The sequence below is a fragment of the Micromonospora sp. BS32 genome (assembly GCF_059089345.1).
In genome coordinates, this window is record NZ_JBSSHR010000001.1 from 338,448 (window position 1) to 449,166 (window position 110,719).

Annotated in this window: 108 protein-coding genes, 1 tRNA gene and 8 pseudogenes (2 of these 117 only partly in view); 57 read left to right on the forward strand and 60 right to left on the reverse strand. The window is 69.7% G+C overall.

Translation table 11 applies throughout. The features are described 5' to 3' along the window. Positions 1 to 651, forward strand: the 3' portion of a protein-coding gene (locus tag AC5RWQ_RS01585) for a TIGR02611 family protein (protein ID WP_494280934.1). 48 nt of this gene lie to the left of the window's left edge; 651 of the gene's 699 nt are visible here — the last part of the coding sequence; its start codon lies off the left edge, out of view; it ends in the stop codon at positions 649 to 651. Between the two features lie 71 nt (positions 652 to 722). Next, positions 723 to 794, forward strand: a tRNA-Val gene (locus tag AC5RWQ_RS01590). Between the two features lie 77 nt (positions 795 to 871). Here the strand turns inward: AC5RWQ_RS01590 and AC5RWQ_RS01595 are convergent. Next, a pseudogene (locus AC5RWQ_RS01595) lies at positions 872 to 1,261 on the reverse strand (tyrosine-type recombinase/integrase); the annotation flags it as partial. Positions 1,262 to 1,354: 93 nt separating this feature from the next. On the opposite strand from AC5RWQ_RS01595, the gene AC5RWQ_RS01600 reads away from it, so the two are divergent. From AC5RWQ_RS01600 to AC5RWQ_RS01610, 3 genes are all read left to right on the forward strand, one after another. Beyond that, positions 1,355 to 1,975: a DinB family protein gene (locus tag AC5RWQ_RS01600; RefSeq protein WP_494280935.1), complete on the forward strand. Its 621-nt coding sequence runs from the start codon at positions 1,355 to 1,357 to the stop codon at positions 1,973 to 1,975. Positions 1,976 to 2,003: 28 nt separating this feature from the next. After that, complete coding sequence (mraY, locus tag AC5RWQ_RS01605; protein WP_494280936.1) at positions 2,004 to 3,107, forward strand: phospho-N-acetylmuramoyl-pentapeptide-transferase; 1,104 nt, start codon at positions 2,004 to 2,006, stop codon at positions 3,105 to 3,107. A 430-nt stretch (positions 3,108 to 3,537) separates the two neighbouring features. Beyond that, positions 3,538 to 4,149, forward strand: coding sequence for a hypothetical protein (locus tag AC5RWQ_RS01610; RefSeq protein ID WP_494280937.1), 612 nt, complete (start codon positions 3,538 to 3,540; stop codon positions 4,147 to 4,149). Positions 4,150 to 4,176: 27 nt separating this feature from the next. Here AC5RWQ_RS01610 and AC5RWQ_RS01615 read toward each other — a convergent pair. The 3 pseudogenes from AC5RWQ_RS01615 to AC5RWQ_RS01625 all read right to left on the reverse strand — a co-directional run. Beyond that, positions 4,177 to 5,162 (reverse strand): annotated as a pseudogene (locus tag AC5RWQ_RS01615) (tyrosine-type recombinase/integrase). Next, positions 5,162 to 5,387 (reverse strand): annotated as a pseudogene (locus AC5RWQ_RS01620) (excisionase family DNA-binding protein). The pseudogenes AC5RWQ_RS01615 and AC5RWQ_RS01620 overlap by 1 nt, the downstream one beginning before the upstream one ends. Further along, a pseudogene (locus tag AC5RWQ_RS01625) lies at positions 5,342 to 5,695 on the reverse strand (replication initiator); the annotation flags it as partial. The pseudogenes AC5RWQ_RS01625 and AC5RWQ_RS01620, both read right to left, overlap by 46 nt. A gap of 637 nt (positions 5,696 to 6,332) precedes the next feature. Here AC5RWQ_RS01625 and AC5RWQ_RS01630 point away from each other — a divergent pair. After that, positions 6,333 to 6,920, forward strand: coding sequence for a nucleoside monophosphate kinase (locus tag AC5RWQ_RS01630; protein ID WP_494280938.1), 588 nt, complete (start codon positions 6,333 to 6,335; stop codon positions 6,918 to 6,920). A gap of 880 nt (positions 6,921 to 7,800) precedes the next feature. Continuing rightward, positions 7,801 to 8,322: a hypothetical protein gene (locus AC5RWQ_RS01635; protein ID WP_494280939.1), complete on the forward strand. Its 522-nt coding sequence runs from the start codon at positions 7,801 to 7,803 to the stop codon at positions 8,320 to 8,322. 110 nt (positions 8,323 to 8,432) lie between these two features. On the opposite strand, the gene AC5RWQ_RS01640 is transcribed toward AC5RWQ_RS01635, so the two are convergent. Further along, positions 8,433 to 8,846, reverse strand: a complete 414-nt coding sequence (locus AC5RWQ_RS01640; RefSeq protein WP_494280940.1) for a PH domain-containing protein — start codon at positions 8,844 to 8,846, stop codon at positions 8,433 to 8,435. A gap of 51 nt (positions 8,847 to 8,897) precedes the next feature. Between AC5RWQ_RS01640 and AC5RWQ_RS01645 the strand changes: the two genes are divergently transcribed. The 4 genes from AC5RWQ_RS01645 to AC5RWQ_RS01660 all read left to right on the forward strand — a co-directional run bounded on the left by AC5RWQ_RS01645 (position 8,898) and on the right by AC5RWQ_RS01660 (position 11,239). Continuing rightward, complete coding sequence (locus AC5RWQ_RS01645) at positions 8,898 to 9,068, forward strand: hypothetical protein (protein ID WP_494280941.1); 171 nt, start codon at positions 8,898 to 8,900, stop codon at positions 9,066 to 9,068. Between the two features lie 52 nt (positions 9,069 to 9,120). Continuing rightward, positions 9,121 to 9,555 (forward strand): DUF3592 domain-containing protein, encoded by a 435-nt coding sequence (locus AC5RWQ_RS01650; protein ID WP_494280942.1) that lies wholly within the window; start codon positions 9,121 to 9,123, stop codon positions 9,553 to 9,555. Positions 9,556 to 10,209: 654 nt separating this feature from the next. After that, positions 10,210 to 10,701 carry a hypothetical protein gene (locus tag AC5RWQ_RS01655; RefSeq protein ID WP_494280943.1) on the forward strand — a complete coding sequence of 164 codons (492 nt, stop codon included), beginning with the start codon at positions 10,210 to 10,212 and terminating at the stop codon, positions 10,699 to 10,701. Positions 10,702 to 10,888: 187 nt separating this feature from the next. Next, positions 10,889 to 11,239, forward strand: coding sequence for a hypothetical protein (locus tag AC5RWQ_RS01660; RefSeq protein WP_494280944.1), 351 nt, complete (start codon positions 10,889 to 10,891; stop codon positions 11,237 to 11,239). A gap of 182 nt (positions 11,240 to 11,421) precedes the next feature. Here AC5RWQ_RS01660 and AC5RWQ_RS01665 read toward each other — a convergent pair. Then, positions 11,422 to 11,511 (reverse strand): annotated as a pseudogene (locus tag AC5RWQ_RS01665) (excisionase family DNA-binding protein); the annotation flags it as partial. A 215-nt stretch (positions 11,512 to 11,726) separates the two neighbouring features. Beyond that, the gene (locus AC5RWQ_RS01670; protein WP_494280945.1) at positions 11,727 to 11,849 is read right to left on the reverse strand and encodes a hypothetical protein; all 123 of its coding nucleotides are present in this window, start codon (positions 11,847 to 11,849) and stop codon (positions 11,727 to 11,729) included. 652 nt (positions 11,850 to 12,501) lie between these two features. On the opposite strand from AC5RWQ_RS01670, the gene AC5RWQ_RS01675 reads away from it, so the two are divergent. The 3 genes from AC5RWQ_RS01675 (at position 12,502) to AC5RWQ_RS01685 (ending at position 14,313) form a co-directional block, all read left to right on the forward strand. Continuing rightward, the gene (locus AC5RWQ_RS01675) at positions 12,502 to 13,056 is read left to right on the forward strand and encodes a hypothetical protein (RefSeq protein ID WP_494280946.1); all 555 of its coding nucleotides are present in this window, start codon (positions 12,502 to 12,504) and stop codon (positions 13,054 to 13,056) included. A gap of 57 nt (positions 13,057 to 13,113) precedes the next feature. Further along, positions 13,114 to 13,581 carry a DUF3592 domain-containing protein gene (locus tag AC5RWQ_RS01680; RefSeq protein ID WP_494280947.1) on the forward strand — a complete coding sequence of 156 codons (468 nt, stop codon included), beginning with the start codon at positions 13,114 to 13,116 and terminating at the stop codon, positions 13,579 to 13,581. Positions 13,582 to 13,932: 351 nt separating this feature from the next. After that, positions 13,933 to 14,313 carry a hypothetical protein gene (locus tag AC5RWQ_RS01685; RefSeq protein ID WP_130332038.1) on the forward strand — a complete coding sequence of 127 codons (381 nt, stop codon included), beginning with the start codon at positions 13,933 to 13,935 and terminating at the stop codon, positions 14,311 to 14,313. Positions 14,314 to 15,285: 972 nt separating this feature from the next. Here the strand turns inward: AC5RWQ_RS01685 and AC5RWQ_RS01690 are convergent. From AC5RWQ_RS01690 to AC5RWQ_RS01705, 4 genes are all read right to left on the reverse strand, one after another. Then, entirely contained in the window at positions 15,286 to 15,612 is a 327-nt protein-coding gene (locus tag AC5RWQ_RS01690) for a hypothetical protein (RefSeq protein WP_494280948.1), read from the reverse strand. 334 nt (positions 15,613 to 15,946) lie between these two features. Next, positions 15,947 to 16,570: a hypothetical protein gene (locus tag AC5RWQ_RS01695; protein WP_494280949.1), complete on the reverse strand. Its 624-nt coding sequence runs from the start codon at positions 16,568 to 16,570 to the stop codon at positions 15,947 to 15,949. Positions 16,571 to 17,109: 539 nt separating this feature from the next. Beyond that, on the reverse strand, positions 17,110 to 17,442 hold the full coding sequence (locus tag AC5RWQ_RS01700) for a hypothetical protein (RefSeq protein WP_494280950.1): 333 nt from the start codon (positions 17,440 to 17,442) through the stop codon (positions 17,110 to 17,112). 128 nt (positions 17,443 to 17,570) lie between these two features. Beyond that, positions 17,571 to 17,972: a GntR family transcriptional regulator gene (locus AC5RWQ_RS01705; RefSeq protein WP_494280951.1), complete on the reverse strand. Its 402-nt coding sequence runs from the start codon at positions 17,970 to 17,972 to the stop codon at positions 17,571 to 17,573. Positions 17,973 to 18,099: 127 nt separating this feature from the next. On the opposite strand from AC5RWQ_RS01705, the gene AC5RWQ_RS01710 reads away from it, so the two are divergent. The 3 genes and pseudogenes from AC5RWQ_RS01710 to AC5RWQ_RS01720 form a co-directional block, all read left to right on the forward strand. Next, positions 18,100 to 18,480 carry a hypothetical protein gene (locus AC5RWQ_RS01710; protein ID WP_494281149.1) on the forward strand — a complete coding sequence of 127 codons (381 nt, stop codon included), beginning with the start codon at positions 18,100 to 18,102 and terminating at the stop codon, positions 18,478 to 18,480. Further along, positions 18,477 to 18,782 (forward strand): hypothetical protein, encoded by a 306-nt coding sequence (locus tag AC5RWQ_RS01715; RefSeq protein WP_494280952.1) that lies wholly within the window; start codon positions 18,477 to 18,479, stop codon positions 18,780 to 18,782. The genes AC5RWQ_RS01710 and AC5RWQ_RS01715 overlap by 4 nt, the downstream gene beginning before the upstream one ends. A 275-nt stretch (positions 18,783 to 19,057) precedes the next feature. Beyond that, positions 19,058 to 19,480: pseudogene (locus tag AC5RWQ_RS01720) on the forward strand (amino acid permease); the annotation flags it as partial. 643 nt (positions 19,481 to 20,123) lie between these two features. Here the strand turns inward: AC5RWQ_RS01720 and AC5RWQ_RS01725 are convergent. Both AC5RWQ_RS01725 and AC5RWQ_RS01730 read right to left on the reverse strand, forming a co-directional pair. After that, a complete protein-coding gene (locus AC5RWQ_RS01725) occupies positions 20,124 to 20,771 on the reverse strand; it encodes a hypothetical protein (protein WP_494280953.1) in 648 nt (215 codons plus the stop codon). Positions 20,772 to 20,785: 14 nt separating this feature from the next. Then, positions 20,786 to 21,349 carry a TetR/AcrR family transcriptional regulator gene (locus AC5RWQ_RS01730; RefSeq protein WP_494280954.1) on the reverse strand — a complete coding sequence of 188 codons (564 nt, stop codon included), beginning with the start codon at positions 21,347 to 21,349 and terminating at the stop codon, positions 20,786 to 20,788. A 574-nt stretch (positions 21,350 to 21,923) separates the two neighbouring features. Here AC5RWQ_RS01730 and AC5RWQ_RS01735 point away from each other — a divergent pair. The 3 genes from AC5RWQ_RS01735 to AC5RWQ_RS01745 all read left to right on the forward strand — a co-directional run bounded on the left by AC5RWQ_RS01735 (position 21,924) and on the right by AC5RWQ_RS01745 (position 24,407). Next, positions 21,924 to 22,805 (forward strand): CPBP family intramembrane glutamic endopeptidase, encoded by an 882-nt coding sequence (locus AC5RWQ_RS01735; RefSeq protein ID WP_494280955.1) that lies wholly within the window; start codon positions 21,924 to 21,926, stop codon positions 22,803 to 22,805. Between the two features lie 44 nt (positions 22,806 to 22,849). Next, a complete protein-coding gene (locus AC5RWQ_RS01740; protein ID WP_494280956.1) occupies positions 22,850 to 23,026 on the forward strand; it encodes a hypothetical protein in 177 nt (58 codons plus the stop codon). Positions 23,027 to 23,450: 424 nt separating this feature from the next. Beyond that, positions 23,451 to 24,407: a cyclase family protein gene (locus tag AC5RWQ_RS01745; protein WP_494280957.1), complete on the forward strand. Its 957-nt coding sequence runs from the start codon at positions 23,451 to 23,453 to the stop codon at positions 24,405 to 24,407. A 160-nt stretch (positions 24,408 to 24,567) separates the two neighbouring features. On the opposite strand, the gene AC5RWQ_RS01750 is transcribed toward AC5RWQ_RS01745, so the two are convergent. Continuing rightward, entirely contained in the window at positions 24,568 to 24,921 is a 354-nt protein-coding gene (locus AC5RWQ_RS01750) for a hypothetical protein (RefSeq protein ID WP_494280958.1), read from the reverse strand. A gap of 349 nt (positions 24,922 to 25,270) precedes the next feature. Between AC5RWQ_RS01750 and AC5RWQ_RS01755 the strand changes: the two genes are divergently transcribed. The 4 genes from AC5RWQ_RS01755 to AC5RWQ_RS01770 all read left to right on the forward strand — a co-directional run bounded on the left by AC5RWQ_RS01755 (position 25,271) and on the right by AC5RWQ_RS01770 (position 29,412). Then, positions 25,271 to 25,507, forward strand: a complete 237-nt coding sequence (locus AC5RWQ_RS01755; RefSeq protein WP_494280959.1) for a hypothetical protein — start codon at positions 25,271 to 25,273, stop codon at positions 25,505 to 25,507. Positions 25,508 to 25,868: 361 nt separating this feature from the next. Next, a complete protein-coding gene (locus AC5RWQ_RS01760; RefSeq protein ID WP_494280960.1) occupies positions 25,869 to 26,711 on the forward strand; it encodes a HalD/BesD family halogenase in 843 nt (280 codons plus the stop codon). A gap of 21 nt (positions 26,712 to 26,732) precedes the next feature. Further along, the gene (locus AC5RWQ_RS01765; RefSeq protein ID WP_494280961.1) at positions 26,733 to 27,584 is read left to right on the forward strand and encodes a hypothetical protein; all 852 of its coding nucleotides are present in this window, start codon (positions 26,733 to 26,735) and stop codon (positions 27,582 to 27,584) included. Positions 27,585 to 27,606: 22 nt separating this feature from the next. Continuing rightward, complete coding sequence (locus AC5RWQ_RS01770) at positions 27,607 to 29,412, forward strand: choline/carnitine O-acyltransferase (protein WP_494280962.1); 1,806 nt, start codon at positions 27,607 to 27,609, stop codon at positions 29,410 to 29,412. A 480-nt stretch (positions 29,413 to 29,892) separates the two neighbouring features. On the opposite strand, the gene AC5RWQ_RS01775 is transcribed toward AC5RWQ_RS01770, so the two are convergent. Then, positions 29,893 to 31,200: an MFS transporter gene (locus AC5RWQ_RS01775; protein ID WP_494280963.1), complete on the reverse strand. Its 1,308-nt coding sequence runs from the start codon at positions 31,198 to 31,200 to the stop codon at positions 29,893 to 29,895. Positions 31,201 to 31,788: 588 nt separating this feature from the next. Here AC5RWQ_RS01775 and AC5RWQ_RS01780 point away from each other — a divergent pair. The 3 genes from AC5RWQ_RS01780 to AC5RWQ_RS01790 all read left to right on the forward strand — a co-directional run bounded on the left by AC5RWQ_RS01780 (position 31,789) and on the right by AC5RWQ_RS01790 (position 34,672). Continuing rightward, a complete protein-coding gene (locus AC5RWQ_RS01780; RefSeq protein ID WP_494281150.1) occupies positions 31,789 to 32,283 on the forward strand; it encodes a YfbM family protein in 495 nt (164 codons plus the stop codon). Positions 32,284 to 32,428: 145 nt separating this feature from the next. Next, complete coding sequence (locus AC5RWQ_RS01785; RefSeq protein WP_494280964.1) at positions 32,429 to 32,917, forward strand: YcxB family protein; 489 nt, start codon at positions 32,429 to 32,431, stop codon at positions 32,915 to 32,917. Positions 32,918 to 33,223: 306 nt separating this feature from the next. Next, complete coding sequence (locus tag AC5RWQ_RS01790; protein WP_494280965.1) at positions 33,224 to 34,672, forward strand: hypothetical protein; 1,449 nt, start codon at positions 33,224 to 33,226, stop codon at positions 34,670 to 34,672. Between the two features lie 457 nt (positions 34,673 to 35,129). Here the strand turns inward: AC5RWQ_RS01790 and AC5RWQ_RS01795 are convergent, their stop codons facing one another. Then, positions 35,130 to 35,708 carry a hypothetical protein gene (locus AC5RWQ_RS01795; protein ID WP_494280966.1) on the reverse strand — a complete coding sequence of 193 codons (579 nt, stop codon included), beginning with the start codon at positions 35,706 to 35,708 and terminating at the stop codon, positions 35,130 to 35,132. A 400-nt stretch (positions 35,709 to 36,108) separates the two neighbouring features. Between AC5RWQ_RS01795 and AC5RWQ_RS01800 the strand changes: the two genes are divergently transcribed. The 3 genes from AC5RWQ_RS01800 (at position 36,109) to AC5RWQ_RS01810 (ending at position 39,310) form a co-directional block, all read left to right on the forward strand. Beyond that, entirely contained in the window at positions 36,109 to 37,161 is a 1,053-nt protein-coding gene (locus tag AC5RWQ_RS01800) for an FAD-dependent oxidoreductase (RefSeq protein WP_494280967.1), read from the forward strand. 686 nt (positions 37,162 to 37,847) lie between these two features. Then, entirely contained in the window at positions 37,848 to 38,387 is a 540-nt protein-coding gene (locus AC5RWQ_RS01805) for a GNAT family N-acetyltransferase (RefSeq protein WP_494280968.1), read from the forward strand. Positions 38,388 to 38,734: 347 nt separating this feature from the next. Beyond that, positions 38,735 to 39,310, forward strand: a complete 576-nt coding sequence (locus AC5RWQ_RS01810) for an SMI1/KNR4 family protein (RefSeq protein WP_494280969.1) — start codon at positions 38,735 to 38,737, stop codon at positions 39,308 to 39,310. Between the two features lie 111 nt (positions 39,311 to 39,421). Here AC5RWQ_RS01810 and AC5RWQ_RS01815 read toward each other — a convergent pair whose 3' ends face one another. The 7 genes from AC5RWQ_RS01815 to AC5RWQ_RS01845 form a co-directional block, all read right to left on the reverse strand. After that, positions 39,422 to 40,708, reverse strand: a complete 1,287-nt coding sequence (locus AC5RWQ_RS01815) for a MalY/PatB family protein (RefSeq protein WP_494280970.1) — start codon at positions 40,706 to 40,708, stop codon at positions 39,422 to 39,424. A gap of 56 nt (positions 40,709 to 40,764) precedes the next feature. Further along, positions 40,765 to 41,397, reverse strand: coding sequence for a hypothetical protein (locus tag AC5RWQ_RS01820; RefSeq protein WP_494280971.1), 633 nt, complete (start codon positions 41,395 to 41,397; stop codon positions 40,765 to 40,767). A gap of 717 nt (positions 41,398 to 42,114) precedes the next feature. Continuing rightward, on the reverse strand, positions 42,115 to 42,516 hold the full coding sequence (locus AC5RWQ_RS01825; protein ID WP_494280972.1) for a DUF805 domain-containing protein: 402 nt from the start codon (positions 42,514 to 42,516) through the stop codon (positions 42,115 to 42,117). 253 nt (positions 42,517 to 42,769) lie between these two features. Further along, complete coding sequence (locus AC5RWQ_RS01830; RefSeq protein ID WP_494280973.1) at positions 42,770 to 42,985, reverse strand: YciI family protein; 216 nt, start codon at positions 42,983 to 42,985, stop codon at positions 42,770 to 42,772. 244 nt (positions 42,986 to 43,229) lie between these two features. After that, positions 43,230 to 43,769, reverse strand: coding sequence for an MOSC domain-containing protein (locus AC5RWQ_RS01835; protein ID WP_494280974.1), 540 nt, complete (start codon positions 43,767 to 43,769; stop codon positions 43,230 to 43,232). A gap of 466 nt (positions 43,770 to 44,235) precedes the next feature. Then, complete coding sequence (locus AC5RWQ_RS01840) at positions 44,236 to 44,796, reverse strand: hypothetical protein (protein WP_494280975.1); 561 nt, start codon at positions 44,794 to 44,796, stop codon at positions 44,236 to 44,238. A gap of 546 nt (positions 44,797 to 45,342) precedes the next feature. Then, entirely contained in the window at positions 45,343 to 45,600 is a 258-nt protein-coding gene (locus AC5RWQ_RS01845; protein ID WP_494280976.1) for an SHOCT domain-containing protein, read from the reverse strand. Positions 45,601 to 46,665: 1,065 nt separating this feature from the next. On the opposite strand from AC5RWQ_RS01845, the gene AC5RWQ_RS01850 reads away from it, so the two are divergent. From AC5RWQ_RS01850 to AC5RWQ_RS01885, 8 genes and pseudogenes are all read left to right on the forward strand, one after another. After that, positions 46,666 to 48,633 carry a heavy metal translocating P-type ATPase gene (locus tag AC5RWQ_RS01850; RefSeq protein WP_494280977.1) on the forward strand — a complete coding sequence of 656 codons (1,968 nt, stop codon included), beginning with the start codon at positions 46,666 to 46,668 and terminating at the stop codon, positions 48,631 to 48,633. 393 nt (positions 48,634 to 49,026) lie between these two features. Then, complete coding sequence (locus AC5RWQ_RS01855; RefSeq protein WP_494280978.1) at positions 49,027 to 50,454, forward strand: MFS transporter; 1,428 nt, start codon at positions 49,027 to 49,029, stop codon at positions 50,452 to 50,454. Positions 50,455 to 50,717: 263 nt separating this feature from the next. Beyond that, a complete protein-coding gene (locus AC5RWQ_RS01860) occupies positions 50,718 to 50,930 on the forward strand; it encodes a hypothetical protein (protein WP_494280979.1) in 213 nt (70 codons plus the stop codon). Positions 50,931 to 51,210: 280 nt separating this feature from the next. Next, a pseudogene (locus tag AC5RWQ_RS01865) lies at positions 51,211 to 51,646 on the forward strand (VOC family protein). Positions 51,647 to 51,816: 170 nt separating this feature from the next. Continuing rightward, positions 51,817 to 52,440 (forward strand): HIT family protein, encoded by a 624-nt coding sequence (locus tag AC5RWQ_RS01870; RefSeq protein WP_494280980.1) that lies wholly within the window; start codon positions 51,817 to 51,819, stop codon positions 52,438 to 52,440. 333 nt (positions 52,441 to 52,773) lie between these two features. Further along, entirely contained in the window at positions 52,774 to 53,940 is a 1,167-nt protein-coding gene (locus AC5RWQ_RS01875) for an amidohydrolase family protein (RefSeq protein ID WP_494280981.1), read from the forward strand. A 155-nt stretch (positions 53,941 to 54,095) separates the two neighbouring features. After that, positions 54,096 to 54,482 (forward strand): hypothetical protein, encoded by a 387-nt coding sequence (locus AC5RWQ_RS01880; RefSeq protein WP_494281151.1) that lies wholly within the window; start codon positions 54,096 to 54,098, stop codon positions 54,480 to 54,482. Further along, complete coding sequence (locus AC5RWQ_RS01885) at positions 54,482 to 56,878, forward strand: DUF4132 domain-containing protein (RefSeq protein WP_494280982.1); 2,397 nt, start codon at positions 54,482 to 54,484, stop codon at positions 56,876 to 56,878. The genes AC5RWQ_RS01880 and AC5RWQ_RS01885 overlap by 1 nt, the downstream gene beginning before the upstream one ends. 59 nt (positions 56,879 to 56,937) lie before the next feature. On the opposite strand, the gene AC5RWQ_RS01890 is transcribed toward AC5RWQ_RS01885, so the two are convergent. The 13 genes from AC5RWQ_RS01890 to AC5RWQ_RS01950 form a co-directional block, all read right to left on the reverse strand. Continuing rightward, positions 56,938 to 57,669 carry a VOC family protein gene (locus tag AC5RWQ_RS01890; RefSeq protein ID WP_494280983.1) on the reverse strand — a complete coding sequence of 244 codons (732 nt, stop codon included), beginning with the start codon at positions 57,667 to 57,669 and terminating at the stop codon, positions 56,938 to 56,940. A 496-nt stretch (positions 57,670 to 58,165) separates the two neighbouring features. Then, positions 58,166 to 58,378: a hypothetical protein gene (locus AC5RWQ_RS01895; protein WP_494280984.1), complete on the reverse strand. Its 213-nt coding sequence runs from the start codon at positions 58,376 to 58,378 to the stop codon at positions 58,166 to 58,168. Then, positions 58,379 to 58,801: a hypothetical protein gene (locus tag AC5RWQ_RS01900; RefSeq protein ID WP_494280985.1), complete on the reverse strand. Its 423-nt coding sequence runs from the start codon at positions 58,799 to 58,801 to the stop codon at positions 58,379 to 58,381. Continuing rightward, positions 58,798 to 60,639, reverse strand: coding sequence for a hypothetical protein (locus AC5RWQ_RS01905; protein WP_494280986.1), 1,842 nt, complete (start codon positions 60,637 to 60,639; stop codon positions 58,798 to 58,800). The genes AC5RWQ_RS01900 and AC5RWQ_RS01905 overlap by 4 nt, the downstream gene beginning before the upstream one ends. Next, complete coding sequence (locus tag AC5RWQ_RS01910) at positions 60,636 to 61,979, reverse strand: lipopolysaccharide biosynthesis protein (protein ID WP_494280987.1); 1,344 nt, start codon at positions 61,977 to 61,979, stop codon at positions 60,636 to 60,638. Before AC5RWQ_RS01910 ends, AC5RWQ_RS01905 begins: the two co-directional genes overlap by 4 nt. A gap of 43 nt (positions 61,980 to 62,022) precedes the next feature. Further along, positions 62,023 to 62,838 (reverse strand): polysaccharide deacetylase family protein, encoded by an 816-nt coding sequence (locus tag AC5RWQ_RS01915; RefSeq protein WP_494280988.1) that lies wholly within the window; start codon positions 62,836 to 62,838, stop codon positions 62,023 to 62,025. Further along, positions 62,835 to 65,243, reverse strand: coding sequence for a glycosyltransferase family 2 protein (locus AC5RWQ_RS01920; RefSeq protein ID WP_494280989.1), 2,409 nt, complete (start codon positions 65,241 to 65,243; stop codon positions 62,835 to 62,837). The genes AC5RWQ_RS01915 and AC5RWQ_RS01920 overlap by 4 nt, the downstream gene beginning before the upstream one ends. After that, on the reverse strand, positions 65,188 to 66,231 hold the full coding sequence (locus AC5RWQ_RS01925; RefSeq protein WP_494280990.1) for a phosphotransferase family protein: 1,044 nt from the start codon (positions 66,229 to 66,231) through the stop codon (positions 65,188 to 65,190). Before AC5RWQ_RS01925 ends, AC5RWQ_RS01920 begins: the two co-directional genes overlap by 56 nt. Next, positions 66,228 to 67,547, reverse strand: a complete 1,320-nt coding sequence (locus AC5RWQ_RS01930; RefSeq protein ID WP_494280991.1) for a hypothetical protein — start codon at positions 67,545 to 67,547, stop codon at positions 66,228 to 66,230. Before AC5RWQ_RS01930 ends, AC5RWQ_RS01925 begins: the two co-directional genes overlap by 4 nt. Next, complete coding sequence (locus tag AC5RWQ_RS01935) at positions 67,544 to 69,058, reverse strand: GH39 family glycosyl hydrolase (RefSeq protein ID WP_494280992.1); 1,515 nt, start codon at positions 69,056 to 69,058, stop codon at positions 67,544 to 67,546. The genes AC5RWQ_RS01930 and AC5RWQ_RS01935 overlap by 4 nt, the downstream gene beginning before the upstream one ends. Positions 69,059 to 69,061: 3 nt before the next feature. Beyond that, positions 69,062 to 70,171 (reverse strand): GNAT family N-acetyltransferase, encoded by a 1,110-nt coding sequence (locus tag AC5RWQ_RS01940; RefSeq protein ID WP_494280993.1) that lies wholly within the window; start codon positions 70,169 to 70,171, stop codon positions 69,062 to 69,064. Then, a complete protein-coding gene (locus tag AC5RWQ_RS01945) occupies positions 70,168 to 71,478 on the reverse strand; it encodes a hypothetical protein (RefSeq protein WP_494280994.1) in 1,311 nt (436 codons plus the stop codon). Before AC5RWQ_RS01945 ends, AC5RWQ_RS01940 begins: the two co-directional genes overlap by 4 nt. After that, the gene (locus AC5RWQ_RS01950; RefSeq protein WP_494280995.1) at positions 71,475 to 72,410 is read right to left on the reverse strand and encodes a glycosyltransferase family 2 protein; all 936 of its coding nucleotides are present in this window, start codon (positions 72,408 to 72,410) and stop codon (positions 71,475 to 71,477) included. The genes AC5RWQ_RS01945 and AC5RWQ_RS01950 overlap by 4 nt, the downstream gene beginning before the upstream one ends. Positions 72,411 to 73,378: 968 nt before the next feature. Between AC5RWQ_RS01950 and AC5RWQ_RS01955 the strand changes: the two genes are divergently transcribed. After that, entirely contained in the window at positions 73,379 to 74,602 is a 1,224-nt protein-coding gene (locus AC5RWQ_RS01955; RefSeq protein WP_494280996.1) for a multidrug effflux MFS transporter, read from the forward strand. A gap of 65 nt (positions 74,603 to 74,667) precedes the next feature. Here AC5RWQ_RS01955 and helR read toward each other — a convergent pair whose 3' ends face one another. The 3 genes from helR to AC5RWQ_RS01970 all read right to left on the reverse strand — a co-directional run bounded on the left by helR (position 74,668) and on the right by AC5RWQ_RS01970 (position 80,528). Then, positions 74,668 to 76,875 (reverse strand): RNA polymerase recycling motor ATPase HelR, encoded by a 2,208-nt coding sequence (helR, locus tag AC5RWQ_RS01960; RefSeq protein ID WP_494281152.1) that lies wholly within the window; start codon positions 76,873 to 76,875, stop codon positions 74,668 to 74,670. A gap of 61 nt (positions 76,876 to 76,936) precedes the next feature. Next, on the reverse strand, positions 76,937 to 78,592 hold the full coding sequence (locus AC5RWQ_RS01965) for an MDR family MFS transporter (RefSeq protein WP_494280997.1): 1,656 nt from the start codon (positions 78,590 to 78,592) through the stop codon (positions 76,937 to 76,939). A gap of 988 nt (positions 78,593 to 79,580) precedes the next feature. After that, positions 79,581 to 80,528 carry a LysR family transcriptional regulator gene (locus tag AC5RWQ_RS01970; RefSeq protein WP_494280998.1) on the reverse strand — a complete coding sequence of 316 codons (948 nt, stop codon included), beginning with the start codon at positions 80,526 to 80,528 and terminating at the stop codon, positions 79,581 to 79,583. A 70-nt stretch (positions 80,529 to 80,598) separates the two neighbouring features. Here AC5RWQ_RS01970 and AC5RWQ_RS01975 point away from each other — a divergent pair, with 70 nt between their 5' ends. Next, entirely contained in the window at positions 80,599 to 81,477 is an 879-nt protein-coding gene (locus AC5RWQ_RS01975) for a dihydrodipicolinate synthase family protein (protein ID WP_494280999.1), read from the forward strand. Positions 81,478 to 81,524: 47 nt separating this feature from the next. On the opposite strand, the gene AC5RWQ_RS01980 is transcribed toward AC5RWQ_RS01975, so the two are convergent. The 3 genes from AC5RWQ_RS01980 to AC5RWQ_RS01990 form a co-directional block, all read right to left on the reverse strand. Then, complete coding sequence (locus AC5RWQ_RS01980) at positions 81,525 to 82,511, reverse strand: serine hydrolase domain-containing protein (protein WP_494281000.1); 987 nt, start codon at positions 82,509 to 82,511, stop codon at positions 81,525 to 81,527. A 55-nt stretch (positions 82,512 to 82,566) separates the two neighbouring features. Then, positions 82,567 to 83,382: an NAD-dependent epimerase/dehydratase family protein gene (locus tag AC5RWQ_RS01985; RefSeq protein WP_494281001.1), complete on the reverse strand. Its 816-nt coding sequence runs from the start codon at positions 83,380 to 83,382 to the stop codon at positions 82,567 to 82,569. Positions 83,383 to 83,607: 225 nt separating this feature from the next. Further along, positions 83,608 to 83,943: a pentapeptide repeat-containing protein gene (locus AC5RWQ_RS01990; RefSeq protein WP_494281002.1), complete on the reverse strand. Its 336-nt coding sequence runs from the start codon at positions 83,941 to 83,943 to the stop codon at positions 83,608 to 83,610. A gap of 54 nt (positions 83,944 to 83,997) precedes the next feature. Here AC5RWQ_RS01990 and AC5RWQ_RS01995 point away from each other — a divergent pair, with 54 nt between their 5' ends. Further along, positions 83,998 to 84,138 carry a hypothetical protein gene (locus tag AC5RWQ_RS01995; RefSeq protein WP_494281003.1) on the forward strand — a complete coding sequence of 47 codons (141 nt, stop codon included), beginning with the start codon at positions 83,998 to 84,000 and terminating at the stop codon, positions 84,136 to 84,138. Between the two features lie 186 nt (positions 84,139 to 84,324). Continuing rightward, positions 84,325 to 85,311, forward strand: a complete 987-nt coding sequence (locus tag AC5RWQ_RS02000) for a zinc-dependent alcohol dehydrogenase family protein (protein WP_494281004.1) — start codon at positions 84,325 to 84,327, stop codon at positions 85,309 to 85,311. 34 nt (positions 85,312 to 85,345) lie between these two features. On the opposite strand, the gene AC5RWQ_RS02005 is transcribed toward AC5RWQ_RS02000, so the two are convergent. After that, a complete protein-coding gene (locus tag AC5RWQ_RS02005) occupies positions 85,346 to 85,654 on the reverse strand; it encodes a hypothetical protein (RefSeq protein ID WP_494281005.1) in 309 nt (102 codons plus the stop codon). After that, the gene (locus tag AC5RWQ_RS02010; RefSeq protein ID WP_494281006.1) at positions 85,651 to 86,226 is read right to left on the reverse strand and encodes an SDR family NAD(P)-dependent oxidoreductase; all 576 of its coding nucleotides are present in this window, start codon (positions 86,224 to 86,226) and stop codon (positions 85,651 to 85,653) included. The genes AC5RWQ_RS02005 and AC5RWQ_RS02010 overlap by 4 nt, the downstream gene beginning before the upstream one ends. Before the next feature lie 25 nt (positions 86,227 to 86,251). On the opposite strand from AC5RWQ_RS02010, the pseudogene AC5RWQ_RS02015 reads away from it, so the two are divergent. Further along, a pseudogene (locus AC5RWQ_RS02015) lies at positions 86,252 to 86,434 on the forward strand (helix-turn-helix domain-containing protein); the annotation flags it as partial. A 97-nt stretch (positions 86,435 to 86,531) separates the two neighbouring features. Here the strand turns inward: AC5RWQ_RS02015 and AC5RWQ_RS02020 are convergent. Continuing rightward, the gene (locus tag AC5RWQ_RS02020) at positions 86,532 to 88,040 is read right to left on the reverse strand and encodes a COG1361 family protein (RefSeq protein WP_494281007.1); all 1,509 of its coding nucleotides are present in this window, start codon (positions 88,038 to 88,040) and stop codon (positions 86,532 to 86,534) included. A gap of 280 nt (positions 88,041 to 88,320) precedes the next feature. Between AC5RWQ_RS02020 and AC5RWQ_RS02025 the strand changes: the two genes are divergently transcribed. Together AC5RWQ_RS02025 and AC5RWQ_RS02030 are read left to right on the forward strand one after the other, a co-directional pair. Then, complete coding sequence (locus tag AC5RWQ_RS02025; protein WP_494281008.1) at positions 88,321 to 88,719, forward strand: DUF2267 domain-containing protein; 399 nt, start codon at positions 88,321 to 88,323, stop codon at positions 88,717 to 88,719. Between the two features lie 21 nt (positions 88,720 to 88,740). Further along, positions 88,741 to 89,016, forward strand: a complete 276-nt coding sequence (locus tag AC5RWQ_RS02030) for a hypothetical protein (protein WP_494281009.1) — start codon at positions 88,741 to 88,743, stop codon at positions 89,014 to 89,016. Between the two features lie 70 nt (positions 89,017 to 89,086). Here the strand turns inward: AC5RWQ_RS02030 and AC5RWQ_RS02035 are convergent, their stop codons facing one another. From AC5RWQ_RS02035 to AC5RWQ_RS02080, 10 genes are all read right to left on the reverse strand, one after another. Further along, positions 89,087 to 89,539, reverse strand: coding sequence for a hypothetical protein (locus AC5RWQ_RS02035; RefSeq protein WP_494281010.1), 453 nt, complete (start codon positions 89,537 to 89,539; stop codon positions 89,087 to 89,089). A 56-nt stretch (positions 89,540 to 89,595) separates the two neighbouring features. After that, positions 89,596 to 90,168: a gluconokinase gene (locus AC5RWQ_RS02040; protein WP_494281011.1), complete on the reverse strand. Its 573-nt coding sequence runs from the start codon at positions 90,166 to 90,168 to the stop codon at positions 89,596 to 89,598. Beyond that, complete coding sequence (manD, locus tag AC5RWQ_RS02045) at positions 90,158 to 91,387, reverse strand: D-mannonate dehydratase ManD (RefSeq protein WP_494281012.1); 1,230 nt, start codon at positions 91,385 to 91,387, stop codon at positions 90,158 to 90,160. The genes AC5RWQ_RS02040 and manD overlap by 11 nt, the downstream gene beginning before the upstream one ends. Positions 91,388 to 91,412: 25 nt before the next feature. Beyond that, positions 91,413 to 92,366: a sugar kinase gene (locus AC5RWQ_RS02050; protein ID WP_494281013.1), complete on the reverse strand. Its 954-nt coding sequence runs from the start codon at positions 92,364 to 92,366 to the stop codon at positions 91,413 to 91,415. Continuing rightward, the gene (locus AC5RWQ_RS02055) at positions 92,363 to 92,986 is read right to left on the reverse strand and encodes a bifunctional 4-hydroxy-2-oxoglutarate aldolase/2-dehydro-3-deoxy-phosphogluconate aldolase (protein WP_494281014.1); all 624 of its coding nucleotides are present in this window, start codon (positions 92,984 to 92,986) and stop codon (positions 92,363 to 92,365) included. The genes AC5RWQ_RS02050 and AC5RWQ_RS02055 overlap by 4 nt, the downstream gene beginning before the upstream one ends. A gap of 2 nt (positions 92,987 to 92,988) precedes the next feature. After that, positions 92,989 to 94,137 carry a galactonate dehydratase gene (dgoD, locus tag AC5RWQ_RS02060; protein WP_494281015.1) on the reverse strand — a complete coding sequence of 383 codons (1,149 nt, stop codon included), beginning with the start codon at positions 94,135 to 94,137 and terminating at the stop codon, positions 92,989 to 92,991. A gap of 6 nt (positions 94,138 to 94,143) precedes the next feature. Further along, positions 94,144 to 94,785 carry a carbohydrate ABC transporter permease gene (locus AC5RWQ_RS02065; protein ID WP_494281016.1) on the reverse strand — a complete coding sequence of 214 codons (642 nt, stop codon included), beginning with the start codon at positions 94,783 to 94,785 and terminating at the stop codon, positions 94,144 to 94,146. Further along, positions 94,707 to 94,958, reverse strand: coding sequence for a hypothetical protein (locus AC5RWQ_RS02070; protein WP_494281017.1), 252 nt, complete (start codon positions 94,956 to 94,958; stop codon positions 94,707 to 94,709). Before AC5RWQ_RS02070 ends, AC5RWQ_RS02065 begins: the two co-directional genes overlap by 79 nt. Next, entirely contained in the window at positions 94,955 to 95,902 is a 948-nt protein-coding gene (locus AC5RWQ_RS02075) for a carbohydrate ABC transporter permease (RefSeq protein ID WP_494281018.1), read from the reverse strand. The genes AC5RWQ_RS02070 and AC5RWQ_RS02075 overlap by 4 nt, the downstream gene beginning before the upstream one ends. Positions 95,903 to 95,975: 73 nt before the next feature. Continuing rightward, positions 95,976 to 97,217 carry an ABC transporter substrate-binding protein gene (locus AC5RWQ_RS02080; RefSeq protein ID WP_494281019.1) on the reverse strand — a complete coding sequence of 414 codons (1,242 nt, stop codon included), beginning with the start codon at positions 97,215 to 97,217 and terminating at the stop codon, positions 95,976 to 95,978. A gap of 186 nt (positions 97,218 to 97,403) precedes the next feature. On the opposite strand from AC5RWQ_RS02080, the gene AC5RWQ_RS02085 reads away from it, so the two are divergent. The 5 genes from AC5RWQ_RS02085 (at position 97,404) to AC5RWQ_RS02105 (ending at position 101,749) form a co-directional block, all read left to right on the forward strand. After that, on the forward strand, positions 97,404 to 98,165 hold the full coding sequence (locus AC5RWQ_RS02085; protein WP_494281020.1) for a FadR/GntR family transcriptional regulator: 762 nt from the start codon (positions 97,404 to 97,406) through the stop codon (positions 98,163 to 98,165). A 23-nt stretch (positions 98,166 to 98,188) separates the two neighbouring features. Next, positions 98,189 to 98,563, forward strand: coding sequence for a TraR/DksA family transcriptional regulator (locus AC5RWQ_RS02090; RefSeq protein ID WP_494281021.1), 375 nt, complete (start codon positions 98,189 to 98,191; stop codon positions 98,561 to 98,563). Positions 98,564 to 98,678: 115 nt separating this feature from the next. Continuing rightward, positions 98,679 to 99,914 carry a low temperature requirement protein A gene (locus AC5RWQ_RS02095; protein ID WP_494281022.1) on the forward strand — a complete coding sequence of 412 codons (1,236 nt, stop codon included), beginning with the start codon at positions 98,679 to 98,681 and terminating at the stop codon, positions 99,912 to 99,914. 126 nt (positions 99,915 to 100,040) lie between these two features. Next, the gene (locus AC5RWQ_RS02100; RefSeq protein ID WP_494281023.1) at positions 100,041 to 101,138 is read left to right on the forward strand and encodes a CE1758 family FMN-dependent luciferase-like monooxygenase; all 1,098 of its coding nucleotides are present in this window, start codon (positions 100,041 to 100,043) and stop codon (positions 101,136 to 101,138) included. Beyond that, positions 101,135 to 101,749 carry an FMN reductase gene (locus tag AC5RWQ_RS02105; protein WP_494281024.1) on the forward strand — a complete coding sequence of 205 codons (615 nt, stop codon included), beginning with the start codon at positions 101,135 to 101,137 and terminating at the stop codon, positions 101,747 to 101,749. The genes AC5RWQ_RS02100 and AC5RWQ_RS02105 overlap by 4 nt, the downstream gene beginning before the upstream one ends. Positions 101,750 to 101,761: 12 nt before the next feature. Here the strand turns inward: AC5RWQ_RS02105 and AC5RWQ_RS02110 are convergent, their stop codons facing one another. From AC5RWQ_RS02110 to AC5RWQ_RS02120, 3 genes are all read right to left on the reverse strand, one after another. Then, on the reverse strand, positions 101,762 to 102,223 hold the full coding sequence (locus AC5RWQ_RS02110; protein ID WP_494281025.1) for a MarR family winged helix-turn-helix transcriptional regulator: 462 nt from the start codon (positions 102,221 to 102,223) through the stop codon (positions 101,762 to 101,764). Between the two features lie 86 nt (positions 102,224 to 102,309). Continuing rightward, positions 102,310 to 102,717 carry a nuclear transport factor 2 family protein gene (locus AC5RWQ_RS02115; protein WP_494281026.1) on the reverse strand — a complete coding sequence of 136 codons (408 nt, stop codon included), beginning with the start codon at positions 102,715 to 102,717 and terminating at the stop codon, positions 102,310 to 102,312. An 86-nt stretch (positions 102,718 to 102,803) separates the two neighbouring features. Further along, positions 102,804 to 103,583 (reverse strand): DUF1223 domain-containing protein, encoded by a 780-nt coding sequence (locus tag AC5RWQ_RS02120; RefSeq protein ID WP_494281027.1) that lies wholly within the window; start codon positions 103,581 to 103,583, stop codon positions 102,804 to 102,806. Between the two features lie 313 nt (positions 103,584 to 103,896). On the opposite strand from AC5RWQ_RS02120, the gene AC5RWQ_RS02125 reads away from it, so the two are divergent. Both AC5RWQ_RS02125 and AC5RWQ_RS02130 read left to right on the forward strand, forming a co-directional pair. Beyond that, on the forward strand, positions 103,897 to 104,184 hold the full coding sequence (locus AC5RWQ_RS02125) for an alpha/beta fold hydrolase (RefSeq protein WP_494281028.1): 288 nt from the start codon (positions 103,897 to 103,899) through the stop codon (positions 104,182 to 104,184). A gap of 92 nt (positions 104,185 to 104,276) precedes the next feature. Beyond that, positions 104,277 to 105,476, forward strand: coding sequence for a low temperature requirement protein A (locus tag AC5RWQ_RS02130; protein WP_494281029.1), 1,200 nt, complete (start codon positions 104,277 to 104,279; stop codon positions 105,474 to 105,476). On the opposite strand, the gene AC5RWQ_RS02135 is transcribed toward AC5RWQ_RS02130, so the two are convergent. After that, positions 105,465 to 106,655 (reverse strand): MFS transporter, encoded by a 1,191-nt coding sequence (locus AC5RWQ_RS02135; RefSeq protein ID WP_494281030.1) that lies wholly within the window; start codon positions 106,653 to 106,655, stop codon positions 105,465 to 105,467. The two genes, AC5RWQ_RS02130 and AC5RWQ_RS02135, sit on opposite strands and share 12 nt — an antisense overlap. Positions 106,656 to 106,988: 333 nt before the next feature. Between AC5RWQ_RS02135 and AC5RWQ_RS02140 the strand changes: the two genes are divergently transcribed. Further along, positions 106,989 to 107,870: a redoxin family protein gene (locus AC5RWQ_RS02140; protein ID WP_494281031.1), complete on the forward strand. Its 882-nt coding sequence runs from the start codon at positions 106,989 to 106,991 to the stop codon at positions 107,868 to 107,870. Between the two features lie 66 nt (positions 107,871 to 107,936). Continuing rightward, positions 107,937 to 108,488, forward strand: coding sequence for a DUF5872 domain-containing protein (locus AC5RWQ_RS02145; protein ID WP_494281032.1), 552 nt, complete (start codon positions 107,937 to 107,939; stop codon positions 108,486 to 108,488). A gap of 106 nt (positions 108,489 to 108,594) precedes the next feature. On the opposite strand, the gene AC5RWQ_RS02150 is transcribed toward AC5RWQ_RS02145, so the two are convergent. Next, the gene (locus AC5RWQ_RS02150; RefSeq protein ID WP_494281033.1) at positions 108,595 to 109,002 is read right to left on the reverse strand and encodes a hypothetical protein; all 408 of its coding nucleotides are present in this window, start codon (positions 109,000 to 109,002) and stop codon (positions 108,595 to 108,597) included. Here AC5RWQ_RS02150 and AC5RWQ_RS02155 point away from each other — a divergent pair. The 3 genes from AC5RWQ_RS02155 to AC5RWQ_RS02165 all read left to right on the forward strand — a co-directional run. Then, on the forward strand, positions 108,986 to 109,144 hold the full coding sequence (locus tag AC5RWQ_RS02155; protein ID WP_494281034.1) for a hypothetical protein: 159 nt from the start codon (positions 108,986 to 108,988) through the stop codon (positions 109,142 to 109,144). The two genes, AC5RWQ_RS02150 and AC5RWQ_RS02155, sit on opposite strands and share 17 nt — an antisense overlap. Continuing rightward, positions 109,141 to 110,343 carry a trans-sulfuration enzyme family protein gene (locus AC5RWQ_RS02160; protein ID WP_494281035.1) on the forward strand — a complete coding sequence of 401 codons (1,203 nt, stop codon included), beginning with the start codon at positions 109,141 to 109,143 and terminating at the stop codon, positions 110,341 to 110,343. The genes AC5RWQ_RS02155 and AC5RWQ_RS02160 overlap by 4 nt, the downstream gene beginning before the upstream one ends. An 82-nt stretch (positions 110,344 to 110,425) precedes the next feature. Next, positions 110,426 to 110,719, forward strand: partial view of a molybdopterin oxidoreductase family protein gene (locus tag AC5RWQ_RS02165; protein ID WP_494281036.1) — the 5' portion only. The gene runs 1,926 nt beyond the window's last position; only the first 294 of its 2,220 coding nucleotides appear in the window; the start codon lies at positions 110,426 to 110,428; the stop codon falls past the right edge of the window.

Genomic DNA, 110,719 nt, shown 5'->3' on the forward strand with positions numbered 1-110,719 from the left:
CCGAAAGTAGGGGCCCGAGCAGCCGAAAGGCGGGGGAACGGCGTGCCGATGGATCAGCCCGGCAGGGACGGACGGCCGACGTCCGGGGCGTCTCCGGCCGGTTCGTCGGGCGCCCCGACCGGTGCTTCGTCGGGCCGCGGCGGTCCTTCCGGACCTGGCGGTTCTTTCCGTCGCGGTGGATCCTCCCGCGGCGAGGCCGGCCCGCGATCGGCGGGCGGCGGACGCGGTGGCGTCGCGGTGGCCGAGCGGCGACCGTCCGGCTGGCGGAAGCGGGTCCGGACGACCCTGGACCTGATCCGGTCCAACCCCACCGGGCGGATCACCCTCAAGATCTTCATCTCGATCGCCGGGGCGCTGGTGGTCACCGTCGGCATCGCGCTCATCCCGCTGCCCGGGCCGGGCTGGCTGATCGTGATCGCCGGGCTGGCCATCTGGGCGGTGGAGTTCCACTGGGCGCGACGACTGCTCGCCTTCACCCGCCGACACGTCCAAGCCTGGACGCGATGGGTCACCACCCGGTCGCTGGGGGTGCGTTTCATCCTCGGGGCCGTCGGCCTCGTCTTCGTGGCCGTGGTGGTCTGGCTGTCGCTCAAGTACAGCCTGGGGATCGACCTCGTGGCGCGGTTGGCGCACTATCTGGCGACGCACTGACGCCTCTTCAAGGCGCGCGGACCCCGGGTTTTTGGTCCGGTGGCTCGATCAGGTAGAGTCATGCGCGCTGAGGGCGATTAGCTCAGCGGGAGAGCGCTTCGTTCACACCGAAGAGGTCACTGGTTCGATCCCAGTATCGCCCACGCAGGTCAAAGGCCACTTCCCGGCTTCGGGAGGTGGCCTTTCTGCTGTCGTACAGCAGCTTTGTACAGCAGTTCCGTCAGCGGCCGAGTGAGGCACCGAGGCGTTTGAGGGCGTCTCTGGTCGCCTTCGTCGATACCTGCGTGTAGATCTCCATCGTCACGGAGAAGCGGGCGTGCCTCAGCACCTGCATGGCGACTCGCGGATGGACGTCGAGGTCGGCCAGGAGCGTGGCGCAGGTTCTTCCTGCGTCGTGGACGGTGACCGGCTTGACGTTGGCCTTCTCGCATCTGATCTGCCAGGAGCGTTGGAAGTTGCGCGGCTCGATGGGTGTGCCATAGCGAGTGGTGAATACGAGGCCGGTTTCATGCCACGCCTTGCCGGCGGTTGCTTCAGCCTCGTCGCGCTGTTGCTGCCTGAGCTTGAAGGCGGCCAGGCAGATATCGGGCAGGGGGAGGGTGGCGTCGGATCGTCGTCGGATTCGGGTCGGCGAGTTACGAACCACGGCGCTGTGAGGTCCAGGGCCGCTCCGCTTGCCGTCGGAATGGCAAGATCGTGTCCCATGATCGAGGATTTCGCGAAGGGCCATCTGCACGGCCAGCTCAGGCGGACACGTCAGGCGCTGCTCTGGAAGCTCGATGGCCTGTCCGAGTACGACGTCCGGCGTCCCTTGACAGCGACGGGGACCAACCTCCTTGGCCTGGTGAAGCACTTGGCGACCCTGGAGGCCTGGTATTTCGGTGAGGTCTTCGGCCGCCCGTTCCCGGAGCCGCTAGGGCGATGGCAGGACGCGGACGGCAGCGACCTGTGGGTGACCCCGGGCGAGACCCGCGAGCAGATCATCGACTTCTATCAGCGTGCCTGGGGGCATGCGGACGCGACGATCGAAGAGCTTCCCATCGACGCGCCTGGCCACGTGCCGTGGTGGTCGCGGCCGGACGTCAAGCTGTTCAACATCATGGTCCATGTCCTTCAGGAGACCACCCGGCATGCCGGACACGCCGACATCCTGCGTGAGCAGCTCGATGGCCGGACCGGGGTGATGGCTGAGTACGAGGAGCAGATCGACACGGCAGCCCGGGAGGGGTACTGGGCGAAGATCGAGCGGGCTGCGCAGGAAGCGGCCGGCGGCTCGCATCATGCCGAGCTAGCCGACACGCATGGCGCGGTGGGGACGCCGTGAGAAATCCGGATCTCGTGGAGGTTCGCCCGTGAGGGCGGTCATCGTCGCGGCCGCGGTCGCGTTCATCATCTCCCTGTTCGGCACGCCGGTGGCGATTCGCGTCTTCACCGCGCTCAAGGCCGGCCAGCCGATCCGATCCATCGGGCTTGCCAGCAACCAGGGCAAGAAGGGCACGCCCACGATGGGCGGCGTCGTCTTCATCGTGGCGACCGTCTTCGCCTACGTCGCCGGGCACATCGCCCTGACCACCCTGCCCGAACGGCAGATCGCGCAGGAGGGCCCGACCATGACGGCCCTCGTGCTGCTCGGGCTGTTCGTCTTCTGCGGCGCGGTCGGCTTCTTCGACGACTTCCTCAAGGTGCGCCGGCGCAACTCCGACGGACTGTCCGCCAAAGGCAAGCTGCTCGGCCAGGCGATCGTCGGCGGCGGGTTCGGCATCGCCGCTCTCTACGTGCCGAGCACCAACGGCCAGACCGTGGCCAGCGAGCACATCTCGCTCATCCGCGACATCAGCTGGCTCAACGTCGGCAAGGTCGGCGCGGTCATGGTCATCGTCTTCGTGATCACGGCGATGTCGAACGGCGTGAACCTCACCGACGGCCTCGACGGCCTGGCCACCGGCGCGTCGATCCTGGTTCTCGGCGCGTACGCGCTGATCGGCTTTTGGCAGTACCGGCACTGGTGCGCCGACGACACGTACGCCCACGTGAACGACTACTGCTACCAGGTGCGGGATCCCCTGGAGATCGCCATGATCGCGGCGGCGGCGGCCGGCGCCTGCGTCGGCTTCCTGTGGTGGAACACGTCCCCGGCGCGGATCTTCATGGGTGACGTGGGCTCGCTCGGGCTCGGCGCCCTGATCGGCGGGCTCGCGGTGGCAACCCGCACCACGCTGCTATCGATCATGATCGGCGGGCTCTTCGTCATCATCACAACGACGTGGGTGATCCAGATCGTCTCGTTCCGGACCACCGGTAGACGTGTCTTCCGGATGGTGCCGTTGCACCACCACTTCGAGCTGGCCGGATGGAGCGAGGTCAATATTGTGGTCCGGTTCTGGATCGTGGCCGGCGTCTGCGTGGCGGTCGGCCTGGGCCTGTTCTACTCGGATTTCTTGGCGGTCGTTGGATAAAAGCCACGCGACAAGCCTGTGTCGTGCCACCGACGGTGATCCGCCGGGCAGCCTGGTTCCCCACCGGGGTGCCAGCGTCTGGCAGCAGCATTGCCTAAGCCGGTCGCGGCCAGACCCGTCGGTCGCTGTGTCAGCAAGAAGTCAGCAAGAGGTCTGGCGTCATCCATCACGGGGCGACCTCGGGCGGCGGCTGGAGCGCACGCGACGACATCACGTGGTATCGGCTGTGAACTGGCGACAGGCGAGATCGACGTTCACACCGAAGAGGTCACTGGTTCGATCCCAGTATCGCCCACGCAGGTCAAAGGCCACTTCCCGGCTTCGGGAGGTGGCCTTTCTGCTGTCGTACAGCAGTGAAGTACAGCAACGGTCAGCGGGCGGGTGACGACCAGGCCAGGAGATGTCCGCCTGCCCTGTTACTTTGCCGGCCGTGAATGATCAGCTGACGTGGATCGACCGGATCATCGACGTGACCGGGTGGTGCCATGAGCCTGAGGGCGGTGCCGGCTGGGAGCAGGCGGAGGCCGAGCTCGGCGTCACGCTGCCATGCGACTTCAAGGAGTTGTGCCGGCGGTTCGTGCCGGGCCTGTTCATGGGTGTCCTTGACCTACTGCGACCGACCGACGATCACGATTCGACTTCGCTGCTCGGGTGGTGGAACTCCAGCCGGCGTTGGGTGAGCGAGCATGACGATCCCGCCGCGCGCTTGTACGCCCCGCACGATCTGTACGGGCCCGACAAGGGGTCCGGGCTGATCGAATGGGGTCACGACTCGTCCGGGGGTCAGTACTTCTGGCTGGCGGACCGCTCCGTGGAGTCTGATCGGTGGCCCGTGGTGGCTCGGCACGACCCGCCCCACCCGTGGCACCGGTTCGACATGTCCATGACGGAGTTCGTCTACCGCATGCTCGCGGACCCGGAACTGGAGTCGTTTTCGATGGTCACTCCGACATGGCGACCGTTCTATCTGCCGTACTGGCAGCCGTTTCCCAGCACACCTGAGGAGTGGGACGCTCTCGGCGAACCGAACCGCGAGAACTGAACCAGTAGCCGTATCTGCCCGTGTAGGTCAGATGCCGAGCGAGTCGCCGAGGCGCTTGAGGGCTTCGCGCGTCGCTTTTGACGAGACCTGCGTGTAGATCTCCATCGTCACGGAGAAGCGGGCGTGCCGGAGGACCTGCATGGCGACTCTCGGATGGACGTCGAGGTCCGCCAGGAGGGTGGCACAAGTTCGCCGCGCGTCGTGGACGGTGATCGGCCGGACACCGGCCTTCTCGCACCGGGTCTGCCAGGAGCGCTGGAAGTTGCGCGGCTCGATGGGTGTGCCGTAGCGAGTGGCGAATACGAGGTCGGTTTCGTGCCATGCCTTGCCAGCGGTTGCCCGTGCCTCGTCCCGTTGCGCGTTCCTGATATTTAGTGCCGTCGCACAGATATCAGGCACGGGAAGTGTGGCGTCGGATGCCTGGGTCTTGGTGTCGCGATGGAGCAGCTGGCCGCGGACGCGCTGCAGTTGGCGGCCGACGGCCAACTCTCCCGCGTCGAGGTCGACGTCTTCCCAGGTGAGTCCCAGTGCTCCGCCCTTTCGCGCCTGGCAGCACCGACCGACAGCGCAGCAGCGCCGCTTGTGCTTCGGCCGGGCGGCGTCCTTGCCCTGGGCGCAGCACTGGCAGGTCCGGGCCACCTGGTTGATCCAGGTCTGCACGTCCCGCGACTGGAGCCGGTCGAGCCGCCTGGCCCCGAGGCCGGGGGAGATGTAGCGGCGGACGAACGTCTCGTAGGTCGCGTAGGTCAGCGGTGCCCGGTTCGGCTGGATGATCTCGGCCAGCCACCAGGTGAGGAAGCTTCCGACCGTGGGGACGCTGGTCGCCACCGGCCCGGCCTTGGCCTGTTGGTGCAGTTTGATCCACTTGTCGTGGACGGTCTCGCGGGTCTTGCCGTAGACGTACTTGCGGGTGCGCTTGCCGTCGGGTTTGGGGTGACCTAGACGTAGGCGGCGAAGCCGTTGCGGTAGGGGAAGATCGAGCCTTCGCCGTTGGCTCGTGTACGTCCGGGCATCAGGCGGCTTCCTGGCGTTCGACCTGTTCGCGGATGTAGTCGTCGACCCATTCGGGGAGGATGCGGCGGTACTTGCCGTCCTTGATGGAGCGCAGCTCGCCGGTGGCGATCTTCATCTTGACCTTGGAGATGCCGAAACCGAGCAGCACGGCGACCTTCTGCCGGCGAGTACCAGCGGGGGCGGAGGTCGTGGGGAGCCCCTTGCCGCCGGTCAAGCCGCGACAAACGACTTGGTAGGCATCGCCCCGGTAGACCCAGGCGCAGTCCGGGCACACCGATTCGCGGCGGTTGCCGCACGCCTTGTAGAGCGTCCGGTCGGGCAGCTCGTCCGTGTGCAGCTGGCCGGTGATGCGGCCGGTGTCTCGCTCGACCGCGGCGATGGTGCCGGTGAGGCGGATCGGGCAAGCACAGCCGCCGGCGGGGCGGGTGTGCTCCAGCCAGCCGGAGAACTCGAGCGAGGCGGCGCGGTGCAGGACCTGGGCGTCACGGCCGACAGCGAGACCGGGGCGGTAGATGGTGAGCGGGGTGGACACGACTATCTCCTCTTCAGGGGTGGCAGGGACGGGAGACGAAGCACCACCAGCCGTGGACGTCTGTCCGCTGGTGGTGTTCGTCGTGTCTCCTGGCACCGTCCGAGAGGGCGGCTGACGCCGGAGGGCGGAAACGTGGTCTTGCCACTGCCCGCCGATGGGTCATGTCCTTTCACGCTCGTGAACCTGATGAATGAGCCGGCGCGGGTAGGGAGCCTGGGATATCGGCATCCGGTGGTTAGCCGCAGGCTGTCCCCACCCGTGGAGAGGTGCGAATCTGGGCCATCGTGGACGGCAGGGAAGGCCGTGCTGGGCCGCTCAGCGGATTCGGAGGACCGGCGCAGCGGCCGGCGCGATCGAGAGCCGGCCGGACCTGGCCCGCATCAGCGGCAGGAAGGCCGCTCGGCATCTCTGAGATCGAGCCCAGCGATCCGGCAGGAAGGCCGCGCTGGGGTGCTCGACGAGCGCCAGAGTAGCACCGGGTACCGACACGTCAACCCGCCGTGACTCGGGCAACCGGCATCAAAAGGTCGGCTCCCGACCTGCCGTATCCGAGCTGATGCTCCAGGTCCACATCTCACGTGATGTGCCATGTCTGCTGCTAGCTTGGCTCTTCGGCATCCCCGACATGGGAGTACACATGCCAAACGTGGCCCTCATCGCCGGGCCGGTAGTCGACCTGGCTTCCGCTGCGGCAGCTCTGGCAGGCGCCATCGGCCTACAGGTCGTCAGCGCAGGCAATGTCTTCCGCGAGCACGTGCAGCAGCAGACGCCGCTGGGCAAAGAGGCGAACCGGCATATGCAGGCCGGACAGCTTGTCCGGGATGAGCTAATGGTCAGAGCCATCGCTGACGCCCTAGCCAACGTCGACGGTGGCTGGGTGCTGTACAACTTCCCTCGCAAGGTCCGTCAGGCTGAGTTGCTGGCGCAGAGCGGCCATGTCCCCGACGCAGTGATCGAACTCGTCCTTACTGAGGACCAACTTCGCCTCGCCGTTCACCGCCGGGTGGAACGTCAGAGGGCACTGGACCCCCAGCAAGCCGAGCGACGCCAGGAACTCTTGCTCATGTACTCGCATTCGCAGGAGAACTACCAGGAGCAGGTCGAGCCGTTACGCGCTTACTACCGGACCCATGGCCTGTTGCGAACCGTCAGTGGCTTCGGTGACTTCGAGGACGTAGCAGCCAGGCTGATCCCGATCGCCTCCGACGGTCGACGCCGCCCGTGAGATCGGGCAGGGTAGCGGCTGCCTGCCGACGTGGGAGGACTTTCTTTACATCTATCAAGGCGGCCCGCAACGGGCCGCACGCGCCGCCGCCAGGGCACGCGGCCTGCACTCTGCTGTCGCTCCGCTCCGGCCACGCACAACGCCCGGCGGCTGGCGCGGAGAACGGGGAGCCCGGGGCGGCCGCAGACGGTAGGGCCGAGAGTGGTTGAGGTTCGCGGGCCGGCAGCCGGCCGCGCCGCGCCCGAGCAGTGCGGCGCATGGAAGGCACGCCGGGTCCGCGCGGCGGGTCGCGCCGGTCGCCCGGTCGCGGTCACTGCGCCTCCGGCGGGGGCGCAACGACTCCAGGATGGCCGGGGCTCCGTCGGCGGGTCGCGGTCCGTGGGTGGTTGCGCATGGCCATCCCGCCAGCCGACTACCCGGGCAAGCCGAGCAGACCACCGCCCGGCCCGCCAGCGTCCGTACGTGCGTCAAGGTCCGCTTGACGTGGCGGACCGCGGCGGCCCGCTCCCCGGATGGGCGGGTCGGCGGCAGGCGGGATGGCAGATGACGGGGAGGCTGGAAGGCCTACGGCTGAAGTCACGCGCGCTGGTAGCCTGACGCGTCTCGCGCGAGAGGTGGAGTGTGCCCGGTGCTCAGGATGGTGCTGCGTAGGTTAGTCGCGGTGGTGGCCGTCTTCATGGTGACCGCGTGCGGTTCTACAACAGCTCATACAGCGGATCGATCAGCGGGCGAAACGATCCCCTCCACGGCGCAGGCGACGGGCTCGGCCACAGCCACGAAGCCAGCGTCCCCAGCAGTTCCGGCGACCGGCGGGTCCGGCTACTCCGCGACGCTGTCCGCACGCTTGGTGACCGCGGACTCAGTGCCGCCCGGATTCACTGTGGACATCGCGACAGTCATGGCGCCTGATGCTGGAGATCAGCGCTCAAGCGGCGACGCGTCCTGTTCGGACAGCATGATCCCGCTGCTGTCGGCCAGGCGGCTCACCGGGACTCCGTCAGCGATGGCCGCAGCCACCCTCAGCTATGACGCGGATCCCGATGATTTCTGGGTGGGAGCCGAAGTCCTCAGGACCTACGCCGATGACGGCGCACGACGAGCAATGAGCGACCTGCGAACCTTCATCGGCCGTTGCCCCACCGTTGTCGTGTCGTCCGGCCTTGGCATCGGCGACAGGTACCGCTTCGCAGTGGCACCAGGGCCGCAGCTCGGCGATGACAGTATTCAGGTCAGCGACAGCATGACGTCCGGTTCTGACACGCTGGAAAGCGACAGCGTACTCGTCCGGATCGGAACCACTCTGCTGGTCGTCCACGAGGAGGGCAACAAACCCGGCGGCGACAAATACCTCAACCAGCTCGCCGAAGCTGCGCTCCGCAGATACCAGACGACCGGATCCTGAATGGGCTGACGCACCTCTGAGGCCAGGGCCGTTTGCCACCCGAGTGGCGGGACAAGGTCGTCGCCGTCTAGGCAAGAGCATCCCAGCCGCGTGACCGTGCTCGAACTGGCTCACCGAGTTACTGCGCGACTCCGGCTGGCTGCGATGATCGAGGCCGTCACCTCGTCAGCCCGAGTGTGCCTGCCCGTCCAGGTGGCAAGGTTGGACTTCTGCACGGCCCACGCGACCACGCGTTCACCTGTCGAGGTCGTGATGGTCAAACCGCCATACCCAGGCTCGACCTTCGCCACATCCCGCAGGCTGACGTGTTGGGAGCCGTTGGGGTTCCGCACGATCACTTCCGTGTCTGTCAGTACCACCGAGGGGCGGAAGGCGAACCGGAACCAACTGACGAGCGCACCGAGGCTCGCGAGGAGACTCACGAACACGTTGGCCCAGCCCAGCCAGGTGATGGCGCCAAGCAGAGGAATGAGAGCAAGTACGCCGTACCGCCCAAGCGGTGAGACCTTCCAGATCTGGTGCATGAGCCGGGATCGTACGGGGCATGGGCCACCCCTGCTGCCCGCTAGCTGCTGGTGAAGAAGTTCGGCGGGCAGTTCTTCGACGTCGCGTATTCGATCAAGAACAAGGTGCCGCACCACCGGTTCGTCCCGTCCGCCATCCGAAGTCAGATTGATGCCGCGATCGATACCATCACCGTTGGCATCGGGACGCTCTACAACGCGCTCGTCCCACCGACAGGCTGATCAACATGAGGCGCGCTTTGGAGGACCGGTGTCGGTAAGGCTTCCCAGCGGGATGCGAATCATCGTCGCGGCTCTCGTCGGAACCCTGCTCATCTGCGGCGGGATCCTGCTCCAGGCTCGCCTGGGCGCCGCGATCGACCAGCGGGTCAGCGAGGGAACGGCGGTGACCGGCCGGGTCGTGCAGGCGGATCGGCTCAGGGTGAGCCGCTCGTACGCGGTGACGCGGATGACCGTGGCGTACTCCGTCGACGGTTTGGCGTACCAGGAGCGGTTCTCCAGCGAGCTCGACGAGGGTCGGCGCGACGCCGGGGAGGAGCTGACGGTGTACGTCGACCGGGGCGATCCGTCCAAGGCGGCCACGGCTGACGGGTACGCGACGGAGGACCTGCTGCTCCAGCTGCCCGTCGCGCTCGGGGTCGCCGGGGCCTTGGCGATTGTGGCGGCGCTCGCCTGGATCAGGGCGGGCCGCCGGCCCGGCGCGAGTTGACGGGCTGCCGCCCTGCTCTGGAGAAGCGGAGGCTGACTCTGTAGGCCGGCGGTGACAGCGAATCCGGGAGTCGAGGTGAAACGGGAGAGGCAGCAAGGAGGCAGCGAAAGAACCAGGAGCGGCCGGGAAGACGACAGCAGGCACCATCCGACCTGCGCCCATAGAGGCAGGGCGGCCCATGCCGGACGGGTTAGCTGAACGACGACGGCGAAACAGGCGGGTGGACAAGCATGCGCTCGTGGACCGTCGCGGCAGCTCGGAGCAGGTGCGGCAGCAGGTCAGAGGGCAGTGCTGGTTGCCTGGGGGCAAGGGGTCGTCCGGGGCACACACGAGGCACAAGACAGCGTGAAACGTCGGCCACCATCCATCAACGACGTGAGCCCAGGAGCGAGCGTGACCAGCGTGCCGACCAGGTCGCCACAGGTCACGCGACCGCCCGTCTAAGTTCCGCTTCAACGTCTGACACCCGCGCTGGGTGATCAACTGGGCGACGATTGGCACGACCAGCGCCGGACGTCTATGGACTCCAGTGGACCGTTCGGGCAGCTCAGCTCTGTTGCTGGCGCAGCTTCTAGACGGCTAGTGGTCCCTTCGGGACGAACAGGTCTCCGTGCCTGGTATGCCGGTCAAGCTTGCCCAGTAGCGTGCTGGGGCATGGGTGAGTTCGTTGGAGCCGTCGAGCTGATACATCGGGTCATCGGTCGTGACCTCGTCGCGGTCACGGAGGCTCGGCACTGGCACGACGGCCGACGTGGTGGTGATACGGAAAGCTTGTTGCACTTCTGGCTGCACTTTCAGGGAGTGCCGCCGCTCATGGCGCATGCGTCTGGCGAGCTGCTGCTTCTTGAGTTCAGCGAGCCGTACGCGGCGTACGACCTAGGAGAACACGGTGAGACGCGCGTTGGGCCGGCGCAGAAGCCAGACGTGCTGGCGCTACTGCCGGGTCATCGGCTGCAAGACACCGCTCTCATCCGGGGCTACACGACGCGGCCGGCCTTGGGCGGTGTCCTGCTGAGGTTCGACCACTGCGACCTGGTCGTGGCGTCGTTGGGTGATGAGTGGGTGCTGAGGCAGGGAACGATACCGCCCGAGCTAGCCACGTACCTGACCGTTGGTAGCTGGCTCGGAGACCGGGCCATCGGCTAACAGCGCACGGCGTAATGGTCGCCGTGCCCGAGGCGTGCCCGATGCAGCGGTCAACACCGGCCTACAACGGCACCCCTGCAGCCGCAAGCTGAACGCTCCGTGCTTGCCCGCCAGGCAGTACGGCTACCCACGGTGTGAATCAATCCGATTCCCAAGCTGAGCGTCCGAAGCTGCGATGATGCTTCCCGTGAGTCAGACGGTGGGATGGGACTGCATGGTCGAGGGCGCTCGTGTTTGCTTCATGCTCGGCCAGGGCGATGAACCCGCGACGGCCGACAACACCGATGCCCACATCTACCTCGCTGACGGCACCCATCGTTACGCCGCGTTTATGACGACGGATGAGATCGGTCGCGTCCTGCAAAGGTGGGCTGAAACCGGGGAGGCTGGTGGCGGTCGGTACTTCTGGTGCTCCGACTTGGTCATCGTTCCAAGACCCGGTGTCGAGGCGATGGTGGCGGCCCTGGGAGAGATCATCCGATCCGGTGACGTCGACGTGATGCTCAGCAAGGTAGGGGACAGCTCGATAGCTGAGTGACTAACCGGGTGACAATCGGGTTGGACGCTGACGGACGAGCATGGACACCGGAGGACCCATCCGGCAGCTCACGGCCGGCGAAAATGCAGGTCACCGATCCGTGTTGGTTGCCTGGGGGTCAAGGGGTCGCAGTTGACATCCATAGGAGCATCGGGATGGGTGGAGCGCCGCACGTGCGGGCATCAGGCGGCCTCCTGGCGTTCGACCTGTTCGCGGATGTAGTCGTCGACCCATTCGGGGAGGATGCGGCGGTACTTGCCGCTGAGCACAGCGCTTCCCCAACGGTCGTCTGTCTATTGTGGTGAGCGCGCTCCGGCGCTAGCCTCGCAGGCATGATCAGATTCACGGGAAAACTCGCCCTCGGACTGGCCACGGTCGTCGCCGCGGTGGGGCTCTCGCCGGTGCCGGCTTCCGCCGTGCCGAGCAACTGCCACGCCGGTACGGACGGTGGGAATTGGGCGTATGCGACGTGCACTGCGGGATACGGTCAGTACAGGGTCTGGATCGAGTGCTGGAACGAGTACACCGGCGCGAAGACCAAGCTGTACGGGACCTGGAAGGATCGAGCCAGCGACGGCAGCGCCTGGTCAGTAAAGTACTGCAATTCCACATACCCGCTCCGGGGCAATTACGGATACCAGGTGCAGTGAACCGCATGCGGCGAGCTGTCCCCGCCGCATGAGTCCGGCCCGGAAGGTGCCGCCGTGGCGACTACGGCGGCACCTTTCGCTTAGCCTCGGTCTTTCATGCGCAATAGATCTTGTCTTGAGCTCTTGGCGCTGAAGTACTTGGCGCAGCTCGGCTGTGATCCGGATGCGCCGTACCGCCGGTTCCGACTGCGGGAAGAACACCAGGGGCGCTGGTGGAACAAGGGGTGCCGATGCAAGCTCTGTTCCTGACTACGTCGCCAGAGCGGGCAGAGGTCACGAGCGGGGACTGAGTGACTATCTGGGTGACGATCGCGACGGACACAGGCGGACTGTCGTCGACACTGGGGATCGTCGTGGCAGCTCAGCGGCTTCGGAGCCGCAGGTCAGCGTGCCGTGTTGGTTGCCTGGGGGTCAAGGGGTCGACGCATGTGGGCAGGTGTCATGCCGGTCGCGGAGATCCGCATCTTCGGCCCCCGGCCTGATGCCAAAGCTGGAACCTCTGCTCACGAGCTGGTTGCCGGTCAAGCGTTCACGGAATTGGTCTCGTACTTCGTTGATCCAGGGGCGACCTGTGGACGACGGTTGTGGCCGAGGACTCGTACTCTAATGACCATGAAGACGGGCAGGCCGCTGCTGGTGGCCGTATTCGGCGCGGCTGCTGCGATGCTGCTGGCGGGCGTCGGGTGCGCCGCGGCCGGATTCCTGCTCATCGGTGACGATCCGGCGGAGACGCGTACCTGCCAGGAGTCCGTGCAGGTCGCAGAGGCGAAGGTCCGGACCGACCATTGGGATCCTCCGGATGACTTGCCGGACCTCGGCGATTACCCAGAAATCCACTGGCAGCTGCGCACCTCGGGCAACCCGTGTTCCAGAATGCCCGGCCCTACGGACTGGGCGTACCAGGGCGTGGTCAAGCTGCGACCGGAGGACGCGCAGGCGTTGGCGAAGCGATACGACTTCGTACCGTACGCATCTGTCAACCTGGATGAGCTTCCCCACGACAGTAGCCCCGCAGACGTGTGGCCTGCCCTGGTGCCGTTCCTGCCAAGCGAGTCGCGGTGGCTGCACAGCAGGTCGTACAACGAAACAGCGCCGTCGCCACGATGGCGGGTCGCGTTCCTCGATGTCGAGCACCAGACGGTCTTGTTCATGCTCAACGACCACTAGCTGGCGCCTGCCCAGTTCCCGTTGGTCAGCTTGCCGCGGCTTGGAGGGCCCACGTCGGTGACCGGTTTCGATGGACGGCGGCTGCGGGTCGTCGTGGCGGTCGTCCTGGGCAGTCTCCTGGTCGGTGGCGGACTCATGCTCTCGGCCCGGCTAGACGCGGTGATCGGCGAGAGGGTGCGCGTCGGCGTCGAGACGACCGGCCGAGTCGTCCACGTGGAGCGATACCAGATCGGGCGCTCGACCTCGGTGACGAGGGTGACCGTGGACTACGCCCTCAACGGTGCGCGGCACCGGGAGTTGCTCTCCAGCGAACTCGATGAGGTTCGGTATCGCAAGGGAGACGCGGTGCGGCTGCACGTCGACCGAACGGATGCGACCAAAGCTGCCACGGCCGAGGGGTATGCGACGGAGGACCTGCTTCTCCAGTTGCCCGCATTCCTCGAAGCCGCCGGAATCATCATGATCATGCTGGCTCTCGCTCGGCTCAGACGCCGGGGGCGAGGACCGTCACCCGATTCAGGTTGAGACTCGTGGTCGGGTTGCCTCAGCCGGGCCGCAGGCCAACTCCTGCAACTGGCTGGCCTGGTCGGGTTCGAGCTGGCGTGCTGTCTGCCGTCGCCCGCGCACTGCTGCACTTTCAGGTCCCGCTCGGGTGGGCCCTTAGCATCCGGGTGGGTGAGCCGCCCGTCTCTGTGTCGACAGCAACGATGACAGCAAACTGCCCGAACGGGGACACCCGCTCGAGGACGAGTGCGGACAGTCAAGTCGGCATGTGGCCACGCAGCCGCCCAGGTGAACCCATGAACCCGATCCTCGTGGGATAGCACTCAGCCGAGTCGATGCGGTCCCCCATGATCGCCGATATACGATTCGCCGGTGAATCGGTCTCTCGCCGCCTGCCTCCTTGGCGCCACCCTGCTTCTGGCCGCTTGTACCGACGAGAAACCGGCAGCAAGCCCGCCCAGCCCTGACAAGTACACCCGTGGTGGTTGTGCTGGGGTGGCACGCCTGGTGGACGAGAATGAGCGCTTCTACGCCCCAAACGGCACCGTTGGGGCCCGGGCCGCCAATTCGACGGACCCCGCTGTCAGCGCGGCCGGCGGGGAGTTGGTGTTGGCGGTGAAGGAGGCTGGCGATCTGGACGTGGGCAGCCATGGCAAGGCGGACATGACGCAAGCGGAAGCCCGGATCGCCGACGCTCAAGAGAAGCTCATGACGGCTTGCCGTGAACTGCTGGGCGAGCCGCCCTGGTCGTGATCCCCGCGCTTCACGGCAGGCATCGGAGCATCGACTTGGAGACGAGCGTGGTCGAGACGGGCCGACGACTTTCTCCGGCTTCCTCGGCAGGGTCACCCTCGTCGACCAGGAAGCCGCAACAGCGGCGAGCTGACATCGGTCGTTGACATCAACGGTGGCGGCCGAGGCCGGACCAGCGCGGACGGGGGTCGCCTCCAGCCCTAATAGGCTGGACGTCAGCGGAGGCTGCGACCTTCGCCGAAAGCGCCTTGTAAGCGAGACGTCGTGGACAACAGGCCGGTCAGGCGGCTTGCAGCCGGCGGGCGATGTCGATGAGAGCGGTGAAGGTGTCTCGGTCTGCGTCGGTTGGAAGAAGAAGCGAGGTGGCGACGTGGTGGTGAAGACGGACATGGTCGGCTGCTGCGGCGATCACCCCACTTGCCCCCCAGCCCTTGGCCTGATCCGCGGCGATGTATTGCTCTAGGGCTTCAACGGCCTCGGGGCCGGCCAGGACGACGGAGGCTGTCGCAAGGGGCGGCGCGTCGAGGGCACCCCGCGATGTGGCTAGGGCGTGGAGAACGGCGGCGGTTACCTCCGGACCGCCGACCCCTACCGACTACCAGGCGCCCATGACACGTGGACGCCAGCTGTCATACAGGAGTGCGATCACATCGCAGGGCGTTGCGGCTCGGCTCACGTCTGCAACGGCTGCGAGCGAGGGAAGTCCGTACCTGAGGGCGTTGGGTCCCATCATGTCGAGGTAGAACGGCACGACGTAGCGGGCAATCAGTCCGTCGGTGCTCCGTTGCTCCACCTCGGCAACATAGTCGATGCCTGACGCATCAGTGCAGGACCAGGATCCGGTCGAGCAGCCAAGCGAGCAGCCAAACCAGCGAGCATGAGCGGACGATGGCGGACCGAGGCGCCCGGTCCGGCATGAGGACCAGGCGGTGGACCAGCGCTGGGGGACTGACTCGTAATGCGCAGGTCGAGTCAGCTGGCCTCCGGAGCCAGGCGGTAGCTGCTACAGATGTCGAGCAATAGAACGGCCCTGATCTCGAACGACTCGTCGGTGCCGTCCAACTCCAGGTCGACCAACACCTGGTCGTCCGTGCCCGCGAAGTGCATCTCGACGCGCGGCTGCCCGTCTAGGACGAACGTGAACCAGAGGTCGTTGTTGGCGTCGGAGTACTCGACTCCCGCAGTGAGCCCGCTCTCGTCGAGCCGGCACCGCACAAGATCAGCGATCGTCTCGACGAACGGCAGCAGATTCGCGCGCCAGATCCACCCATGCATCGTGCCGCGCGGCTCGGTCAGCATCCGTGCAGGCTAAGTTTTCGGCGCGGAGCGGCGCAAGGAAGCAGCGAAGAGGCAGCGAGACGACCACCAGCGGACGGCAGGAGACGACGCAAGGCAGCAGACGCCGCATGCTCCGAGGCGTAGGACGACACCGGATGTGATCCGACGACGTCCCGTACCCGCGTTCACACAGAAGAGGTCACGGGTTCGGTTCGGTCAAGCCGGCGTTGAGTATGTGTGTGCGCCCTCCGGGACACACGGGCCCAAATGGACAAGGCCCGGAGAGTCTACTGACCATCCCAAGATCGAGGTCACCGCGCGTAGCCGGCGGCGCGCTCTCCATCCGGATGGCCCATCAGTATTCGTTGACCCAATCGCCGGGGTGCTCGGTACGGAACGAGTCCAGCGCGTCTGCGGTGCGGGCGCCGACTGCCACCCAGGTATCGTCCTCGACGCCGAGGATGAGATCCTCGGTCGCGTACCACTGCCCGCCGCTGTAGCTGCCCAAATATCGGGGAACCACCGCTTGGGTGAGGTGGGCGGCAAAGGACGCCGGCTCGCCGCCCAGCAGGTCACGGCCGTCGCTCAGCTCGCCGCCCTCCACACGCTCGGACAGCAGGATGTCGACGCAGGCCAGCGAGAAGCGGTCGATAAAGGGCTCCCATGATTCGCTCGCCGTGTCCAGCATGCTGAGCCGCACGAGGACAGGCGGGTCTTGCTGCTCGGGGTCTGCTAGGGGCAGGCCGTAGGAGGCGACGCCCTGATGGGCGGTACGAAACACAAGCACCTGGTGGTCGTCGTCATAGCTCAGCTTTTCGGGTGGGTACAGCGTTCCGTGCCGGCTGGTCAGCTGGGTGCGCCGCCCGAACAGCAGGTAACCCTGTCGGACGGCAGTTGGCAGTCGTAGGCCCAGCCGTGCCTCCGCCGCGTCGACTTCTTCAGCGCTGAACCCGTCCGTTTCGTCGATGGGGTGACCCACGTCGCGGCGAAATCCCGGATGAACTGCCAGGCGTCAAAATGAGGATCCGGCTGGCCGAGGGCCGCAGCGACATTGAATGGTGCGGGCACGCCGCGACCCTACACGGCGGGAGAGCCCCGGGTAGGGGTGGTCACGGCGAAGAGCATTGACTCCAGTGTGACCCCAACGCGGCGCCAGAGCGGCACCATCAGCACGACCAGCAGAGAGTCGGATGCAGGTAGGGCGCGGTGACCCCTGGTCTGGCGGGAGTCCTTTTAGTCCGCTGGTCCGGTCGACGCAGGGTGTAGCAGCGGCTGTAGCAACGATGACGGACGACGGCGCACGATCACGGGCTCGCGACGGGTCGAACGGGGACGGGCCAGTCGGGGATGGACGCGGCGGGAGGGCTGCCCAGAACATACAAGCGAGGGGGCTGAGCACGCGGGAAGCAGGCCTCAGCTCCGTCGACCAGCAGGCGTTTCGTCAGTGAGGCAGCCACAATCTTTCGTCTTCGTAGAGGCTATCGATGTCGGCCTCTAGAAGACGTGGCTGGACTTCTTTCACAAATGCGAGGACGACCCACACCCGCCGGGCCTGCCGATGGCCGGGCTTATCCCAGAAGAGTAGATAGGCCGACGTGCAGCTTTGGCCGCGAGTACTTGGTCAGCGATGAACGCTGGCTGGTGCCCGACGTAGTACTCCTTTACAGAGCCGTCGTGGTAGGTCACGCGGATGAAGCCGTTCACTGCACGCTGGCTGGGCTCGACGATGGGGTCGGTGTTGGGTGCGGCGCTGGTTACTCCACCGGCTGGGTCCTCTGGAAGAGGCTCCTCCAATACGTCAAGATCCTTCGCGACCTTCGCTGGGGCGTAGGAAAGCAGGACGGCAGCCATCGTCAGCTCCATCCATGCTCGAACTCGACGCCGTGTCACAAGCAGAGGCTAGCTGCCGAGGTCCAGCAACTCCCACCAACGATTGGGCGACCGGTCCAACCCGGTCTGCGGAAGCCACGCCGCAGGTGTCAGCGGCCGACGCGGATGCGGTCGGCGGGGTACAGCTCACGGGAGCCGTCGGCGCGGAAGACCACCAGGACCGGGACGCCTTCGCCGATGTCCAGCTCCTTGCGTTCGGCAGGGGTGGGCATTCGGGCTGACGCCGTGTCGCCCTTGAGTAGGGTCACTGTCTCGACCGGCTCCATGCTGCGGACGAAGGTGCCGCGCGGGGGTTGGACGATCACGAGCCCTTCCGACCGGAGTAGGGAGATGGCCTGCCGGACGCTCGTCCGGCTGAGTCCATACTCCTGAGCCAGTCGCAGCTCGCTGGGCAGCGACGCGCCGGGCGCGAGGTCGCCGGACGTGATCCGGTCGCGCAGTAGGTCGGCGAGCTGCCGGAACACTGCGCGGTCCGCGCTGGGGTCGATCACGAATGTGACGCTACGTGTCCAACAGTTCTACAGATTATTGTACCTACATTCCTACGTCTGTACAGTGTGACATGGCAGGGGCGGCGGTCGGATGACCAGCGAAGGCCCGGCCGCCGTGCCGTCGACCATGCCCGAAGGGAGATCCGGTGCGGCGTGCCTCGTACGAGGAGTACCTGCTCGCCGTCGCGATGACCCTCGCGAGACGGCATCGGCCGGTCTGGTGCTGGCGGCGGTGGCGGCGGATCTGCCGGTGCGGAGCCGACCTGCCGTGCCGGGCCCGGCACCGGATTCCGATCAACCGTGGCCACTGGCCGGGGGAAGGGGAGTAGTGGGCGACGAACAAGCACAGATGATCCTCGCGGTGCACGTCCGCGGACTCCATAGCATGTGCGCCGGCTGCCGAGCCTGGTGGTCGCGGCTGGCGCCGTACCCGTGCTGGCAGGTGGACTGGGCGACCAGTTGGCGGGCCCGGGCGATCACCGCCCGGTTCCTAAAGGGCGTGCGGTGACCACCCACGGCCCGGTCATGCCGGTCTGGAGCTGCGGCGGATGCGACCTGCCCTGGCCCTGCGCAACGCGGAAGCGGGAGCTGCGGGCCGAGTACGTCGATGCTCCGGTGTCGCTGGCCCTCTACCTCGGCTCCTACCTCGTCCAAGCCACCGAGGACATGCCCTGGACGCCGGCCGGCGTGCTGCATCGCCGCTTCCTCGGCTGGACGAGGGAAGCTGACTCCATGCCAGCAGTACAGCAGCGAAGTGCAGCAACGGTGCCAGCCGAACCGAGCCGAGAAGTGCGTCAGCAGGCCGTCTGACCTCGCATCAAGCCCGACCCGACCGCCTCGCCGAGAGTTCACACCGAAGTGGTCAGACTGCGTTGCTCCCTGCCTGGCTGGTGTCCGACGTCTACTTGGATTCCTTGGCACCGCCCACCCCAGCCTTTCTGCATCGGCGTATGACGTTGGATTCTGCCGCGCTGGTATCGGTGTGGGTCCCGCGAGCTGAGACTGGGATCCCACGCGCAACGCCCTGATCAGCGCCTCGTGCGCGGTGACCTCTTCGGCGCATCCGAAGGCATCAGCCTGGCGGGGTGTCGGCCGGCGACGTTCTCAACTGGCTGCTGGGACTCGTCGCCGTCAACACCCTCGTGAACTCGGTGGGAATCCGTATGACCGCGGTCGTCACGCGGGTGATGCTGGTCGGTGAGTTGCTCGTTCTGGCGGTGCTCCTCGTCGTCGCTGGCTGGGCTATCGCCTCCGGCAAGGGCCGGTTCAGTTGGGAGGCGCTCTACAACCCGGGCACCTTCACCTGATGCCTGGTAGCGAGGGTGGTGCCGATCGCGGTGCTGTCCTTTCTGGGCTTCGACAGCATCAGCATGCTGGCCGAGGATACCTGCGACGGTGCCCGGCAGATTGGCCGCGCGATGGCGGCGGTACTGGTGCTGGCGGGGGTGTTGTTCATCGCTCAAACGCGGCCGGCGGCGAGCGCCGTGGCGCAGCGCGGCGAACGCCGACTTTTTGGCAACCTGGCGGTGCCGCGGCCCCTGCGCGCGTTCAATCCGAAGGCTGAGGACTCACGGCTCCCGATTCGCCTGATAGATCCCGAATGCCTCCATAGGCTTGCTCGGGGACGTACCGCTGATGGCGTTGGAGGGGATCGTGTCATGGCCGACGATCAGGTCACCCGCAACCTGAAGAGCATGGACGAACTCGACTTCAAGGGGTGGAACCCGGCGGACTGGAACGGGGTGTTCGCCCACCACCACACCGATGACGTGCTCGTCGACTTGAAGGGGCAGCCGCAGACTCACGGCGTCCAGGAGCACATCGATGCCATGAAGACGTTCGCCAAGAGCACCGGTGGCACGCCGGTCCAGATCAAGTCGCACCCCATCGGTTTCGGGTCGGGGGAGTGGACCTGTGTGGTGGGCGAGTTGGAAGACGGCGGCCGGATGGTGACGGTAGCGAAGTGGCGCGACGGCGCCATCGCCGAGGAGTGCATCTGGATGTAGCCAGCGGGTTGATCTGCAAGCCCGCCCATTCATGGGCGGTCGTTGACGTTCGACGTCCCAGGCGCCCGAGGAGTGCACGGTGGGCGACAACCCGTGCGATGGACTGTGAAACGCGTCGTGGCCCCGTCGGGGATGCGCCGGAACGTCAGGAATCAATCCTCGCCCGCCACAGTGCCAGGGCAAGCCAGGCCGAGCCGACCGCGACGAGTAGGCCGTGTGCGACCCGGACGGCTGCGGGCGTGTAGAACTGCGGAAGGAAGAGGGCGAATCCGAGCGCGAAGAGGATGCCGCTGGGGCGCGGCAGCACCCCCGAGCGCCAGACCGCGACGGCGGTCAGGATCGCCGACACCCCGAGCGCGACGAGGCCGATCCCGAACGTCGTGATCGCGACGGGGTTGTTCCGGACCGTGTCGACCAGGTCGAGCAGGTCGAGCGGCTGGCCTGCGGCGTACTTGCTGGCGATGGCGTGCAGGCCGAAGTCCTCGGCGCCGTAGTAGGGCAGGACGAGTCCCACGCCGATCCAACCGGTCACGACGGCAGCGAAAGCGAGCCGCTCGGCTCGGGTGTGCCTGACCGCCTCGCGTACGGCGAGGAGACCCAGCGTTACCAGGATGAAGCCGCTGATGGCGAACAGGTGCGAGGCGACCCACCAGTCGGAACTCATCGCTCGGGTCGCGCCGTCGATCGTCGATTCGTCGTGCCACGGTCTGGTCGCTGGGTAGAGGATGAACAGAACCCCGGCGACAGCGAGGGCGAGGGCGCCGAGCCGGGTGCGGGCGGGGGAGGTGGGCATCGTCTTCTCCAGCTTCAAGATGAGGTGCGGGGCAGGCTCGCGATGAACATGTGGATCAGTTGCTCGTGGGTGGTGTCCAGGTCCTCGGGCAGGCCGAAGCCACCGGCCGTCTCGATCGAGGCGAAGCCATGGACGAGCGCCCGCAGGCAGCGGGTGGCGTGGATGGCGGCCTCGCCTTCGAGTCCGTAGCCCCGCAGCACCGCGAGGAAGATCTCCAGCAGCCGTGCACCGGCGCTCGCCAGGGCCAGGTCGTGCAGGGGGTCCGGCGGCATCGCGGCGTGCCGGGCCGGATGTTCGAGCGCGTAGCGACGATAGGTGCGCATCAGGGCGGCGACGGCGTCGTCGCCGCTGCGTCCGACCAACGCGCTGGTAGAGCGTTCGATCAGTTCTTCCATGATCCGTACGGCCATCAGCGTCCGCAGCTGAGCGAGGCTGCCGACGTGCTTGTACAGCGAGGGCGCGGCGACTCCGGTGCGTTCGGCGACCGCGGCCAAGGTCAGGGCTTCCAGGCCCCGATCGTCGATGAGGTCGAGAGCCGCGTCGACGACGGCTGCGGTGGACAGCCCGGCCCTAGGCATAGTCGCACTCCCGGCCGCCAGAGCGGGTCTGGGAAAGGGCTCGGCTAATCCTCATAGCCAAAAGGCTACGCCTAATAGCCGAGGCCGTCAACGTACTGGTCACGGCGGCTCCGTTCACGCCGAGGGGCCTGGTGACTCAGGGCTCCCGCCCTGAACGACGCGGATTCGGGGTACGTGGACCAAGGTGGTGATGACAGACGTTCGTGCCGAGCAGTTGGATCCGGGCGAAGTTCTCGGGAAGCTCGGGATCCAGTACCAGTTGGGCGGCGTTCGCGAGCTGCCACGGCGCTGCTTGCCGCCGTCCCTCCGCGTCGGCCGGGATGTCGGCTGAGGCTCTCGGTACGGCCATTCCAGGCGCCCGCCAGCCTTGCCTTGCCGAACACGTCATCGCCCTGGTGGGAGCCTGCGGGGTTCCAGGCCTCGGTGGCGGAGTCGGCGGCGTCGGTGAGCCGGATCAGGGGTCGATCAGGGGCCGACCAGGGTAGGTCCCGATGCCCCCGCGCGGCCTCCGCTGGAACGGTGGACGCAGACGGACCGCAGGCCCGTCGCGTCCGATTGATCCAGAGAGGCGACCGTGACCGCCGGAACCCCCATGCGCAGCCGCAACACAACGGAGCGGAGGACGGCAGACCTGACCTTCCGGTCGGTCCGCACCTTCTTCCTCGCCACTTTCGGCCTGTCCTGGGGTGCGGGTGTGCTGTACGTGCTGTTCCAGGCGAAGGTCGACGCGATCTTCGGGCCGATGGGCTACACCAACCCGGTGTTCATCCTCATGGTCTACACACCCGGGATCGTGGGGGTGTTCATGGTGTGGCGCCACTACGGGCTATCGGGCCTGGGCGCCTTCTTCCGTCGCTTCACCTTGTGGCGGATGTCGCTGTCGTGGTGGCTCGTGCTGGTCGTCGGCATGCCTGCGGTGTTCTACGCCGGGGCCGCGATCACCGGCAACCTCACCGACCCGTTCCCCTTCTCACCGTGGTACGCCATGCTGCCGGCCCTGCTGCCGATGCTCTTCATCGGCCCGATTGAGGAACTCGGCTGGCGGGGCGTGGCGCTGCCGCTGCTCCAGCGGCGGTTCTCGCCGCTGTGGGCCGGGCTCCTGCTCGGCCTGGTGGTGGCGGTATGGCGCGCGCCGTCGTTCCTGTTGAGTGGGACAAAGCAGTCCGCGTGGGCGTTCTGGCCGTTCTTCTTCGGCGTCGTGGCGATCAGCGTCATCCTCACGCCGATGTTCAACGCCGCAGGGGGAAGCCTGCTGGTGCCGTTCCTGTTCCACGCGCAGATGAACAACCCGGTCTGGCCCGATGCCCAACCGTGGGACATGTGGCTGTTCGTCGCGACGGCAGTCGTGGTGGCCGTGGTGAGCCGCAAGGCCCTGCTCGACCGCGGCGCGGCGGTGACCGCGATCCTCACTCCGGGTGACGAGCCCGACGACACCGGAACGACGCCGCGCCCGTAGGCTGGTCGCCGGTAGGGCGGCCGGCACGGAGTGTCGTCGCCACCATGACCATCGGCGCCGCAGCGGCGGCGGTCAGCGGTGCGGCCCAGGCCCAGGCCCAGGCCCTCGGCAAGGAGGACGCCTTCGTGGTCGGCGGCTTCCTGGGGACCGTCGCCGTGGTGTGCGCGCCCTTCGCACCGGCGGTCATGGCCTCCCCAGAAGAGTGGCCGCCCGACCGATAGGCGTGTCTGCCATCGACCTGCCTTGGCCAACCGCCACTACCCCGGCTCCTTGCCGTGGGATGAGGCGGCTGCGATCCGGACCCACACCACCGAGGCGGGGACGTCGAGGAGCGCCGAGATCCGCGCGATGTCGGTCATCTGGGGACGGCCGGTGTGCTCCCAACGGTGCACGCAGGTCTCAGACCCGACTTGGCTCAAATTAGTGCACACCTTGGGTGATCGCGGCGCCGGCGGTGCGGAGGTCGTCGGGTAGTAGGTCGGTGGCGGTGATGGTGTGGTTGCCGGCCTGAATTTCGATGACGCGGTAGCGGCCGGCGGTGCGGACGAGTCGTCTGCTCGACCAGTCATTGCGGTCTTCGGTCCAGCGGCGGGCTACCCTACCTGCGGTGCCTCGAACCGCGTGACCGGAGGAGTCGATGCTGGGATGACGGCCGGGCGACCGATGCCCACACAGGACGACGTGCTCGGGTACTTCAACACGCTGTCGAACTGGGGACGGTGGGGCGACGAAGACGAGCTCGGAACTCTGAACCACATCACCGACGACGTCCGGCTGGCGGCGGCGCGGGCCGTGCGCCACGGCAGGAGCGTGTCCTGCGCATGGGAGGTTGCCGTACCGGAAGACATGGAGCGGTCGACGACGACGTGCCCGTGCGCCGCCGACATGCCGGGTGCCGAGAACATGCCGGTGCCCGGCTTCCACGCCGACCGGCGCTGGGGCTTTTCGTCCGAGCGGCTCGGCATCACGTTCCACGGCAACACCCTCACCCACGTCGACTCGCCGTGCCACATCTTCTGGGACGGCACGATGTACAACGGGCGGTCGCACTCGTTGGTCGACGCCGCAACGGGATCGGCGTGGGCGGCCGTCACGGCGGCGGCGAACGGGATCATCACGCGAGGTGTCCTGCTGGACATTGCGAGGGCCCGCGATGTGCCGTGGTTGGAATCGGGGCAGGGTGTGTTTCCCGACGATCTCGAGGAGGCCGAGCGTCGCCAGGGTGTACGGGTGCGATCCGGCGATGCGGTACTCCTGCGGACCGGCTATGGCCGCGTCCGGCACGAGGCCGGTGAGGCCAGCGGTTTCACCCAGGCCGGCTGGCACGCGTCCTGCCTGCCGTGGCTACATGAACGCGACGTCGCGCTGATCGGCGCTGACACCCCCCAGGACGTTCAGCCGTCGGGGTACGAAGACGTGTTGATGCCGGTTCACGCCGTGAGTCTCGTCGCGATGGGTCTGTGGCTGCTCGACAACTGCGACCTGGAGGTGTGCGCGACAACGGCTGCCGAGCTCGGCCAGTGGGACTTCCACCTCGCAGTCGCGCCGGTCCGCTTCGCCGGTACGTCCGGCAGCCCGGTCAACCCGATCGCCACATTCTGACCGCGGTTCACGAGGGGGTGCGTGCTGCCGCCACGATTCCTTCGCGAACCTCGGCAGGGCCAGCACCAACTGACCGAACACCGCGTCCCCGCTCACGGCCTGCTCAAACTCGAGCACCCGGTAGGCATAGATCGCTGCTGCGGCGATGGCCTGGCGCGGGTCAGTCGGTCTCCGCGTCCCGCAGCATGCGACGGGCTCTAGGGTCGTCGGCGGCGTGTTGCAGTAACGCGATCGGCGGTGCCCCGAGCCCGCACCGGGCTTCGATGGCGGCCGTCATCTGGTGCCATTCTCGGGGAGGGAGCCGGTAGCTCTGGCCGACAGCGAACTGATACATCCAGCGCAGGTGCGGGCCGTCCTGGTCGTGCAGCCCGTCGATCAGGTAGGGCAGGAGGACCCGAACGACGATCGGGTGGACGGTCAACGCCGGCTCCGCTGGCCGTTCCCAGCGACCCTTGCGCAGGATCGTGCCGCCGCCCCACTGGCCGGCCCACCAGTCGCTGCTGTCGAACAGCATCGAGCACACCCACCGGGCGAAAGCCGCGCAGGGGCCGAGCCCTGCGGCGGACAGGAGGTCAACGAATCGGCTAGCGCTGGCCAAGGCGTCACGGCGCCGCCCTTGCGCCCAGCACGCCAGGTAGGTGCTCCACGCCTCGGCCGAGGGGCCGTCGGGCAGCGGTGACGCGGCGAGCTGATCCCGACTCAGATGACGCACGTGGAGATTCTCGCCGACATCCGTCCCGTGGCTGGCCGTGGTATGCGGCTCAGCTCCGCAGCCCGGCTATCTGTGCGACGAGCGCCGGATGCGGCGCCGGCGCTGGGCTGGACGAGCGCTGGCTCATGCCGCCAACCGAGCGTCGCGGTGCGTGACGGGCACGCGCCTGCGCTCGGCGCGTGGTCTTGCCGATGAGCGGACGCCGCGTAGAGAGCTGGTGCGACACATGACGCGAGAATCGGCGCTAACGGGTCACCGCTTTTGCACCGCAGGCAGCTTCGTGCACACGCACGCCTTGTTGCCGTCCTGGTCGGCAATCGCCATGTACGAGGGCGCCCGGCTGTCATCGACGATGATTGCGATGGATGGCACCGGTGCGGGCCGGTGACGAGCTGGCCGGGGTGCTGAGCGTGCTGGAAACCGCCGTGTCGACGACCCGTCGCGGTTTGCGGCACCCTGTTCCTGCGCGGTGAGCTGACCCGGGCCGGGGAGACGGTGCTCAGTACGACGTTCCGGGCCTGTTCGGACGCCGTTCGTAGCGCCTCGGCCGCACGACGGGACGCGCCATGACCGTCGGCCGGCCCCGGGGCGGCACCTCGGGCGGCCTACCAGTAGTTGGGCTGGTCCAGCGGGCCGCGCTCCGGCCGCGGTGCTGTGAACAATGTAACCAACATGGGGTAGACGCCGGTGAATCTTGTTAGGGTTTTGCATTTCTTCATGCCGCCACCATGGAAGAAGGGATCCGTCCAATGCATATCGTGGACACCGCGCGCTATCCACTGGCCGATCCGGGAAGCGACGCATGGGAACGCGTCGTTTCCCGAACGCGCACCGAACTGCGCGAACTCGGGTGCAGCGTGCTGCCGGAGTTCATTCTGCCGAGCAGCTGGGAGGCGCTGCGGCGGGAAGGCGCCGGGGTCGCTCCGCTGGCGTACTACGACGTCGAGGAGACCAACGTCTACAACATCGCGTTCGACGACGACCTGCCGGCCGAGCACCCGGGCCGCATCGTCATGCAGCGCGGCAACGCGTTCGTCCCGCGCGACCGGATCCCCACCGACAGTGTCATCCACCGGCTCTACATCGACCCGTCGTTCGTGCGCTTCGTCGCCGCCTGCTTCGAACTCCCGGAGCTGCACGAGCTCGCCGACCCGCTGTCCAGCCTGGTGCTCAACGTCGTGCAGCCCGGCATGGAGCACCCGTGGCACTTCGACACCAACGAGTTCACCGTCAGCATGCTGACCCAGGAGCCGGAGGAGGGCGGCGTCTTCGAGTACTGCCCGAACATCCGTTCGGCGGGCGCGGAGAACTTCGGCGCCGTCCGTTCGGTGCTCACCGGCGCCGACCGCTCGCCGGTGCGGGCCCTGACCCTGCGCCCCGGTGACCTCCAGCTGTTCAAGGGCCGGTACGCGCTGCACCGGGTGAGCGCGGTGCGCGGCGCCACCGCCCGGCACTCAGCGATCTTCGCCTACTCCGAACGCCCCGGCGTGATGGGCAGTGTCGCCCGTACCCGGCAGCTGTTCGGCCGGGTCCTGCCCGCGCACCGCGACGCCGAGCGCAATGCCGTGCGAGTCGACCAGTTGCTGGATTAGTAATCGCGAGGAGCCGCCCCCGTGCGTTTCGACCGGACCGGAAAAGTTTCCCTCGACGGCATCTACACGCAACCCGATCCCCGCGCCTATTTCACCACCCTGCGTGAGCTCGACTATTACATTCCCCAACTCGCCAAGCCCTATTTCCAGCAAATCATCGGGCAGTACCGCCAATCGCGGCAGGTGGCCGTCCCGACCGTCGTCGACGTCGGCTGCTCCTACGGCGTCAACGCGGCGCTGCTGCGCTGCGACGCCACCATGGACGACCTGTACGACCGCTACGCCGGCGCCGAGTGCACCCGGCAAGCGCTGCTGGAGCGCGATCGTGAGCTGGTCCGGGCGCACCGGTCCCCGGCCCGGTTCGTGGGGCTGGACGTGTCCCGGCCGGCGCTGGGGTACGCATCGGCGGCCGGGTTCCTCGACGACGCCGTGCAGGCCGACCTAGAGGCGCGCGAACCCACGGCTCGGCAGCGCGCCCTGTTCGCCGGTGCCGATATCGTGATCTCCACCGGATGCCTCGGCTACGTCAGCGGCCGGACGCTCGTGCGCGTGGTCGACTCCCGCCGGGACCGGCTGCCGTGGATGGCGCATTTCGCGCTGCGGATGTTCCCGTTCGAACCGATCGCCGACAGCCTCGCGGCCCTCGGTTACGACACGGTGCGGGTGGACCGGACGTTTCGGCAGCGCCGTTTCGCGTCCGACCGGGAACAGCGGCAGGTGCTGGAGACGATGTCCGCCGCCGGCGTTGATCCGGAGGGTCTGGAGACCAACGGCTGGTTATACGCTCAGCTCTACGTTTCCCGGCCCATCGGCACTCCCGACCCCTTGACCTTTGACGTTGACCAGTCACTGACCCTAAAGGCCGCCCGATGAGCAGCGAATTCCAGGAGACCGAGTGAGCACGTTCGAAAACGAGGACACGCTGCCGCGGGTGCCGTTGCCCGCGCTGGAGGACACCTGCGCCCGGTTCCTCGAGTGGTCTGCGCCGTTGCTGACGGAGGAAGAGTTCGCCGACACCGAGGCCGCGGTGCAGGAGTTCGGGCGGGCCGACGGTCCGGGGCCGAAGCTGCACGCCGATCTGGTGCGGTACAACGCGGATCCGGCCACGCACAGCTGGTTGGACACGTTCTGGCCGGCGCGCTATCTCGGTCGCCGGGACCGGATCGCGTTGAACGCCAACTTCATCTTCCTGTTCCGCGACACGCCGTTGCGCGGGTTCGCCGAGCCGCAGGTGGAGCGCGCGGCAAGGCTCATCGGCGCCGCCGTGAACTACAAGACCGAGCTCGACGACGAGCGCATCCCGCCGATCGTGACGCGCGGGCAGCCGTTGTCGATGGAGCAGAACAAGTTCCTGTTCTCGACCACCCGCATCCCGGGGCCGGTGCAGGACACCGTCCGAGCGCCGTACAGCGACGAGATGCCGGGCCCGTCGACGGCGCGGCACATCGTGGTGTTCCAGCGCGGCAACGCGTTCCGGATGGACGTGGTCGGTCCGGACGGGCGCCCGTACTCCCTCGACGACCTGGCGGCCGGCCTGCGTGAGGTGCAGAAGGCCGGTGCCGCGCGGGCCGCGACGGCCACCGCGGCCGGTCATCTCACCACGATGGCCCGGGCCGAGTGGGCGGCGGCCAGGGACCGGCTGGCGGCACTGGATCCCGGTAACGCCGCGGCGCTGGACACCATCGAGACGGCGCTGTTCTGCGTGTGCCTAGAGGACCTGACGCCGGCCGGCGACCTGGCGGCCTGCGACCAGTTGCTGCACGGCGACAGCGGCAACCGGTGGTTCGACAAGGCGGTGTCGGTCATCGTGTTCGCCGACGGCACGGCCGGCATCAACGTCGAGCACTGCGGGCTGGACGGCACCACCATCCTCAGCTTCGTCGACGCGATGCTCGCCGCGTCGCCCGAGGAGCACGCCGCGCAGTCGGGTGCGGCGGCGCAGGGGGTGCCGGCGATCGAGCCGGTCACGTTCGTGCTCGACGACGCGCTGCGGGCCGACATCGCCGCGGCGGCACGGTCGTTTGCCCAATACGGCGCGGACACCGCCACCGTGACCCTGTCCTTCGACGAGTTCGGGGTGGACGAGGTCAAGCGGCTGCGGATGTCGCCGGACGCGTTCGTGCAGGTGGCATACCAGCTCGCGCACAAGCGGGCCAAGGGCTTCATCGGCGCCACGTACGAGTCCATCGCCACCCGCCAGTACCTGCGGGGGCGGACCGAGGCGATGCGCGTCGTCACGCCCGAGGTGCTGCGGTTCGTGTCCACGATGGACGACCCCGACGCGTCACCCGACGAGCGGCGGGCGGCGTTCCGGGCCGCAGCCGACAAGCATGTCGAACGGGCGAAGCAGTGCCAGGCCGGTGCGGCACCGGAGCAGCACCTGTGGGAGCTGCAGCTGATCCAAAAGCGGCGTGGGGCGGCGCTCGGCGTGCCCGAGTCGTCCCGGCTGTACGAGACGCCGGGTTGGCTCAAGATACGCGACGACTACCTGAGCACCAGCTCGGCGCCGTCGACCAGCATCCGCTACTTCGGGTTCGGGGCCACCAGCAGTCGCTGCATCGGGATCGCGTACGTGCTGCTGCCGGACCGGTTCAACCTGTACCTCAGCACCCCGCGCCCGGTCGCCGGCATGATGTACACGTTTGCCGACCGGCTCCGCGAAGCGTTGCGTGAGCTGCGCGACCTGCTCGACGAGCGGTAGCCCGGGTCACGGGTCCGCCGCCGGCCGCTCGTTTCCGCGACATGGTGGTCGGCGTGGCGGCGGACCCGGTCCCGCAGCGCATCGCTGTGTAGCCGTTGCGGCCGGTGTCGAACCGGCCGCCGCCGACGACGGTCTCGTTGCCGGCCATGACCTCGATCGTTGCAGAGCGCTTGTGCGGGTCCATGCCGATGACCACACGATCCGACGTGACACTCAACGCGTCCTCCGATGCTCGATCCACCTGGTTGTCGAGCCGGGAGGGCAACGCTACTTCGAGCCGAACAAACCCCTTGAGCCTGTCCCCGCCCTGGGGGCGGCACCCGGGACTGCGCAGGCCAAATGAGAGCCACACGACCAGCGTGCGCAGCCGAATTGAGAGCGACAGCCCGGGCGCCTCGACCGAAGCCTGGCCGGGCCACGGTCGCAGGTCAAATGAAACAAGTAGCCGAGAAGCGGACGCGTGGACTGGGCGCGAGGGCGTCATGGCGGGTTCGACTCCGGAGCACTACGAGCACTACGAGCACTACGGGCGAATGTCGCGCGGTTGAGGGAGGTTTCACCGCGGTCCGTTACAGCGCCGTCCGTCACGGCGAAGCGGATCACGAGTGGACCACGACGTCCCAGCGCCCACACGGTGAGCGCGAAGCAGCAGAGCGCCGTTCCCGTGACCGTGACCGCTGTCCAGCCGCCCGCGGACCAGAGCGTGGTCGCGGCGGCGGAGCCGATAGCAGCGCCGATGAAGTTGCCGGTGGCCAGCGCCGTGTTGAGCCGGCTGCGGGCCTCGTGGGAGAGGGCGAACAGCCGCGCCCGGTTGAGGAGGGCCTGCGTCTGGAGGGCAACGTCGATCATGATGATCGCGACGATGACAAGTGCGACGGACCGGCCGGCGAATGCGGCGACGACGAAGGCGCTGAGGGCCAGTACCCAGGCAGCGCCGGTGGCCGGGAGCGACCAACCGCGGTCGTGCAGACGACCGCCGTGCAGGCCGGAAAGGACACCAGCGAGGCCGGCTAACCCGAACAACCCGATCACCGCTACCGGGTACCGGAACGGTGGGCCGCTGAGCAGGAACGTCAGCGCCGTCCAGAACAGCGAGAACGTGGCGAACCCTGTGGCGGCCAGGACCAGCGTCCATCGGGCTGCCGGCTCGCGCATGACCACCGCGCCGACCGAGGCGATGAGCTGCGGGTACGGCATGCGCGTCCGCGGTGCCAGCGGTGGAATCGCGCGGTAGAGCAGAACCGCGAGCAGGACGGCGACGACCGCGGCGAGGACGAAAACCGTACGCCACCCGGCGGCGCCGGCGACGAACCCGCTGATCGTGCGTGAGGCCAGGATACCGGTGAGGGTCCCGGACCCGACAACGCCGACGATCCGACCGCGTTGGGCGTCGCCGGCCAGGTCCCCGGCGAGCGGTGTGAGGACCTGCCCGGCAATCGTCGTCACGCCGAGCACGCCCAGTGCGAGGAGGAGTACGCCGATCGACGGCGCCAGCGCGCACAGCAGCAGTGCGGCGGCCGAGGTCAGCAGCATCACCAGGACGAACCGGCGGCGGTCCAGGACGTCGCCGAGCGGCACGAGCAGCAGCACGCCGACGGCGTACCCGACCTGCGTCGCGGTGACGAGCCAGCCGGCCGTCGCGGTCGCGGCGCGTAGATCGCCTGCGATGAAGCTGAGCAGTGGCTGCGCCCAATACAGGTTGGCGATGGCCGCTCCCGCCGCCAACGCGAACAGGAACGTCAGCCGGCCGCTCATCTCCGACGGCGGTGCCATGCGGGGTGCTGCCACCCTGCCACGCTAAGGCGCGGGATCAAGGCGTGGGGCCCAGCGAGGGCCTGAGCGTGGCAGGGCCGCATCCGCCGAGATGTCCAGATCTCTCCCGGCACCCTTCACGCGTGCCCGGACAGGTCGACACGGCGGGCAACGACATTCCCACCGGTATCGCAGTAGGGCACAAGACGCTGTCATGGCGATCGCGTGGGTATGGCTCGTCGCGTTCGCGGCCAGCGGGCGACGCCGTTGCCTTGGCATGATCGGGTGCGCACATCTGCCGCCGATCGTGCGCGCTCTCCGCTGCGTTGGGCGTCGCCATCACTGGCACCTGCGGCTGTGGCGAGGTGCGGACCTGCGGTCGCTCTGGCGGCCGCACGTGCGGAGCCAGGCGTTCTCCAGCGGCGAGGTTGTCACGCCAGTAGCGGTAGACCAGGCCGGGTAACACCTCAACCGCCCCTGCTGCGCTGAGACAGGTAGAGAAGATCACTCCAGGCCAGTGCGCCGACGTCGAAGGCAGCGATCACTGTACGGTGCCGCCTGGGAGAACCGTCGGCCGGCGTGACAGCACGCCGACTACAAAGGAAAAGGGGCCGGTCGGTGGGCATGGTGTTAATCGGGCGCCGGTTGTCGGCCGAGGAGTTGGCTGCGGTGCTCGCCGACCCGACGGCGGTCGACACGCTGCTTTACGGCGACCTCGACGACGACGAGGCCGAGATGCCCGAGCCGGAGCTGGATCTGGACAAGTCGTGGCACGGCATCCATTACCTGCTCACGGGCACCGCTTGGCAGATCGGCGAGGGTGCCAGCGCGGCGATCCTCGGCGGCGACGAGATCGGTCAGGATGGTGGCTACGGCCGGGCTCGGCTGCTCGCCCCGGACACCGTCCGCGCCATTGCCACCGCGCTCGACGCGCTGGATGTGGAGACGCTGCGCGCCCGCTTCGACCCGGGCGCCATGGCAGCCGCCGATATCTACCCGGCCATCTGGACCAACGGCACTGACGAGTTCGACTACCTCATGTCGCACTTCACCGAACTGCGCCGGTTTTACCACGCTGCAGCCGTGAACGGCCAGGCCGTGCTGTTGGCTATCACCTGACGCAGCCGCCAGGCTGTCTTCGGTTGCCGGCGATCCTCATGAGGTGCCAGGGTCTGCCGTTGACAACGGGCGGCCCCCGGCGATCCGGCCAGCGGAGCGCGAGTCAGGCGCTGCCCGGGGGCGGTGGGGGCACTATCGTTCTGACGTGCACATCCGTTTCGACGTCCCCGCCGATCCCGCCTACCCGGGCCGCGTGGCCGCTGCGCTCAGCAGTGTTCGGCTACGCAGGTACCGCGATATCGGCGCGGTGCTGGCGGCGGTCGGGGCGATCGGTTTCGCCCTCTCGTGGGGGTTCGCATGGGGCGAGCGGACCTCGCCGCTGTGGTTGTCGATGGTCTTGGCTGGCCTGCTGTCGATGCTGTACCCGCCGTGGGTGCGGTTGCGCGCCCGGCACCGCTCCAGTCGCTACGCTGTCGAGGGCGCCTACGACATCACCGAAGACAACATCATGATGCGCAGCGGCTTGGAGTCCGGCGGCATCGCCTGGGACGGGGTCACCGAGGTAAGGGACACCCCTGAGTTCTGGATCGTGTACGTCGGCCGGATGCCGGCGACCGTGATTCCACGCCGCTTGATGTCCAACGAGGACGCCGAGGCGTTGCGCGACTATATGGCCAAACGTGGGCTGCTTTAGATTCGGTGAACTCATTTGCCGCCGACAAAGTGCGGCACCGGGCCGCTTCCCGCGTCGGGCCAGTCCTTTACAGCTGGGTCACCAACCATGCTGTCGCTGACGCTTGTGCGCGCCGGGGTCGGCCGCCCGACCCGGTCGGACAGCGCCGGCGAGGAGTTCCCATCGATCGCGGGGTCACAGGCCCGATGACGACGGCCGTAGGATCTGGGAGTGGACGGTGTGCGTGGCGCAGATCATCGAACTCCGGCGTCCGTAACCGACTGGGCGCGGCTGTGCGTCAGCCACTGCCAATACGAGGTGTTCACCGTGCCGGGTGCGTCCGGCGTGGGCATCTACATCCTCGGTGACGGCCTGCTGCACGTCGGCGGGCCGAATCAGTTCACCGGCTTCTGTGGCATACACACCGGCTGGATCGAGGCACGCGTCCGTGTGTTGCCCGGGCCTCCCGCGGAGGCCGACGTCGGCTGGGACGCGATCAGCGAGGCGACGCTCTGGAGTCCCAGCGGCAGGCTGTCGGTCGTCGGCCTTATGGGCGGCGCCGCGGAGGCCCTCACCGACGTCGCCGTCCCGCGCGGGCTGATCCGGGTGCGGTTGCACGCGCGCGACCGCCTGCACGAGACCGTACGCACCGACGACGACCCGCCCGAGCGGCACGAGCTGCACATCTGGGCGGTGTCCGAGGAGACGCCATGGCGCACCGTGCTGGCCGACCCGGCAGGCCGCGACTGGGAGCAGAAGCCAGCGAAGGCCGCCGAGCGGGCGATGCTGTCCCTGGTACCGCGCCCGTCCGGCCGTGCGGCCATCCTTCGGCCGCTGCCACCTGACCCGTACGAGGACGACGCCGACCTGCCCCGGGTGGCTGTGGTCCGTCACCGGCCCGCGCCGGTCGAGGTCTCGGTGGGAGTGCTGCCCGCCGGCGACCTGGAGGTCCGGCTGGAGCGGGTCGACGGCGAGACCCTCATGTGGTCGTGGGCTACCGCCGACGAGCCGATTTTCCCCCAGCCGCTGGCCACGCTGCCCGACGACGAGCCGAGTACCGTACGCCTGACGTCCGGCCCCGACGGCTTCACGCTGCGGCACGAGGGAGTGCCGGGCGGGCAAGCCTTCGCCCTCGGCCTGATCTGGGACCATCTGCTCGACGCCGCCGGGTCGTATCCGTGGATGGAGACGTTGCGGGTGCAGGCCGCCGAGGCGACCGCGCTGGTGGAGAAGACCCGCCGCCTGAAGGCCGAGCGCGACGCCGAGCAGTGGGGAGGTGCGCCGCCGTCGGACCGTGTCCGCGGGCTCGTCAGCCAGGCGCGGTCTCTGGCCCGGATCGACCGCCCGTTGCTCGACCACATCGACGCGCTGCCCGCCGCCCGCCAGCGCGAGGCAGCCCGCTGGGCGGCCCGCCGCGCGATGCGGGTGGCCGGGCTGGAACGGATCGGGTGGATCGCCGACGCGCTCGCCGACGCCGAGGCCGACCGCCCACTGCCCCGACCCTTCACCGAGCAGAGCGGCACCGCCGCGTTCAACCGGCTGTTGTCCGATCCCGAGGTGCCGCACACCACCATCACGCTCCGCCTGGCCCCGAAAACGTTCGGCACCCGTCGCGTCACCGAGGTGCTCCAGCAGGCCGTCGCGTTCCCCGCCCTGATCGCCCTGGCGAACGACGATCCACTGGCCTCCGCGATCGACGCTGTCTACAACGCGGCAATCGCCCACGGCGACGACCGCGACCGCTTCCTCACCGACGCCCACATCGCCCTGCGCTGAGATCTCCAACTCCGCACGTGGACTCGAAGGCAGTACACGGACACGTCGCTACCGCCTGCCGAGCCGAGTCGGGGCCAGCCGGTTGGCCACCGGCATGGTGATCGACTACCTCCGCGCTCTTGGCGTCCCGGCCGACGCCACCCCAAAGTGGCAAGGCGCCTACGTGGTGGAGCGCAGGCCATGAGAATCGCAGGGGCGCAACGTTGTACACGATGCTCGCCTTGCTGCTGACACTCGTCGTCATGCTGCTCGACCCGAGTCCTGATTCCTGATTTGATCGCAGGCCCACACGAGGCATTTGGGTAGCCCCTGTTCCCTGATGGACCGCCCCGGTCTGCCGCCGATCGTGGACGTTCGGTGCCGCCCCGCCCTGCCGTGCCGAGAAGAGGTGTGGTCTGCGCTGCCAGAATGGCTCCGCTGCGCTTTTCTTGCGTCCTTATCTGGCCGCTGATTGTTCTCAGCTGTAGTACAAGGCCTCGAGTTCGTCCGCCCGGCGATGGTCCTTGGGACGGCTGAGGGATCGCCGCATCAGGATCAGGTCGGCCAGGTCGGCACAGCGGATGGTGAAGCCCGCCGGGTCGTGGGCGCTCACCGCCCGCCCGAGGCAGGAGGCGACGTCCATGTCGCCCCAGGGCAGGGCAGGTGTACACAGATCGCCGCTGGCACCGGTCACCTGATAGGCCACCTGGGGCCGGTCCAGGTCGGGCAGTTCCGTGCAGCCTGCGGCAATCAAGGCGTCGCGTATCGCGTGCGCCTGCTCGGGCGTACCGTCCCACAACAGGTCGAGGTCGCCGGTCAGCTCGACCGAGCCGTGCATGATTCCGGCAACCTGTCCGATGACCACCGCGTGCGAACCCGACTCGTGCAGCGCCCGAAGGAAGGGAAACGGATCAAAGCCGAGCACGCCGTCCGTCGCGAACGTACCGGCGACGTCGTCGGCCTCCTCGACGCTGCGCCCCATGGCGGCACGTTCGCGGGCAGCGTCCTGAATACGTCGGACGGCCTGACGAAGTCGCAGGACAGCATTCTCATTCATCCAGCCCATCCAACCGCAGGCGCGGCGGCCTCACACGCCCGCCCCTGATCACTGAACTACTCCGAGGTAGTGAAGGTCTACGCGTTCGCCTCGGTGCCATTCGAATGCCTACATCAAGACTATCGACCGGGTACGAAAGGTGGGCCGACCCGTAGAGACATGCAGCCTACCCTCTGCCTTGTAAAGGGCAACGGTAAGAGTCGAGGAACCTGGCGATTACTCCATAGATTCCGCCTCTTAATGCACTGCACCGCATAACAGTGCGCTCTTGTGCCGCCGGCAGCCCGACAACCAGCGGTGACAGCAGCAATAGGGGCCGGGTTCGGCGGGTTACCTTCGGGCGGTGTGAGATCGATCGCCCGTGGGAAGGCCCGGGCGAGCCCGAGATGTTGTCCGACACGTGCCGGATACGGATGTGGTGGTTGTCGGGGCCGGGCAGGCGGGGCTGGCCAGTGCGTACCACCTGCGCTCCTCCGGTCTTGACTTCGCTGTCCTGGACGCCGACGCGGCGCCCGGCGGGGCCTGGCAGCACCGGTGGCCGACGCTGCGCATGGCGACCGTGCACGGCATCTTCGACCTGCCCGGAATGCACTTCACGCCTCCACCGCCGGACGAACCGGCCGTCGAGGCGGTGCCGGCCTATTTCGCGGCCTACGAGAGTGAATTTGGCATCGACGTGCAGCGGCCGGTCGGCGTCAGGGCCGTCCGGAACGCCGGCGACGGAGGACTCCTCGTCGAAACCGACAGGGGCACCTGGACCACCCGGGCATTGATCAACGCGACGGGAACGTGGACGAGGCCCTTCGTGCCGTACTACCCCGGACAGGAAACGTTCCACGGGCGGCAGCTGCACACCGCCCACTACCGAGGACCGGCGGAATTCGCCGGGAAGCGGGTGGTTGTCGTCGGGGGCGGAACATCGGCCGTGCAGCTCCTGGTCGAGATCGCCGACGTCGCGGCGACGACCACCTGGGTCACCCGCCGCCCGCCGGTGTTTCGGGACGGGCCGTTCACGCCGGCCTACGGACGCGAGGTGGTCGCCAAGGTGGAGGCACGCGTACGCGCTGGCCTGCCCCCGGGAAGCATCGCCAGCGCGACCGAGCTGGCGTGGACACCGCAGTTGCTCGAAGCTCGGGAACGCGGCCTCCTCCGACGCCGGCCGATGTTCGACCGGATCGTCCCCGACGGCGTCCGGTGGCGCGACGGCACGGCACAGCACGTCGACGTCATCCTCTGGTGCACCGGCTTCCGGCCGGCGCTCGACCACCTGGCCCCGCTGCGGCTGCGCGGGCCCCGCGGTGGCATCGTCGTGGACGGCACCCGGGTGGTGGCCGATCCCCGGGTCCACCTGGTCGGCTACGGCCCGTCTGCGAGCACGGTCGGCGCGAACCGGGCGGGGCGGGCAGCGGTCCGCGAGCTGCGCGCGCTTCTGGCGGCGCCCGCCCGCGCCTGACCGGGCGGTGACGGTGGATCCGTCTGTGGTGAGGGTCGGCGTCCGCCGACGCGCCGCAGGGGTCGCCTCGGCGGTGACCTGCTCGACTTGGACCCATCTACCGACTCGCCATGCTGGGGGTCGGTGCCGTACCTCCGTCTTGCGCTGCTTGTTCCACACTTGCCGGTCGGTGTATCCGTTCACCGTCGGTGGAGGACGTGGCCGACCTAGTGCTGTGACCACATAGGTTTGCCGAGTTGGCGGCGTGCTGGGTGACGCTCGGCGGGTTCCAGCGGCGGAGACCCGCACCATAGGATCTTGAGCCCAGGGTGGAGTGTCGGAAGGTGAGGATGGAAGGTCCGCAAATGCGCCTCGGCAACGATGTTGCGTGGCTGGACATGGCTCGGACCGGTGAAGACACCTGGCGGGTCACCGCGGACTGGTGCTCTCGGCTGACGGCCGACTTGCACGCGGCTCTGGTGGTCTGACGGTTGGTTCTATTCACGAATCCCGACAGCAGATGTACGGCACTTCGGAAGGCGGCCCGCCGCTGCCGAAGTCGATGTCTACGAGAACCGGAGGCATCCCGTTCCTAGCAGGCGTGGCTTGTAGGGCCCGGCCCCGTAGGTGAGGGTGGGGCCCGGGCCGGTGGGTTGATCGGTGCGCGAGTCTTGATCGCTGCCGAGTCTGTTGATTAGCTGGCCGACATGACTGAGCTCGGACCCGTCGCCTGGCCGCCTGAGCAGATCCGGACCGAGAGGCTCGTGCTCCGTGAGTCCGAGGCCCGGGACCGTTCGGCGTTCATCGAGCTGCTGGCGTCGCCAGAGGTGCACACCTACCTCGGCGGCCCCCGGCCGCGTGACGAGCTTGAGCGCGAGATGCCCGGGGTGCCCGAGCGGTGGCCCGGGAGTTTCGTCGTTGATCTCGACGGGGCGATGATCGGCCAGATCCTGCTCAGGAGAGCAACGGGGCACCGTCGCCCGGCTGCCGCGGGGAAGGCCGATCTCGGTTACCTGTTCCTGCCGCGGGCGTGGGGATTCGGGTACGCCGCCGAGGCGTGCGGGGCGGCACTCGACTGGTTCGACGGCGTCCTTCCCGGCGAGCCGGTGGTGCTCAGCACCCAAACCGCCAACGTCGGCTCGATGCGCCTCGCGGCAAAGCTGGGGTTCACCGAGGTAGAGCGGTTCCAGGCCTGGGACGCCGAGCAGTGGCTCGGCCTGCGGTCCCCGGTCACGCCGTCTGCTTGAGCTCGTGCTCGACAGCACCGCTAGGACGGAGCCCAGCGCTGTTGAAACTCATGAACATCTCACCAGGCGGACACGGCCGAACGCCTCCCGAAACGCTGTCGAAGCGCTGTCCGTTCTCGTGGACGAAGCCAGACGGTCTGGGGCGCGGTGTGGTCAGACTGCCGTTGTGAGTGGGCGTCCGCCCCAGCGGATGCCTTTCTCGCTGCGGATGCGGGCGCGTTCGCGGCGCTGGGCTGCGAACGGTGCTAGGGCCTTATCAAAGTCGTCACAGTCACTCGGTGGCCCGGCGAGTTGGTAGTGGCGTCGTAGCGCCAGCGAGCTTTGCCGCCGTAGGTATCGTGCACGGAGTGGATATTCCGGTCGAGGACTCGTGGCGGCGGATCATTACCTGGTTGGCGCGGCACGCGTCGGTGACTGCGGGGGCGATCCGCCCACCTGCGAGCGCTGTGGAGGTTCGCCGCACCGAAGAGGCTGTGGGTCGCCCGCTGCCGGCTGACCTGCTCGCCTGGTGGCGGCTGATGGACGGCATCGCCGACGCCGACTACCGGGCCGGGTGCCCGATTCCTTCGCACTACTACCCGCTGCCGGTGGCCGGAGTACGCGAACGGTTCGCCAGCCTCTCACGGTTCGCCGACCAGGACTGCTGCGGCGCGGGCGGTGCACATGCCACAGTGGCCGGCGAGTCCTCGTTCGGGTTCTGTACCGCCACTGTCCCGATCTGTTGGGATCTAGCCGGTGATGTGCTCGTGGTGGATCTCCGCGATGGTCCTCGCCACGGCTGCGTCATGTCCTGGTGGGCGGAGGAGGGCTACGCCGAGACGGCCTGGGCCGGAACCGCGGCCATGCTCGCCGGCGCCGCCGACCGGCTCGACGACCCGACGCGAACTGAGATTGTCGAAGGTGGCTCGCTTCAGTGGACTTGAGGGCGTATTTCAGAGCTGGTCACAGCCATTCGTTGATCGCGGCGATGTAAACCGTGGCTTCGTAGCGCACGGCGAGCTTGTCGCACCGGGTGGCGACGGCCCGGTTGCGCTTCAACCGGTTGATGCCGCATTCCACGTGGCGCTGCTTGTACCGCTGTGGGCCAGGCGGTGGGCGTCGACTGCCCCGCCCATGCGGGTGACGGCATCGGTGAGGATCGCGGGCGAGGTGGCGAAGTTGAGTCGTACGAATCCTGCGCCGCCGGTGCCGAAGACGTGCCCGGAGCTCAGGGCAACCCGCGCACGGTCCAGGAACATCTTCGCAGGCCCGGCCAGGTCGCTGGCCACGCCGGGGTCGCTGTCCGGCTGCTCGGTGGCGATGCCCAGCCCCGTGCAGTCCAGCCAGGCGAGGTAGGTGCCCTCGGGGCGGTGGTAAGTGACGGACGGGAGGTGCTTCGCCAGCAGCGTCTCCAGGAGCGTGCGGTTGGCGTCGAGGCCGTCGAGGAGGAGATCGAGCCACGGTCCGCCGGCGCGGAACGCGGCGGTGTGCGCAATGACGCCCAGGTGGCTGGGCCCATGGCCGACTTCTTCCGGCATGCGGTCAAGGTCGCCGGCGGCCTGCGGCCCGGCGACCGCGAGCGCCGCCTTGAGGCCGGCGAGGTTCCATGCCTTCGAGGCGGAGGTCAGGGCGAACGCGTTCTCGGCGCCGGCCACCGTGAGGTACGGGGTGAAATGCGTCCCGGGAAGCACGAGGGGGGCGTGAATCTCGTCGGAGACCACTCGCACGCCGTGCCGGTCGGCCAGTTCGGCGACGGCCTCCAGCTCGTCGCGGCGGTGGACGACGCCGGTCGGGTTGTGCGGGTTGCACAGCAGGAACGCCGGCCGGCGGCCGCAGGCCCGGGCCCGGCGGAACGCCTCGTCGAGAGCGGCGGGATCCATCCGCAGGTCCGGTCCGAGTGGCGCCTCGAGCACTCGCCGGCCGGCGTGGCTGACGAAGGCGTAGAAGGGCGGGTACACGGGGGAGCAGACCACCACCGCGTCTCCGGGGTCGGTCACGAGCCGGAGCACCTCGACGACGCCCATCATCACGTCTGATACGACCGTGGTGTGGTCGACGCTGAAGTCGCCCCAGCCCCACCGCCGGGCGGCGAAGTCGCCGAGTGCCTCGGCGTACGCCGTCCCGTACGCGTATCCGGTGTCACCGAGGCCGATCGCGTGGCGAAGCACCTCGGCCACGGGGGGAGCGAGGGGTACGTCCATCTCCGCGACCCAGAGGGGGAGCACGTCGGGCGGATGCATGCGCCACTTCACGCTGGTGCGCCGCCGGAGTTCGTCCAGTGTGAGCAGGGTGAGCGGATTCTGCGCCACGAAGTCGTCGGGGGAGGGGGCAGGGCTTGCCATGCCGCCCACCTTAGGCCGTACGTCGATCTCACCGTCAGCTCCGGTGCAGCGTCCGATCATCGGATATCTCTATGGCGTGCCGTCAGGAGGGCTTGTTGGCCGCTCCACAGCCATTGGAGGTACCGCTGCAGTTCCTCGAGAGTCGCGATCCAGCCCTCGTTCATGTACGTGATGATGCGTGCCGCTTCCCCGGGGAGCAGGTCGTAGGCAGTCGCTCGTGTCTCGGGGGCGGCTGTGTCGGGAGCGACCGGCACAGGGTCCGGGATGAGCGGGACCCGGATGCCACTGCGGCTGAGCGCTTTGAGGACCGTGAGGTAGACGCGGGGCAGGTGGTAGGGGGTGACGGTGAGCCCGAGACTGGTGATCCCGAGGGCCTTGACGTGGCTGGCCACCCATGCGCCTTGTAGGCCGGTGTTGGGTGCCGGCTCGGCCTGTAGGTGGACCCCGTCCAGGCGGCGGAGGCCAAGCGTGCGTAGATAGGGGAGCGTGATCTGGTGGTACGTCTCTTCGGCCGGGTTCCCGTTTGCCACCAACAGATAGCTGATGTCGGGGTTGGCCTCCCAGCGCCGGATGGCATGCGTGAGACGCCACTCCTCGCCCTGGCCGATCGGTATGACGAGTGCGTTGACGTGTTCGGCGGCCGACTGAGGCAGGGCTAGGATCGCCATGAAGGCCTTCATGACGTCCATGAGCTGGACAGTTGTGTAACCAGCGGGGGCCTGTGGCTCCAGAACTCGAGGAAGCGACCTCCTTGGATGCGCCGGACGCACCGCTCGTACCTCCTCAGAGCCGTCCACCAGCGGCGACTGAGGGGACGGCGGCTCGCGGCGTGGGTCAGACCTCAGGGATCAGCACGCTCAGGCAGGTGACGCAGCCCTCAAGCTTCTCGTACTCGCCGATGTCAGTTGCGTCGCGGATCGATGCGGAAGGCCGGACGGCTCTCGCTGCGGCACGCGTACGCGTTCGCGAGCTGACCCGGTGACGACGGATGCGAGCAGCCGTGGACGTCTCTGGACGATCACGGCTTGCCTGCCCAGCTCACCGCCCAATCTGTTGCCCTGCTCGTTGACCTCTTCAGTGGCTTCAGAGGCATCAGCTTCGGTGCGTTACATGATCCGTCGGGTGAGCTCCCATCTGCTGACGAGCGCGCGTTGCGTCGCCGATGACCGGTGGGGGAGTGCCGTACGAGACCGGAAGAGCGACTGAGAGAGAGTGCGGGCGTTTCCAACCACGACGACTTGGTTGCCTTCGTGCAGGCCGTGGTTCGGGGCCAGCGCGCAGGGGCGGCGGTGCCTGCGTGGTCCGCTCGGGGCAAGTGTTGGGCTGGCCGGTGGGCTGAGGCAAACCGGCCAGCCTGCTGCACTTGACGCTGGCAATCGACGCCAGGGGTCAGGATCTTGGGATGGTCACGCGATGCTGGGCGCGGGCAGCGGCCGCTCCTTGGGGCTTGCGCCGAAACGGTTCGTGCCGGGCGTGCTGTCCGACACGAAGAACACCAGCAGGACGATGGCGCCCACGATCGGCACCAGCCCGATCAGCAGCCACCAGCCCGTCCGGTCGGTGTCGTGCATGCGTCGTACCGCGACCGCCAGCGTCGGCAGCAGCAGCGCCAGGTTGACGATGATGCCGATGACACCGGTGGACCCGTCCGAGCCGAGAGTTGATCCCAGCACGCTGTCCAGGATGGCAGCGGCAAGACCAACAAGGACGTTGAACAGGGTGAACCACCAGTACTCAGACCGGCGGGCCCGACCCGTGAAGCCGACGTACTGGGTAAGAACCGACCTGATGGCGGCAGTGAAGGACATAGCTGTCTCCGGTGTTTCGAGGGGGAGTTGCAAGGTCATCGCGGACGCAGCCAAGCAGATCGCCCCACCGCGGTCAACGGCCGAGCAGCCGCGAAGCAGAAGCCGCCACGCCATCAGGACGAACATCCGCGTCTGTCGCCGACAGCGCGTGCGAGACGACCGGATTCGCCGATGAGCGGGTTGTGATGTTGGGAGCCGCCTCAGGCGGGTCCTGCTCTGGCCGGGGCGGGCCTCCTGCGATCAGACGAGCGGGTCAAACCTGATTTCCCGGACCTCCTGTGCAGCGGCAGGCGACAGCGAACTTGGCAGCCCACTCCAGCGCCTCCTCGCGTGAGGGCACGTCGACCATCGCGAACCCGCCGATGACCGCCATGGTCTCCGGGTACGGGCCGTCGGTGAGCATCCCGTCGGTCGCCACGATGCTCGCCCTCTGGCTTTCCACCCCGCCCCCGAAGATCCACACCTGCATCCTGGGCCTCCCGGACCACCGCGTGCACGGCCTTGCCCACGGCGGCACACCAGTGACACCGGTGGGCAGCCGCAATGTGGGAGCATCTCGCCGAGCACCTGGACCGAGTCTGGCCGGACATCGATCCTGCGCAAAGTTCTCTAAGTAGCCGAGTTGCGGATGTTGCACAGGTCGCCCCATGGCGGTTGAACCACAGGGCGCTGCGCCACTTGGTCGAGCAGTTGCCGCACGGGAGAAAGAGGCATCACACCCGCGTAAGCGGGTGATGCGGCTTGGGCGGCAGCTCGACTTCAACGTGATCTCCGGCGCTGACCTGGCCGCTGCGGGAGACGATGCCCATGACGCCAGCCAGACGGACCACCTGCCCGTCATCGTCGGTATGCACGACCTGCTTGAGCAGTCCCTGCTGGAAATTGTTGATCTGCTGGCACGGGTTGCGCAGGCCCATGACCGTAATGACGGCCTCCCCGATGGTGAGGCGTGTGCCGACGGCTAGACCGAGCAGATCGATGCCTCGCGTCGTGATGTTTTCCCCGAGGTCACCGGGCATCACATGGAAACCTGCCTCAGCGAGGTCGTCAAACAGCTCTGCGTGGATGAGGTGGACCTGGCGCATGTTTGGCTGCGAGGGATCGGCGGCCACTCGCGATCGGTGCTGCACGGTGGCCCCGAAATGGGCATCACCCTCCACACCAAGACCCTCGTGCAGCGTGATGGCGTCCACCCTCTGCTTGCTGAAAGTGTGCGTCGGACTCACCTGGACCGCTACGACCTCACGGCTCATGCGCCTGATCCTGCCAGCGCACCGACACCTGGGATTGAGGAGCAGGCAACCTGCCCTGGGCGAACAGGCGTGGGAGCTCGCTCTCCAACTCCTAACCCTTTGCGGCAATCTTGAGTCGGACCCCTGGGCGCTCGCGCTCGCCGTAACACGCAGCGACGCCTGGTTCCTGCACGACCGCCCCTGATCAGGCCGACGAGTGCAAGCGGTGAGCTGGTCGGGTAGCTCTCGTGCCCGTCGAGGGGACGGCCGGACAGGTAGCGGTAAGCAGATGGAGCCATACGGTGGCGCGCAGGCTCTGACATCCGCCATTGACATCACTGGAGCCGACCGTCGGGGGATTCAGCCGGACGATCAAGGCGTCATCGTGGACGTCCTGGACGGCAATGAACGCCGCGACCATCGCCGGGAACGCCTTACAAGCGAAACGTCCGAGCCGGAGCGAGGCAACGAGAAGGCAGCAGGCTCCTCACGGATGCTCCGCCTGCGCATGCACGATCACCTCCCGTGCCCGACGTACGTCCGGCACGTCCCAGAGCACAGGATCCCTGCGTGGCTCGTTCGCCCAGATCCGCCACGGGTTTCCCTTGTGCTCCAGCACGTCGGAGGCGACCGGGAAAGCCCCGAAGGTGAGACTGCCCGTCCCGTCAGGCCGCTCGACGATCACCGGAGGTGCCAGGGCATTTAGGTAGGTCGAGGTGACCCGTATGCCGGACGTCCCGCCGAAGACCAGAAGCCGCCGGTTGGTGAGCACGTAGCGGGTCCGCCGCGACACGACGGCGCGGACGGCGAACCGTCCGACGAGCAGGTACAGGCCGCCTGGTGTGAGCAGGACGCTCACGGTCGACAGGACGACTGGCGCCGTGGGATCCGCCAGCACGGTCACGTCCCAAAACACCATGAAGCCGAATGTCATGATGCTCACCGGGATCAGCACCGCGTCCGCCGGGTGAAAGAGCCGGTGTCGTGCGGGGCAGCCCTGCCACCGGACACGTTCGTCGCGTAACAGATGTTCCGACGTACTGTCCATATCCCCATCATGGAATCCGACCACAAGCGAACACGCGGTCGATGCGTGCGAGGCCGCGCTGTGCGGGATGATTCGACAAGGCTTGTAAACGAGGCGTCAGGGTTCTGCCGAGCAGCCAAACCGGCGGGCATGGGCGGCCGCACCGCCCTACGGCGACGTTCGCGGGAGGGAGCCTCGGCGTCGGATCTGAAGTCGTTCCGGCGCGCCGGGAGTTGCTGGCAGCATCGGTGACAGCAAGATGGCAGGAAGAGGGCCGCCGCCGTGCGCGCGATGGTCGGCTTGCAGCACAGAAGTACAGCCGCAGCCGGTAGGGATTCGCGAGCTGCGCACGGAGCCGCAGGCGACCGCCTCGCCGGCAGATCCATGGGTTCGGGACGACCACGGCGACCAGGCCGAGGCCCGAGGCAGCGATGAGGCAGCAAGCCCTTTGATCCAGGTGAGTACGAGGCGGCAGAGGACGCCCAGCGTCAGCTGCTCAGTCGACCGTCACCGTCGACGATATCGCCCCGGGATCGCGCCGAGCCGGGGGAAGCCAGACGCGCCAGATCATGACCGGCCCAGTTCCCGCCCGGCCAGGTGGGCTCGCGCCTGCTGGTACTCCTCGGCGTTGATCTCGCCGCGGGCGAACCGGCGGTCGAGAATCTCCTGCGGCGTCTCCCGGCTCTGCTGGCCAGGCGCGCCCTGGCCGAAGGACGACCCCGGGACAAGTCTGATGACGGCCCAGATGATCAGGCCAATGATCGCGATGGTCACCAGTGGCATCAGAATCATCCACGCCCAGCCCGGCCCGTATCCGTTCATCATGGTGTCACCTCCGACGCGGTGGGCCTTACCGATTCATCCTCGCTCGCGGGGCGGCATCCTGTCAGGGGCATAGGTCACCTCCCTGTCGAGGGTTCTGGCGCATGCCGCCCACACCCTGTCACCACATCCTCGGCGGTCCCGCGCGACCCACCAGCGCCTGGCCAGCGGCTGCCCACTATCGGCCTCCATCGCGCCAGCGATCGCACCACGTCCACTCCAGCGGACCTGATCGCGGCGGCCCGTGGCGCTCCCTGCGTCGTCACCGCCTGGAACCCCCAGCTCGCTCAGCATCGAGAGCAGTCCGATGGTGTCGGCGAACGCCCTCGCCTCATTCGGGAATGAGGCCGGGGATGGTGGTGAGGCACCACTACTGGACACCAGCCCGTCTACGTCGAACAGGACGGTGTCCAGCCGCTCAAGCGGCAGGCGGAAGGTCTCCCCGGCCACGTCGTCTCGCCCTTCGCAGCCGGGCTGACGTCAGTACCCCGATTGGTCAACGGCGATCTCCACGGACCCTTCCGTGCTTGTGCGCTAGGACCGGCATACGCCCCGGCCGGCGATGAGGCTTCCGCTCTTTGGCCTCTGGGGTGACTCGGCAGGAGCGTCTCCGCCTGCTGCGGCCAGTGGCGGGGCCGACAACGGCCAGCCCCTCGCGTCGCGGCGGTTGCGGTTGCCTTGCGCGCCGCCGGAGAAGATCTTAGCCACGGCCATGAGCCGAGACGCCCGACTTCGCCAGATCGGCGGTGCGCAGACGGCCCGGCATGCATGCTGACATCTACTGCGCCAGCGGTCGGCGCGACTTACGCCAGGCACTGTTCGTGACGGTCATGAGCGACGAGGTCACCCGCGCGAGTAGCCGTCCAGGGCGTGCGGGAGGCGATGCGGATGGACCATGACGGCGGGTCCGCGCGGCACCCCGACCATGGAGCGTCTGGCCATCCCGATCAGGCGGCTGCCGGCCACGGTCGACCGGGCGCAGGCCCCAGTCCCGCCCAGGCTCCCACCGGGCACTCAGGCGGCGGGGCGCATGGCGGCCACGACAAGCATGCGGGGCACGACCCGGCGGTGTTCCGGCGCAAGTTCTGGCTCAGCCTCGCCCTGACCATCCCAATCGTGTTCACCAGCGATCTGGTGATGCAGACGTTGGGGTACTCGCTGCAGTTTCCGGGCATGGCATGGGTGGGTCCCGTGCTGGGGTCGGTCGTCTTCTTCTACGGCGGGTGGCCCTTTCTGGTGGGGGCCGTGCGGGAAGTCCGGGACCGCGCTCCCGGGATGATGCTGCTTATCGCCATGGCGATCACCGTGGCGTACGTCGCGTCGCTGGCCACCAGTCTGGGCGCCTTCCGGCTGGACTTCTGGTGGGAGCTGGCCGCGCTGGTGACCATCATGTTGTTCGGGCACTGGCAGGAGATGCAGGCCATCGGCCAAGCCCGGGGGGCCCTGGCGGCGCTGGCCGCGCTGCTGCCCGACGACGCTGAACGCGTAGCTGCCGATGGCCAGGTACAGCGCGTGCCGGTGAGCGACCTGCGCCTCGGTGACACGGTGCTGGTCCGCCCCGGCGCCCGGGTGCCCGCCGACGGGCACGTCGTCGACGGCACCGCGGAACTGGACGAATCCATGATCACCGGGGAGTCCCGCCCGGTGCCCCGGGCGGTCGGGGACCGGGTCGTCGCCGGCACGGTCGCCACCGACTCCGCGATCCGGGTGCAGATCGACGCGGTGGGGGAGGACACCGCCCTGGCCGGAATCCAGCGCCTCGTCGCCCAGGCCCAACAGGCCGGCGGTCGGGCTCAAGTGCTCGCCGACCGGTTCGCCGCGTGGCTGTTCTACATCGCCACCGGCACCGCCGCCGTCAGCTTGATCGTCTGGTCCGCCCTCGGGGACGTCGAACAGGCCGTGGTACGCACCATCACCGTGCTGGTGATCTCCTGTCCGCACGCGCTGGGCCTGGCGATTCCCCTGGTCATTGCACTGTCGACCAGCGTGGCTGCCAAGGGCGGGATCCTGGTCAAAGACCGCCTGGCGCTGGAGCGGATGCGCACCGTCGACGCGGTCCTGATCGACAAGACCGGCACGTTGACCAGGGGCGCGCACACCGTCACCGGGGTCACCGCCGCCGCTGGCACCACCGAGGACGACGTGCTGCGGCTGGCCGCCGGCGTGGAGGCCGACAGCGAGCACCCGCTGGCTCGCGCCATCGTCACCGCAGCCGAACGCGTCGGGCCGGCGAAGGGAAACGACTTCCGGTCCCTGCCCGGTCGGGGCGTGCAGGCCACCGTCGACGGAACGGCGTACGCGGTGGGCGGCCCGGCGCTGCTGCGCGAGCTGCACGCCGAACTGCCCGGCGAGCTCTCCCGCGCCGGCGAGGAGTGGTCCAAGCGGGGCGCCGCCGTGCTCTACCTGGCGCGGCTGGACGGTGCGCCGCAGCTGCTCGGGGCGCTCGCCCTGGAGGACGAGGTACGCCCCGAGGCGCGCGAGGCCATCGCCCAGCTGCGTGAACTCGGCATCCAGAAGATCGCAATGATTACTGGTGATGCCCGGCCGGTGGCCGACGCGGTCGCGGCGGACCTGGGTTTCCGCCCCGGCGTCGACGAGGTGTTCGCCGAGGTCCTGCCCGCGGACAAGGACGAGATCGTCACCGACCTGCAGGGCCGCGGCCTCACCGTCGCCATGGTCGGCGACGGCGTCAACGACGCTCCCGCGCTGGCCCGCGCCGACGTCGGCATCGCCATCGGCGCCGGCACTGACGTCGCCATCGAATCCGCCGGCGTGGTTCTGGCCTCCTCTGACCCGCGCGGCGTCAGCGCCACGGCCCGCCTGTCCAAGGCGTCCTACCGCAAGATGGTGCAGAACCTCGTCTGGGCCGCGGGCTACAACGTCGTCGCCATCCCGGTGGCGGCCGGCGTCTTCGCCTGGGCCGGAGTGGCGCTCAGCCCGGCTGCCGCCGCCGTGCTCATGTCCGCGTCCACGATCGTGGTTGCTCTCAACGCCCAGACGCTGCGCCGGGTGCACCTGACACCCGAGAAGCAGTGATGCGATGACCGCCTCCCTGCCCAACCCGATCAGCAGCGGCGTTCCGGCACAGTCAGAGCAGCAGTGGCCGACGAACTGCCGCCAAGCCAGGCCAGCGATGTCAGGCAGGCCGCGGCGCTTCGGCCTGGTCCGGTCGGCAGGGCTTCGGTGGTGAACCCGGGCCGGGACAGCGCCAGTCGCGGGCGGGGTCGCGCTGTGTGATGGCCCTCTGAAAACAGCTGACGCCTTCGTTGCTGACGGGATCGAAGTACCCCCCGGGGTATTTGAATCAAGAGCGGTGAGGACCGTCTCACTGTCGCCGTCGGTCAGGACAAGCTCTTGACGACAAATACCCCCAGGGGGTATACCTTTCCCACTTACCCATACCCCCCAGGGGCATAAGGAGGGGTGAAAATGTCGCACGGTTCCAAGCGGTGGTGGGCCCTCGGGCTCATCGCGCTCGCCCAGTTCATGGTCATCATGGACACGTCGATCATCGGCGTGGCCTTACCTCGCATGCAGGCCGATCTCGGCTTCTCGCCGGAGAACCTGTCGTGGGTGTTCAACGCCTACGTCGTTGCCTTCGGGGGCCTGCTGCTGCTCGGCGGCCGGCTGTCGGACCTGCTCGGTGCCCGGCGCATGTTCAGCGCGGGCTGGCTGATCCTTCTGGCCGGCTCATTGGCCGCCGGTCTGGCCGACGGCGTGGCGGTCGAGCTGGCCGCGCGTGCCGCGCAGGGCGTCGGCGCCGCACTTATCGCACCGTCGGCGCTGACGTTGCTGATGATGCTCTTCGGCCGTGAGCCGAGGGAACTCACCAAGGCCCTTGCCCTGTACGGCGCGGCCGCGCCGGCCGGCGGCACCGCCGGTGTCTTCCTGGGCGGCGTCATCACCCAGTACGTCAGCTGGCCCTGGGTCTTCTACATCAACATCCCGATCGCCCTGCTCGCGGTCCTCGCCACCCCGGTGCTGATGCCGGCCGGCGGCGCCCGCCGCGGCTCCCTCGACCTCGCCGGCGCTCTGACCGTGACGGCGGGTCTCGGGGCGGCCGTGTACGCGATTGTGCGCGCCCCCGAGGCCGGGTGGGCCTCCGCAGAAACGTGGCTGGTGCTCGCCGGCGCCGTGCTGGCTCTCGGCGCGTTCCTCGCGATCCAGGCCGTTCGCCGGGAACCGCTGATGCGGCTGTCCATCTTCCGTGCCCCGAACCTCGGCGCCGCCAACCTCGCCCAGCTCCTGCTCGGCGCGGCCTGGATCCCGATGTGGTTCTACCTCAACCTCTACCTGCAGCAGGTCCTCGGCTACAGCGCCTTCCCCAGCGGCGCGGCGCTGCTGCCGATGACCATCCTCATCATGCTCGGAATGATCACCATCGCCCCGCGAGCCATTGGCCGGTTCGGTCCCAAGCCGCTGGTGGTGACCGGCCTCGCCGTCCTCGCCACCGGGCTGGGCTGGCTCGCCCTGGCCCGCCCCGACGGCAATTTCCTCGTCGACGTCCTGCCCGCCTCGCTGGTCGCGGCGTTGGGCATGTCGCTGGCCTTCATCCCGTCGCTCGGCACGGCGATCTCCAGCGCCCGACCGGAGGAAGGCGGCCTGGCCTCCGGCATCGTCAACACCAGCTACCAGGTCGGCTCGGCACTCGGCCTGGCCGCCATGACCGCCATCGCCGCCTCCTACGGCGCCGACCGACTCGGTGACGTGCCGGCACTGACCGACGGCTACTCCGCCGCCTTCATCGGCGCCGGCGCCATTGCCGCGGTAGGGGCGGTCGTCACCGCGATCACCGTGCGCTCCGCGACCCCCCGCCTGGAGACCACCACAAACACCGAGCCCGCCCAGGTCCGTTGACCCTGCTGAGCAGGGAGCCGCTACGCCATGCGGCCTCCGGAGTCGGCTGGCCACGAACAGGCCAGTCGACTCCGGGGCACGACCGAACCCCAGCCGCCGCCCATTCGACCGGGCCGACCGCAACGGCCGCACCTCTCCGGCGCCGGACCTTGCGGCCCCGCCATGCTGGGACCTACGGCCCTGTTCGGAAGTCACCGGGCAAAGGAACAGTAGATCCAGATGGAACCCGGAAGCGGGGGCAGTGATCGGGAGAGGTGGCAGTGATGCGTGCGATTCGCAGGAGCGTCGCGGTGCTGGGAACGGTACTGGTCGCGGTCGTGGCCCTGCCCGTTGCCGCGATGGCCGACGCGGGCACGACAGGTCGTGACTTCGGCGGGCACGTCGTGGTTTGCGCGCAGACCATGGGCTTCGACGCGCAACACAACCCTGGAATGCACCAGGGGTTCTCCGACTGGGATCCAAGCCACACATGCTGACGCGGCGCGATCAGGGCGGCCCGGTCTACGGCGGCTGTCACCCGACCCCTCGGCGTCAGGCGGTTCAGCGGCCGTTCTCTGGCCTCACGTGAGCCGCCCGATGTGGTCAGCGACGGTGCTGGCCCCCTCGGTCGACAAAAGGACCGGGTAGTGGTTGACGTCAGACAACGTGGGCTGTATCAAGGTCCCACTCATCGTCAAGAGTCGGCCGCATGCGCCACAACCCAGCCAGGGGCGGGCCCGTGGAGACGACGAGAGACCCCGCCTCTACGGTGGACCGATGGCGTCCGTCAAGCAGATCCAAGTCACCTTCGACTGCGCAGAACCTAAGCGCGTCGCTCGTTTCTGGTGCGAGGTGTTGGGGGTACGTCGTACCGTCGCCACCGGAGGGGTTTGCTACCTGGGACGATTTCGATCGCGCCCTGCCGCCTGAGCATCAGGGTTCAGCGTTCGCATGCATTGATCCCTCAGGTGTGGGCCCGCGACTGTTCTTCCAGCGCGTTCCCGAAGGCAAGGTCGTCAAGAATCGGCTGCATCTTGACGTGCGGGTCGGTACCGGGCTCGTGGGTGAAGAGCGCCTGGCCGCACTTGAGGCCGAATGCGCACGACTGGTCGCGCTCGGCGCGGTACGCGTGCGACTACTGCCTGCCGATGGCGACAACGAGTCGTGCCTCGTGATGCAGGACATCGAGGGCAACGAGTTCTGTCTCGACTGAGTGGCCGCGACGCTGCGGCCGTCCGCTGATGCCCCTGGTCGCGCGACCTTGCCGACGAGCGGATGCTTCGGGTTCATCCGGACGATCGAGTACGAGGCCATCGGGCGGTGCCTGGCAGCCACGACGGGGCTATCGGTCACTCGGAATCCTGTCGTACTAGTCTTCGCGGCATGGCCTTGCGACCGGACGAGTTCTATGACCATGCAGTCGCCGTCGCGGACAGCGAGCGCCGGCTCCCGTTGGCACGCATGACGGGATGGGAGATCAGTCCGTTCGAGCCGGACGGACTGCGCGTAGCGCCGTTGCGCCCGCCGGTGCTCCCAGAGCCCGCGCGGCACGGCGAGGATCCGTCGGACTGCAACGCCTGCCGCGACCGGAACGAAGGGCTCTGGTTCAACGATCACTGGCGGCTGGTCCGGATTCCGGGAGTGGGCGTCCCGCTGGTGCTCATGCTGCATCCGCGCGATCACTACGACATGGCGGATCTACCCGACGAACTGGCCGCCGAACTGGGGCTGTTGAGCACTCGCATCGTCCGCCACATGCAGGCACTGCCGCACATCTCGCGGGCCCACGTCTACCGCATCGGAGATGGCGGCGCCCACCTGCACGTCTGGTTCTTCGCTCGGCCCGAGGGGCAGGCCCAGTTGTACGGGTCGTGGCTGGTCGTCTGGGACGACCTGCTGCCGGAGTACCCAGCGGATGTCGCACAAGCTGACGCTGAAATCGTGGCAGACGCGTTGGTCGCGTGCCACGGTGGCCACCGGTCGCCCACCAGCGAACCGGCCGCCTGACCGGCCTGATCCACGACCCGAATGTCACCGTGACGGCTGTTGCCACCGCCGCCGTGCGGATTTGCCAAGGTCACGTGTCCGGATCTGCCGCAAATCGCGCGTCTGGGCAACGTACGAAGCCGATGAGCGGCATTGGCGGTGTCGGATTGCCCGGCGATTGGTGGCGGGGGGCCTGGTGGGACGACGCCACGCGCTGGGCCGAAGTTGGTAGAAGGGCGGCCGACCGTCGGATGGCGGCAATGCGTCGGGCGGGTTTAGGTGACTACGAGCGGCCGAAACCCCGTCAGCAGATGATGGGACCGAGGGGTCGCCGGTGGTCTGGTGGTGGCAGACATGTTGGCGATCCGTGGCGGCGCTGCGTTTGACGGGGTCAGTCCCGTCCTGGTCGAGCGGCCCCTGGTGCTCATCGACGACGGGCGAATCGTGAGCGTACAGGCCAACGGGGCGCCGCCGGCGGGCGCCGAGGTGGCCGATCTGGGCGACGCAACGCTGCTGCCCGGCCTCGTCGACGCCCACGTGCATCTGGCTTTCGACGCCAGCGCAGACCCGGTCGGTGCGCTTGAGGGCCTGCCGGACGAGGAGTTGCTCGGTCGGATGCGCACCGCGGCGCGTGCCTGCCTGGCTGTGGGGATCACGACCGTACGGGACCTGGGCGACCGGGGTTATCTGGCGTTGCGGCTACGCGACGAGATCACCGCCGACCCCGCGTCTGGTCCGCAGATCCTCGCGGCCGGCCCGCCCGTCACCACCAGCCGGGGCCACTGCTGGTTCCTCGGTGGCGAGGCGGACGGCGTCGAAGGCGTCCGGGCCGCGGTACGTGCCCGCGTGAAGCGGGGCGTCGACGTGATCAAGGTGATGGCGACCGGTGGCGAGATGACGCCTGGGACGCACTCGCACGAGGCGCAGTACGGGCCGGACGAGTTGCGAGCGGCCGTTGAGGAGGCGCACCGCCACGGGTTGCCCGTGGCGGTGCACGCCCATGGCGTACCGAGCATCGAGTATGCCGTCGCGGCAGGCGTCGACACGATCGAGCATTGCTCGTTCATGACGGCCGACGGCGTCGACTCGCGCCCGGACGTGATTGACGCGATCGCCAGGGCCGGCATTGTCGTCTCGGCGACCCTCGGGTTTGTTCCGGGATCTGCACCCCCGCCGCGGATAGCCGCCCGGGTTGGCGGGTTCGTGGCCAACCTGCAGCGGATGCGGGATGCCGGCGTCACGGTGGTGTGCGGCAGCGATGCCGGTATCGGGCCACCCAAGCCTCATGGCGTCCTGCCTTACAGCGCATCGATGTTGGTCGAATGCGGGTTCCCGCCGGTCGCGGCACTGCGCGCGGTGACCTCACTGGCCGCCACGGCGTGCCGGGTCGGCGAGCGCAAGGGGCGGCTGGCTCCCGGCTTTGACGCTGACCTGCTCGCCGTTGAAGGCGATCCCCTCGCCGACGTCACCGCTGTACGCGCCGTAACGGCCGTGTTCCGCGCCGGCCATCGAGTGCGCTGACGCCGGGCGGGGCCTCAAGACAGCGGCGACCGGGAGGCTCACGATCCGGCCGCCGTGATCGCGCCCGGTCGAGCCGCCCGGTCGGGCAGGCGCGAGATGCCAGGCCGCGCAGTGGGGAATTGTCGGCCCTGTCTGGCAGCCTGGCCGCCGTGGTGATGATAAGCATCGTCGATGAAACGACCGCGGGTCGCGAGCCCGACGCGTGGCATCTGGAGATCTTCGAGGAGCGGCTGCCGCTGCGCGAGGTCATTCGTCGCCGGGTGTTCCAGGAGGTTGCGGAGCACAACGCCCGGCGCTCAGGAGAGTTCCGGGGACTGGTACAGCCGTCGGGGGCCGAGCGCGAGCTCAATGGCGCCCGCAGGTACCAGCATCGCCAGGTCGACCCACACCGCCAGTACGATCGCGCGGTGGAGGCGTTCGGTCGCAACGGTTTCATCGTGCTCGTCGACGACCGGCAGGTCGAGGACCTCGACGCGCAGGTCGAACTTCGGACGGGCACCGAGATCACGTTCCTCCGGCTCGTTCCCCTGGTCGGTGGTTGATGACCGCGGTGGTCCCCGACACGGCACTGTCGCCGTACGCCGCCAGCCTGCTGCGGGTGGTGACCGTCCCCGAAGCGGCGGCGGACGACTCGGTCGCCGGTCGGGTGGTGGACGCATCGCGGCTCAGCGACCGGGAACTCGGCGTACTGTTGGCCGCCGCTTATCGCCTGCTGCCGCTGGATCCCGCCCACTGGGTGAAGCTGGGCATCACGGCGGCGTGCCAGCAACGGCAGCCGGCGTTCACCCCGGAGTCGTGTGCCGCCATGCTGTCCGCGCTAGTGGACGAGCTGGCGCAGCCGTGGTGCTCCGGGAATCCCGTGCTGGCCGTCAACGTGCTGCTCCGGTGCGAGGGGCCGTTGCCGCAGGAGGCGGCGCGATCGGCCAGACGCCTGGTCACGGCACTCGGCGATCGATCCCGGCTTGATCATCCGTACGCGCTGATGGCCCTTGCCGGGCTCGGCGGCGGGTTGACCGCGCGTATCGAGAGCAAGCTGTTCGCGTGGTCGTTGCATTCGATCGCCCGGGACGAGGCCGCGGTGGTGTCCGCGCTCGACCCCATCGCGCAGGCGCTGCTCGCCGAGGCGAGCGGTGAGCGCTCGTACTACTCGCCACCCCGGCTGCCGGACATGTGGCAAAGACTGGCCGACAGGCCGGAGTACGCGTCGTTCGCGCACCGGGCGCTCGAGGCGGCACACCGGCGGGTCGCCGATATTCAGTCCGGCAGGATCGCGTACCAGGCGGACGCGGCGTTCGAGAGGGACGAGGTGGCGGCGCTCGGCCGGGCGGTGCGGGTCGCCCTGCTGCGGGACGAGCCCTGGCTGATGGACCTGCTACGACCGCTCCTGCTGGGCGTCGCTGTGGCACCGACCGCCGCCCGGACAGCCCCCTCGCAGGCGCTGCTGTACGAGGTGGCCCGCGCCGTCGAGGACTTCCCCACGCCGGAGGCTTCGGCCGCGCTGCGTGCCGCCCGCGCCGCAGCCCGGCACAAGGGCGTACACAAGCAGCTCGACCGCGAGCTGCGACGCATCGAACGAGCCCTGGGGGATCGACCCGACGTGGCGTTCCGACTACCCGACCTCGGGTTCGGGCCCGATGGCGTCCGCACCGTGACCGTCGGCGGGTACGACGCGGTCGTCACCCTGTCCCACGACGTTGACCTGGCCTGGCGACGGGCGGACGGCAAGGCGCTGGCGACCGTCCCAACGGCCGTACGGCGCGACCACGCCGACACCGTGCAGGAACTGCGCGACCTGGTGAAGCAGGCCCGGGGACATCTCGCGACGGTAGCGCGGTCGCTGGAAATCGGCTTCACCGCCGGCACCACGCTGCCCTATCGACGCTGGCGTGACGAGTTGGCGACGAACGGTCTCGGGTGGAGCGTGGTGCGGCGCCTGATCTGGGAGGTGCCGGGCGCGTCCGGCCAATGGCGGTCGGTGCTTCCCACGGGCGACGGTTTCGCGGATCTGAGCGGGACGGCCGTGCCCGAGCCCGAGCCGGACGCGGAAATCCGGCTGTGGCACCCGCTGAACACGTCGGCCGAGGAGATCCGGGGCTGGCGCGATGAGCTCACCGATCGCGAGCTGCGGCAACCGTTCAAGCAGGCGTTCCGGGAGGTCTACCTGCTGACGCCGGCCGAGCTGCAGACCGAGACCTACTCCAACCGGTTCGCCGCGCACATCGTGCACTACCGGCAGCTGTACGCGCTGATGAAGGGCCGGGGCTGGACGTGTTCGAGGCTCGGTCCGTGGGACGGCGGGGACACCGACGACGCGTACCGGGTCCTGCCCGGCGGGGCCTGGCGGATCGGGTTCCGGCATGACTACCGCGACCAACAACCGGACGGCGTCGAGTGCGCCAGCACCGACCGGGTGTGGTTCGATCGCCGGGTCGGCGGCGCCTGGCGGACGACACAGCTGGCCGACGTTCCGGCCATGGTCCTCAGCGAGGCGATGCGCGATGTGGACCTGTTCGTGTCCGTGACCTCGATCGCCGCCGATCCGCACTGGATGGACCGCGGGGACGACCTCTACGTCGATTACTGGCGGGAGGCGAGCCTCGCCGAGCTGACGGCGACGGCGCAGGCCCGGCGGAGCGCGCTGGAGCGGATCATCCCGCGGACGAAGCTCGCCGATCGATGCGAGCTGACCGAGCGCTATCTTGTCGTGCGGGGACACCTGCACAGCTACAGGATTCACCTGGGCAGCGCGAACATCCTGATGGAGCCGGGAAATGTGTACCTGTGCATCGTGCCGTCCCGGCGGGAACCACGCGAGCAGGTCTTCCTGCCGTTCGACGACGACCGGCTCGCGCTGATCCTCAGCAAGGCGTTTCTGCTTGCCGACGACGCCCGGATCACTGACCCGTCGATCGTGGCCCAGCTGCGTGGACGCCATTGACCACCAGTCGTGCCAGGCCGTGTCTTCCAAGGCTCACAACCATTGCAGTAACGCTGTGGTCAGTTTCCTCTCACGCAGAACTCGTTGCCGTCGGGATCGGCCAGCACGACGGCGCCGTCCGCACCGACCTCGAGCCGAGTGGCTCCGAGGGAGACCAGCCGGTCGACCTCCGCGTGCTGGTCGCCACCGGCCGGGGCGAGGTCGAAGCGCTGCCGGTTGCGCACCTTTTTCGGGGCCACGGGCGGGCCTCCCCAGGCGACCTTTGTGCCGCCGTGCGGTGACTGGATCGCGGTCTCCTGGTCCTGGTCCCACACCAGCGGCCAACCCAGCGCCTCGCTCCAGAAGAGGCCGACCTCCCGGCGGCCGTCGCAGGCGAGTTCCCCGAGCAAGCCGCACCCGGCGAGGAAGGCGTTGCCCGGCTCGATCACGCAGAACTCGTTGCCCTCGGGGTCGGCCAGGACGACGTGTTCCTCCTCGGGGCGCTGCCCGACGTCGAGGTGACCGGCGCCGAGCCCCAGCGCCGTCGTCACCGTGTGCTGCTGGTCGGCGCGGCTGGCGCTGGTCAGGTGAAGGTGCATGCGGTTCGGCCCCACCTTCTCCGCGCGGCTCGGAACGAACCGCAGGCTGAGCTGTGTGTCGTCGCCGGGCAGGAGCGCACCACCGGCGTCCTCGACGACCTCCCGGCCGAGCAAGCCGGCCCAGAACTCTGCCAGGCGAGCCGCGTCGTGCGCATCGAACGTCACCGTCAGCATTCGCGAAAGCATCACTGCACAGTAGGCACGGGCCAGCATGACGACAAGGCGCGAGCCGGGCCGGACGTATCGCGAGTGGCGCAGGGCGGGCGTTGACAGTCGCGCGCCAGAGGCGCCCATCCGCCGCACGGCGAAATGCGGTCGGGTATGAAGGCGCGATGAGCGACATGGACCGGGTCGTCGGCGCGCTGTTGTCGGCTGTCGCAGCCCTCGAGGGCAGCCATATCGCGCATCGCGGCCGCATACGACCTGGAGGAGCCCGGCACCGGCGAGTGGGTTCGCAATGTGCCACGAAGCCTGGGCCTGGGGTAGCGCCTCAGATCCGACATTCCGCCACGCCAGCATCGTTACGCCCACCCTCATCTGGCGCCGAGCGAGCATGGCGAACGATTCTCTCAGGTACGACCGGCGTGCACCTTCGTGGAAGTATCGCGTTGGGCGTCGCGTCCCATTCGCACGCCGGACCGACATCCTGATCGATCATCAGAGCCGAGCTGGCGCCTGGCGACGGTGGCGCAATGGCCGCCCCCTGCGGTCAACTCAGGTCACGGAACCGCTGGACGATGATGATGACGAACCCGACGAGCAGCGGTGCGGTGATCAGATCGAGGATCCGGACGACCTTCCGCCGCGCCGGCTGCGCGGTGAGCTGCACCACGATCCGGGCGATGAGCGCCAGCATCAGCAGGGTGAGCACGGTCGCCTGGACGGGCCCGGCCCGGGCCACACTGAGAGCGATGGCAGTCATTCAACGCCCACCTGTCGCGCCGGGACGTCGGCCCAGCCCGTCCCGGACCAGCTCGGTCAGGGAGGCGAGCGACGCGACCGCGGTGAGGGTGGTGAGCCCGAGCAGCGGTGACCATCGGTGCAGGTGGATCATTCCCTGCGCGACCAGGACGCCGAGGGCGAGACTGAGCGCGACGCCGACCACGAAGCGGCTGAGGCCGTCCGGTATCCGGATCAGACGCGCGCAGGCCAGTCCTGGTGCCACGGCGATGTAGACGGGAACGCTGACCGCACGCAGGATGCCCGGCACGTCCCAGACGACGAGGGCGAGGACGCCGCCGCCGGCGAAGAGCGTCACCAGCGCCGGCCACGGCGTACGCGACGGGGAATCCGTCGGCGACAAAGCTGGATCGGCATCGACAACGGACTCGACGATCTCGGTCACCGGTCGCCCCTTTCGCTGCTGCCGAGGACGTAGACCCTCGCATCGGGATTGGTGTAGACGAGCCGAAACTGTCCAGAGTCGACGACCTGGCGTTCCAGGTCCGGGCCCCACCCCCGCGGCTTGCCCAGGAACGACTCCGCGAAGACGTACTGCCCCTTTGTCATGATCAGGTAGGCGCCCTTCGGGTTGCGCCGCATCTCTTCCTCGATGGCGGTGACCGTCGTCGGGCCGAGGTCCTCGCCGATGGGTCGGTACCGGTACCGTTCGACGCCCTGCGCCCGCCAAGGGACGTTGGAGGTCACCGAGACGAACGAGACGCCCGCCGGCGCGTGCGCGTAGAGCCACTCCACGGCCCGGTGGTCGGCCGGCCGCACCTGCTCGAAGGCCTCGTTCCCGTATCGGGCGACGAAGAACGCGCCGATGAGGACGGTGCTCAGGACACCCGCCGTCAGGGCCGCGAGGCCGCGACGCCGTGCCGGCCACACGGGGACCACCAGCGCGGCCAGCAGGATCGTCACGAACGGCAGGGCGAAGGCGTAGACCCGAAGGAAGATCTCGCCGCCGTAGCTCTGCATCGCCAGGAGCAGGAAGGGCGCCCCGGCGAGCGCCAGGAGCCCCAGGTCGCCCTGTCCCCGGCGCATCCGCCGCCACGCGCCGACGGCCGCCAGCCCCCAGACCACCACGGTCAGGACGAGTCGCAACAGCACCACCGTCTGGTGCCCCTCGTCGCCGCGCACCCGTTCGACCGCCCCGTGGTTGATGGTGCCGCCGACGCTCCCGACGGAGCCGAACATGTCGTCCAGGTGCCCCGCCCAGTACGTGACGGCGCCGTAGCTGATGTAGGCCATCAGCATGACGGCGAGCAGGACCGGCAGCGTACGGAGCGTGCAGCGGCGGACCAGCACCAGGGCGCCGACGCCGACCACGATCGCCATCGGGGTGAGCTGGTGGCTCACGGTGCTGGCCGCGAAGACGGCGAGGACCACCGCGACCAGACCGACGAGCGAGGCCGAACTGGCCCTTTGCGCCACCGGTTCGAGCAGCAGCGGCTGCGGCGGGAGCCGGAGCAGGCGCAGCAGCAGACCGACCGGGCTCCTCGGGGGTCGCTCGCGGTGCAGGCCGCCGTACCAGATCGGGCGGAACCAGCGGAGCAGCACCATCAGCAGGACCAGGTAGAAGAGGTAGTTCATCGCCTGGGGGCCGAGGTAGTCCTGCCCCACCCAGTTGGCCGGGAAGAACAGCCAGACGGCGAGCCACGCCGTCCGCGCGTCGGCCGACGTCACCCGGGCCAGCCGGAACACCACGGCGCCGTAGAGCAGGTTGAACCCCACGGGCGCCCAGGCGAGCAGCGGCATGGCGTCCGGTATGCCGGCCGCCCGCGTCGCCATGGCCGTCAGCGCGAAGAAACCCGGCCAGCTGAACCGGGCGTCCAGCTCCGGCAACGTCTCCCCGGTACGGGCGATGTAGTCGGCGAAGCCGACGTGCAGCCAACCGGAGATGACGCGCGGCAGCGGCTCGATGACGGGCGCCGCGCCGAAGAGCAGGACGACGAGCACCACCGCGTGCGCGGCGAGCAGGGTGTCGGCGGCGGGGCGGGTGCGGAAGACGCCGCGGAGGAAGCTCGCGGTCAGCAGGGCGAGAGCCACGTACAGCTCGGGCCGGAGCGCGGTGACCAGCCCGAGCGAGCCGATGTCGGCGACGTCCCCCCGACGCAGGGCCCACACCCCGAGCGCGAGCGCCGCCGCGGGCGCGGCCCACTCGGCGACGGCGAGCAGGCCGTTTCGTACCCGCTGGCCGGCTGCGGCCGGGGCCGCCAGCAGGCCCGCGTCGCCACTCACGACGGGCCCCGCAGCAGCCGCACCATCGACGGCAGGACGGCGGCCGCCACCACGACCTGTCCGGCGAGGTACGCCATGCCGACCCCGACGACGCCGATCTCGGCCATCGCGACCAGCGCCAGCGACACGACCAGGGTGCTCGTGGACGCGTGCACGGCGATGATGCGCCCCACCCGGCGTTGCACCCGGGACACCGCGACGAAGACGGTCAGCACCAGCTTGGGCAGCACCGCGACGGCGAAGAGCCGCAGGCTGTCGGAGCCGGTCGAGGCGTAGTCACTGCCGAACAGGGTCAGCAGCAGCGGCGCCGACACGCAGAGCAGGACGACCGCCGGTACGAAGAGGAGCAGGCCTCGTCGCAGCATCTGCCGTGCGTACGCCGCGAGCCGCGACTCGTCGGCGGCGGCCTCCACGGTCAGCGAGGTGCCGAAGTGGTAGGCCACCAGCTCCAGGGAGCCGCCGAGCAGCCAGGCCACGTAGAAGACTCCGTTGGCCTCCGCGCCCAGCCGGGCGGTCACGATCAAGGGCAGTGCGTTCGTGCCGGCCTGCATGAACAGGTATCCGACGTAGTCCAGCGCCACGAACCGGGCGAGCACCCGACGGTCGGGCAGCGTCGCTTCGGTACGGCGGGCCCGCAGCCGGGGCAGCAGCCGGCGGAAGACCAGCACGTTGACGGGGATGAGGGTCGCGACGACCGCCAGGTTCCACGATACGAAGATGCCCAGGCTCGGTACGGCGCCGGCGAACAGCACCAGTAGCGCGATCTTGATGGTCCCGAAGGCGGTGTTCTCGACCGGTACCCACACCACCCCGCGCAGGGCGGTGAGCACGCTGTCCTGCAGGGTGAAGACGGACCAGCCGGCGACGCAGAGGGCGAACGCCACCGCGAGCAGGGGAGTGCGGTGCAGGAATTCGAGCCGGTCGGCGACGATGGGTGCGAGCAGCAGGAACCCACCGCTCAGGACGAGCGCCGCAAGGCAGCTGACCCCGTAGGCGTACCCGACCAGCCGGCTGCCCTGCGTGGCGGCGGTCGGCAGGAAGCGGGCGAGCGCCCCGTTCAGGTTGAGCTGGGAGAGGTTGCTCAGGAACGACATCGTGGACACCATCGCCGCGCCGATGCCCAACTCGGCCGGTGAGTAGAGGCGGGCGGCGAGAGCCCAGTACGCGATGCCGAGCAGCGAGCTCACCGCCGTGTTGAGCATCAGCGCGTAGACGTTGCCGTTCAGCGGGTCGCGCAGGTGCTGGCGCAGCCGTACGCCGATCGGCTCGGCGACGGTGCCGACGCCGGGAGCCGTGCGACCGGCCGACGCGTCGGCGGTCCCGGCCCGTTGGGCGCTCACGAGGTCACCCCTCCTCCCCGTCCCTGGTGCGCTCTCCCTGCCGTCACGAGGTCGGCTGGCTCAGCCGCGGACGCGCGCTGTGCACCAGGTGGCGGGCGCGTCGGTACGCGCGCCAACCCCGGGTGCGCAACCGCTCGCCCCGCCACGCCAGCGGCCAGCCGGTGCCGTCGAGCAGGGCCGCGATCCCGGCGACGCCGGTGTCCCGCTCGATCAGCACCCGGGCGATGGCGAGGACGTCGTCGTCCGGGTGGCTGAGCGCGTTCTTGACCGCGCAGGCGGAGGAGTAGCCCGCGGCGCGCACCGCGGTCCGCACGGCGGTGCTGTGGTAGCCGTACGGATAGGCAAACGATCGGACCGCCGTCCCCGTTCCCTTTTCCAGCACCTGTCGGCTCCCCGCGATCTCCTGGTGCAGCTCGGCCGGGCGGAGACAGTCGAGGGCGCGGTGGCTCCGGCTGTGCGACCCGATCTCCACCCCGTGCGAGCGCAGCTCACGGAGCTGGTCCCAGTCGACCGACGGATCCCCGTCCGGCGGCGGCGCCACGCCCACCCGCGCGGCGAGAACGTACGCGGTCGCCGTGAGCCCGTGCCGGCGCAGCGTCGGCAGCGCGGTCTCGACGAGGTCGGGGAAGCCGTCGTCGAAGGTGATCAGCACTGGTCGCGGCGGCAACGGGGCCAGCCCGCGCAGCGCGGCCGCGTAGCCGCTCACCGTCATCGCCGTCCGCCCGCGCTCCCGGATCAGCGCCAGCTGCTCATCGAAGTCGCCCGGCGACACCGACCAGCGCAGGGTGCCGTCGCGGCGTACGTCGCCGACGCTGTGGTAGCAGAGGACGGGGACGACCGTCTTCGGTGCACGGGTCACGGGCGACTCCGTCCGGATCGGGCCGCGGCGGCGGCGTAGTAGGCCGGTCCCAGCGCCAGCCCGCAGAATTCGAGGGCGGTCAGCGACGCGGGGTAGCCCTCCTGCTTGCGGCCGTTCTTCTCCGACCCGGGCCGCAGCGCGTAGGCCACGCCGCGAGGCAGCCGCCCCAGCAGCTCACGTCGGGCGGTGGGGTCGGTCGCCAGGCACTTCGTCAGCACGGCGCCGAGGCCGACCCCGTACCGGTACATGGTTCGTCGCAGTGCGCGCAGCTCGCGTCGGTGCGTGTGCCAGACGATGGCCCCCGGTTCGTAGGTCAGCGCGTGGCCGGCCAGCACCGTACGCAGCAGCACGTCGATGTCCTCCCCGCTGCGCAGCCGCGGATCGAAGCCGCCCAGCCGGCGTAGCGCGTCGATGCGGAACGCCATGTTGGCGCCGGAGCCGTACGATCCGGGCAGGTACGGGTAGAGCGACGGCGTCGGTAGGTCGACCCGACGCGCGCCGCCTCCGTAGAGCGTGGCGAACCCGGCCCGGTAGAACTGCCGCCGCTGGCAGCCCTTGCCGTAGCCGCCGTACTGCTCCAGCCAGATCTGCGACGGGGTGTCGAGTTCCCGGGCCAGGACCTGACCGGTCACACCGGCCACGCCGTCGTCGGTGAAACCGTCGACGAGGCTGCGCAACCAATCCCGGTCGACGGTGACGTCGTCGTCGGCGAAGGCGACGATCTCGCCCCGCGCCTCGGCGAGCCCCCGATTGCGGGCGTGCGCGACGCCGGGTCGCGGTTCGCCGGTGTAGCGGAACCGGGGATCCTCGGCGGCGCGCCCGGCGACGATCCGCGCGGTGTCGGCGACCTGCGGCGTGTTGTCGACGACGACGATCTCGTAGCGGGGGTAGTCGAGCGTGGCGAGCGAGTCGAGGGTGGACTCGAAGCGCGGCGTGCGTCCACACGTGGGCACGACCACGCTCACGAACGGGGCGGGCCCCACCGCCGGTCGACGGGACGGACACGACCCGACGCCGACGGGTGCGCCCGCTCCGGCGAACCCGGTCTCCCCGGCGCCGCCGGTCTCCCCGACCGGGCCGGGCTCGAGCCGGTCGAGTGGGGGCAGGCCGTCGTGTCGCAGGTGCTCGTCGATCGCCGCGGAGAGGCGGGCCCGGATCGCGGCGCCGAGCGCCGGCGCGGTCAGCCCGCCGGCCGGCAGTGCGACGTCGACCAGCCCGAGCGGTTGCCCGTGCAGCCGGACCAGGATCTGTGCCGCGCCGTACCGGGTGCCGTCCGGGCCACCCGTGTCGGGCAGGTCGGTCATCCCCTCGGAGAGCTCGACGGTGAGCACCCGTACCGGCACCGGACCCGCCGGGCGCCGGGGGGCGGGCCCGCCGACCGCCCGGGAGGCACGCCGGGTCTGGGCCGAGACGTAGCCCGCGGCGGTCACGAGCAGCCCGGCGACGATCGCCCCGGACCGCAGCAGCCCGGCGCGGTCGCCGGCGCGGGCCTGGCGCAGCCCGCGCCGCACCCCTGCCGGGAGGGTGCGGCGGGTGTACGTGCGCTCCATGGCGAGCGCGGCGTCGCTGCCCACCAGTCGGGCGACGACCGCCTTGGACCGCCCCTCGGAGAAGCAGCGTTGCCGGAAGTAACGCCAGGTCGCCCGGTCCATCGTCACCCGGTGCCGGACCCGGGCCGCCGGTTCGTACAGCACCACGCCGTCCGGCTCGACCTGCCGGATGCGGATGCAGAGCTCCGTCTCCTCGCAGCCCACCGGCGTCCGACCGACCCGACCGAGCGCCGGGTCGAAGCCTGAGGTGCGGTCCAGGACCGACCGGCGGAAGGACATGTTGCACCCGATCACGTTGCGGACGGGGGCGACCTCCGTGGGCTGGCCGGTGAAGCTGCACCCGACGACCCAGTCGAACTCGGCGGGCAGCCAACGCGGCCGCTCCTCCTCCCAGGCCGGTACGGCGTGGCCGCCGACCGCTAGCACCCGCTCGTCCCGATAGTGCGGAAGCAGCCGGGCCAGCCAGTCGGGCTCGGCCTCTGCGTCGTCGTCGAGGAAGGCGACGATCTCGCCGCTCGCCTGGGCCAGTCCGGTGTTGCGGGCAGCCGAGAGGCCGCGCGGGCCGGCGCTGGGCACGATGGTCAGCTCGGGGAACGTGGCGCGCACCCGCTCCAGCAGCGCCGGGTTGTGGTCGACGACCACGACGACCTGTGCCGCCGGTACGTCCTGCGCCAGCACGGAGCGGACCGCCCGGACGATCTGAGGCCACCGCCGCTCGGTGTAGACGCAGATGACGACGGTGACGGTCAGCGCCACCTCGGTCCGGGCCGGCGCCTGGGGAGCGGGTACGGAGATCAGCTCAGACGTTGACGAGGACGCGTTCGACGTTGCCGCGGATCCAGCGTGGATCGTCATGGTCACCTTCCGAGTCGATGAAGAGCAGGACGTGGCGCAGCCAGTAGAGGAGCAGGGCCGGCCGTGGCGGGATGTGGTCCAGCCAGGCGGCGGCCTCGCCGGCGGGGACGTCGAGCGTCCGGTCGATGCCGTGCCGCAGCGCGTGCACGACGATCTCGCCGAGATCCTCGCCGCGGGCCAGCCGCCGGGCGAGGACGTGCAGGTGCAGCAGGTCGTGCAGGGGGAGTTGACGGGCCGAGGCGCGGTCCCAGTCGACGATTCCGGTCACCTGCCCGTCGGGCGAGGTGGCCAGCAGGTTGCCGGGCCAGAAGTCGCCGTGGATCCAGGAGGTGTGCACGGTGCGGCCGACGAGGGCGGCGACGAGCTCCTCCCGCAGCCGCCAGAGCACGTCGAGGAGCCGGTCGCGTTGCGGGTGGGTGGCGGCGAACCCCTCCAGCCGCCGCAGCGGGACGTCCACCCACTGCACCACCAAGGCCCGGTCGAGCAGGGTCCGCTCCCGGGTACGCAGGTGGAGGTCGCGGATGACCCGGTTGGCGGAGGCGAGCAGGGCGGTCCGCCGGGTACGCCGCAGCATCATCCCGCTCGCCGGAGCGCCCCGCAGCGCCACCTCCACGCAGTAGAAGCGCCCCTCGACCGTTCCCTGAGCCGCGCAGTACGGCAGGACCCGACGCAGGCCGGGCAGGTGTGGATTCGTCCACAGCAGGTCGAGCACCTCGGCCTGGCGCCGCAGCCCCTCGACAGCCTGGTCGGTCCAGGGCACCTTGACCATGTAGCGGTCGCCGGCTCCGCTGCCCCGCACTGTGGCCACGGCGACGGACGTGCTGGTGAAGGCGACGGTCTCGGTCCGCCACCGCGCGTCGTCGGTGCCGGTCGCCCGGGCGACCAGGCGAGGGGCGACGGCGGCGGTCCAGCTCCGTTGCGGCCGGTGCAGCCAGCAGGCGAGCCGATCCCGCAGGACCGGCTGCGCCCACTGCACGGCGCCCCTCACCGGACCGTCCGCTCGACGTAGTGCCGCCAGATCCGGCCGAGCGCATCCCCGAGCACCAGTTCCGGCGCTCGGTCGGCGTCCACGCGCTCCAGGTGGGGAATGCGCCGGCGCAGGCGTCGGTACTGCTCGCGTTCCGCCTCGAGGTGCTCGGGGTCGTACTCCCCGGAGCGGCGGTACATGACCGAGCCCGGGACGTCCAGCAGCAGCACCACGTCCGGTGCCGGGCAGAGGCGGCTCAGCAACTGGAAGTACGGCCGCTTGAGCCGGACCAGCGGCCCGCGCGGCGGCAGCAGGGCGTCGTAGACGTAGCGGTCGAAGACCACCAGCCGGCCCAGCGCCCGGTGGCGCACCGCCGTCAGGTAGCGGCGCCACACGGTGAACGGGCGCAGCAGGACGCGTACCCCCTGCTCGGCGGTGCTGCGCGGTGCCTCGTTCGACGGCCAGAGGCCCATGTAGACGCGGCGTACCGGGAAGTAGAACGTCGACTCGATAGCCTGGGCCAGGGTGGACTTCCCGGAGCCGTCGGGGCCGATCAGGGCGACGCCTACACCCCGTCGGCTCCACGCCTGCAGCGGCCGTTCGATCGAGCGCAGGGCGGCCGAGCCGACGAGACGGCGGGCCGCGCTCGCCGGACGGGCCCGCCAGCAGGCGGCGAGCAGTTGCCGACGGATCGCCGGCAGTGCCGCGGGCGGGTGACCGGCCCGCCAGTACGCCAGTAGCACCCGGCCCGCCCGCTCCGGCAGCGCCCGGGCGAGTGGACCGTCGAGCGTGGCATGGCCCTCCAGTTGTCGCAGCCGACGAAGGTGGTGGTCGGCGACGCTGCGCTTGTCGAGCACGCAGTGCAGCAGCAGCGCCCAGAACTCGTCCCCGGGCGCGAGCACCCACACGCCGTCCTGGCGTGCGCGGTGACCCAGGCAGCCCCCGGCTGCCGGGGTGCGCACCTCGAAGTGACGGCCGTAGGCGAGCTCGGTCACCAGGTCAAGTTCGACCCACGAGCCGGTGGCCGGGTCGAGGCCGAGGAAGAACCGGTGGGTGCCCCGGCCGTGACTGGTCAGGCGGATCAGGCCGTGGGCCTCGACGACGGCCACGGCCCTCGCGAGATCGGCCGGCGCGACCAGGACGTCCAGGTCCCCGGGGACGATGAGTGCCTCCGGACCGCCGCGTAGCAGGCACCAGCGCACGTCGGCCTCATCCAGGCCGGACAGCACCGCCCGGGCGAGCCCATGCGCGGCCGTCGCCGGCTGCGCCGGCCCTGGCGGTTCCGGATGGCCCCCCACCACCGTCGCCGCCGGGACGGTCGCCTCGTCGCCTCTCATCGCGTCTCCGAAAGCTGTGTGGTTGCGGCGGTCAGGCGGAGGCACTGGGCCGCCGGTACCGCGGGCGCCGGCGGCCCCGGGTCGACGGGGAACGTGGACTCCACGGGTGTGTCGGTCCGCAGGGGGACGTATCGCACCTCGTACGGCCCGAGGCGGAGCGGCCGTCCCTGCATCTCCAGGTCGATCGGCTCGTCCTCGGTGTGCACGAGGAGGACGCCCTCCCGGCCGCGGACCAGGCCGAGCTCCGGCACCGGCCAGGAGACGGGGTCGGGCCCGGCGCGGTCGGCGAGCACCTGTTGCAGCCGGGCGACCGCATCCGCGTACGGGAGGGGGCGGCCCTCGTCGTGGCGGTCCGTCGAGCTCCACAGCGCCGGCCCGTGCTCCTTGCCGGTGTCGCCCTGGGGTTCCCAGATCAACGCCGTCGTCGCCCCCTGGTCGGCCATGTGCAGCAGGGCGGCGACGGCCCGGCCGGTCAGTTTCCGTTGGCCGGCGGCGTCGGCCCGGCCCACGTGGAACTCGCTCCACCAGATCGGCAGGGACGTCCGCTGGCGCAGCCATCGGGTGAGTGCGCCGAAGAGTGCGCTGCTGACGGTGGTCGCCGTGATCCTGCCCTGATCGCGCGTCGACAGCCCGGCGTCGACGGCGACGAAGTCCGCGCCGTGCTTGTGCCGGAGCCAGTAGTCCAGCGCGTCGAGACCACGCTGGTCGACCACGCCGCAGGCTCCGGCGAGCGCCGACGGGTGACTGGCGGTCTTCCGGCTCGCCCAGATGTCGATGACGACGTACGGACCACCGACGGCGATGGCGGGGTCCACCGCCTTGAGCGCGTCGTACACGACGTTGTAGAGGTTGGTGTAGGACTCGTAGTCCCAGCGGTTCCGCGCTTCGTCCCAGAAGCCCTTCATCTCGTTCCAGACCTGGTAGTGCCGTACGTCGGGGTAGCGCCGGGCGACCGCCGCGGCCAGCGCGGCGAAGTCGGCGTAGTGCTGTGGGCGGGGTGCGGCGTGCAGCCGGTTCCAGTCGGTCTGTCCCGCGCGTCCACCCTTCATCCAGTCCGGCGCGCAGCAGAGCGTGATGACCGGGGTGCCGCCGGTCGACCTGATCAGCCCCATCCGCCGGTCCAGCGAGGACCAGTCGAACCTTCCCGGGCTCGGCTCCGGGTTCTCCGTGCCCCAGCCGAAGATGTGCTGGTTCTGGTAGCTGGCCGTCGCGGTCAGGATGGCCTTGGCGGAGGCGATGGCGGGCGGGCTGCCCCAGTCGTCGATCGAGTGCCGGGTGTGGGTGACGCCGACGGAGAGCGTGCCCGGGTCGGGGCGGTGGCCCTGTGGCGCGGACCAGTCGTATCCGGCCGCGTCGGAGCCGAGCGGGGAGGGTTCGGCGCCGTGGGGAGCATCCGGGGCGGGGCGGCCGAAGATCCCGAGCAGCGTGATCGCGGTCAGGGCCGCGGTGGGGCCCAGCCAGCGGGGGACGGCTGGCCGGGGGCCCGACCGGCGAGGCGGTGTACGGCTCATGCACTACTCCCGAACCGGCCGGAGCGCCAGGATCCGCCGGGCGCCGCTGCGGGCACGCTGGACCAGCGGCGTGATCGGCAGCCGCTCGAACCGGTAGCTGGCGTAGTCCTGGCTGACGGCGCCGAAGCGGCTCTTGAACAGCTCCAACGAGGAGACCCGTGCCGAGTCGCCCATGTTGTAGGCCGTGCAGCCGGCGTCGGCGGCGTCGGCGATCGCCGACTTGTGCAGCAGGTAGTTGGCGTAGACCGGGCCGGCGAGCTTCTCCAGCATCGCGCCGCGCCAGTACATCGCCGTCGTCGTGCCGAGGAGCACGACGATCGCGGCGACCGGTCGCCCCTCGTGGTACGCGGCGTAGATCCGGCAACGGGAGCCCAGCATGGCCGCGACGGTGCGCAGCTTCCGGTGCGGCTCCCGTCGGGCCGCCAGCCGCCGGGCGAGCGGGAGCGGGAGACGGTCCCGCCGCGCCCAGCGGTCGACGGACTCGCTGTAGAGCTGGTGGAAGACGGCGACCAGGCGGCCCTCGTCGTCACGCTCGACGACCACGCCGGCCCGCTCCGCCCGGCGGATCCGGTTACGGGTGTCGCTGCGGAACCGCTTGCGCCAGACCTCGTCGAAGCCACCGTCGAGGAAGAGCGTCTGCGCCATCCGCTCCTGGCGCAGCACCCTCGCCGGCACCACCGCGTCCCAGGTCCCGGCCGTCGCCGGGTCGGGGCGGACCAGGGTGCTCAGCACGCGCCGCCGCGCCAGGTCGGCGACCACCATGCGGACGTCATCCGGGCCGACCTCACCGCCGTCGCAGACCAGCCCGCCCGGTCCCCAGCCGACGGGGAGCCCGAAGTCCGTCGCGAGGATCGGACCGAGCCCCGGGCGACGTACGAGCGGAAGGACGAGGCGCCTTCCGTCGACGGTCTCGTAGAGCCGCGAGACGTCCTCGTAGCCTTCGACCGTGCACACGCAGCGGAGCCAGGTCGGCGTCTGGCTGGGCAGGGCGGTCGGTGCGGAGGCGAGCACCTGCTCCCACACGTCGGCCGGGGCAGGACTCGTCACCCGCAGCGGTCGCGGGTCGCCGGGGGCCGGCCCGAGGCGGGGCTCGAGGCTGGTCCCCGCGCTCACGACGTGCCCAGCCGGAGGTCGGCGTGCCAGTAGCGCTGGGTGGCGTCGTTGCTGGCCATGACCACCATGCCGGTGGCGCTGGTGACGTCCTGCTTGGTGGTCGTCACATTGTTCAGGTTGGGTGACGTGGCGTCCCTGATGATCGGGGTGCCGCGGCCTTCGGGAAAGGCGATGGCGTCCATCGGGGAGCTCTTCATGAAGATCGTTCCCGGGTAGCCCGTGTAGGGGCAGCCACTGTCCGGCGCGGTCATGAAGACGTACAGCGTCTGCTGTTCGGAGTCGAGCAGCAGGACGGGCCGGGTGTGGCAGTCCCTGATCCGCCCGACCGGATAGCTGGACCAGTCGCCGGTCGACGGGTCCCGGGCGAGCAGCATGATCAAGGGCGCCGAGGACGAGGCGCCGGCGTCGTCGAGCCCGGTCTTGATGGCCGCGAAGACCCGTCCGGAGGCGTCGGCCTGGAGGGCCTTCAGGTTGATGTGGTCGTCAGAGCTGTTCGGGCCCTGGACCGCCGTACGAGTGACGTCCCAGGTGGAGCGCGACGTGCCGCCGACGTGCTCGGCGAAGTAGATGGCCGACGCCGCCTGGTTGCTCCACATCACTCCGGTGCGACCGTCGCCGAAGCTCACCACCGCCGAGATGTCGTCGCTGGACAGGTTGGCGGCCGCGGCGACCGGCAGCACGAACGGGGTGCCCCAGACCGCGTCCCCGCCCGTCGTGTTGTTCACGTAGACCTTCGAGCCCTGGGTCCAGGTCGCCCAGAGCACGCCCGTCGAGTCCTTGTCGATGGTCAGGGTCTCCGTGGAGTAGCTGGTGATCTGCACCGGGAAGCCGGTGTCACGGGTGTAGGTCCTCGTCGCGGCGTCGTAGCTGAAGCGGTAGAGCCGGGCCGGGTTTCCGGACGCCGCGCCGGTCGAGGAGCTGGCGCGCACGTGCGAGGAGACGTAGAGCCTGGTGCCGTCCCACCGCACGTCGGAGCGGGTCTTCGGCCGGTTGTCGACGATGGTCCCGGTGTCGACCCACTGCTCGGTGGAGCGATCCAGCCGGAAGATGTGGTGGGTCTGGCTGCTGGTGTGGAACAGCACCGCCCACCAGGCGCCGTCGTTCCACCACAGCTTGCTCTCCGGCTTCTCTCCGGTCGCCGCCGAACCGTCGCCGGAGGTGGACGGGCCGACGAAGCCGATGTCGCCGGCGGCGGCGCCGGCCGGTGTGGGGAGCCCACCGGGAACGGGTGCGGCACCGAACAGCACCCCGACCAGCAGGGCGAGGGCGAGGCTGCCGCGCGTCACCCGGGCTTGCGGACGCATCATGAGCTGGCCACCTCACTGAGTGCCGGACCGGCCGGCTCGGTTGTCAGGGGCTGCCACCGGTCCAGCACCCGGTGGTCGATCGGGTCCACCACCGGTCGAGGGCGCCGTACGACCCGCTCCCGGATCAGGGTCCGGAGCACCCGCTGCCCGTCCCGGAAGGTGTGCAGGTTCGAGGTGCCGCAGCGGCGCGGGAGTTCGTTGCTCGGCACCTCGGCGATGCGCAGGTTCGCCTTCAGCGCGTGGACCACGAGTTCGGTCTCGATCTCGAAGCCATGCGCGGTCAGGGCGAGCGCCGGCAGGCAGTCACGACGGAACGAGCAGAAGCCGTAGCACAGGTCGGTGAAGTGGACGAGGAACAGGCTGTTCGTCAGCCGCACCAGCATCTGGTTTCCCGTCCGGCGCAGCGGGGTCAGGTCGGTCGATCCGCCGCCGGCCAGGAACCGGGAGCCCTTGACGAAGTCGTAGCCGTTCATGAGCGGGGTGACGAAGCAGTGGATCTCGGCGGGATCCATGCTGCCGTCGGCGTCGATCATCACGATCAGGTCGCCGGTCGCCGCGGCGAACGCCACCCGCGCCGCGTCGCCCTTGCCCCGGCAGTTCTGCGTCACCACCACGATGTCCGGCCGGAGGGCGCGGGCGACCTCGACGGTACGGTCCGACGAGTGCCCGTCAACGAGGACCACCTCGTCGACGATCGGCGGCATGCGCTCGAGCACCCACCCGATGTTCTTCTCCTCGTTGAGCGTCGGGATGACCACGCTCACCGTCTGTCGCTTGGGACCGACGTTGCCGATCGCGGTGTCGCTCTCCGGGCGTTCCCGCATCCGCAGGATGCTCAGTGGCCGGTCGTCATGCCCCGGCGGTGGTGCCGTGAGTGGCGGCGCGGACAGCAGGCTGGGGACCGGGGTGTCGATGTCCCGGTCCAGTGTCACCGGATCCCCTTTCGCAGGGACGCCGCGAGACCGTTCGGTGGTGTGGAGGTCGGTCTTCGTACCGCCAGCGGTGACATTGGATGTGCCTGCCATCAGCCCCTCTTTCCCCCGTGAACCCGCGCATGGCCGGGCCTTTTAGTACGTAATGTCTGAATTGCCCAGATCCGGCCCTCTTGGACTGGGATGAACAGGAGGCAAAGCTAACATCGGGCAATTTCGTACACGCCGGATTTATGTGATGAGAGGGATTTGCGGGCCAGGCGTCGCGCGGCCGGGCGAGTTGATCGAGAGGTCACCAGCCGCCCGGGTGCGGCGCGGTCAGCCCGCCGCTCGCGCCGGTCGCGCTCGGCCGGCCGCTCGGCCGAGGCTGAACTGACCCCGACGGCAATGCGCCCCATGTACCATCGGCTCGGTGCGGCTCGGAGTTTTCCCAGCTCAGAGCTTGTTTTGGCGGCCCGTCTCTGCCAACCGCGCGCAACGGCATTGAACAGTGAGGAATCACCAGGTCAGCGCGACACGTAACTGCGGGCGTTCAGGCCTTGCTGGTCGGTGCGGCTCGGCGCGTCTGAATTGCACCCCGCCCGGGCGGTCGATGCGGCTCTGACCAGCAACGATGCGACATGCTGGTCGCCGTGACCGCCCAGCGGGCAGCGCTGCCGCCGCTGCGGGCGTTGGCTGCGCCGGCGCGAAGATCCCGAGAAGGGACTGCGATGGCACTGGCGCCACCGGCGGCTGAGGATGCACCGCCGGTCAGCGGCGTCGGGGCGGTCGCACCGCCGCCGCCCGACTGTGACCTGAGATACCTACCGGTCGACGGGGAATCAGGTCACCGGATCCGGGCTTGGGCCGAATGTGACTCCTGCACTGTTCTCCGTCCGGCTGCGCGACGAGCAGTCGGCGGCGACCCGATGACCGCCGCCGTCGACGCCCCTGAGGGTCCGTCAGCCCCGCTGACGCCGGGTGACCTGATGAGCCCCCGCCAACGCCTGCGGCTCGTCCTCGTGCTCGGGTCGCTGATCGCGGTGGGTCCGCTGACCATAGACATGTACCTGCCCGCGCTTCCCGCGATCGTCGCCGACTTCCAGACCACGTCGGCGGCGGTCCAACTGACCCTCACCGGCACGCTGGCGGGCCTCGCCCTCGGCCAGTTGCTGATCGGTCCGCTGTCCGACGCCGTCGGCCGGCGCGTGCCGCTGATCGCCGGCATCGCGCTGCACGTCGTGGCGTCGGTGCTCTGCGTCATCGCACCGAACATCGCGGTTCTCGGGGGATTGCGGGTGGTGCAGGGCCTCGGCGTCGCAGCGGCCTCGGTGGTCGGGATGGCCGTGGTCCGCGACCTGTTCAGCGGCGCGGCCTTCGCCAAGCTGCTCTCCCGGTTGCTGCTGGTCATGGGGGCGGCGCCGATCCTCGCTCCGACCCTCGGTGGCTGGCTGCTGCGCTGGACGGACTGGCGCGGCGTGTTCGTGGCTCTGGCCGCCTTCGGTGTGCTGCTCGTCGTGGTCGCCGCGTTCGGCCTCCGCGAGACGCTGCCGGCCGATCGGCGCCAGCGCGGCGGGGTGGTCGCGACGGTGACCGTGTACGGCTCGCTGCTGCGTGACCGTGCGTTCGTGGGACTGGTCTCGGTCGCCGGGCTGGCCATGGCGGCGTTGTTCGCCTACGTGGCCGGGTCGTCGTTCGTCCTGCAGGAGCAGTACGGGCTGGACGAGCAGCAGTTCGGGTTGGCCTTCGGCGCGGGCGCGGTCGGGCTGATCGCGGCGACCCAGTTCAACGTACGGCTGTTGCGCCGTTACTCGCCGCAGCAGATCCTCGTCGCCGCCCTCGGCGTGGGGGCCGGGGCTGGTCTGGCGCTGCTCGCCTTCGCCGTGACCGGGTTCGGCGGGCTGCCGAGCCTGCTGGTGTCGTTGTGGGTGGTGCTCGCGGCGGCGGGCCTCGCGATGCCGAACGCGCCGGCCCTGGCCCTGTCCCGGCACGGGGAATCGGCCGGTACGGCCTCCGCTCTGCTCGGTGCCGTGCAGTTCGGCGTCGGCGCGCTGGCCGCGCCCCTGGTGGGCGTGCTGGGCACCGGCGCGGTGGCCATGGCCCTCGTCGTTGCGGGGGGCATGGTGGCGGCGATGGCGGTGTTGATCCTGGTGGTGCGCCCGGCGCGGCTCGGCGACCTCGATCCGGTCGCGGTGGTCGTCGCAGCGCACTGAGCTCGTTGATACCGATGACCCAGTGGTACCCGGGGACCGTCGATCGCCAGGCGGCGATCACGGTGTCAGGAGCTGGTGAGGATGACGAGTTGCTGGGTCGCTCGGGTCATCGCGACATAGCGGTCGACCGCTCCTTCGATGCCTGAGCCGAATGCCTCTGGGTCGAGGAGGACGACCAGGTCGAACTCGAGCCCCTTCGACAGCTCCGGGGTCAGCGACCGGACGCGGGACGTCGCCCGGAAGGTGGGATCGCCGATGACGCAGGCGATCCCCTCGGCGTGCGCGGCGAGCCAGGCGTCGAGGATCGAGTTCAGGTCAGAAACAGATCCGTGTACGACGGGAACGTTGCTGCTGCGGATGGAGGTCGGCACGTTGGCGTCCGGGAGCGCGGCGCGGATGACCGGCTCGGCTTCCGCCATGACCTCTTCCGGCGTCCGGTAGTTGATGCTCAGCGAGGCCAGGTTGATCCGGTCGAGCCCGATCCGCTCGAGCCGTTCCTGCCACGACTCCGTGAACCCGTGCCGGGCCTGGGCGCGGTCCCCGACGATGGTGAAGCTCCGGGACGGGCAGCGGAGCAGCAACATCTGCCACTCAGCGTCGGTCAGTTCCTGCGCCTCGTCCACGACGATGTGCGCGAACGGGCCGGCGAGCAGGTCCGGATCGGCGCTCGGCAGTGCGGTCTCGTCGACCAGGGCGTCCCGCAGGTCCTGTTGGCGCAGCATCGTCAGCAGACCTTCGCCGTCGTCATAGGCGTTGGCCTCGATCAGGTCGTCGATGACCGTGGCCATGCGCTCGCGTTCGGCGGCGACAGCGGCGTCGTTCCGGCGGTTGCGCCGTGATGCCTCCGGGTCGCCGAGCCGCTGCCGTGCCGCGTCCAGGAGTGGCAGGTCGGACACCGTCCAGGCCTGGGCGTCTGCGCGCTGCAACGTCCGGACGTCGTCGGGGCTGAGCCACGGAGCGCACTTGCGCAGGTAGGCGGGCACCGACCACAGGTCCCCGACGAGGTCGGCCGCCTCGAGCAGCGGCCAGGCGCGGTGGAAGGTCGTGCGCAGCTCCCTGTTCTGGAGCAGCGACCTGCGGACCAGGTCATCCGGCTCATCGCCGTGGTACTTCTCCATCAGGATCGTGAGCAGCTCCGCCCAGATCTCGTCCCGCGCCTCGTTGTGCGGGGTACCGGGTCCGCACGCCTCGAACGCCTCGGCCCAGTCGTCGGCGCTCAGCCAGATGTCGGAGTCGCCGATCGTGACCGTCATTCCCTTGGCCCGCGGCTCCTCGTAGAACCTGACGGCCGTCTCGATCGCCTTCACCAGGTCCGCGGACGACTTCAGGCGGGCCATGTCGGGGTCGGTCTCGATCGCTGCTGCGGCTCCCTCGGCGACGAGGTCCCGCAGGGTGCAGGTCTGCACGTCCTCCTCGCCGAGGCTGGGCAGGACGTCGGAGACGTAGGCGAGATAGGGCTGGTGCGGACCGACGAACAGCACGCCGCCCCGGCGGTGACCCAGGCGAGGGTCGGAGTAGAGGAGGTAGGCGGTGCGGTGCAGAGCGACGACGGTCTTCCCCGTACCCGGACCGCCGTCGACGACGAGCGCGCCGCGGGATCCCGCGCGGATGATGGCGTCCTGGTCGGCCTGGATGGTGCCGAGCACGTCGCGCATCCGGGCCGACCGGTTGCCGCCCAGGCTGGCGATGAAGGCGGACTGGTCGTCGAGCGCGGCGTGCCCGACGAACCCGCCCGAGGTGAACACCTCGTCCCAGTAGTCGCTGATCCGGCCGCGGGTCCAGCGATACCTGCGGCGGCTTGCCAGACCCATCGGGTTGGCGTGGGTCGCTCCGAAGAACGGCTCAGCCGCGGGGGAGCGCCAGTCCAGCAACAGCCGACGACCCTCGCTGTCGGTGAGGCCACGTCGTCCGACGTACACGGGCTCGGGGCTGTCCGCGCTGACCATGTGCCCGATGCACAGGTCCAGACCAAAGCGACGCAGGGCACGCAGGCGAGCGGCCAGCCGGCGGACCTCCATGTCCCGCTCCACCGCCTGTCGGCCTTTGCCGCCGGGCGCCTTGCGCTGGGCATCGAGGCGGTCGGACAGGTCGGTGAGCAACTGCTCCAGGCTCTCCGCGATGGCCGCGAAGTGCTGCTCGTCGCGGGCGATCAACGTCGGGTCGGCCTTGGGGGAGAGGTGGTCGGGGAGGTCGAACACGCTGTTGGTCAGCGGGTCCACGTCATCAGCTCCGATCTGAGGTCGCTGGCAATGGGAGATGGGGTGCAGCGGCATCCCTGCCGCACGGATCGCATGGGTGGCCACCCTGGCGACTTTTCAAGGCGCCCTGCGCGACTCAGTGCGGTGCCGCCGCCGCTTCCCGCGCGCGGCGCTCGTCGCCGGTGAGGGTGGACAGCGGCTTCTCCTTGATGAAGACCACCGCGAGCACGGCGAAGAATGCGATCGGCGCGGACACCAGGAACAGGTCCGAGGTCGCCGTGGCGTAGATGTCCCGGATCGCGGCGAGGGCCGGTGCGGGCAGCGTCTCGAGGTCGGGCACCTTGGCGCTGCCGCCCCCGGTCGCCGCCACCCCGAAGTGGTCGACGACGAGCGAGGTCACCCTGTTGGTGAGCACCGCACCCAGCGCGCTCACCCCGATCGCGCCGCCCATGCTGCGGAAGAAGGTGAGCGTCGAGGTGGCCGCGCCCAATTCGGCAGCGGGCACGTCGTTCTGCGCGGCGAGCACGAGGTTCTGCATGAGCATGCCGACCCCGACCCCGAGCACCATCATGTACGCGGCCAGCACCGCCACGCCGGTATTCGCGTCGATCGTGCTGAGCAACAGGAACCCGCAGGTCATCACGAGCGAGCCCACCACCAGGTACGGCTTCCAGCGCCCGAACCGCGTGATGAGTTGTCCGGCGAGCGTCGAGGACACCAGCAGACCGAAAATCATCGGCAGGCTCATCAGACCGGCCACCGTCGGGGACTTACCGAGCGCCACTTGGAAGTACTGCGACAGGAACACCGTACCGCCGAACAGCGCCACGCCGACCAGCGTGCTGGCCACCACGGCCAGCGTGACCGTGCGGTTGCGAAAGATGCCGAGCGGGATGATCGGCTCCGCGGCCCGCGACTCGGTCCACACCGCGAGCGCGAGCAGGAGCACGCCGCCGCAGACCAACGCCGCGGTCTGCCACGAGCCCCAGGCGAAGTGCTGCCCGGCGAGGCTGGACCAGATCAGCAGCGTGCAGACACCGGCCATGATCAGCAGCGCGCCCAGCCAGTCGACCTTCACCGGCCGGCGGACGACCGGCAGGTGCAGCGTCTTCTGCAGCAGGGCGATCCCGGCCAGCGAGAACGGGATGCCGATGAAGAAGCACCAGCGCCAGCCCAGCCACGAGGTGTCCACCAGCACGCCGCCGATCAGCGGGCCGGCGATCGTGGCCGCGCCGAACACCGCGCCGAAGACGCCGGAGTAGCGGCCCAGCTCGCGCGGCGGGATCATCGCGGCCATCACGATCATCGCGAGCGCACCCATGCCGCCGGCGCCCACGCCCTGCGCGATGCGGCTGAGCAGCAGCAGCGTGACGTTCGGCGCGAAGCCGGCGATCAGCGAGCCGACCACGAACAGGCTCAGCGAGAGCTGGATCAGCAGCTTCTTGCTGTAGAGGTCGGCCATCTTGCCCCAGAGCGGCACGGTCGCGGTCATCGACAGCAGCTCGGTGGTGACCACCCAGGTGTAGACCGACTGGGTCCCGCCGAGGTCGGCGATGATGCGCGGCAGCGCGTTGGAGACGATCGTCGAGGCCAGGATCGTGACGAACATGCCGAGCATGAGGCCGGACAGCGCCTGGATCACCTCGGCGTGCGACATCCGCCCGGGCTGCTCGGCCGGTACCTCGTCGCGGGCGGTCGCCTCGGTGGCCATGGGTACGCCGGCCACGGCCAGGTCGTCCGGCACGATCGCCGCCGGCGTCCCGGCCGCGCCCGGCTCGGGGTGAACGGTCATCAGCTCTCCTCGGTGGTAAAGGTGGGTGTGGCCAGGCCGCTGGCGAGCATCGCGAACGCCTCGTCCACCTGGTCGGCGAGCGGGGCCGCGCCGTCGGCCGCCGTGGCCCTGCGGTGCGGAACGCGGCGCCCGTCACAGCCGCGACAACCCGCGCGTACGCGCCGTCGCGGCCCAAGGCGTAGTCGATCGACGTCCGGTGGATGTGGATGTTGCGCGCGTGCGCCGAACAGCGGGTTACAGCTCTGGGCGTCCAGTGCCCGGTTGTCGGTCACGTCCGGCGGGAAACGGGCGGCCCGGTGGCGGGTGCGGCGGGTGATGGGTGCGGCGACGGCAGCATGACCGGGACCGGCACGTCGCCCAACCGGTTCAGGCGCGACACCATGACGAGCGGTCTGGGCAGGCCCGCTCCACCGGGTCGCCAGCCCCACCCGCTCAGGCTTGTGCAGCCCCGTCCTAGCGGGATTTCACACTCGGGCCAGTGCCGGCATCGACGAAGAAGTTGGTCGGGTTCTTCTGCACGTGCCCGTCAGCACGAAACCCCGTCCCCGCGCGACGGGATCGTCGACAACAACACACGCATTTCGCGACTCCCATTTCCGTAGGTTCTGGCCTCGGCCGGCAATTCTGCGGCACGACCCGGGTCTTGCCGCAAGACCCCCAGTGCGGTATATGTTGAAGCTGGAAGGGAGTGGTTACCTCCCCTTCCCTTGATCGTCCGCTGGACGGACGACCTCCCTTGGGCCGGCCTACGGATGCAGCCGCGGAACGGGAGGTTTCTTCACCCTGTTCGGCAAGGCCGCCTCGAATGTCGTTGAGAGCGCCGGCATTCTCATGGTGTTCGTCGCCGCGCCGCACGAGCGATGGGCGGAGTTCGCCGAACGCACGCACGACACCGGGCACACCGGCGACGACCGCACGGAGAACTCCTGACCCTTTGAGTGTTGGAGTCGGCGCCAGCAGATGATGACGCAGGCAGGGGGTTGGGAGATCAACCGCTCGTTGCTGCCGACCAGGGGCGGTCATCCTGGCCGGTCAGTCGTTCGCCGAGGTAGGTGCTGGTGGAGGCGCGGAGCGCCGCGACGCATGCGACCACGGCGGGATGGACGCCCGCGCCTTTGCGGTAGGTGATGCGGGTGCGGCGGCGAATGGTCAGCGGGAGGAGCCGTACCCGCGGAAGCGGCTGCGCAAGGGCGAGTTGTGGGACGAGGGCGACGCCCTGGCCGGCGGCGACCAGAGCGAGCATCGCGGTGAAGTCGTCGGCGTGATGACGGACCGACGGACTGAAGCCCGCCATCTGGCAGGCGTGCACGGCCACGGAATGGCAGAGCGTGCCGGGGCTGCCGACGATCCAGTCCGCGTCGCGAACCTCTTGGAGCGGGTCGCCGTCCGTGTCGTTGTCCGCGTCGATGGGCGCGGCGAGGAACACGGTCTCCTCCAGCAGCGGAGTCGAATCCAGCGAAGGGTCGGGTGCGACCGGCGTGATGTCGTAGTCGTGCAGGAGTGCGACGTCGAGCCGTCGGTCGAGCAGCGCGGCAGGCATGGCGACCGGGTCCAGCTCGGTGACCATGAGATCGAGGGCGGGGTGATCGCGGGCCAGGGCGACCAGGGCCGCCGGCAGCAGGGTGCGTACGGCACTGGGGAAGGCGCCGATGCGAACCGTTCCGTGTACGCCGGTTCGGGCGGCTGCCAGTGTCGCGTCCGCCGCTTCAAGTGCGGCGAGAACAACCTCGGTGTGTTGCACGAGCGCAACGGCCGTGGGGGTGAGGCCTACCCGGCGGCCCGCGCGTTCCAGCAACTGGATGCCTGCTTCTCGCTGGAGCGCAGCCAACTGTTGGGAGACCGCGGAGGGCGTGTAGGCGTGAGCTTCGGCGACCGCGGCGATGGTGCCGAGGCGGGCCAGGTCCCGCAGCAGGTGCAGACGGCGAACGTCAAGCATCAGCTCAGCTTACGTATTTGTTGAGAAATCGGAACTGGTCCTTCACCGATAGTTGGCGCAGGGTGAAGGCATGACCTTGACCGGCGTGTACGTCCCGTTGATCACTCCGTTCGACGCGTCCGGGGATGTCGCCCTCGATGCGCTGACGGCCCTCGCTCACCAGGTGCTGGATGCCGGAGCGACCGGTGTGGTCGCTCTCGGCACGACCGGGGAGCCGACCGCACTCAGCGACAAGGAGCGGCGCGAGGTGCTCGACGTCCTCTCCTCGGTATGCCGCCAGCGCCGCGCGCAGCTGCTGGTCGGCGCCAACAGCGTCGAGGCACTGGGAGCGCTGGGCGAACGTCCCGAAGTGACAGCGGCCCTCTGCCTGGTGCCTCCCTTTCTCCGTCCAGGTGGCGCGGGCGTGCTCGCCCACTTCGCCCACCTTGCCCAGGCCAGCCCGGTGCCGCTGGTCGTCTACCACGTCCCGTACCGCACCGGACAGCAGCTCTGCGCGGACGATCTGCGGCGGCTCGCCGACCTGCCCGGTGTCGTGGGGATCAAGCACGCTGTCGGCGGGATCGACGCGGACACTGTGGACTTCCTCGCCGGCATCCGGCCTGATTTCGCGGTGCTCGGCGGCGAGGACCAGTTCATCTCCCCGCTGCTCGCTCTCGGCGCGCACGGCGGCATCCTGGCCTCGGCGCACGTCGCCACCGTCGACTTCGTCGAGTTGATCGCGCTCTGGCGTGCCGGTGACGTCGACCGTGCGCGACCACTCGGCCACCGGCTCGCGGCGCTGTCGGCAGCGTTGTTCGCCGAGCCCAACCCGGCGGTGATCAAATCCGTCCTTCACGCACAGGGCCGCATCCCGACCCCGGCGGTACGGCTGCCGCTGCTGCCCGCCGGTACGGACACCATGCGGGTGGCGCTTCAGCGCGTCGATGAACTGATGAATGTGCCGAGGTGACGGTGGCCCAGATACCTGCCCTGCCCATGCGGCTGACGGGCGCGCCGTCAGGCCATTGCGGAGAGGATGACCCGCTCCAGCACCGTGGGCGGGGTCCGCCACTGGTCGGGGTCGTCGTAGTTGCCGGCGGTGATGGCCACGGTGAGGTCCAGGTCGGGCAGGACGAACAGCCGCTGACCGCCGTTGCCCATGCCGGCCACCAGCCGATGGCCCTCGATGGATTCGATGTACCACTGGTAGCCGTACTGCGCGCCCCAACTGGTCTGCAGGCGTGGCTGAAGCATCGTGCGGATCCAGTCGGCGGGGACGATCCGCCGACCGTCCCAGGCTCCCTCGGCCAGCACCAGCTCGCCGATCCTGGCCAGGTCGCGGGGCGCCAGTCGCAGCCCGGACGCGGCGGAGGCCACTCCGTCCGCGCCGGTCATCCACTCGAAGCTGCCGATACCCAGCGGCGCGAACAGCACGTCTTCCCCGTACTGCGGCAGCGACCGGCCAGTGCCGTCGGCGATCAGTCGGCCGAGCAGGGCCGTGGCACCGCCGCAGTAGGTCCATCGGGCCCCGGGCGGCTCCAGGATCGGCCGCTCCAGGACGTACCGGCATCGGTCCGGCGCCAGCTCCATCGCGATTTCGGCGTTGGCTGGGCTGTTGTACGGGAGATCTTCGCGCCATTCCACGCCCAACGACATCGTCAGCGCGTGCTCGACGGTGAGCCGGGCACGCTGGGGGTCGGCCGCCAGGTCGGGGTACTGCGGAAACCGCGGCAAAAGCGGCTCCGCCGGCGGCGGGACCAGCCCTTCGCCGAGCGCGATGCCGTACAACAGCGCGGTCACGCTCTTGGTGACCGATCGGATGTCGTGCAGCGTCTCGGGCCCGAACTCGACGACACCCAGCGAGTCTCCCCAGGCGAAGTCCTCTCCGGCCCCGTAGTACTCCAGCAGGGTTTGGCCATCGCGAACCGCTGCGACGGCGTGCAGACCGCCGGCCTGGCCAGCTTGGAGCATTCCGTCGAGGCGCTCACGCAACTGCGTCGTCATGGGGCACTCCGGGAGGAAAAGAGCGGATGTCACCGGTCAGGGAGTTGCCCGTCCTTCAGCCGGGCGGCGTTGCGACGTACTGCAGGGAGTATTCAGGGCTGGCGTAGGCCCCGCCCTGCAAGGCGTCGGCGTCGATGGGGGCGTCCGAACCGGGCACCTTCGCGGCACAACGTTCCGCGTCGTCCACCGGCTGATAGCCGAGCTGTGTCCCGGCGCCGACATCCCAGAATCTGCGGGTGTTGGCCGAGACGGAATAGGCGGCCACGAAGTGAACGTCGCACGCCGTGATAGCCGCACGGATGAAGCCCACGCCGTCGCGCGGACTCAACCACGTTGCCAGATGTCGCGCCTCGGTCGGCTCGTCCTCGAAACTCCCGATCCGCAGGCACACCACCGACAGCCCGAACTTGTCAGCGTACAGACGCCCGAGTGCTTCCACGGCAACCTTGCTCACCCCGTAGAACCCGTCCGGCCGAACCGGCGCCTCCGGCACGACAACCTGCCCGACCGGGTAGAAGCCGGTGACCCGGTTGCTACTCGCCAGGACAACTCGTCCGACTTTCTGGCGGCGAGCAGCCTCCAACACGTGGTAGGTGCCCAGCACGTTGCTGTCGAGCAGGTCGGCCAACGGTGCCTCATCCGGCAGCCCGGCCAGATGCACCACGGCGTCCGCACCCTCCAGCGCGGCAATTAACGCGTCCAGGTCTGCCAGGTCCAGTTGGATCGCCCGCTCCACCGGCGACTGCGCCTGCCACAGGACCCGGTCGACCAGCACGAGTTGGCGAACCTCGTCGCGCAGGTGCTCGCGGACCGCCGAACCGATCCGGCCCGCCGCACCCGTGACGACGACCGTGCCCAGACGTGAACTCATGGGCTGCATTGTGGAGGCACATACCGACAATATGATCGACGTCGATCTTGCAGGAGCGCCAGCCGGCTGGCCGGCAAGCGGACCATCGCCGCTCGCTTCGCCCACGCCGTCGAGGAAGGAGATCTGCCCTGCGCCCCTACCGCCAGCATCCGATGATCCGCGCGATCGAGGCGCTCGTCCGCCTGGGGCGCCCGGTTTCGCTCTTCAGCGTGAAGAAGCCCGATATCAAGGCTGTGCTGAGAGGCCATCGGGCCACCCGATGACGCGCTCAGCGGTGACGCCTCGAAGGTCGGCCCCGTCCCACCGGACCCCGGTGACGTCCGTGCGCCCGTACTGCGGATCGTGCGTCGAAACGTAGCCGAACTGGGCGTAGGACAGATCCGCGTCACGCAGGTCGGCATCGCGCAGATCGCAGCCCGCGAAGTGAGCACCCCGGAGGGATACACCCCGGAGGTCGGCGCCGCGGAAATCACAGAGCTTGAATGAGTGCCTGTCCAGGGTGCGGTGCCGAAGGTCGCGGCCCGCGAACGACTTCCTCGTCGCGCCGGGCAGGGTGCTCATCCGCGAACCGTAGCGGGAACGCTCGATGTCGAGCCACCGACTTTCGACGCGCTGGTGGACGCGTTCGACCGGCACGGCTTCTTCGGCTGCCCGTTCGTCAGCGCGGCCGTGGAGTCTCCGCTCGCCTCACCGGCCCGGGCGATAACCCTCGCCCACACCGACCGTCGTCAGGCCTGGATCACCGGACACGTGTGAGCGGGCCCGGGTGTCGGAGCCGGCCCGCCTGGCCAGCCACCTCGGGCTGCTCATCGACGGAGCGATGACGCGTGGACGGCTCGAGCAGGACCGCTCGGTCGTGCAGGACGCCAAGGAAGCCGCCCGGGCGGCAATTCAGTCAAGTAGCGTCCCCGTGACGCCTCGGTAACGGAAAGTGTGACATTCATGCGTGCTGTAGTGCTGCGGGAGTTCGGCGTTCCGCTGAGGGTCGAGGAGATCGACCAACCCGCCGCCGGCGCCGGTCAGGTGCTCGTGCGGGTCGTTGCCAGTGGGGTCAACCCGCTCGACACGAAGATCCAGGCGGGAAAGGCCGCGCACGCCCGCGTCCAGCCGCCCGCCGTGCTCGGCCTGGACCTCGCCGGCGTCGTCGCCGCGGTGGGCCCGGGGGTGACCGGCTTTGCGCCGGGGGACGAGGTGTACGGGCTCTGCGGTGGTGTGGGCGATCTGCAGGGCTCGCTGGCCGAGTACGCCGCCGTGGACGCCCGGCTGCTGGCGCGCAAGCCGCAGGCGCTCTCGATGCGTGAGGCCGCCGCGCTGCCGCTGGCGGCGATCACCTCGTGGGAGGGGCTGGTCGACCGGGCCGGGGTCCGCGCCGGGCAGAAGGTGCTGTTGCACGGCGGTGCCGGCGGCGTCGGTCACGTGGGCGTGCAACTTGCCCGGGCGCGAGGCGCCGAGGTGTACGCGACGGGTGCGCCGGCAAGCCTGCCGGTGATCGAGAGCCTCGGCGCGGTGCCGATCGACTACACCTCGACCAGCGTCGAGGAGTACGTGCAGAGGTACACCGGGGGCGAGGGCTTCGACATCGTCGCCGACAACGTGGGCGGCGCGACGCTCGACGCGTCGTTCGCGGCGGTGCGTATCTATCACGGGCACGTCGTCAGCGCGTTGGGCTGGGGGTCGCACTCGCTCGCGCCGCTGTCGTTCCGGGGCGCAACCTATTCCGGGGTGTTCACCCTGCTGCCGATGCTGACCGGGCGCGGCCGCGAACATCAGGGCGAGATCCTGCGCGAGGTTGCGGGGCTGGCCGACGCCGGTGCGCTGCGTCCACGACTGGACCCGCACCCGTTCACGCTCGACACGGTCATGGACGCCCACCGGCTGGTTGCCGGCGGCACCGGTGCCGGCAAGGTCATCGTCGACATCGACGGCTGAGGCGCCGGCCGGGCCGGCCGGCGCCTCTCCGCGTTCAGCGGGAAGCGAGAACCTGTTCGGCGTACGCCCAGAGCCGGTCGGCGGCCGCGGGGTCGACGGCGTGCTCGGCCACCCCGGTCATCGGTTCCGGGGCGCCAGGGACGACCGCCGCCTCCTGGTTGTCCTCGAAGTAGCGGCCGGTGACGCCCTCGAGCAGCGGCGACGCCGCCAGCAGCACGGACGTCGCCGCGCCCTGGGCGGGGGTCTTGAAGTAGTCCGGCACCGTCCGGTTGCCCGCCTCGTCGATCGTCACCCCGAACGAGCGCAACGTGTCGTCGTCGAGGTGCCGCTGCAGGTTGGTCATGATGTAGCCGGGTTCGCCGCGTTGGCGGTGATCCCGTCCGCGGCCCAGTGCCGGGCGATGCCGACCACCAGCAGGACATCGGCGGTCTTGGACTGGAAGTACGCCGCCCACGGCTCGTACGGCTGCCGCTCGAACTGCGGGTCGTCGAAGTCGACGGCCCGGCGCAGCTGCGCCCCGGAGCTGACCACCACCACCCGCCCCGTAGCGGCGCGGAGGTTGTCGCGCAGCCCGCGGGCGAGCGCGAAGTGGCCGAGGTAGTTGGTGGCGAGCTGCATCTCCCAGCCCTCCGCGGTGAGCTGCCGGGTCGGGACCGCCATGACGCCGGCGTTGGCGACCAGCGCGTGCAGGGGGCCCTCCCAGGCCGCGACGAAGGCGTCGACCGACGACAGGTCGGCCAGGTCGAGGGCGGCCGCCCGGACGCTGCCCGGTCCGGGTCCGGCGAACTCCCCGACCAGCGCGGCGGCGCGGCCGGGATCGCGGGTGGCGATGGTCACCTCGGCGCCGGCGCCGGCGCCGGCCAGGGCGCGTACGGTTTCCGCGCCGATGCCCGAGGCGCCGCCGGTGACGATCATCCGGCGCCCGATGAGGTCTATGCCGGAGTACCTCACCGAGTGGCGGATCGAGCTCGCCGCCGACCGGCTCCGCCGGGGCGACGACACCGTCGCCACCATCGCCCGGGCCGTCGGCTACAGCTCGGAGAGCGCGCTCAGCGTCGCGTTCAAACGGACCACCGGGCACTCGCCGCGCGCGTACCGCAGTCAGCTCACCAGGGCCCGGTGAGTCATCCCCGGGAAGGGTGTCCGCGTCTCACGAAATCACTTCAGGGGTGGACCCCAACGTGCGGGGCCCACCCCTGAGGAGAGGTGCGGGTGCTGAGTCAGTCGCGTGGGGTCTGGAGCACCACGCGGCGACGGCGGAACAGCACGAGCAGCACCGCGCCGAGGGCGAGGACGCCGGCACCAGCACCGGCGAGGGCGCCGACCGGGGAGCCGGTGACCGGCAGGCCGCCGCCGGAGCCGCCGCTGTCCGAGCCGCCGTTGCTGCCAGCGCCGCCCGAGGTGCCGGTGGCGATGACGATGCGGGCGGTGTTGTTCGCCGGCTTCGACTCGACGGACGGGCCGCCGCTGCGGGCCACGATCGTGCCGTCGGCGCCGGGAGTGGACTTGATCTTCAGCTTGACGGTTGCCGTGATCTTGCCGTAGCCGGACGCGGTGGTCGGGAACTCGCTCTCGAAGTTGCAGCGCAGCTTCGTCGACTCCGGGAGCGTCTCGCCCTCGGTGCCGTCGGTGTAGCACCACTCGGCGGGCAGGAGCACCGTGCCGGTCGGCGCGGTGATGACCACACCCGGGCCGCCGCCGTCGGACGGGCCGTTGTTGACGACCTCGTAGGTGAGGTCGACGGTCTGCCCGACGGCGCCCTTGACCGCCGGCGCGGTGACAGCGACGTCGAGGGTGTTCTTCTTGCTCCAGATTCCGAAGTCCGCGTAGTTGTCGGACTCGTCGAGCTCGCGCTGCCCGGCGAGTCCGGCCTTCGCCTGCTGCTTACGGAGCGCATCGGCGAACGACGGCCCGGTGCCTTCGACGCGCTTGCCGTCCTTGGCGCCGACCGCCTGCTCGGCAAGGGCGACGTTGAACGAGCCGTAGAGCTGCTCCGGGCCCGGCAGGTTGCGGCCAAAGGTGACGTTGAACAGGGACTTGCCGGTCTCATCGTCGAACAGCAGCAGGGCTTCGCCGGGTTCGAGGGTCAGTGGGACGATGCAGAGAACCTCGCCGGGCCCGTACACGTAAGGTCGGCCGCTGTCGTTCGGGTAGTAGTCGGTGTAGGTGCAGTCGCTGTATCGCTCGGCGAATGTGGCACCGGTGGGCACGATGGCCCTGACCGTGAAGTTGGTCGCGGCGGTGTCGCCTTCGTTCGCGACGCCCGCGTAGAGCGGGACAGTGTCGCCGGGGCCGACCGGATCGTTCTGGCCATTCAGATCCTCGGCGCCGGCGACCAGGTCGGGGCCGGACGGGACCACCGTGACCGGGAACGTGGTGGTGTTGTTCCCCGGGGACATGTCGTCTTCCGCACCGGCGATGGTGACGGTGACCGATCCGGCGTCGCCAGGGATGGCGCCTTGGCGACTGGCCAGCGACAGCGGGTTCACGGTCGTGACCTGGCCGGGCTCGAGCACTCCGACGGTGCAGGTGACCTTGGTGCCGTCGAGCTTGCAGGCGTCGGTCCACTCGGGCACGGATGCGGTGACCGCGTCGGAGACCTTGCTCAGATCGAGGATGACGTCCACCGCGGTGGCGGTGGCTTCGCCGTAGTTGTAGACGTACATGCCGATGGTGGTGCCGCTGTTGTCGATCTCGGCCACGGGCTCGCGGTCGAACGAGACGAACAAGTCGGGCAGCGGATCTGCGGCAAGGGCCGCGGTCGGGGCGCTGATCAGTGCGACGGTTGCCAGTACGGCCGCGCTTGTGGCGACGCGAGACCAGACGGCCGTTATGTGATTCATGTGCTCTCCGGTGAGGAAGGGTGGTGCCGCACTCTAGCCAATGAGCATCGATAATTCCGCCCCTTGCTTCGGCGAGGGCGCTCCGCGACCCGTCGACGCGTGACCTTGTTTGCGGACGTGGAGGCTGGGAAATCGCCTGGCCCAACGGCGAGAGGAAGGCCGCACGGTGAACGACAACGAGTTCCTCGGCCTGGTGGCGACGCGTTCCGGCATGTCGTCGGAGCAGGCCACCGCCGTCACACGGGCCACGCTCACCACTCTGGCCGAACGGATCGACGGCGGCGAGGCGCGCGACCTGGCCGACCAGCTTCCCGAAGCGCTGCGGGCGTACGCCTTCGGCGGCAGCGAGACCGCGGAACGGTTCGGGCTCGAGGTGTTCGTCGACCGGGTCAGCGGACGCGCGGACCTCGACGCGGACCGGGCGAGGGACGGGGTGACGGCCGTTTTCGACGTCCTGCGCGACGCCCTCGGCCCCACCGGCTATGAACAGGTGGTCACCCAGCTGCCGGCGGAGTACGGCGACGTCGCCGACCAGACCGCGCCGTTCGTCCGGCGTCAGGCCTGATGGTCGATCGAGGGGACAGAGATGGCTGTGGACCGGGACGACGCTGACCCGTTGGGCCGGGCGTCCGAGGCGGACGCCCAGGAACAACAGCAGGACGAGACCGTGGTGGGCCCGACCGACGCGGTGTCGGACGCCGTCCCGGAGGCGTCCGAGGCGGACCTGGCGGAGCAGGGCGTCCTGGTGTCGCCGAGCGACCTGGGCGGCGTGGCCGATGCCATGCGCGACGACGTCAGCCCGGCGGACGCGTTGGAGCAGAACCAGGAGATTCCGACGCCGGATGAGGACCGCCGGGGCTGACCGCCGCTGCGCCCCGCGGCTGCCGGCCACGAGCCGCGACCGGCAGCCGCCGGGGTCACGCCGGCTGCTCCTAAGCCGCCAGGATGCTGCCGGCCAGGACCAGGTACGCCAGGCTCACGCCCAGTCCCGCGAGGATCATCAGGACCGCTTTGGCCCCGGTCGATCGATCACTGCGGGCGATCGAGTGGTTGACGGCGAAGCCAACTCCGCCGAAGAGCCCGCCGATCAGTCCGCCTGCGATCACCAGGAGAAACGGGAGCAGGATCAGGATCCGGAGCACGGCCGGCGTCTCCGGCCCGGTCCGGTGTTTCACCCCGTCGATCTCGATGACCGGGTACGCGTCGAGGAGGTTGCCCCTCACCTTGGCGCGGACCGTCCCGCCGCCCACCGCGGGCAGTTCGAAGACGTTCCGGCGGCCGCTCCCCGGGACACCGTTTACCAGCACCCGTGGACTGGCCAGCGCATTCACCTCGACCGCCACGGGCCCGTCGACTCCGGCGATCACCATCGGTTCGGTCTGCATGAGCGAGCACAGTAGGCGGTGGGTGGACCCGGCGCTGTCCCCGGAGCTCGGGCCGGCTAGCCGGCCCCCAACGACGTGGCGGTGCGCAGGCCGAGTCGGTCGACGGCCGCCGAGGCCAGCTCGTCCGGGGGGAGGGAGACGTCGAGCACCAGCAGCGCCTCGTCCGGATGGCCCCGTTCGAGCGTCGCCAGCTGTGATTCCAGCAGGCTCGCCGGCATGTAGTGCCCGGCGCGACGCGAAATCCGGTCCCGGATGACCTCCGCCGGCCCGTCCAGGTGCACGAAGTCCACCGTCGGCGGCCCCTGGCGCAGCACGTCGCGGTACGACCGCTTCAAGGCCGAGCAGGCCAGCACCGTGGACACGCCCTCGGCGCCGCGGGCAGCCATCCAGTCGGCGAGGGCGTGCAGCCAGGGCCAGCGGGCCGCGTCGTCCAGCGGTACGCCGGAGCGCATCCGTGCCACGTTCGCCTCGGAGTGGAACTCGTCCGCCTCGGCGAACGCCAGTCCGGTCAGGTCCCCGATCCCCCGGGCCACGGTGGTCTTGCCGGCACCGGAAACGCCCATCACCACGACGTGCCGGGTTGGCGATCCGCCGCGGCCACCGGTGACCGCGAGTCGCTCACCAGTCATGGACCGTCCCGTCCTTGAGCCGGTTGAACGGCAGGTACGCCGCCACGTACGGGAACCGGGCGGCGGCCGCCTCGTCGAGCTCGACCCCGATGCCCGGCTGGTCGCCCGGGTGGAGGTAGCCGTCGGTGAAGGTGAACGACTGCCGGAACACCTCGTTGGTGAGCGCGCCGTGCGGCATGTACTCCTGGATGCCGAAGTTGTGGATGGCCAGGTCGAGGTGGAGTGCGGCGGCCATGCCGACCGGTGAGATGTCGGTCGGGCCGTGGATGCCGGATTTGATCTGGTACTGCGCCGCGAAGTCGAGCAGCTTCCGCATGGCCGTGATACCCCCCGTGTGGGTGACCGCGGAGCGGACGTAGTCGATCAGCTGTTCCCGGATCAGGGTCTGGTAGTCCCACACGGTGTTGAAGACCTCGCCGATGGCCAACGGGGTGACGGTGTGCTGGCGGACCAGCCGCAACGCCTCCTGGTTCTCCGCCGGGGTACAGTCCTCCAGCCAGAACAGGTCGTACGGCTCCAGGTCCTTGCCGAGCCGGGCGGCCTGGATCGGGGTCATCCGGTGGTGCCCGTCGTGCAGCAGCGGCAGCTCCGGGCCGAACTCGTTGCGGACCGCCTCGAAGACGCCGGGCAGGTGGCGCAGGTAGGAGCGGGTGTCCCAGTCCTCCTCGGCGGGCAGCGCGGTGCGCTGCGCCGGCTCGTAGTCGTACCGCCTGCCGTCGATGCTGGGCTGGGCGGCGACACCGTAGACGGCGTTGATGCCGGGGACGGACGTCTGCACCCGGATCGACCGGTAGCCGAGGTCGAGGTGCCGGCGGATCGAGTCGAACAGCTCCGGCAGGTCCCGTCCGGACGCGTGGCCGTACGCCATGATCCCGGTGCGCGACGCGCCGCCCAGCAGCTGGTAGAGCGGCATCCCGGCGGCCTTGGCCTTGATGTCCCACAGGGCGACGTCCACGGCCGCGATGGCCGCCATGGTGACCGGGCCCCGCCGCCAGTACGCCGAGCGGTAGAGGAACTGCCAGGTGTCCTCGATGCGGTGCGGGTCGCGGCCGATCAGCAGGGGCACGACATGGTCCGCCAGGTAGGAGGCGACGGACAGCTCCCGCCCGTTGAGGGTGCCGTCGCCCAACCCGGTGAACCCCTCGTCGGTGGTGATCTTGAGAGTGACGAAGTTGCGGTCGGGGCTGGAGACGACGACGTCCGCTGCGACGATCTTCACGCAGGTGCCTTTCTCAGGGATGGTGTCAGCGAAGGGTGTTGCCGGGCCGCAGGTCGTCCAGAAGGGACAGTTCGTCACGGCGCGGCAGGGACTCCCAGTCGCCGTGTCCGGCGACGGCGAAGGCCCCGAGGGTGACCGCGCGGCGCAGCCGCCCGGCGAGGTCGAGTCCGTCCAGGTGACCGGAGAGGTAGCCGGCGGTGAAGGCGTCACCCGCGCCCACGGTGTCCACTGCCGTGACCGGCAGCGCCGCCGCCTGCCGGAGGCCGTCGCGGGTGTACGCGCGGGCGCCGTCGGCCCCCAGCTTGACCAGCACGGTCGCCACGCCTCGCGCCAGCAGCCCGGCCACCGTCGTCGCCTCGTCCGCGCCCGGTTCACCGACGAGGTCCAGCTCATCGGCGGAGGCGACGACGACCGAGGCGTACCCGGCGAGGGGAGCGAGCACCGCGCGGGCGTCGTCCCGGGTCCAGAGCTTCGCCCGGTGGTTGACGTCGAGGCACACCAGTGTCCCCGCCCGGGACGCGGTCTCCGCCGCCCACCGGGTGGCCTCGCGGGCGCTGTCGGACAGCGCCGGGGTGATGCCGGTCAGGTGCAGCACCCGGGTGCCCGTGGCCAGGGCCGGACGAAGGTCGTCCACGCCCAACGCGGAGCCGGCCGACGCCGCTCGGTGGTAGACCACCCGGGTCAGGTCGGCGGTACGCCGTTCCAGGAACATCAGCCCGGCGGGCCGGTCCGGATCGCGAGTCACGTGGTCGACGGCCACGCCCTCGGCGCGCAACTGGCGCAGCACGTACCCGCCGAGCTCGTCATCGCTGACCCGGCCGGCCCAGGCTGCCCGATGGCCCAGCCGGGCGACCCCGATCGCCACGTTGGCCTCGGCCCCGGCGAGGTGCATGGTCAGGTCGCCACCGGCGGCCAGCGGACCGGCCGACCGTAGTGACACCAGCGCCTCACCGAAGGTGAGCAGGTCGATGGCGGTCATGACAGCGCGGCGAGGTAGGCGCGAGCCCGCTCCCGGAGCGCGTCGAGGTCGCCGCCGGAGGCGGCGTCGCCGACCAGCGGGCCGCCGACGCCGACGGCGATCGCGCCGGCGGCGAGGTAGCCGGGCAGCTCGGCCAGGCCGACCCCGCCGACGGCGACGAACGGGATGTCCGGGAACGGGTCGCGCAGCGCCTTGAGGTACGCCGGCCCGCCCACCGAGGCCGGGAAGAGCTTCACCACGGCGGCGCCCAGCGTGATGGCGGTGTGCGCCTCGGTCGGGGTGAGCGCCCCGGCGGCGACCGGCAGCCCGCGGCGGACCGCCTCGGGGATGGAGTCGACGACGGCGGGGGTGACGACGAACTGCGCGCCGGCCGCCGCCACGTCGGCGACCGACGCCGGGGTGAGCACCGTCCCCGCGCCGACCAGTGAGCCGACCGGGGCGGCCGCCCGGATTGCCGCGATGGCGTCGAGCGCCCCCGGCGTTGTCAGGGCTACCTCCACCACCCGTACCCCCTCGGCGAGCAGGGCGGTGCCGGCGGCGATCGCGGCGGCCGTGTCGGTGCCGCGGATGACCGCCAGCAGGCGGGTGGCGGTGAGTTCGGCGGTGAGGTCGAGGGTCATGGTCACCATTCCGCGTAGGAGCCGTCGGGGTGCCGGAACATCGGGCTGCGCCAGGCGTGGCCGCGCTTGTCCGCGGCGCGGACCGCCTGCTCGTCGATCTCGATGCCCAGGCCGGGCGCGGTGAGCCGCTCGACGTGCCCGTCGACGAAGGTCAGCGGGGTCTTGTCGAGGCAGTAGTCGAGCACCTCCGCGCCGAGGTTGTAGTGGATCCCGATGCTCTGTTCCTGGATCAGGTAGTTCGGCGTGGCGAAGCCGACCTGGAGGCACGCCGCCAGGGCGATCGGCCCGAGCGGGCAGTGCGGGGCGAGCTGCACGTCGTACACCTCGGCGAGCGCCGCGATCTTGCGTACCTCGGTGATGCCGCCGGCGTGCGACAGGTCCGGCTGCGCGACCGCGATCCCGGCCTGGAGCACGGGCAGGAACTCCTGCCGGCTGTAGAGCCGCTCGCCGGTGGAGACCGGCGTGGTGGTGGACCGGACGAAGTCGCCGATCAGGTGTGAGTTCTCCGGGACGACCGGCTCCTCCAGGAACAGCGGCCGGTACGGCTCCAGCAGCGGCGCGACGCGCCGGGCGTTGGCCAGCGTGAACCGGCCGTGGAAGTCGACCGCGACGTCGCGATCGTCGCCGAGCACCTCGCGGGCCGCGGCCACCCGGGCGACCACACCCTCGAGCTCCGCCACGGAGGCGATCGGGCTCATCCGGCCGGAGGCGTTCATCTTGACCGCGGTCAACCCGGCCTCGACCTGGGCGGCGATGTGGTCGCGGACCTCGCTCGGCTCGTCGCCGCCGACCCACCCGTACACCCGGATCCGGTCGCGGACCGGACCGCCGAGCAGCTGGTGCACCGGGGCGCCGAAGTGCTTGCCGGCGATGTCCCACAGCGCCTGGTCCAGGCCGGACACGGCGCTGGCCAGGATCGGGCCGCCCCGATAGAACGAGCCCTTGGTCATCACCTGCCAGTGGTCCTCGATCCGCAGCGCGTCCCGGCCGACGAGCAGCTCGCCGAGCTGTTCGACCGCGGTACGGACGGTCTCGGAGCGCCCCTCGCAGGTGGCCTCGCCCCAGCCGACGATCCCGGCGGCGGTCTCGACGCGGACGAAGAGCCACCGGGGTGCGACCAGGAAGGTCTCGATGCGTGCGATTGTCGTCATGACCGGTCAGCCCTTCGTCGCGCCGGCGGTGAGGCCGGAGACCACGTACTTCTGCACGAACAGGGCGATCAGCATGATCGGCAGGGTGACCACGGTGGCGGCGGCCATCAGCCCGCCCCAGTCGATGCTGGCGTAGCCGACGAAGTCGAAGATCGCGACGGGCAGCGTCTTGGTGTCGGCGCCGGAGAGCACCAGGGCGAACATGAAGTTGTTCCAGGAGAAGATGAACGACAGGATGCCGGCGGTGGCGATGCCCGGCACCGACAGCGGCAGCGTGATCCGCCGGAACGCGCCGATGTGGGTCAGGCCGTCGACCAGCGCCGCCTCCTCCAACTCCTCCGGCAGGCCGTCGAAGTAGCCCATCATGATGTAGACGACCAGCGGCAGCGACACGAACATGTGGCTCAGGATGAGCACGCCGAAGCCGCCGACCATCTTCAGGTTGGAGAAGACGTAGTACCAGGGGACCAGCAGCGAGACGCCGGGGATGACCCGGGCCATCAGCACCACCAGCGCGGACTTTCGCATGTTGAACCGGCTCATCGAGTACGCGGCCGGCACGCCCAGGATCAGCGACGCCACGGTCGCGGCGAAGGCCACCCACAGGCTGTTGCCGATGAACTGGACGTAGTTCGCCCGCTTGAGCACCGTGGCGTAGTTGTCCAGGGTGGGGAGAAGGCCAGCGCCTTGCCGGTGTCGTAGATGTCGACGTTCGTCTTGAACGACGCGGCGATCATCCAGAGCAGGGGCGCGAGCAGCGACAGCACCACGACGGCGAGGGCCACCACCCGGAACACCCGGTACGGGGGACGGGGCTTCATCGCTGCGCCTCCTTGCGCCGGGCCGTCAGGGCCCACATCGACCCGATGATGATCAGGAAGAAGATGATGAGGACGGCCGACGAGACGCCGTACTCGTTGTAGTCGAAGCTGAGGCCGTAGGCGTAGACGTTGAGGGTCTCGACCTCGTGGAACGACCCACCGCCGCGACCCTTCGTGGCGTAGAGGATGTCGAACGTCTTCAGCGCGTCGATGCCGCGCAGCAGGATCGCCACGACCACCGTGGGCATCAGCAGCGGCAGGGTGACGTGCCGGAAGCGCTGCCACGTGCTGGCGCCGTCGATCCGGGCCGCTTCCTGCGGCTCCTCCGCCAGCGAGGTCAACCCGGCGAGCAGGATCAGCACCACCATCGGCGTCCACTGCCACACGTCGATGAAGATGGCGGTGGGCAGCGCCGAGTGCTGGCCGGCGAGCCACGGTTGAGGACCGATGCCGACCCAGCCGAGCAGTTGGTTGGCCAGGCCGATGTTGGGGTCGAAGATGAGCCGCCACATCATGCCGACCGCGACCGGGGTGGCGACCAGTGGCATCAGGATGGCCACCCGGACCCACTTCTGGCCGCGGAACGGCCGCCACAGCAGCAGCGCGACCGCCATCCCGAGGACCACCTCGAAGAGAAGCGCGACGACGGTGAACGCGGCGGTCCGCCCGACGGCGGGCCAGAACCGGTCGGTGTCCGACAGCACGTCGAGGTAGTTCTGGAAGCCGACGAACTCGCTCTCGGCGCGGACGGAACCCTCGGCGTCGGTGAGGCTGAGGTAGCCGGTCCAGGCCAGCGGGAAGACGATCAGCGCGGCGACGAAGGCCATCGCCGGCGCGGCGAAGAGCCACTTGCGGTGGTCGTTGGCCCAGCGTGCCCAGCCAGGCGTGCCGGGCATGGCCGAGGCGCTGCCGGGCGCTCGGGCGGGGGTGGTGACTGTTGCCATGGGATCTCCGGGGATGGGCGGGCCGGCGGGGAAACGCGGGTGGTGGGACCGGTGGGCCCACCACCCGCGTGGCTTACTTGGCCTCGTCGTCCAGGAACTTCTGGTAGGCGTCGTTGGCCGTGTCGGCGGCGGCCGCGGCGTCCTTGCCGGCGATCGCGTCGACGATCGGCTGGCCGACGATCTCGCGGGCCTGGGCAACCTTCACCACCAGCGGGCGGTCGTGGCCCACGCCGTCCTTGGTGCTGGTGGCGATCGCCTCGACCAGGTCCTTCGGGTAGGTGGCGGTACCTTCCGGGTTGGCCCAGACGGAGGTACGGGCGCTCGGCACGCCAGCCTTCTGCTGGGCGAGGGTCCGCTCCTTGCCGGTGGCCCACTCGATGAACTTCCAGGCGTTGCTCTTGTTCTCGGAGCTGCCGTTGACGCCCAGCGCCCAGGACGGGATGTTGTACGGCTTGGAGCCGGCCGGGCCGGCCGGGAACAACGCGAAGCCGACCTGGTCCGCCACCTTGGACTTGGCCGGGTCGGTGGCGTTCTTGTAGAGCGAGTCGGCCTCGGTGTAGAAGGCCGCCTTGCCCTGGGTGAAGATGGCCATCGCCTCGGGCCAGCCCATGTCGGTGCTGACGTTGGCCGGACCGGCATCCTTGATCAGCCCGCCGTAGTAGGCGTACGCCTGCTTGGCGGCGTCGCTGTTGACCGCGGCCTTGCCGCTGCCGTCGACGAAGTCACCGCCGAAGCTGTAGAGGAAGCTGGAGAACTGGGTGACCGCCGGCGACTTGCCGGTACGCGCGACGAACCCGGCGACGCCCGGCTCAGTCGACTTGATCCGGGTGGCTGCGGCCTTCAGCTCGTCGAGGGTCTTCGGCGGGGCGCTCAGGCCGGCCTTGGCGAGGAGGTCCTTGCGGTAGTACAGGACCTCCTGCTCGGTGATGATCGGGACACCGACCGGCTTGCCCTCGTACGAGGTGGCCTCCACCGGGCCGGCCTGGAAGTCGGCGAACTCCCAGTCCTTGTTCGACTTCACCTGGTCCGACAGGTCGGCGAGGTACTTGTTCTTGGCGAACAGCTTCCCCTCCTGCAGGGGGCGGTACATCATCACGTCGATGTCGGACGAGCCGGCGTTCAGCTTCACGTTGTACTGGTCGGAGAGCTGGTCCTCGCCGAGCTGGGTGAGCTCGACCTTGAGCCCCGTCTGCTTCTCGAACTCGGGCAGGGCCGCCTTGATGTTCTCCGTCCACACGTGGTTCGCCAGGGTCACCCGGACCGTCTTGGAAGCGCCACTGTCGTCGCCACCGCCGCCGCAGGCCGACAGGCCCATGGCGGCAACCACAGCCAGAGAAGTACCGATTATCGATCGACGCCGCATGTCCATCTCTCCTTCTTGTCGTGGCCGCCGCCCAGGGGAGGAGCGCCACATCGTCGTAACGTCCGCTTAACGACCGGATGCTAGGCCGAAAAAGCTGACTTATTCAAGAGGTGATCTCCAACTGATATGCTCCGGGTCGTGGATCAGTCCTCCTCAGGGGTCGCACCCGCCCAGCAAGCCCCTGCCGAGGCCGGGCTGCACGCCCGCGTTCTCGACCACCTCGGCACCGCCATCTGCGGCGGCGAGGTGGCCGCCGGTTCCGTGCTCAACATCGACGACCTGGTCGAGCGGTACGCGGTCTCCCGCTCCGTGATCCGCGAGGTCCTACGGGTGCTCGCGTCCATGGGGTTCGTCGAGACCCGCCGGCGGGTCGGCGTCATGATCAGGCCAGCGGCTAACTGGAACGTCTTCGACCCCCAGGTGATCCGCTGGCGACTCGCTTCGGCCGGACGGATGGCGCAGATGCGCTCCATCACCGAGCTGCGCACCGCGGTCGAGCCGCACGCCGCACTGCTTGCCGCCACGCGGGTCGACCACGACGAGGCGAGCGACCTGGTCGGGCTCGCGGCGAAGATGTGGGCCGCCGGGAAGGCCGGGGACGAGGCGCGGTTCCTCAGCCTCGACATCGAGTTCCACCGGCGGGTGCTGCTGGCCTCCGGCAACGAGATGTTCCTGAAGCTCCAGGAGCTGGTGGCCGAGGTGCTCACCGGCCGCCACCACTACCACCTGATGCCGCACCACCCGGACGAGCAGGCCCTCCAACTGCACGCCGACGTGGCTCAGGCGATCCAGCGGCGCGACGGTGAACGCGCCCGCGACGCCATGGTGCAGATCATGCAGCAGGCGTTCGAGGAGATGAAGTCGATGTGGGAGCAGACCGGCGAGCCCGACCGGAGCTAGGCCACGCCCGTTGCGATAAGACGGTGAGGGCATCATCAGAGGAGGTGGAGGTCGGTATGGACGCCGAGTCGTCCCGTGCGGCGCTGCGACGCGCCCGCGCCGAGACCGAGCTGCTGATCGCCTCGTTGACCCGCGATCTGAACGGCGTCATCGACGCCTCCCTGTCCTCCAATGCGGACGACGAACACGATCCCGAAGGCGCGACCATCGCGTTCGAGCGGGCACAGGTCGCCGCGCTGCTGGCCGGCGCCCGGCGACGCCTCGCCGACCTGGACGCCGCGTTGGGCCGGCTGGACGCGGGCACCTACGGCAGGTGTGAGCGGTGCGGGCTGTCGATCCCGGCGGAGCGGCTGGCGGTACGGCCGTCCGCGCGTACCTGCGTCCACTGCGCCGGCTGAACCGGAGCGCTACCCACACCTGGCCAGCGCGGCCGGGTCCGGGTAGAGCGTGCACTGAGCGCCCGGCCCGCTGCCGTGATCCACTGACCAGAGGATGTGGACGCTGGGGAGCGCGATGAGCGACGTACGACCGAAGCTGGACGGTGCGGAACGCCGACGCCTCGACGAGGAGGAGGCCGAGCAGATCGAGCCGGTACGCCCGCCCGACATCAACCGGACGCCCAACCGCTCGGCCACCCGGCTGGAGCTCTTCTTCGACCTGGCATTCGTGATCTTCGTGGCGCGCTGCGCCGACCTGCTCGCCGCGGACGAGACGTGGACCGGTGGGCTGCAGTTCGCGGCGGTGGTCAGCATCGGCTGGTGGGCCTGGGCCAGCACCACCCTGTACGCGAACCGCTTCGACACCGACGACGCGGTGTTCCGGCTGCTCACCCTGACCGCGATGGCCGGGGTGGTGGGAATGGCGGCCTCCGTCGACGGCATCGATGAGCAGACCGGGCGGTGGTTCGCCCTGGCGTACGCGCTGGTCCGGCTGGTGCTCATCGTCGGCTACCTGCGTGCCTGGTGGCACGTCGCCGACTCCCGCTCCACCATCCGGCCGTACCTGCTCTCCCATGGCCTGGGGGCGGTGATCTGGCTGGCGTCGGTGGCCGTGGCGGCGCCCGGCCGGTACGTGCTGTGGGGGGTCGGCGTCCTGGTCGACCAGCTGGGGCCGCTCGCCGTCTCCCGACTGCGCGACACCGCACCGCTGCACATGGAGCACCTGCCGGAGCGCTTCGCCCTCTTCATCATCCTGGTGCTGGGGGAGTCCGTCGCCGCCGCCGTGACCGGCGTCCACGACGGGGGTTGGCGGCCCTCGGTGGTGCTCACCGGGGCTCTCGCGTTCGTCGTGGTTGCGGGCCTGTGGTGGTCCTACTTCGACCTATCCGGCGGTGCCGCGAAACGGCGCCTGGTCGAGGAGGGCGGCGAGAACGCCCGGCACGGCGTCCACGACGTCTACGTCTACCTCCATCTGCCGATGGCGATCGCGTTGGCCGCCGTGGCGGTCGGGCTGGAGCACGCGATCGGGCACGCCGAGGACGACCACCTGTCGGCCGGTACGCGCGGGGTCCTCGCGATGGGCCTGGCCGGCTACCTGCTCAGCGCCGCGGTCATGCAGGCGGCGCTCTCCCGGCGGGTCCGGGCGGCGGTGATCTGGCCCGGACTGGGGGTGCCGACCGTGGTCGCGGTGGTGCTGCTCGACCTGCCCGCGGTCACGACGCTCGTGCTGCTCACCGTGATCGTCGCCGGGGGCGTGGTCACCGGTTTCGCCCTGCACCGCGCCGGCGAGGTGCGCACCGCCAAGGTGTGAGCGCCCGAGCGGTCGATGGTGACCGGCGCCACAGGAGTGCTTGCTCAGTCAAGGAATCTCGCCCGCCCCTCCCCGGGTTGCAGATGAGCGTCAGGTGCGACCGGTACGAGGGAGGCGGGCAGCTCGATGCAGTTCGGAATCTTTGGCGTGGGGGACGTGGCACGCGACCCGGTGACCGGGCGGATGCCGTCCGAGCACGAACGGATCAAGGCCGTGGTGGAGTACGCGACGCTGGCCGAGGAGGTCGGGCTCGACGTCTTCGCCATCGGGGAGCACCACAACCCACCCTTCATCCCCTCCTCGCCCACCACCCTGCTCGGTCACGTGGCGGCCCGGACCGAGAAGATCATTCTCTCCACCTCGACCACGCTGATCACCACCAACGACCCGGTGAAGATCGCCGAGGACTACGCCATGCTCCAGCACCTGGCCGACGGCCGCGTCGACCTGATCATGGGGCGTGGCAACACCGGCCCGGTCTACCCCTGGTTCGGCCAGGACATCCGCAACGCCATCCCGCTCGCGGTCGAGAACTACGAGCTGCTGCGCCGGCTCTGGCGCGAGGAGGTGGTCGACTGGGAGGGCCGATTCCGTACGCCGTTGCAGTCCTTCACCTCGACCCCGCGACCGCTGGACGGGGTGCCGCCGTTCGTCTGGCACGGCTCGATCCGTAGCCCGGAGATCGCCGAGCAGGCCGCCTACTACGGCGACGGGTTCCTGCACAACAACCTCCTCTGGCCGAAGGAGCACGTCCAGCGGATGGTCGCGCTCTACCGCCGGCGGTTCGAGCACCACGGGCACGGCCCGGCGGCCCAGGCGATCGTGGGCCTGGGCGCACAGGTGTTCATGCGGAAGAACTCGCAGGACGCGGTTCGGGAGTTCCATCCGTACTTCGACAACTCCGCGGCCTACGGGCACGGGCCGTCCCTGGAGGAGACGATGAGGCGGACGGCGCTCCTGGTCGGCAGCCCGCAGCAGGTGATCGACCGGACCCTGGCCTTCCGGGAGTACGCCGGCGGCGACTACCAGCGCCAACTCTTCAACGTCGACGGGATCGGCGTACCCCGCAAGACCGTGCTGGAGCAGATCGAGATGCTGGGCGGGGTCGTGCGGGTGCTGCGCAAGGAGTTCGCGGTGGGCCGCCCCGCCCACGTCCCGGACGCCCCGACCCACGCCTCGCTCAAGGCCGCGGCGTCGGCCGCTGCTGTGGGGGAGGCGCGATGAAGCGCACCATCGCCGTCGTGGCGGCCGGCCTGCGGCAGCCGTCGTCGACCCGGATGCTCGCCGACCGGCTGGCCGAGGCGGTCCGCCGCGAACTGGAGCGGCTCGGCGCCGAGGTCGACGTCGAGCTGATCGAGTTGCGCGACCACGCGCACGACCTGGTCGACAATCTGCTGGCCGGGTATCCGTCGGAGCGGCTCGAGCGGGTGCACGACATCGTCCGGCGTGCCGACGCGCTCGTCGTGGTGACGCCGACGTTCTCCGCGTCGTACAACGGGATGTTCAAGATGTTCGTCGACGTGCTCGACGACACCGCCCTGGTCGACAAGCCGGTGCTGGTCGCCGCCACCGGAGGGACGGGGCGTCACTCGCTGGTGCTGGAGCACGCGCTGCGGCCGCTCTTCAGTTATCTGCGCGCGGTCGTGGTGCCCACCGCGGTGTTCGCCGCGCCCGAGGACTGGGGGGCCGGCGACGCGGCCCAGGGTTCGCTGCCGCACCGGATCGACCGGGCGGCCGGCGAACTGGCCCGCGAGGTGGACCGGCGCGATCCGCCCGCTCCCGCCGACCCCTTCGGCGATCCGATGCCGTTCGAGCGGTTGCTCGGTGGCGAGTGAGCACGGCCTGGCTCAGTCGGCCATGCCGACCCGCTGAAACGCACGGGCCAACTGGACGAGGTCGAAGCCTTCGAAGTGGTCCAAAAACCGCCGCCGCACGGCGGCCAGGTGGCTCGGCCAGGACTCCTCCAGGCGGGCGAAGCCGGCATCGGTGAGGACGGCGTTCCAGCCACGGGCGTCCTCCCCGCTCCGCACCCGCTCGACCAGGCCCTGGGACTCGAGGCGGTTGACCGTACGGGTCATCCCGCTCAGGGAGAGCTGGCAGGCCGCGGCGAGTTCGCTCATCCGCAACTGGCGGCCCGGGGCCTCCGAGAGGTTCCGCAGGGCGGTGTACTCGGTGAGGGGCAGCTGACGTTCGCCGATCATGTCGGCGTCGATCGTCCGGGGCAGGACGTACATCACCTGGCCCAGAGAGCGGACGAGCGCCTCCTCGTCGGGGGTGAGGGGCCGCAGGGCCGGGGGAGTGCTCGACATGCCGCCATCCTAGTTGCTTGACCGAACAACGGCCGGTCAGGGCGTGTGACGGCAGGCTCACCCCGCTGCGCCGCCGGTGACCACGGCTACGGGCGGATGTCCAGCGCCCCGATCCGGTCGTCCCGCAGCGTGAAGCGGTGGCGCAGCTCCGTCGGACTGCCGGGGAACGTGCCCGACACCCGGGCGGTCACCACGTACGAGTCGCCCGCCTCGGGCTGCACCTCGAGCGGCTCGGCGGTGTAGGCGTAGGCCGCCATGGTCCGCTCCCGCCACGCCCTGATCGCGGCCGGGCCCTCGTGGAGCCGATCCTCGTCGGCGACCGTGGCGTCGTCGGCGAAACACGCGACGAAGGCGTCCAGGTCGCCGTCGTTGATCGCCCGGTAGTAGCGGTCGATCACCTCGGGCACCGCGACCGGCATCTGCTCCTCCTGCTCCCTGATCCGCTGGGGTGCTCCGCCGGCGGCAGACACCGGGCGGGCCAGCTCGGGCTCCACGCTACGAGACCAGGGCCCGCCAACGGGCCGGTTCGCCCAGGTGGGCCGGGGGCGGGAGGTCGACGGTGCCGTCACCTCGGCAGCTCTCATCCAGATTCGGCGGACACGTCGACGGCCGCGGCGCCGACGATGGCCTTGTCACCGTCGTTCTGCAGGTAGCCCACCACCGAGGCCTGTCGAGGATCCAGATCTGACGGAAGCTCCAGTTCCACCCGTCCACGCCCGGCGTCCAGATCCACCGACGTGAAGGCGCGCACCACGTTGTCCTGCCGCAGCGTCCGCCCGGCGTTCTCACCTCGGGCGACGTCGCTCACCAGGCCACGTTCCACGATCGCCACGTTCACCACCGCCCGCTCCGGCGGTCGCTCGGTCTGGTAGTCCACCACGACCCGGTGTCCGCCGCCCAGGCCACCGGCGGCGTCCTGGACCGAGAGCGCGAGCGGCGTGGTGGCTGCCGACGCCAGAGCGGACGCGATCGCGGTCGCCGCCGTGCGACGGTCGGAACCCACGAACTCGACGGTGCCGTTGACGACCATCTGCGGGGTGTACAGCCCCCGGGAGCCGAAGGCGCGCGCGTACGCCTCCTGCCGCGCCGTGTACGCCTCGTCGGCGAACCGGTCGGGCCAGCCCAGGTCGTCCCAGTAGTCGACGTGGAAGCCGAGCGCGAAGACGGGCTCTCCCCGCCTCCGGGCGTCGCGCTCGATCTCGGTCAGCACCTCCTCCGCCGGAGGACAGCTCGAGCAGCCTTGGGAGGTGAACATCTCCACGACGGCGAAGCCGCCGCCCGCCGGTGCGACGTCCCGTGCCGGCAGCGGCGAATCTGGCGGGCGGGCACGGTTCGACCCGCTGCGTGCTGGGTCCGTCATGACGTCTCCTCCGTCGGTGCTGCTGGCGGCTCTCCGATTCCCGTTCCGGCGGCGACGATGCCTGACAAGTCGTCGAGGGCGGACGCACCAACGGCGGGGCTCCGGCCGCTCGGAGCGGCTCAGCCGAGCGATTCCCCCGTCTCTCCCTGGCGTCCGGGTCTGCCTGCATATCGTGAAGTCGTGACGCCCCAAGGGCCGGGGAACAAGTCTGCGGCCGGAGTTTCTCAGCGTCGAGCCAGGAATGGGCGGCGCGACGGTGGTCGGGTGGGCATCGATCCTGTGCCGACACCGAGATGTGGGGAGAGGAATCGTCGTGAGCGCATCGTCCAGCCGGTATCCGGTCGCGGAGGGCCCGGGCTCCGTCTCGCAGGCGCCGCAGCTTCCCGCAGGGTTCACCGTCCTGGCGATCGGCGGAGCGGCGAGCTTCGGTGAACACGTCGGGGACAATGTGAAGCTCGTCGCGGACGACGTGCAGAGCCTGGTCATTCCCGGCGCCGGCCACTTCGTCGCCGAGGAGGCTCCCGACGAGATGCTGGCGGCGCTGACCGCGTTCCTGGCCCCGTACCGCCACGTGGTGGCGGTGGGCGCCTCCAGGGCCTAGTACGCCAGCTCACTGCGCTCGGGTGGCTCACCGGGGCGGTCATGAGGGCGGCCACCGCGTGATCGGTGCCGACGGGCGGGCGGGTGACCAGCATGGCGGAAGAGCTGCTGCGGAGGCCGGGGGAGCCGAAACAGGCAACCTTCCTGGAGCTGTTCTTCGACCTGGTGTTCGTCCTGGCGATCACCCAGCTCTCTCACGGGCTGATCCGGAACCTCACGTGGAGCGGGGCCTTCCAGACGCTGGTGCTGCTGCTCGCGGTGTGGTGGATCTGGACCAACACGGCGTGGATAACCGACCTGTACGACCCGCGGCGGATGGCGATACAGCTGCTGGTCATCGCCACCATGCTCGGCACCTTCATGATGGCGGTCGCGCTGCCCGACGCGTTCGGCAGCCAGGGCCTCGTGATCGCCGGGCTGTACGTCGCCATCCAGGTCGGCCGTGGCCTCTTTCTGGTCGTCGCCCTGCGCGGCCACGGGGCGCAGCAAAGAACCCTGCGGGTGCTGTTCTGGTTCGGCGTGTCCGCCGTGCCGTGGATCGCGGGGGCGCTCGCGCACGGCACGGCGCGCGGGGTGCTGTGGGCGCTCGCGGTCGCCGTGGACTACCTGGCAGGCGTGCTGCGCTACCCCACGCCGGGGCTGGGTCGCCCACCATCCTCGGAGTGGCCCATCGTGGCCGAGCACCTGGCCGAGCGGTACCGGCAGCTCTTCATCATCGTGCTCGGCGAGTTGATCCTGGTGGCCGGTTCGACCCTGTGGGGCACTGGCTTCGCGCCCGACCGGACCGCGGCTGCCGTGGTGTCCTTCTTCACCACGGTGCTGCTGTGGCGGATCTACATCTACCGCGCGGGGGAGCTGCTGCCCGCGGCCATCGCCGCCGCGCCCGACCCGGACCGCGTCGCCCGGTCGGCCCTGGTCGCCCACCTGCCCATGGTGGCCGGCATCCTCGTCACCGCCGTCGGCGTCGAACTCGTCATCGCCCACCCCTTCGAGCACCCCAGGCTGGCCTGGGCCGTCGTCATCCTCGGTGGGCCCTCGCTCTTCGTGGTCGGCCGGGCCTCCTTCGAGTACCAGGTCTTCCGGCGGGTCTCCCGGGATCGACTGATCGGCCTGCTCGTGCTGGCCGCCCTGACACCCGCGGTACTGCTCGTGCCGTCGTTGCTGGCGGCGCTCGCCGCCACCGCGGTCCTGGGCTGCATCGCCGTCGCCGACGCCGCCCGGGCGAGCGGACGCCCACCCGAGTCGCCGTCACCATTCGGCCGGCGACGGCCGCCGGACGGGTCAGCCGGGTGACGTCCGGCCGGCCCTGCGGAGCCCGAGCAGGGCGACCAGGGCGAGCAGGATGACGGCGACGGAGTATTCGTTGGCGGTCCGGGGCAGACCGCCGGCGTAGACCACGAGGAAGCCGGCAATGACGGTGGGTAGGCCGAAGCCGACGTAGCTGACGACGTAGAGCAGGGAGAGCACGCTGGCACGTTGGTGCGCCTCGACCAGCGGCATGACCGTCTTGAGGCTGCCCTGGAAGCCGCCACCGAAGCCGACGCCGCTGAGCGCGAGGCCGAGGAAGAAGCCGGGGATGAACTCGGTGGTGACCGACACCAAAGTGATGATCATGCCCAGGACGAGGGCGGCGATTCCGATGAGCATCACGGTTCGCGCGGGGGCGTTGCGCAGCAGCAGAACGGTGATGGACCCGACCATGCCGAAGACGAAGAGCAGCAGGCCGGCAGTCACGATCGAAGTGTTCATGAGGGCGCGTACGAGCGCCGGGCCGAGCGCTCCGAAGAAACCGGCCAGTGCCCAGACGGCGAAGACCACCGGAGCGACGACCAGCACCGGCCCGCGCACGGGGCGGGGCAGCTTGATCTCCGGCCGCAGGCTCTGCAGCGCTCCTTTCATCGGCGTGACCGTCTCCGGCATCAGCACGACCCCCAGACCCTGGATCAGCAGGATGACGAGCAGGACGACGAAGACCAGTCGCGTCGGCGCGGGCAGGAACTGGATGAACAGCGCCGAGAGCAGGGCCCCGGTACCGGTGCCGATGCCCGGTGCCATCGAGTTCGCCAGTGTGCCGCGGGGGCGGTTGATGTCGAGCATGGCGGCGCCGACGGCACCGGTGGCGGCGCCGGCCGCGATTCCCTGCACGACGCGGGCGGCCAACAACGTGGGTACGCCGTTGGCGAAGACGAAGATGACCAGCGCGATCACCTGGACGGCGATCGCGACGAGCAGGACCGGCCGTCGCCCGAGATGGTCGGACAGCTTGCCCAACGTGAGCAGGGACGCCAGCACCGCGATGGCGTAGACGGCGAACACCACCGTGGTGGTGATCGGCGAGAAGTGCCAGCGCGCCTGGTAGATCCCGTAGAGGGGGGTCGGGGCCGCCGACGCGGCCACGAACGACACGAGGATCGAGGCGAGCAGGATCAGGGAAGCATTAGGCGAGATCCGCCCCCGTCCGGCAACGGTCATCAGGCGTACTCCTCGGGTGAACCGCCAGCGGTGGCCCGGCGCGATCGACCAGGACCCCCTCCTGCCGGCGGGCTGCAGCGGAGTACCCAACACGCTCCCTCACACGCGGCATGGACCGGGCATCCAGTGGCGGCGGCGTTCCGGGCCCGCACATCTCCGGCCGTGGCTAGGCTGGGCATGCCATGGCGCGGAGCCTCAGCGGCGGCCGAGGAGGTTTCTTCTCGCTGGCCGGCTGGCCTGTGATCAGAGGAATGGGGAATCCTTCATGTCCGCTGCGGCCGCAGTGCGTCCGTTCCGGGCGGCCTCCCGGTCGCTGCGGTGAAGGGCGCAACGATGCGGTTGCCCGCCGTCCGCGTCCAGCGGTGGGTCAACTCCCCGCCGCTGACCCCCGATGCGCTGCACGGCCGGGTGGTCCTGGTCGACATCTGGGAATACACCTGCATCAACTGGATCCGCACCGCGCCCTACGTCAAGGCCTGGCACCGCGACTACGCCGACCTGGGCCTGACCGTCATCGGCGTGCACGCGCCCGAGTTCGAGTTCGGCAAGAGCCCCGAGAACATCGACCGGGCGATCCGCGACCACGGACTCACCTATCCCGTCGCGCTCGACAACGACTTCACGTTCTGGCGGGCCCTCGGCAATGATGCCTGGCCGGCGAAGTACCTCTTCGACGCGGACGGAAGACTCGTCGACCGGTGGGTCGGAGAGGGCAGCTACGAGCGGGTGGAGTCGGAGATCAGACGGCTCCTCGAGGTCAGGGCGCCCGGGACCAGGTTGCCGCCGGTCAGCCCCGAGGCGATGGCCTTCGCCACGACCGGGGAGCCCTCCTACGTCGGCATCACGCTCGAGACGTACCTCGGCGCCGACCGGGGAGTGCCGGGGACGTTCGCCCTGACCGGCGACTGGCGCAGCAGCGGCGAGTACGTCGAGCTCGCCAGCGGCATCGGCGAGCTCGCCCTGCCCTTCAACGCCGGCGAGGTGAACATCGTCGTCGACCCGGGACCCGCCGGGGAGGCCGCAGTCAGGGTGCTGCTCGACGGGACACCGATCGGCGACGAGCGCGGTGCCGGCGTCGACCCGGACGCGATCGCGCAGATCGACCGGGCAGGCATGATCCGGCTCGTCGCCGGCGCATCCCGGGACGACCACGTGCTGACCCTCGTCGCCAGCCAAGCCGGCTTCCGCGCGTACGTCTTCACGTTCGGCCCCTAGCCGCGCGAATCGACGGGGTTGGGGCGCGGGAGGCATACGCGCCGCAGCCCCGGGTAGCTGCCAGCCATGGCGCGGTACACGAAGCCCGAACTCAGGGAGCAGATCAAGGAAGAGATCAAGGCTTCCGACAAGGGCGGCAAGCAGGGGCAGTGGTCGGCCCGCAAGTCGCAGCTGCTCACTCAGGAGTACCAGAAGCGCGGCGGGGGATACCTGGGCGCCAAGGACGAACGGCAGAAGTCCCTGCAGCGGTGGGGCGCCGAGAACTGGCAGACCAAGGAGGGCGACACTCGGGCCCGTCGGGGCGGCACGACGAGTCGTTACCTGCCCGAGCGAGCCTGGGAGCAGCTCTCGGACGACGAGAAGCGCGCGACCGACACCAAGAAGCGGGCCGCGTCCCGATCCGGCAAGCAGCACGTAGCCAACACCGAGCCGGCCAAACGCGCGCGCAAGAAGGCCACGTCGGCCGGACGACTGTCAGAGCTGCCGGTCGCCGAGGCGGCCAAGCTCGTCCGCGGCCTCGACAAGCCGCAACTCAAGGCCGCACTCGCCGACGAGCGCGACGGCAAGGGTCGCAAGACGCTCGTCCAGCGGCTTCAGGCCGAGCTCGACCGGCGCTGACACCAGGTGGCGCCCCCCCAACTTCGGGCCGGCGACAGTAAGATCCACGCACCGCTCCGGCGGAGTCCTTGTTCACCTCCTCCGGAGCCCGCATGTCCGAGCCACCTCACCCGAGTGACGCGCCCGAGCCCAGCAGGGACCGGCGGCGCTGGTTGCTACCGGCCGCCGGGCTCGCCGCAGCCCTCGCGGTGCCGCTCATCACGATCATCGTGACCGGATCCGATGCGGAGCGCGCACCGGCCCGGCCCGCTGTCGCGCCGATCTCGCTACCGGGGACCGCCGGTGCCGTCACCCCGAGCGCGACCCCCGATGCCGCCCGTACGGCAACCCCCACGGCCATCGCCTCCCGCGCGGCGACCCCCGTGGCCACTGCCGCGCGCACGTCCACCCCGACCCGGCGGCCCGCACCGGCCCGGTCGACCACAGCGCCCGCCCCGCGGCCCGCCACGACGGCCACCACCCCCAGGCCGAGCTGCACCCATGCCGGGGTGGTGGACGTGGTCCAGGTCTTCACCGACGGAGTGGTCAAGGTCGCGGCGCGGACCGACGGCGAGTCGAGCAACCAGCTCTGCAGCGACTTCACGCTGCCCGAGTTCGCGGCGCTGGGCAGCTACGGCACGCTGGTGGACCGGGTGGCCCGGAAGGAGCAGCGGTGACCGGCTTCGGCACCATCGCCGTGCACGGCGACGACGGCCTGATCCCCGGTGGGGCGGTGGCGCCGCCGATCGTGCAGAGCGTGACCTTCAGCGCCGAGTCCGACGAGCGGTTCACCGAGATCGCCACCGAGACCCGGGGCAGTGCCTTCTACACCCGGTACGGCAACCCCAACCACGCCCAGGTCGCCGCGGTGGTGGCCGAGTTGGAGGGGGCGGAGACGGGTCTGGTGACCGCCTCCGGGATGGGCGCGATCAGTACCGTCACGCTGGCCCTGCTCTCCGCGGGGGACCACGTGGTGGTGCAGCGCAGCATGTACGGCGGCACCACCTCGCTCAGCACCGGCCTGCTGGCGCGCTTCGGGGTCTCGTGCACCCAGGTCGACCAGACCGACACCGGGGCGTTCGAGCGGGCGATGCGGCCGCGGACCCGCCTGGTGCTGGTGGAGACGCCGAGCAATCCGCTGCTGGAGCTGACCGACCTGACGGCCGTGATGGAGTTGGCCCACGCGGCCGGCGCGCTGGTGGTGGTCGACAACACCTTCGCCACGCCGGTGAACCAGCGTCCGATGAGCGCCGGGGCGGACCTGGTCTGGCACAGCGGCACGAAGTTCCTCGGCGGCCACTCCGACGTGTCGGCGGGGGTGGTCGTCGGCTCCGCCGAGCTGGTCGAGCGGGTGTGGCAGACGGCGATCGTCACGGGCAGCACCCTCGGCCCGGTGGACGCCTGGCTGCTGCTGCGCGGTATCCGTACGCTGCCGCTGCGGGTGGAGCGGCACAACGCCAACGCCCTGGCCCTGGCCCGGGCCCTGGAGGGGCACCCGGCGGTGGCCCGGGTCCGCTACCCGGGGCTGCCGTCGCATCCCCAGCATGCGCTGGCCCGCCGGCAGATGACCGGCTTCGGTGGGGTGCTCAGCGTCGACCTGACGGCGGGCCGGGCGGGGGCCGCCGCGCTGCTGGCCGGGCTGGGGCTGGCCAAGCGGGCGGCCAGCCTGGGCAGTGTCAGCACGCTCGTGGTGCACCCCCGGTCGATGTGGGCGGGGATCGTGGACGCCGAGCAGTTGGCCGCCACCGGTATCTCCGACGGGCTGGTCCGCGTCTCCACCGGCATCGAGGACACCGCCGACCTGGTGGACGACTTCCTGGCGGCATTGGACGACGCGACCGACCCGGGCCAGCCGGACCGCCCGGCAACCGCCTGAAGCCGGGAACCGAGGGGGTGACAGCGACCGGGCGGCGTGCCACCATACCGACCAGTCGGTAGCCAATCGGAAGGGGCCCGCGATGCCGGGGACGACCGCGACGCGCACCGCACACCGCACGTGTCCACTCTGCGAGGCGACCTGCGGCCTGACCCTGACCATCACCGACGGGCAGGTGACGCACGCCCGCGGCGACCGCGAGCACGTCTTCAGCCACGGCTTCGTCTGCCCGAAGGGGGCCGCGTTCCCGCAGCTTCTCGCCGACCCGGACCGTTTGCGCCGGCCGCTGCTGCGGGTCGACGGCGCGCTGCGCGAGGTCGGCTGGGACGAGGCGTTCGCCGCCGTCGAGGCCGGGCTGGCCGCCGCCCGGGAGGGT

What these genes read in the sequence shown, in the direction of transcription:
- AC5RWQ_RS02105 (WP_494281024.1), top strand. Translation starts at nt 101,135, where the DNA reads ATGAAGCGCACCATCGCCGTCGTGGCGGCCGGCCTGCGGCAGCCGTCG.
- AC5RWQ_RS02130 (WP_494281029.1), top strand. Translation starts at nt 104,277, where the DNA reads ATGGCGGAAGAGCTGCTGCGGAGGCCGGGGGAGCCGAAACAGGCAACC.
- AC5RWQ_RS01725 (WP_494280953.1), bottom strand. Translation starts at nt 20,771, where the DNA reads ATGCCCACCTCCCCCGCCCGCACCCGGCTCGGCGCCCTCGCCCTCGCT.
- AC5RWQ_RS01945 (WP_494280994.1), bottom strand. Translation starts at nt 71,478, where the DNA reads ATGATGCGTCCGCAAGCCCGGGTGACGCGCGGCAGCCTCGCCCTCGCC.
- AC5RWQ_RS01885 (WP_494280982.1), top strand. Translation starts at nt 54,482, where the DNA reads ATGACCGCGGTGGTCCCCGACACGGCACTGTCGCCGTACGCCGCCAGC.
- AC5RWQ_RS01640 (WP_494280940.1), bottom strand. Translation starts at nt 8,846, where the DNA reads ATGCACCAGATCTGGAAGGTCTCACCGCTTGGGCGGTACGGCGTACTT.
- AC5RWQ_RS02145 (WP_494281032.1), top strand. Translation starts at nt 107,937, where the DNA reads ATGGCGCGGTACACGAAGCCCGAACTCAGGGAGCAGATCAAGGAAGAG.
- AC5RWQ_RS01815 (WP_494280970.1), bottom strand. Translation starts at nt 40,708, where the DNA reads ATGGCAAGCCCTGCCCCCTCCCCCGACGACTTCGTGGCGCAGAATCCG.
- AC5RWQ_RS01855 (WP_494280978.1), top strand. Translation starts at nt 49,027, where the DNA reads ATGTCGCACGGTTCCAAGCGGTGGTGGGCCCTCGGGCTCATCGCGCTC.
- AC5RWQ_RS01820 (WP_494280971.1), bottom strand. Translation starts at nt 41,397, where the DNA reads ATGGACGTCATGAAGGCCTTCATGGCGATCCTAGCCCTGCCTCAGTCG.
- AC5RWQ_RS01835 (WP_494280974.1), bottom strand. Translation starts at nt 43,769, where the DNA reads ATGAGCCGTGAGGTCGTAGCGGTCCAGGTGAGTCCGACGCACACTTTC.
- AC5RWQ_RS01895 (WP_494280984.1), bottom strand. Translation starts at nt 58,378, where the DNA reads ATGACTGCCATCGCTCTCAGTGTGGCCCGGGCCGGGCCCGTCCAGGCG.
- AC5RWQ_RS02035 (WP_494281010.1), bottom strand. Translation starts at nt 89,539, where the DNA reads ATGCAGACCGAACCGATGGTGATCGCCGGAGTCGACGGGCCCGTGGCG.
- AC5RWQ_RS02030 (WP_494281009.1), top strand. Translation starts at nt 88,741, where the DNA reads ATGGCTGTGGACCGGGACGACGCTGACCCGTTGGGCCGGGCGTCCGAG.
- AC5RWQ_RS02120 (WP_494281027.1), bottom strand. Translation starts at nt 103,583, where the DNA reads ATGACGGACCCAGCACGCAGCGGGTCGAACCGTGCCCGCCCGCCAGAT.
- AC5RWQ_RS01780 (WP_494281150.1), top strand. Translation starts at nt 31,789, where the DNA reads ATGGTGTTAATCGGGCGCCGGTTGTCGGCCGAGGAGTTGGCTGCGGTG.
- AC5RWQ_RS02005 (WP_494281005.1), bottom strand. Translation starts at nt 85,654, where the DNA reads ATGACCAACCTGCAGCGGCACCTCGACGACGACACGTTGCGCTCGTTC.
- AC5RWQ_RS02140 (WP_494281031.1), top strand. Translation starts at nt 106,989, where the DNA reads ATGCGGTTGCCCGCCGTCCGCGTCCAGCGGTGGGTCAACTCCCCGCCG.
- AC5RWQ_RS02000 (WP_494281004.1), top strand. Translation starts at nt 84,325, where the DNA reads ATGCGTGCTGTAGTGCTGCGGGAGTTCGGCGTTCCGCTGAGGGTCGAG.
- AC5RWQ_RS01830 (WP_494280973.1), bottom strand. Translation starts at nt 42,985, where the DNA reads ATGCAGGTGTGGATCTTCGGGGGCGGGGTGGAAAGCCAGAGGGCGAGC.
- AC5RWQ_RS02055 (WP_494281014.1), bottom strand. Translation starts at nt 92,986, where the DNA reads ATGACCCTCGACCTCACCGCCGAACTCACCGCCACCCGCCTGCTGGCG.
- AC5RWQ_RS01990 (WP_494281002.1), bottom strand. Translation starts at nt 83,943, where the DNA reads ATGAGCACCCTGCCCGGCGCGACGAGGAAGTCGTTCGCGGGCCGCGAC.
- AC5RWQ_RS01750 (WP_494280958.1), bottom strand. Translation starts at nt 24,921, where the DNA reads ATGCTGTTCGACAGCAGCGACTGGTGGGCCGGCCAGTGGGGCGGCGGC.
- AC5RWQ_RS01730 (WP_494280954.1), bottom strand. Translation starts at nt 21,349, where the DNA reads ATGCCTAGGGCCGGGCTGTCCACCGCAGCCGTCGTCGACGCGGCTCTC.
- AC5RWQ_RS01600 (WP_494280935.1), top strand. Translation starts at nt 1,355, where the DNA reads ATGATCGAGGATTTCGCGAAGGGCCATCTGCACGGCCAGCTCAGGCGG.
- AC5RWQ_RS01795 (WP_494280966.1), bottom strand. Translation starts at nt 35,708, where the DNA reads ATGAATGAGAATGCTGTCCTGCGACTTCGTCAGGCCGTCCGACGTATT.
- AC5RWQ_RS02110 (WP_494281025.1), bottom strand. Translation starts at nt 102,223, where the DNA reads ATGTCGAGCACTCCCCCGGCCCTGCGGCCCCTCACCCCCGACGAGGAG.
- AC5RWQ_RS01655 (WP_494280943.1), top strand. Translation starts at nt 10,210, where the DNA reads ATGGGTGAGTTCGTTGGAGCCGTCGAGCTGATACATCGGGTCATCGGT.
- AC5RWQ_RS01880 (WP_494281151.1), top strand. Translation starts at nt 54,096, where the DNA reads ATGATAAGCATCGTCGATGAAACGACCGCGGGTCGCGAGCCCGACGCG.
- AC5RWQ_RS01920 (WP_494280989.1), bottom strand. Translation starts at nt 65,243, where the DNA reads ATGACGATCCACGCTGGATCCGCGGCAACGTCGAACGCGTCCTCGTCA.
- AC5RWQ_RS02080 (WP_494281019.1), bottom strand. Translation starts at nt 97,217, where the DNA reads ATGGGCCTGTCGGCCTGCGGCGGCGGTGGCGACGACAGTGGCGCTTCC.
- AC5RWQ_RS01985 (WP_494281001.1), bottom strand. Translation starts at nt 83,382, where the DNA reads ATGAGTTCACGTCTGGGCACGGTCGTCGTCACGGGTGCGGCGGGCCGG.
- AC5RWQ_RS01935 (WP_494280992.1), bottom strand. Translation starts at nt 69,058, where the DNA reads ATGAGCCGTACACCGCCTCGCCGGTCGGGCCCCCGGCCAGCCGTCCCC.
- dgoD (WP_494281015.1), bottom strand. Translation starts at nt 94,137, where the DNA reads ATGACGACAATCGCACGCATCGAGACCTTCCTGGTCGCACCCCGGTGG.
- AC5RWQ_RS01875 (WP_494280981.1), top strand. Translation starts at nt 52,774, where the DNA reads ATGTTGGCGATCCGTGGCGGCGCTGCGTTTGACGGGGTCAGTCCCGTC.
- AC5RWQ_RS01700 (WP_494280950.1), bottom strand. Translation starts at nt 17,442, where the DNA reads ATGGCTGCCGTCCTGCTTTCCTACGCCCCAGCGAAGGTCGCGAAGGAT.
- AC5RWQ_RS01965 (WP_494280997.1), bottom strand. Translation starts at nt 78,592, where the DNA reads ATGACCGTTCACCCCGAGCCGGGCGCGGCCGGGACGCCGGCGGCGATC.
- AC5RWQ_RS01675 (WP_494280946.1), top strand. Translation starts at nt 12,502, where the DNA reads ATGAAGACGGGCAGGCCGCTGCTGGTGGCCGTATTCGGCGCGGCTGCT.
- AC5RWQ_RS02135 (WP_494281030.1), bottom strand. Translation starts at nt 106,655, where the DNA reads ATGACCGTTGCCGGACGGGGGCGGATCTCGCCTAATGCTTCCCTGATC.
- AC5RWQ_RS02050 (WP_494281013.1), bottom strand. Translation starts at nt 92,366, where the DNA reads ATGACCGCCATCGACCTGCTCACCTTCGGTGAGGCGCTGGTGTCACTA.
- AC5RWQ_RS02075 (WP_494281018.1), bottom strand. Translation starts at nt 95,902, where the DNA reads ATGGCAACAGTCACCACCCCCGCCCGAGCGCCCGGCAGCGCCTCGGCC.
- AC5RWQ_RS01760 (WP_494280960.1), top strand. Translation starts at nt 25,869, where the DNA reads ATGCATATCGTGGACACCGCGCGCTATCCACTGGCCGATCCGGGAAGC.
- AC5RWQ_RS02095 (WP_494281022.1), top strand. Translation starts at nt 98,679, where the DNA reads ATGAGCGACGTACGACCGAAGCTGGACGGTGCGGAACGCCGACGCCTC.
- AC5RWQ_RS01650 (WP_494280942.1), top strand. Translation starts at nt 9,121, where the DNA reads ATGCGAATCATCGTCGCGGCTCTCGTCGGAACCCTGCTCATCTGCGGC.
- AC5RWQ_RS01930 (WP_494280991.1), bottom strand. Translation starts at nt 67,547, where the DNA reads ATGAGAGGCGACGAGGCGACCGTCCCGGCGGCGACGGTGGTGGGGGGC.
- AC5RWQ_RS01955 (WP_494280996.1), top strand. Translation starts at nt 73,379, where the DNA reads ATGAGCCCCCGCCAACGCCTGCGGCTCGTCCTCGTGCTCGGGTCGCTG.
- AC5RWQ_RS01890 (WP_494280983.1), bottom strand. Translation starts at nt 57,669, where the DNA reads ATGCTGGCCCGTGCCTACTGTGCAGTGATGCTTTCGCGAATGCTGACG.
- AC5RWQ_RS02010 (WP_494281006.1), bottom strand. Translation starts at nt 86,226, where the DNA reads ATGATCGTCACCGGCGGCGCCTCGGGCATCGGCGCGGAAACCGTACGC.
- AC5RWQ_RS01825 (WP_494280972.1), bottom strand. Translation starts at nt 42,516, where the DNA reads ATGTCCTTCACTGCCGCCATCAGGTCGGTTCTTACCCAGTACGTCGGC.
- AC5RWQ_RS01980 (WP_494281000.1), bottom strand. Translation starts at nt 82,511, where the DNA reads ATGACGACGCAGTTGCGTGAGCGCCTCGACGGAATGCTCCAAGCTGGC.
- AC5RWQ_RS01690 (WP_494280948.1), bottom strand. Translation starts at nt 15,612, where the DNA reads ATGCTGACCGAGCCGCGCGGCACGATGCATGGGTGGATCTGGCGCGCG.
- AC5RWQ_RS01970 (WP_494280998.1), bottom strand. Translation starts at nt 80,528, where the DNA reads ATGCTTGACGTTCGCCGTCTGCACCTGCTGCGGGACCTGGCCCGCCTC.
- AC5RWQ_RS02070 (WP_494281017.1), bottom strand. Translation starts at nt 94,958, where the DNA reads ATGAAGCCCCGTCCCCCGTACCGGGTGTTCCGGGTGGTGGCCCTCGCC.
- AC5RWQ_RS01630 (WP_494280938.1), top strand. Translation starts at nt 6,333, where the DNA reads ATGCCAAACGTGGCCCTCATCGCCGGGCCGGTAGTCGACCTGGCTTCC.
- AC5RWQ_RS01710 (WP_494281149.1), top strand. Translation starts at nt 18,100, where the DNA reads ATGCCCGAAGGGAGATCCGGTGCGGCGTGCCTCGTACGAGGAGTACCT.
- AC5RWQ_RS01840 (WP_494280975.1), bottom strand. Translation starts at nt 44,796, where the DNA reads ATGGACAGTACGTCGGAACATCTGTTACGCGACGAACGTGTCCGGTGG.
- AC5RWQ_RS02040 (WP_494281011.1), bottom strand. Translation starts at nt 90,168, where the DNA reads ATGACTGGTGAGCGACTCGCGGTCACCGGTGGCCGCGGCGGATCGCCA.
- AC5RWQ_RS01745 (WP_494280957.1), top strand. Translation starts at nt 23,451, where the DNA reads ATGACGGCCGGGCGACCGATGCCCACACAGGACGACGTGCTCGGGTAC.
- AC5RWQ_RS01845 (WP_494280976.1), bottom strand. Translation starts at nt 45,600, where the DNA reads ATGATGAACGGATACGGGCCGGGCTGGGCGTGGATGATTCTGATGCCA.
- AC5RWQ_RS01975 (WP_494280999.1), top strand. Translation starts at nt 80,599, where the DNA reads ATGACCTTGACCGGCGTGTACGTCCCGTTGATCACTCCGTTCGACGCG.
- AC5RWQ_RS01740 (WP_494280956.1), top strand. Translation starts at nt 22,850, where the DNA reads ATGACCATCGGCGCCGCAGCGGCGGCGGTCAGCGGTGCGGCCCAGGCC.
- helR (WP_494281152.1), bottom strand. Translation starts at nt 76,875, where the DNA reads ATGCCGCTGCACCCCATCTCCCATTGCCAGCGACCTCAGATCGGAGCT.
- AC5RWQ_RS02100 (WP_494281023.1), top strand. Translation starts at nt 100,041, where the DNA reads ATGCAGTTCGGAATCTTTGGCGTGGGGGACGTGGCACGCGACCCGGTG.
- AC5RWQ_RS01805 (WP_494280968.1), top strand. Translation starts at nt 37,848, where the DNA reads ATGACTGAGCTCGGACCCGTCGCCTGGCCGCCTGAGCAGATCCGGACC.
- AC5RWQ_RS01870 (WP_494280980.1), top strand. Translation starts at nt 51,817, where the DNA reads ATGGCCTTGCGACCGGACGAGTTCTATGACCATGCAGTCGCCGTCGCG.
- AC5RWQ_RS01860 (WP_494280979.1), top strand. Translation starts at nt 50,718, where the DNA reads ATGCGTGCGATTCGCAGGAGCGTCGCGGTGCTGGGAACGGTACTGGTC.